The sequence below is a fragment of the Capnocytophaga sp. oral taxon 335 str. F0486 genome (assembly GCF_000277665.1).
GTDB lineage: Bacteria > Bacteroidota > Bacteroidia > Flavobacteriales > Flavobacteriaceae > Capnocytophaga > Capnocytophaga ochracea.
Map to the genome: position 1 here is coordinate 1 of NZ_AKFR01000029.1, position 96,153 is coordinate 96,153.

The window sequence follows — 96,153 nt, forward strand, 5'->3', positions numbered from 1 at the left end:
TGGAAGTACCTCAAAACTTAAAATAGTCGTAGCACGACAGAAGAGACATTTTATTTACATTGCCATTGGAAGTCTTCGACTTTAGATTGCATTTCGGGACGGTACTCATAGTGCCACCACTCTGAGAAAATAGATTTAAAGTTATATTTGTTGAGTACATCCTTCAACAACTTGCGATTCTCAAGTACCTTTTTAGGGAGGGTCGTGCAAGTGTGATGTGCTTTTTTACCAAAGAAATCAAAAGGAGTACCCATATCTAATTCCTTGCCTTGTGCATCTACAAGGGTAAGATCGACAGCAGCCCCGCGATTGTGTTTAGAACCTTTCGCGGGGTTTGCTACGTAGTGGGTACCTGGAAGTATCTTCCACATCTTTTTCTGTACCGAAAGCGGTCGGTAGCAGTCGAACAATTTAATGCGGTATCCCAACAATTTAAACTCTTCATTAGCTTTTACCAAAGCCTTTGCAGTACTCTTACGGAGATAACACTCACCACAATCATATACTGCTTGTTTGAGGAAATTATCGGGGGTGGCGTATTTCATATCGAATACAAAGTCATTAGAAAGGCTTCTGAGGAGCACAAAATCATTCTGCTGTGCTAAAAGTGAGGACACTGATAATAATGTAAAAAGTTGTAAGAGGTATTTCATAAGAGTGATTTTCGGCAAAAGTACAAAAAAACTTAAAAAAGACTTGCTATATGTAACAAATTTACTACTTTTGTGCTATGATTCAGAAAACAGTACAAATACTCAACAAACGAGCGAAATTTGAATATGAAATCCTCGACAAATACACGGCGGGGATTGTGCTCGTGGGTACCGAGATAAAGTCTATCAGGTTAGGAAAGGCTTCTATAGCTGAGAGTTTTTGCGAGTTTAACGATAAAGGAGAGCTTTTCGTAATCAACTCTACCATTGAAGCATATGACTTTGGCACCTATTACAACCACCGCCCCAAAAGTGAACGCAAACTGCTTTTGCAGAAAAAAGAACTTCGCAAACTCAATAAAGAAGTGAAAAATAGCGGGCTTACTATTGTACCTCTCAAACTCTTTATTAACGAAAAAGGTTTGGCTAAAATGGATATAGCCTTAGTACGCGGTAAGAAATTGTACGATAAACGCGAAACTATTAAAGACCGTGATAACAAGAGAAACTTGGATAGGCTGATGAAGAAGTAAGTCCTCACCCCGTTCCCCTCTCCCAAGGAGAGGGACAAACTGTGAATTAATTATTAACAATTAATCATTAGATAAGTGTATAGAGATTTTAAAGAACTCCCCGATGATGCCCGTGTGTGGGTATACCAATGCAACCGTAGCTTTACAGAAGAAGAGCAAAAGCAACTGCATTCACAATTAGAAGAATTTATAAACCACTGGATGGTGCACGGTAAGGATTTGCTATCATCATTTGAATTGCGCTATAACCGATTTATAGTTATAGGAGCATTACCCGATGCCCACGGTGTAGGAGGTTGTTCTCTTGATGCTTTAGCGCACTTTATTCAAGAACTTGAAGTCCAATACAACGTTACATTGCTTGACCGTATGAATGTGAGTTACCGTCAAGGTGAACACATCGCCTATAAAAACCTTGCCGATTTCAAAAAAATGGTAAAAGAAAAAGCAGTATCGGCACAAACTATAGTGTTCAACAATTTGGTGAATACTAAAATAGAATACGAAGAGAATTGGGAAGTGCCTTTGGAAGACAGCTGGCACAACCGGTTTTTATAGCGCGAGTTGTACAGGCAATAGAAGAAGTATGAACTTTGCCAAAATCTGAAACTTTGGCAAAGTGTAGCGACGCAAATGCGATTTTAAGACTTTTCGGACAGCCTTTTTTATTGTTAATATATCTGTCCTCTTAGTAAGTCTTCCAAGGTTTCTGCCTTTCTGATAAGTTTAGCTTCCCCATTCTGCCACAATACTTCTGCTGGACGCAAGCGTGAATTGTAGTTGCTCGCCATAGTGTAGCAATAGGCACCTGCATTGTGAAAGCACAATATATCACCCTCAGTAATCTCAGCTATTTGTCGGTTAGAGGCAAAAGTATCGGTCTCGCATATATACCCGACTATTGAATAGAAACGCTTCTTACCTTCGGGGTTAGAAATGTTTTCGATATAATGATTAGCCCCGTAGAACATTGGTCGGATAAGATGATTGAAACCAGAGTCGATGCCTGCAAATACGGTAGAAGTGGTTTGCTTTACTACATTCACCTTTACTAAAAAGTAGCCTGCTTCACTTACCAAAAACTTACCAGGCTCGAAAGCTAATGTAAGGTTGCGACCGTACTCCTTGCAGAAATCAGCAAAGCGACTGCTGAGACGTTCGCCCAACTCTTCTATATTGGTTTGTATATCTCCCTCTTTATAAGGCACTTTAAAGCCACTACCAAAGTCGATAAATTGTAAATCCTTAAAGTGTTTAGCGGTTTCAAAGAGTATTTCGGCAGCGTATAGGAACACATCAATATCTAAAATATCACTACCCGTGTGCATATGAATACCGTTGATGTGCATCTTTGTATTCTCGACGATGCGCAAGATATGCGGTATTTGGTGAATGCTAATACCAAACTTACTATCGATATGCCCTACCGAAATATTGCTATTACCGCCTGCCATCACGTGTGGATTGATACGAATACACACAGGTATCTCAGGGTGTTGTGTGCCAAACTGCTCCAAGAACGAAAGATTATCGATGTTGAGCTGTACTCCTAAGCGCATAGCCTCCTCAATTTCGTCCATTGAGACACCATTAGGCGTAAAAATAATTTGCTGAGGGTTAAAACCCGCCAGCAATCCCAACTGTACTTCCTGAATAGAAACGGTATCGAGACCAGCTCCCAAGTCCTTCATCAATTTCAAGATAGAAATATTAGAAAGGGCTTTCATTGCATAGTTGATGCGCAACTTGGGTACTGAGGCAAAGGCATTGGTAAGTCGGTTATATTGAGAAGCAATCTTCTGGGCATCATATACATATACAGGGCTCCCGTAAGTATGTGCTATGTTTAGTAAATCGTTTATTTTCATTGAATATACTGTTGTTTAAATGATTATAGGGCACAAAAGTACAAATAATTAGTAAAATGGCAAATAATACTAATAATACCAGAAATGCCAATAATACCAAATTAATGACAAATGACAGTGTGAGCCACACAGGCGGGTGCGAGCCGCACGGGCAGGTGTAATTAGCAAATTTGAGAATTAGCAAATGGAGGTGGAAAAATAAAATAATGTAGATGAAAGCCTTATTTAATGATTAATGGTTAATGGTTAATGATTAATGATTAATTTGGGAGAAGCTTATAGAGAGCTTATAGAAAAGACGAACAAAAAACGGTACGAGCCACACGGGCAGTCGTAGCACGACAGGCAGATAATGAAAGGACGAACAATGAACGAACAATGAACGAACAAATGACGAACAAAAGACGAACGAATGACGAACAAATGACGAACAAATGACGAACGAATGACGAACAAATGACGAACAAATGACGAACAAAGAACGAACAAATGACGAACAAATGACGGTGCGAGCCGCACGGGCAAAGGAACGAATGACGAACAATGAATGAACAAAAGACGAACAAAAGACGAACAAATGACGAACAAATGACGAACAAATGACGAACAAATGACGAACAAATGACGAACAAATTACGAACAAATGACGAACAATGAACGAACAATGAACGAACAAAAGACGAACAAAAGACGAACAAAAGACGAACAAAAGACGAACAAAAGACGGTGCGAGCCGCACGGGCAAAGGAACGAATGACGAACAATGAATGAAGAAAAGATAAAGCTAAGGTGGAAATAAGAAGAAGGTTATTAGTAGAATTCATACTGCAACGGCGAAGGGTATATGAAGATGGGGTTGTTTTATGTGCAAAAAGCAGTAGTTTTCAGATATTTAAATAATAATTTCAAATTAATTAAACGACTGAAATACAGTATATAATAAATTAGTATACACAAAAATAATCTGAAAAAAGAGAAAAAAGTTTTGCCGTTTCAAAAAATAGTTATACCTTTGCGCCTTGAATATAAATAACACATTAATAAATAGAGAAAAAAATGGCAAGAGTTTGTGACTTAACAGGCAAAAAAGCATTGGTGGGCAATAACGTGTCACACGCAATGAACAAAACAAAACGTAAATTCAATGTAAACCTCCGTACAAAACGTTTCTTCATTCCAGAAGAGAATCGTTGGATTACCCTAAAAGTATCGGCAACTGCAATTAAAACTATCGACAAGAAAGGTATCTATGCAGTGCTTAAAGAAGTAGAACGTAACGGATATATTAACTAATTTAAAAGAATACTAAAATGGCTAAAAAAGGAAATAGAATTCAGGTTATTTTGGAGTGCACTGAGCACAAAGAGTCTGGTTTACCAGGAACTTCACGTTACATCACTACCAAAAACAAAAAAAATACTCCAGATAGATTAGAGCTTAAGAAGTTCAACCCTATCCTCAAGAAAGTAACTGTTCATAAAGAAATTAAATAATTAAAACATTATGGCAAAGAAAACAGTAGCAACCTTACAAGGTAAATCTAAAAAGCATACTAAAGCTATCAAAATGGTGAAATCACCTAAAACAGGTGCTTATACTTTCGTAGAAAGCGTAATGGCTCCTGAGCTCGTTGATGAATTTTTGAAGAAGAAATAATTAAATTTTCTCTATTTTTATCATATTTAAAAAAGCTGTCGTGAGACGGCTTTTTTGCATATATAAACTTTTTTACTACCTTTGCACTCATATCCTAAAATATACAATAAGCTATGGCATTGCAATTTCTGAAAAATATCTTTTCAAAAGAAAAGAAAGAAACCTTAGATAAAGGCTTGGAGAAATCTAAAAACAGCTTTTTTGACCGCTTAGGAAAGGCTCTCGTTGGGAAATCGAAAGTAGATGAAGAGGTGCTCGATGACCTTGAAGAAGTGCTTATTGCCAGTGACGTAGGGGTGAATACTACTCTTAAAATCATTGACCGTATAGAGGCTCGTGTGGCTAAAGACAAGTACTTAAATACTTCTGAACTGAATACTATCCTTCGTGAAGAAATAGCAGGACTTCTATCAGAAACCCATACAGGAGAAGCAACAGACTTTACTTTACCTACTGACAAAAAGCCTTATGTGATGATGGTAGTAGGGGTAAACGGAGCTGGAAAGACCACTACTATCGGCAAGCTAGCAAGTCAGTTTACTAAAAAAGGCTTGAAAGTAGTATTAGGTGCTGCTGATACTTTCCGCGCCGCTGCGATTGACCAGCTACAAGTGTGGGCAGACCGTACCGGAGTGCCAATGATTAAACAGCAGTTAGGTAGCGACCCTGCTTCAGTAGCCTATGATACCCTTAGTTCAGCGGTAAAACAAAATGCTGATGTAGTAATTATTGATACGGCAGGACGCTTGCACAACAAAATCAATCTAATGAACGAGCTTTCTAAAATCAAGCGCGTGATGCAAAAAGTGATTCCTGATGCTCCTCACGAAGTGCTGTTAGTACTCGATGGTTCTACTGGACAAAATGCCTTTGAGCAAGCTAAAGAATTTACCAAAGCCACTGAAGTAACCGCTTTGGCTGTTACTAAATTGGACGGTACCGCCAAGGGGGGTGTGGTAATAGGCATCTCTGACCAATTTCAGATTCCTGTAAAATACATAGGAGTAGGAGAAGGTATAGACGACTTACAAATTTTTAACAAATATGAGTTCGTAGATTCTTTCTTTAAAGAATAACAACTTCAAAACTAAAATGAGTAATTGATTAACATTATACTAAAAGCGAACCTTTATTGTATCGGTCATCGCATAAGCTTGGCAAGTAAGAATATAGCCTTGCGATACTTCTTCTTCGCTGAGGGTTTCATTCTTCGCCATTTTGGCTTCTCCCTCCTCTACCCTACCGATACAGCTACTACACACGCCGTTCAGGCAAGAGTAAGGTGCATCGTAGCCACGTAAGAGTGCCGAACTGAGAAGTGTTTGGTTGCGCGCACTCTCAAAGCTGTGCGTCTGTCCGTTAAGTTCAAGAGTAATGGCGACATTGCCTTGTAGGGTGCTGTAATCTATCTCAGCTGGCGATGCCTCAAAAAGCTCTGTAAAAATGCGGTCTTTATCTATCCCTCTTAACAAGAGTATCTCACGGAGGTTTTTTACCAATTCCGTAGGACCACAAGCATAGTAACGCCCCCAGTTGAAATCTTTGTACTTAGTAAAAAGCTCATTCACTATTCTATCGTTGATGCGCCCCGTATAGTGGTCTCCCCAAGGCTCTTGACTGAAAGCGTAGTGGACTAAAAAGCGTTCGGGATACTGAATGCGGAGGGCTTCTATTTCATCAAAAAACAAAGCCTCCTCTTTAGACTTATTACCATAGACGAATACTACCTTGATATTCGTTTTAGACAAGGCTGTTTTGGCAATGCTCATCATAGGGGTTACGCCACTTCCTGCCGAGAAGAGCATAATATCGCGGTTGCCAAAGATGTCGTAAAAGAATACGAAAGAACCCATAGGAGGCATCACTTCTAATACATCACCCGCTTTGAGTTGGGTCGTCGCATAGGTAGAGAACACACCATTAGGCACGCGCTTTACGGCTACGCTCAGTTCACTTTCGTTCACTCCAGAGCAAATAGAATAAGCACGACGCACCTTTTCTCCACCAATCGTTTGTTGGAGAGTAAGGTATTCGCCAGCTTCAAAGTGAAATACTTTCTTCAATAACTCAGGTACTTCAAAGGTAATCATTACCGATGAAGTAGTAAGTTGTGTGATTTTAGATATAGTTAGTTCGTAAAATTGATTCATTTGTACATTTCGTTCAAGCCAAAATAGCCAGAGGTAGAAGTACCGAGCTTCTCAAAGTAAAAAGTTTCTTTCGACGCTGATCTCGAAGCTCTTCCGGCAACATTTCCTGTAATCTCTTGTAAAGTGCGTGCCAAAATAGGCTCAGTTTCGTCGCCTAATACCCCTAAATCATTTACAATCTCACTAATCTGAATATTAGGTTCTAAGCCATTTACGTAATCGCCTATGCCTTTGGCGTTTTCTATCTTCATTACCAAGGGTTGCATCGCCCATTTGTGCTTAGGGTTTTTAACTTTTCGTTGCTTATCGGTAAAGTCGTAAATAGTCACCGAGCCTTGGTTCTTACCCATTGTGGTTTCACCTATCTGCACTACATCTATGTAGGCTTTAAGACCATTGATAACCAATTCACTGGCTGAAGCTGTCCCGTCCGAAGTAATTACATACACTTTGTTAAGTCGCAGACTATTGATAGCCACCTGCCGACTGCCTTTTACCATATTAGACGTAAAATACTCTCTTTCATTCCCTCTAAAAGGTTGCAACTTGCTATTCCATTTTTCTACCGCAAACACCTGTCCGTTAAACTGACCTGTAATCATCGATGCTAAGTAAGTAGCCGAATTAACGCTTCCCCCACCATTGTAACGCAAATCGAGTATTAAGTCAGTAACCCCCTCTGCTTTAAACTCCGCAAAAGCATCGTTTAGTGTCTCATCAAAATCAGATACAAAAGCATTGTACATCAGGTAAGCTATTTTTTTACCTCCCTTGTTGAATACTTTATGAATAAGTACAGGGTTTTCAGGGGTTTGGTTTTGATTTAAAGTATAGGTTTTCCCTGTAGGAGTTGCTTTGCCATTCACAATTCTAAAGGTTGAAAACGAGATGACACCCGTATTTTGCAACAGTTGAAGATAATTAGAACGGTTAAGTGATTGCCCGTTGATAGTGGTTATCAAATCCCCCCGTTGCAAACCTTGTTGTTCTGCCTCCGATTTAGGCACTACATAACGCACTACAGCATAAACTCTAGTTTTTGTTTCGTCTACAAAACCAAAAGCGTAGTTTATACCCACACTGGCGGTAATACCCTTGAATTGGTTTTCGAGATCGGTGTAATTATCGGTGATATAGCTAAAGCGATCTATTTCTTCATATCTATTAAGTAACCCTTTATAGAAAAGGACTTTAGGATTGCTAAAACTCTTTAAGAATTGAGTATAACTCTTATTTTTATCAGCTTTGGTATCAGCTAAACTACCAAAACGGTTGTTTTGCAAATTAGGCACATCGGCTTGCCACAAATAATACGTGTTAAGTCCCTTCCAAATAAAATCGCGTACGCGCAAATCGGTATCGTTACCGGTATAGTCAGAGCCCGTAAAAGACACCTCATTGCCATTAGTAACGGGTTCTTTAGTACAAGATAACAAGCTGATAGCTATGAATATAGAGATAAACAAGTGTTTCATATTGAAAATAATTTTCCACAAAAGTAATACTTTTTTTATATTTGCACAAATTTTGTACCAGATAAGAAGTAAAACTAAATACCGATGCGTGAAGTGTGAAAAACAAAATTTTCTGTTTTACAGCATAAAAAGTAGCTCTTTTTTTCAACTAAAATAGAAGATTCCTTCGGTTTTCATATGCTTATTGTTCGTTCATTGTTCGTTCATTGCTTATTTGCCCGTGCGGCTCGCACCGTCTTTTGTTCGTCATTTGTTCGTCATTTGTTCGTCATTTGTTCGTCATTTGTTCGTCTTTTGTTCGTCTTTTGTTCGTCTTTTGTTCGTCTTTTGTTCGTCTTTTGTTCGTCTTTTGTTCGTCATTTGTTCGTCATTTGTTCGTTCATTGTTCGTCTTTTGTTCGTCTTTTGTTCGTCTTTTGTTCGTTCATTGTTCGTCTTTTCATTATCTGCCTGTCGTGCTACGACTGTCCGCGTGGCTCGCACCTGCCTGTGCGGCTCACACTGCCCGTCGTGCTACGACCTCGCACTTTTTACCTTTTATCTTTTACCTTTTACCTAAATAGATAGAATGTCAGATATTATAAAATTACTCCCCGATCACGTAGCCAACCAGATAGCCGCTGGTGAAGTGATTCAGCGTCCCGCCTCAGCAGTCAAAGAGCTGATGGAGAATGCTATCGATGCCGGTGCTACCGAAATAAAACTGCTCATCAAAGACGCAGGCAAGACCCTCGTACAGGTGATTGACAACGGTGTGGGAATGAGTACTACCGATGCGCGTATGGCTTTCGAGCGTCACGCCACCTCCAAAATACAAAAAGCAGAAGACCTTTTCCATTTGCAAACTAAAGGTTTTCGCGGGGAAGCCCTTGCCTCCATAGTGGCAATTGCGCACGTAGAGATGCAAACCAAGCGCCCAGAGGACGAGTTGGGTACCGAAATACACATCGAAGGCAGTAAGATTACGCGCCAAGAGCCCTGCGTATGCCCTACCGGTACGAGCATTGCGATGAAGAACCTCTTTTTCAACATTCCAGCGCGTCGCAACTTTCTAAAATCGGATACGGTGGAATTCCGTCATATACTCGATGAGTTTCACCGTGTTGCTTTGGCACACCCTGCAATTCATTTCTTTTTGTACAACAATGGCAACGAGCTGTTCAACCTGCCAGCTACCAATTTCCGCCAACGCATTGTACATCTTTTTGGAAGCAAAACCAATGAAAAGTTAGTGCCTATCATCGCCGAAGACACACCTTTGGTGCAAATCAGCGGATTTATCGTAAAACCTGAGTATTTAGCAAAGACTAAAAACTTGCAGTTTTTGATGGTCAATCATAGGTTTGTGAAAAATCAATACCTCAACCACGCAATTGCTTCGGCTTACGAAGGTCTTATCCACACCGACCAGAAGGCGGAGTATTTCATCAGTTTAGAAGTAGACCCCACAACTATCGACATCAATATTCACCCTACGAAAACCGAAATTAAGTTTGAAGAAGAGCATAGTATTTATGCCCTACTGAAGTCGGCAGTAAAACACAGTTTGGGTCAGTTTAACATCTCCCCTACCCTCGATTTTAGCAAAGACCCTACTTTCGATATTCCTTATAACTACAAGGACAAAACCCCAGAGTTTCCTAAGATAGAAGTAGACCCCAATTTCAACCCATTTAAAGAAGAATATGTAAGCCGAAGCAGTGGAAGCGATAGCCATAGTAATTTCGGCTCTTACAGCAAAAAAGCACCTACGTGGGAGAGTTTGTACACGGGCATTGAATCTTCCATCAATACCTCAACCCCTGAAACTATCGTGAGTTCGCTCTTTGAAACGGAACCTATACGAAGCCAAGGTAAGAAAATCATTGCTTTGGCAAAGAAATACCTCATAACTACTTTGGAAGGAGAGCTTATCATCATCAATATCAACAGGGCGCACCAACGTATCTTGTACGAAGATTTTATGAAGCATCTGCAATCCACCCATAGTGCAAGTCAGCAACTGATGTTCCCCTACGAACTGCCTTTTGCACCACACGAATTGGAAGTGATTGCACAACTGCGCGAGCTCTTTGAGTGCAGTGGCTTTATGTTTACCATAGAAACCGACAAGATTGTAGTAAGTGGGATTCCTCTGCACCTTACCGATAGTGAGATTCCTAATATTTTCAACGAACTCTTGCAACAGCATATCGAGGCATTACCCTCTACCGAAAACACTCAGAAAGAAGCCTTTGCTAAAGCTTTATGCAAGAGCTTAGCTGTAAAAACCGGACAGGTACTCAGTGAGGAAGAACAAGAAACTTTGATAAATAATTTGTTTAGTTGTCAAGAAGTATTAATTTCGCCTTTTGGAAAGCGAATTTATTACAATCTTTCAGTAAATGAAATAGAAAACCTATTTTAAATGCGAGTTGGATAGGCGATATAAGCATTGTGAACATTGCTAATTAACCAATCTCTAACAACTAATAACTAAAGACTAAAATGGACAGAATATCTAAAACAGTACTACATCTGATTATTATCAATACGATAGTATTAATACTTACCGCATTGAATGAAAAAGGACTATTTTTACCTCAAATAAATATAGTCGGTACTTTTGCCTTACACCATTTTGAAACTCCTTCTTTTCACTGGTGGCAATATATCAGCTATATGTTTATGCACGCTGATTTTACACACCTGCTCTTTAATATGTACGCCTTATGGGCATTCGGGACTCCCTTAGAGAATATATGGGGGCGCAATAAGTTTCTATTCTTCTATTTTTCTTGTGGCGTAGGAGCGGCTTTGCTTCATACGGGAGTAAATTACTACTATGTACATCAAGCTGTCAATGCTTTAGCGGAAGCTGGTGTGCCTGCTAATGAAGTTTTAGAAATTATTGCAGAAGGTAAATACAATCCTAATTGGGGCAATATCATCAATCACAGCACCTTCGAAAGTATGTATGATGTACTTAGATCTACTACCGTAGGTGCTTCAGGTGCTATTTATGGTATATTAGTAGCTTTTGGAATGTTCTTCCCCGATGCCAAACTGATGTTGTTCTTTATCCCTTACCCTATAGCGGCTCGTTATTTTATCCCTTTACTTGTAGCCTTAGACTTAATAATGGGATTTGTGGGAGGAATTACTATTTTCGGTGGTAATATCGCTCATTTTGCACACGTAGGAGGGGCACTCATAGGCTTCCTAATTATGTTGTACTGGAAAAAACACAACTTTGATAAGAATAGATGGGACAGAAGATTGTAAAGAGCCTTTAAGTAGAATCCTATTTTTTAATAACAAATGATATGCAAAATATTCAAATTCCAGAAAACTGGACTGTCTATATCGGCAGATTAGAAGATAACCCCGCTGTATTCCGCCTCAATTTAGGATTAGAGGAAATTGCTCCTATCACCCAATACCCTCAAAGCGTACGCCTTACTTTTGAGCTAAAAGAACCTGATGAAAACGGTTTTTCAAATAACCGAGAACGTGACTTCCTCTATACGATAGAAGATGAAGAAGTAATGCCTTTGCTTAATGAAAGTGATATCTTAGCGGGTATTGTCACTTATCAAGGCACTATCACGTGGTATTTTTATACCGAAAATACTTCTGATTTAGAAAAACGCTTGCAATCAGTAGTAACCAAACACCCTGATTATAGCACTCAAATCAAAACTACTGACGATACTGATTGGAAGATTTACTTTGAGTTTCTTTTCCCTAATATCTACGAAATGCAAAGCATTCACAATAGTAATTTGCAAGAACATTGTGAAGAAGCAGGCGACCACACCGACCAAGAGCGCCCTATTGAACACTGGTTGTATTTCCAAACTGAAAAGGATATGAATAGTGCTATTGCAAAAGCTGAAACCTTAGGTTTTTCAGTATATAACAGAGGTAAAATAGAGCCCGAAGAGGGTGAAGATCCTAATGAAGATTTAGGTTACCGCCTTATCCTCAGTAAAGTAAATAGTGTAGACAACATCGACCCCGATACGTGGGACTTGATAGACCTCGCTCTCGATACTCACGGCGAATACGACGGCTGGGAAACAGTTTTAGTTAAGTAAAAATAATTAACCATTTATCATTAAACATTAATCATTATTTTGAACTTAGAAAGTAAAAAAACAATTGTAGAGAAAAGTGCTAAAGACCTCTTTGCACTCTTAGAAAATGTAGCTAATTTTGAACGACTGATGCCCGATAATATTAGTAAGTTCCAAATGCTCAGCGAGCAGTCTTTTGTGTTTGCTTTAAAAGGAATGCCTGAAATTTCTTTAGAAAAGAAAAGTAGTACTCCCAGCAGTCAGTTGGTATTAGGTGAAGCAAAAGGTAAGATTCCTTTTCAGCTTACTGCCAATATTACCGAAGTATCGAACAATGAGAGTGAAGTACAACTACTCTTCGAGGGTAACTTCAACCCCGTAATGGCAATGATGGTAAAGACACCTATCAGTAAGTTTATGGAAACCTTAGTAACCAAAATGAAAGAATTATAATGGCTGGAAATAGTATAGGTACACTCTTTAGGCTCACCACCTTTGGCGAATCGCACGGCGAAGCCTTAGGAGGAATTATAGACGGCTGTCCACCTAATATAACCTTAGAATTTGAAGCCATACAGCACGAACTCGACCGTCGAAAACCAGGGCAGTCAGCGATTGTTACGCAACGCAAAGAGGGCGACAAGGTACGCTTTCTTTCGGGTATTTTAAACGGCAAAACCACTGGTACTCCTATTGGTTTTATCATTGAGAACGAAAACCAGCATTCAGCTGACTATGCCCATATTGCTGAAGTGTATCGTCCCAGCCACGCCGATTATGTATATCAACAGAAATACGGTATACGTGACTATCGTGGAGGCGGTCGCTCGTCAGCGCGTGAAACAGCTTGTCGGGTAGTAGCAGGAGCTATTGCAAAACAGATACTGAAAGGAGTACAAATTACCGCTTATGTATCAAGTGTAGGTGAGCTTACCCTTACTAAACCCTATACTGAACTCGATTTGGCAATAGCCGAAACTAATGCCGTACGCTGTCCCGACCCTACCTTAGCGGAACAAATGGAAGCCTACATCAAAGCTATTCGTAAGGAGGGTGACACCATAGGTGGGGTAGTAAGTTGTGTAGTAAAAGGAGTACCCGTAGGTTTAGGTGAACCTGTATTCGATAAGCTCCACGCACAGCTTGGCAAAGCGATGCTCTCTATCAATGCTGTAAAAGGGTTTGAATACGGCAGTGGTTTTGCAGGTACTGCAATGCGCGGTAGCCAGCACAACGACCTTTTTAACCCTGATGGCACTACCCAAACCAACTATTCAGGCGGGATACAAGGCGGTATCAGCAATGGTATGGATATTTATTTTAGAGTAGCTTTTAAGCCCGTAGCTACCCTTATGCAAGAGCAACCCGCACTCGACACACACGGCAACATCGTAACAATGCAAGGTAAAGGCAGACACGACCCTTGTGTAGTACCTCGTGCAATACCTATCGTCGAGGCTATGACCGCAATCGTATTATTAGATTTTTGGTTGATTAGTCGTCAAAAAAACTAATGACTAAATATATTAGGAATGAGAGAAAATATAAATTATATTGCCAAGCCTTTTTTGAAATGGGCAGGAGGCAAAACACAACTCATAGAACAGATTAAAAACAACTTACCCAAAATTGTTTTTAAAGAGAAGTTCACCTACATAGAACCTTTTGTAGGGAGTGGTGCTGTGTTATTTTGGTTGCTCAGTGAGTTTCCTAATATGAAAAAAGCAGTTATCAATGATATTAACAAAGAATTGATAGATACTTATAAAGCCATTGCTGAAAATCCTGAACAGCTAATTGCTATTCTTAATAGTCTGCAAATAGAATATCACGCTTTGGAAGAGCAACAAGAGGCTAAAAAGGCATACTATTACCAAAAAAGAGCTTTATTCAATAGCAAATGTGAAGAAAAGGTAATGCAATCAGCTCTATTTATATTCTTAAATCGCACTTGTTTTAATGGTCTGTATCGAGTAAACAGTAAAAATGAGTTTAATGTACCTATAGGTAGCTACAAGCGTCCTATGATTTGTGATAAAGAGAATATTTTAGCAGTAAGCAAGGCTTTGCAAAAGGTAGAAATTATTTGTGGAGACTTTGAGGAAACTATTCATTATACCAAAGAAAATACTTTATTTTATTTCGACCCTCCCTATAAACCTTTGAGTGAAACCTCTAATTTTAATGCTTATGCAAAAGATAATTTTGATGATAGTGAACAAATTCGCTTAAGAGATTTCTGCCATAAACTCAATAACTTGAATCATTATTGGATACTGAGCAACTCAGATGTAAAAGGAAAAGACGAAAACAACCATTTCTTTGATGATCTATATGTAGACTTTACAATAAAGCGCGTATTAGCCAAAAGAACTATCAATGCCAATCCTAAAAAACGAGGGGCGTTAAATGAATTATTAATTAACAACTATACTAATAATTTTTTAAATATATGATTTACGGAGGAAAAGGAGGAGGAAATACAAAAACAGGTTTAGTTTTTGAAGGTAAAACTGATTTAGCAGAATTTTTAAACTCCCAAAATGACTATGAAGTAAAAGAAAATAATGTTTTTTACAAAGGAGAACTTGTTGGAAGAATTTTTAAAAAATACGGTTTTTATAAATTTCTTGAAGAGTTAGATATTGATTGGAAACAATTAATATCTAAGAGGTTGTTACCTGATGATAGTATATTTGTAATCATAGCAAATACATTATTCATAATTGAATGCAAATTCCAACAAGTAGCAGGGTCAGTAGATGAAAAATTGCAAACTTGTGATTTTAAAAGAAAACAATACCAAAAACTTTTATCAAAAGCAAATATAGAAGTAGAATATATTTATTTATTAAGTGATTGGTTTAGAAAGCCTGAATACAAAGATGTTTTAAATTATATTCATAGTGTACATTGTTATTATTTCTTTGAGTATATTCCATTAATAAAATTAGGCTTACCTGTTCCTGAATAATGCTTACCCCCTATTTCAAATCCCAAGACAAATCCTTCTACCTCCTTCACGGAGATACGATGAAACTGTTACCACAGTTTCATCGTAAGTTTGATATGGTCTTTGCCGATCCTCCTTACTTTTTATCAAACGGAGGACTTACTGTAAATAATGGTGAGATTGTAAGTGTTAATAAAGGTGATTGGGATAAATCAAAAGGAATAGCTTTTATAAATGATTTTAATAGGCAATGGCTTACTTTAATACGTGAAGTGATGAAAGAAGAGGCTACTATTTGGATTAGTGGTACAATGCATAACATCTTTTCAATAGGACAAATACTTACTGAATTAGGCTTTAAAATACTTAATATTATTACTTGGGAGAAAACTAATCCTCCTCCTAACTTCTCTTGTAGATACTTTACTCATTCTACAGAGCAAATCATTTGGGCAAGAAAAGAAGAAAAAACGCCTCATTACTTCAATTACGAACTAATGAAAGAACTGAATGGCAACAAGCAAATGAAAGATGTATGGCGTTTCCCCGCTATTGCTCCTTGGGAAAAGTCGTGTGGCAAACACCCTACTCAAAAACCCTTGTCAGTACTAACAAGGCTTATTTTAGCTTCTACCAAACCTGACGCTTGGATATTAGATCCTTTTACAGGTAGCTCAACCACAGGTATTGCTGCTAATTTACAAGGACGAAAGTTCGTAGGTATTGATAGAGAAAAAGACTTTTTAGAACTGAGTAAACTTAGAAAATTAGAAATAGAAAAGAAAGAGATATTTGTAAAATATAAAAACCGTTTATGAACTCAAAAGAAATAGCAAATGGTATATTGCGTGCCGTAGGGATTATTGTATTGGTAGCGTTAGGGCTCTACACCCTTTACTTACTGCAATCTATTATCATTTACCTCATTGTATCGTTGGTACTGACGCTGATGGGCAAACCACTTATACAGTTTTTCTACAAAAAACTGAAAATAAAAAACCGAACCTTATGTGTGGTTCTTACAATGTTATTGTTCGTGGTATTGAGCCTTGGGGTATTCAGTTTATTTATCCCTTTGCTTATTTCGCAAGGCAAAAACCTATCAAGTCTTAATATAGACTTGCTAAAGGACAACCTCGACGCCCTCCTCCACCAAACTCTTAGCAAGGTCGGACTTCAGAGAGAAGATTACTCTTTTGGAGTACAAGAGATGTTGAATTTTATCGATATTCCTAACTTCCTAAACTCTTTTATCTCGTTTATCAGTAGTTTTGGGGTAGGATTCTTCTCGGTACTTTTTATTACCTTCTTCTTTATGAAAGACGGTGACAGAATACTTATCGCATTGCTTTCTATTTTCTCTCCTAAACGCAAACGCAAACTTAAAACCTCTATTTTCAAAATAAACAACCTATTGTCGCGTTATTTTGTAGGATTAATGCTACAGCTTACTATTCTTTTTATAATTTACACCATAGTATTGCTTATTTTCGGAGTAGAAAATGCCTTTATCATAGCCCTTTTATGTGCTTTACTGAACCTTATTCCTTATATAGGTCCGATGATAGGTTTTATACTAATGGCTTTACTTACAATGAGTAGCAACCTACAAAACGATTTTATGACGGTAAGTCTGCCTACTACTATCTATGTGTTGATAGGGTTTATAATAGGTCAGTTTATTGATAATTTCTTTTCTCAACCGCTTATTTTCTCTAATTCAGTAAAATCTACTGCCTTAGAGATTTTCCTCATTACCCTTATCAGTGGTACGCTTTTCGGGATAACAGGAATGGTAGTGGCTATTCCCGCCTATACGGTACTGAAAGTAGTATTAAAAGAGTTTTTCCCGAACAACAAGATTGTAGAACTTCTCACTAAAAATATATAGCTATGCCCCCTCTTACTCTCTTCATTTTAAATTAGACAAATGGTGATAAACTCCGATTTTTAGGAAAAGATTGAACGAACAAAAGACGGTGCGAGCCGCACGGGCAGTCGTAGCACGACAGGCAGATAATGAAAAGACAAATAATGAATGAACGAACAATGGACGAACAATGAACGAACAAAAGACGAACAATGAACGAACAAAAGACGAACAATGAACGAAGCTAAACTGAAGCTAAGACAAAGCTATAATCTTAGAAAAGTGAATACTAATTGCTTTTTTAAGGTAATAAAACTTTGGAAAAAACGCAATGATTTTAGAGTTTTTATGATTTTTAAACTTCAATAAAGTAAATGAGATTTACTTCGGACAATCAGGATTTAAATAGCTATTATTCAAACATATAAAATTACATATAAATAAAAAAGTGATTAAAATAGTTTTTATTCAAAATATTATTCGTAACTTTGTAGCCTAATATCAAACTTGATAAATTTTAAAAGAAATGAGTAAATACGACGTTATTGTATTAGGAAGTGGTCCTGGTGGGTATGTTACTGCCATTCGCGCTTCTCAATTAGGGTTTAAAACCGCTGTTATTGAAAAAGAAAACCTCGGTGGTATTTGTTTGAACTGGGGTTGTATTCCTACGAAAGCTTTGTTAAAATCAGCGCAAGTGTTTGAATACCTAAAGCACGCTGAGAACTATGGTATCACCGTAAAAAAAGAGTCTTTTGACAAAGATTTTTATGCGGTTATCAAACGTAGCCGCGAGGTAGCTGCTACAATGAGCAAAGGGGTGCAGTTCTTGATGAAAAAGAACAAAATAGATGTAATAATGGGCTATGGTACCCTAAAAGCTGGCAAAAAAGTAGACGTAAAAGATAAAGATGGCAAAGTAACTGAATACAGTGCTGACCACATTATTATTGCTACTGGAGCACGTTCACGCGAGTTGCCTGCTTTACCTCAAGACGGCAAGAAAATTATCGGTTACCGCCAAGCACTTACGCTCCCTGAGCAACCTAAGAAAATGATTGTGGTAGGTAGTGGGGCTATCGGTATTGAGTTTGCTTACTTCTATAACGCTATGGGTACTGAAGTAACCATCGTAGAGTTTATGCCTAATATTGTTCCTGTGGAAGATGAGGATATCTCTAAACAATTAGAAAAGAGCCTTACAAAATCAGGTATCAATATTATGACTTCGGCTGAGGTAACCAAAGTAGATACTTCTGGCAAAGGTGTAAAAGCATTTGTAAAAACAGCCAAAGGCGAAGAAGTTTTAGAAGCTGATATCTTGCTTTCAGCAGTAGGTATCAAAACAAATATTGAAAATATCGGTTTGGAAGCGGTAGGTATCAAAACTGAACGCGATAAAATCCTCGTGAATGAATTCTACCAAACTAATGTTCCTGGTTATTACGCTATTGGTGACGTAGTTCCTGGTCAAGCCTTAGCACACGTAGCTTCAGCGGAAGGTATTATTTGCGTTGAAAAGATTAAAGGAATGCACGTAGAACCACTTAACTATGGTAATATTCCTGGTTGTACTTACTGCACTCCTGAAATTGCTTCAGTAGGTCTGACCGAAAAACAAGCTAAAGAAAAAGGCTATGAAATAAAAGTAGGTAAGTTCCCATTCACTGCCTCAGGAAAAGCAAATGCAGCGGGTACTACTGAAGGCTTCATAAAAGTAATCTTTGATGCTAAATATGGCGAATGGTTAGGTTGCCATATGATTGGCGCCGGCGTTACTGATATGATTGCTGAAGCGGTAGTAGCTCGTAAATTGGAAACTACAGGACACGAAATCATCAAAGCGGTACACCCACACCCTACAATGAGCGAAGGTGTAAAAGAAGCAGTAGCAGCTGCTTATGGTGAAGCTATCGACATTTAATATTTTTGTTCCAATAAATTCATAAACGCAAGAAACTCCAAGTAAAAAAGATTTTACTTGGAGTTTTTTTATTAGTGTAAGTTTGAGATAAGAAATCTAACAGACTGTTAGTTACAATTAACTTTGGCTAAGTTTAAAACTTTAGCTAAGTGTGGGAGTAAAAAACAGTATTGTATTATGTTGTAATAGTGCTAAAAGAGCGTTTGTAGCACCTCTAATGATTTTATTTGTCTAAAATTGGGGAAGTGCCATTCGTAGTATTTAAGCAGTTGAAAAAGCAATGCATTGCGCTCGTTCTTATTGCTTTTAACGGTTGATAACTGAGGATAATCGGTGTGTAGGAGGGCTTTGAATAGCAACAAGGTAGCGCCTGTAATGGTGTATTTGCTTTCATCGGTAGTACTGAAAATGCCGTCTTCCAACGAAAAGGAGGGCAAATGCTCGTGAGTGGTATCGGGGTAAAAGCCGAGATAGCGAGTGATATCAAGTAGAAACTTTAAGTGAAAATTTGCAGAGAAGTCGTTTCTATCAAAAAAGAGGAGCTTCTGTTCTAAAAACAAAAACATTTCTTCATCGGGAGCTTCAGATGTGCAAACAAAAGCACATACTTCGGAAAGAAACATACTTACAGCACTCTTGTAAATATCAGTATGTAACGAGTAATAAGGGACGGCTATCTTAGCTTCCTTTACACGTCCTAACGTACCGTTATTTTTATGGGTAGCCACCAATTCTAACAGCATAAAAGGCTGAAAAAGGGCTGTTTTTAAGTTCCCTTTCTTCTGTGCTAAAACGCCTTGTAACAAATAGCTACGAGTACCCATCGTTTGAGTGAAACACTTCACTATAAGACTGTTATCGCTGTATTTGAGACTTGAAATAACTATGACTCGGACTTTATCGTACATATTTCTTCTATAAATAGCGTTGCAAAAATACAAAAAAGACTTCAATAGGACGTAATTGATGATATAAATGAAAGGTAATGCAAATAATATCAATGAGAAAATTAGAAAATTAGAGAATTAGTAAATGGGGTACGAGCTTGAGTTAGAGGAATGAGGCTGTGCCTTGTGAAGTAACTTTTTGGAACATTAACTTTGGCAAAGGTCGTAGCACGACGGGCAATAGAAAATTAGAGAATTAGGAAATTAGCAAATGGGTAGTGATAAAAAAGTTTTTTTGACGGGGCTGACTTGTCGGACAAATTGGACTAGTCTGAGTTATCGGAGGAAAACGAAAAATATAAAAAGTGAGTTGGAAGGATTTTTGGTGAAAAAAGGGTGTAAGAAGGGTGGGGTTAGCTTATAGAGAGCTTATAGGAAGCTTATACGAATCTTGGACGATTGGTATAGAGAGGGTATATAAGTAATTGATTCATAATATAATACAACAACGTCAAAAATGCTAAAAACGGGGTTTCGAGGCGAAAGAAAAGGAATCCTCACCCCGTCCCTCTCCCAAGGAGAGGGGGATATAGCGACGGAAAGAGAATGGGCGGGTTGGGAAATTAGAGAATTAGTGAATTAGGAAATTAGTAGGTTAGTGGGAATATTGGAGAATCTTGGAGGGAGTTTGAATATAATGAGAGCATTTGTAATTCGCAATTATTTTGTACCTTTGCACCCATAATGAGCAAAAATAAGCATATAACCATTGAAAATGTAACCGTGATTGATGCAGGAGCCAAAGGCAAAAGCATCGCTAAAGCCCCTGACGGACGTGTGATATTTATAAGTAACGCTATTCCTGGTGATGTAGTAGATGTGCAGACCACCAAGAAGAAATCGGCTTATTATGAAGGTTTTGTAACTAAATATCACCAACTATCAGAACAACGAGTAACGCCCGTATGTTCTCACTTCGGCTATTGTGGCGGTTGCAAATGGCAAGATATGAACTACCAAAGTCAGCTATTTTACAAGCAGAAAGAAGTAGAAAACAACTTAGTACGGTTGGGCAGGATAGAAATTCCTGCTGTAATGCCTATCATAGGCTCTGACGAAACTTATTACTACCGCAACAAAATGGAGTTTTCTTTTTCGGATATGCGCTGGCTCACTCCCGATGAAATTAAGAAAGCCGACGAAATAAACAATCGGAATGCCTTAGGTTTTCACATAGCAGGAGCTTGGGACAAGATTTTGGACATAGACAAATGTTACTTGCAAGCCGACCCTTCTAACGCGATACGCTTGGAGATAAAGCGTTTTGCCTTGGCGAACGAAATGCCTTTTTATAGTCCGAGGCAACAAACAGGCTTATTGCGTACTATGATGATACGCATTAGCTCCATTGGACAAATAATGGTAGTGATACAGTTTTTCCGCAACGACCCTAAAATCACACTGCTCCTCGACCATATTGCAGAGACATTCCCGATGATTACCTCTTTGCAATACTGTATCAATAGCAAAGGCAACGATGCTATTTATGACCAAGAACTTATTTGCTATAAAGGTACTGACTGTATTTATGAGGAAATGGAAGGGTTGCGATTTAAAATCAATGCCAAGTCGTTTTACCAAACAAACTCAGCACAAGCGTACAAGCTGTACCAAGTAGCTCGTAACTTTGCCGATTTAAAGGGCGATGAATTAGTGTACGACCTTTATACGGGGACGGGCACTATTGCGCAATTTGTAGCCAAAAAAGCGAAAAAAGTGATAGGGGTAGAAGCTGTACCAGAAGCTATAACAGATGCCAAAGACAATGCTTTTGCCAATGGTATTGAGAATGTTACTTTTTACGTGGGAGATATGAAAAACATTTTCAACGACACTTTTATAGAAGAAAACGGCACCCCTGATGTGATTATCACCGACCCTCCTCGCGACGGTATGCACAAAGATGTAGTAGCTAAAATTCTTCAAATAGCCCCCAAAAAGATAGTATATGTAAGTTGCAATAGTGCAACGCAAGCGCGAGACCTTTCCTTGCTTGATGTAACTTATAAAGTAACCAAAATTCAGCCCGTGGATATGTTTCCACAAACCTACCACGTAGAGAATGTTGTATTATTAGAAAAGAGAAATGAAAAAAGCTGAAAAAGTAAACTTTATCATCGATACACTGGAAAGTATCTATCCTGAAATTACTATACCCCTACAACACAAAGACCCTTATACGCTACTGATAGCCGTACTCCTATCGGCACAAACTACCGATGCACGGGTGAACCAAATCACGCCTATTCTATTTAGCAAAGCGGACAATCCGTATGATATGGTACTACTTTCGGTAGACGAAATACAGGAGATTATCAGACCCTTAGGGCTTGCCCCTATGAAATCTAAAGGTATTCACGGGCTTTCCCAAATACTCATAGACAAATACAACGGTGAAGTTCCTCAAACCTTTGAGGCTTTAGAGGCTCTCCCCTCAGTAGGACATAAAACTGCCAGCGTTGTTCTTGCACAAGCCTTTGGTATTCCGACCTTCCCTGTTGATACCCATATACACCGACTGATGCACCGCTGGAAGCTTTCCGACGGTAGTTCGGTAGTGCAAACGGAGAAAGATGCCAAACGACTCTTCCCGAAAGAAAAATGGAACAAACTGCACGTGCAAATCATCTTGTACGGGCGCGAATACAGTCCGGCGAGAGGCTGGAATATGGAAAAAGATATTATAACCAAAACCATTATACAATCGAAAAAATGAATTTACAACAGCGAGACGAAAAACATTTGTGGCACCCGTATACCCAACATCAAACGGCTGCCAAACCTATCGGAATTGTGAAAGGGAAAGATGCTCTCCTTTGGGACGAGGACGGCAAAGAATACATAGATGCCATTGCCAGTTGGTGGGTGAACCCCTATGGGCATAGCAACGAACGATTAGCCCAAGCTGCCTACAAACAACTCACTCAATTAGAGCACGTGCTCTTTGGTGGCTTTACACACCGACCTGCAGTAGAGCTTGCTGAAAAGCTCATCAGTATCCTGCCTAAAAACCAACAGAAAGTATTCTTCTCGGACAACGGTTCGACAGCAGTGGAAGTAGGTATCAAGATGGCTTTACAATACTTTTTCAATAAAGGCGAGAAACGCTTTACGGTAGTTGCTTTTGAAGATGCATTTCACGGAGATACCTTTGCCGCTATGGCAGCTTCGGGTATTTCATTCTTTACTGATGCTTTTAAAGAACACTTGTTGAAAGTAGTGCGCATACCGTTACCCAAAAAAGGAAGCGATGAAGCTGCTAAAAAACTAAAAGAAGTGATTGCCGAACATCACCCTGCCGCCTTTATATTTGAAGCCTTAGTACAAGGAGCCTCAGGAATGCAAATCTACGAACCAGAAGCGTTAGACAAGCTGATTCATATCGCGCAAGAAAATGGTGTGATTACCATTGCCGACGAGGTAATGACAGGCTTCGGACGTACAGGACGCACTTTTGCTTCGGACTATCTCACTCATAAACCCGATATTATGTGCTTATCGAAAGCTCTTACAGGAGGAACGATTCCGCTTGCAGTAACTACTGCTACCCAAGAGATATTCGACGGTTTTTACAGTGAAGACGTGAACAAGGCTCTTTTCCACGGACATACCTTTACGGCAAACCCCACGGGCTGTGCGATTGCCTTAGAAGCTATTCGCATATTGGAAAGTGACGAAATGCAAGCCAACTTAAAACGTATTGCACGCCGTCATCAGGAGTTTTTAGCCCGTATTGCGAAATATCCATCGGTAGAGAATGCACGTACCTTAGGTGTTATTTTGGCATTCGACCTCAAAACCTCTCAAAATACTGACTACTACGGCTCATTCAGGGATAAACTGTACAACTTCTTCATCTCAGAAGGCGTAATACTGCGTCCGGTGGGAAATATTATCTACATTTTGCCCCCTTACATCATTACAGATGCTCAATTAGACCGAGTGTACGATGTTTTAGAAGAAGCGATAGAGAAGTTCTCTAATCAGTAAGAGGAAAGAAAAACACATTTAAGAGACTATTTTCATAAGAGAATAGTCTCTTTTTTATTTAGTAACACAAGAGAAAAGTTAAAATAATTTTATTGAGATATTAGTACGAGATGCAATCTTTAGAATTTTATTTTGATAGTAAGAAAATATTCTATATCTTTGCACCACTTATGAAAACTTTATAACAAAGAAGTTTAAATACTGTATACAATGAAAAAATTAGTCTTATTAGCCACCGCTTTATGTATGGTGGCTTGCAAAAGTATTGAAGCACCCAAGTCAGTGGGAGCTATTCCTTCCGCACGTCAGTTGCCGTGGCACGAGTTGGAATATTATGCTTTTATCCACTTCAATATGAACACCTTTACCGATATGGAATGGGGCACAGGTGGCGAAGACCCTGTTTTATTCAACCCTACTGAATTAGATGTAAATCAGTGGGTAAAAGTGATTAAAGACGCTGGTATGAAAGGCGTTATCATCACGGCTAAGCACCACGATGGTTTCTGCTTATGGCCATCAAAGTACACTGAGCACTCTGTAAAAAACTCACCTTGGAAAAACGGTAAAGGCGATGTTATAAAAGAGCTTTCAGAAGCCTGCCACAAAGCAGGACTTAAATTTGGAGTATATTTATCACCTTGGGATAGAAACCACGCTGAGTATGGCAGAGAAGCCTACGTAACCTATTTTCATAACCAACTACGAGAATTGCTTACCAATTACGGTGAAATATTTGAAGTATGGTTTGACGGTGCCAACGGTGGTTCAGGTTATTACGGTGGAGCTAACGAAACTCGTACTATTGATGCTCATACTTATTATCAGTGGGATAAAACATTTGCGATAGTACGCAAATTGCAGCCTAATGCTACTATCTTTGGTGATCAAGGTCCTGATATTCGCTGGATAGGTAATGAAAAAGGCTTTGGTACTGCTACTAACTGGAATCCTTTTACATCTAACCCTTCTCTACAAGGGAAAGATCACTTACATCATTTGGGTGAAGGTGATGAAAATGGTAAAAACTGGATTCCTGCCGAAGCTGATGTATCTATTCGCCCAGGTTGGTATTACCACGCACAAGAGGACCACCAAGTGCGCCCATTAGAAAAAATGGTAGATATATACTACGCTTCAGTAGGTCGCGGGTACAACTTATTACTCAATCTCCCCGTAGATAGACGTGGCTTATTACACGAAAATGATATCCAAAGGTTGATGGAACTCAAAAAGGTTATAGAAGCAGACTTTACTCATAACCTAATGAATAATGCTAGCGTAAAAGCCTCTAACGAGCGCGGGAAACAGTATAAAGCAGATAAGATTTTAGATATTAATAAAAAAAACTATTGGGCAACAAAAGATAGAGTAATTACACCTTCATTAGAAATTAACTTTACACAACCTACAACTTTCAATCGTTTTATGGCACAAGAGTATATTTCGTTAGGACAACGTGTAAAGAAATTTAAGCTCGAATATGAGAAAGATGGTGTATGGGAAACTATTGAAGAACAGACAACCATAGGGTATAAACGCATATTGCGTTTTCCATCAATAACAGCTAGAAAGGTGCGTTTTAGTATTTTAGACAGTAAAGCTTCTCCTCTTATCAGCAATATCGGGGTATATAATGCACCATTACTATTACTAACCCCAAAAATAGAACGCAATAAAAAAGGAGAAGTAACCCTTACAGCTCCTGACACAGCCACTGAAATTTATTATACCTTAGACGGCAGTCAGCCTACTGAACAGTCGTTGCGTTATACAGCTTCTTTTCCTGTTACTCAGCCTACTTCTTTAAAATTTGTAGCCTATGACCGCAAGCAGCAATTGTACAGTGGAGTAGCTTCTTACGCATTGGATATCCCCAAAGCAAAGTGGAAAGTGTTATCTTCTGCTTCCTCTGATATCCAGAAAGTAATTGATGAGAAACCTAATACGTGGTTTGCTCAAGAAAAGGGCAATACACCCACTGCCATTACTATTGATTTGGGAGAGCTGTTAAACCTAAAAGGATTTACCTATTTGCCTTCACAGGACCGCTGGGCTGAAGGCACTATCAGTCATTACATTTTTGAAGTGAGTGCTGATAATGTTCATTGGAAGAAGCTAAGTGAGGGAGAATTTGGCAATATCAAGAACAATCCTATTGAACAACGCATTACTTTCCCTGCCGAGAAAGCCCGTTATATTAAGCTTACCGCTACCAAAACTGTAGATGATACCAATAGAGTATCATATGCCGAAATAGGTATTATTACACAATAAAGTTATGTATCTTAAAAACGGAAGATTATCACAAAGCCCTAAGTGGCTTTATATTATAGTTCCAACCCTGTTCTTTGCCTTTACAGGGTTGAACTTTTTAGCAGCACAGTTTTTTGATACTACTACACTTATACAGTCGGAAATTGCGCAAAAAGGAGAATTACAATTCTTGTTTGAGAACTTAGTTGTCTTTGCTATCTTCTTAGGGTTATTGTTACTATGGGTAAAGTTCATACATCGCCAGCCTTTGGTAGCACTTATTACGGCGCGACCTCGTATCAGTTGGAAGCGTTTTTGGTTTGCTTTCTTGTTGTGGGGAGGCGTAACCATAGGCATAACTTGTATCGACTACTTATTTTTTAACCCCGATGATTATATTTGGAATTTTCAGTGGATACCTTTCTTAAAACTACTCGTGATAGTAGTGCTATTCATTCCTTTGCAAACCGCTTTTGAAGAAATATTCTTTCGTGGCTACCTAATGCAAGGCTTAGGACTCGTAATGCGTAATGCGTGGGTTCCTTTGCTTTTTACCTCTATCACCTTCGGACTAATGCACATTGCCAACCCCGAGGTAGAAAAATTAGGATACAGCTTGCTTATCTATTACATAGGTACAGGCTTGTTCTTAGGTATCACTACCTTAATGGACGATGGCTTAGAGTTAGCCTTAGGTTTTCACACCGCCAACAACCTTTTTACAGCTCTTTTAGTAACTTCCGACTGGACAGTTTTCCAAGTTCCTTCCGTCTTGCGTGATGTCTCAGAACCCTCTTTAGGCTTCAGTGTATGGGCTCCTCTATTGCTCTGCTTCCCTCTTTTATTGTATATCTACGCCAAGAAATACCATTGGAAAGAGTGGAAAAAACACTTGTTATAAAAGAAAACTTAATTTTTTGTTAAAATAATTTCCTTCATATCATAATATTTCATATCTTTGCAACCGATTTTAAATAGCAAAAGGCGACACCCCGAAAAGCCTTTAACAGAGTAGGGAGTAATTTTAATTTTCAGTTTTTTATGGAAGAAAATACAACTTCAACACAAGAGCAATCTGTTTCTCAAGAACAGCAAACTGCTAAAGAAAACAACCCAACCATCATTATCCAAAACTCCTCTAAGAGCAACGGAATAGGCACCGCTGGTTTCGTATTAGCTTTAATAGCTGTATTCTTAGGTTGGGTTCCTGTTTTAGGGTGGATTATCTGGCTTTTAGGACTTGTTCTTTCAGGTGTAGGTGTTACTAAAACTCCTAAAGGATTAGCCATTGCAGGGCTTGTGCTCTCTTTAATTGGGCTTGTTATCCTTATTCTTTTAGCTACTGTTTTTGCAACAGCGGCAGCTGTTTCTTCAATGCCAGTACAATAAGAATTTACAAAAAAGGCTATCTGAGATTCTTCTCAGATAGCCTTTTTCTATAAAGTTACATATCATTTTAGCTCCCTATAATAAAAATAGTAGGTCTCTTCTGCACATCAATATTCGTTTTCTTCCAACGATGCACAGGGAGTGTTTTAATTTCTTCAGTAGAATGCGTAATATCACAAGCCACGCATAAAAGAGTATTAGCCTGTAATGTCTCTATCAAGTCAGTAAGCATCTGCTTATTGCGGTAAGGCGTTTCTATAAATAGTTGCGACTGTCCTTCTCGTGCTTTGCGCTCTAAGGTTTTAAGTACCTTCTTTCGCTCTTGTTTATCAATAGGGAGATATCCGTTAAAAGCAAAATTCTGCCCATTAAGTCCACTCGCCATCATTGCCAATAACAGCGAAGAAGGTCCTACCAGCGGAATCACTTTCAGTCCTTTTTGGTGAGCCACCCGCACAATATCAGCTCCTGGGTCGGCTATCCCTGGGCAACCTGCCTCCGAGATAATCCCTATCGAGTGTCCTTCCATACAAGGGGTTAGGAAACTCTGATAGTCAGTATCCTGATGGTGCTTATCTATCACAACTATTTTTAAATCTGCTTGCACCTTGTCCGGAGTAACGAGCTTGATAAACTTCCTTGCCGACTTTTCGTTTTCTACTACAAAATAAGTAAGTGATTGCACTACATTTGCCACCTGTGCTGGCAATACATCAAGAGCTACACCCCCTAATAAGTTCGGTATTAAATAAATATTTCCCATCGTTGTTTGTATCAACATTACTAACAGATTGCAAAGGTATATTTTTTTCATCATACTTATAGTATTAAATGATTAATTATTTGTACCTTTGTCGCGTATATCTCAACAATCTATAATCACAACAAATGAAAAACATTCTCTCTTATAGTATCATTTTCTCGGTTATTACACTTATAAGCTGTAATAAAGACAGCAACAGCAATAACCTTTCTGAGCATTCCCAACAAATGCTACAACAAGCTATGCGCAATACCGAAGCAGGGCACGACACAAATTTTAGTGACAACACTCCCTTCATTTTCAATGGTTATAGTAATACTTCCAACAGATTGTTCGAAAAAGGAGGTAATATATCCATCGGGGCTGCCTTAAATTTTGCGTCTCTTAATCACGACAAAATCATTTATAAAAGTTGTTATTGGGGGCTTTATGGCAAAGAAGGCTACTGCAAGTACCCTAACGAAAACCGATATTTTGAATTGTACAACCTTTGGGGGGTGCTATTTTCTGAAAAGAACAATCAGAACCCTAACGCTTTGATAAATGTAAAAAACTTCCGCTTCTATGTGCTTTACAAAGGTGAAAACGTATGGCGGAGAGTTCATTTTCCTGAAACTGATATTACCGACCAAGCCCCTATCACGTGGGCGGCTACATATTATAAAGATATCGTAACAGAAGCAGGCAATGGGAAGATTAAAGTAATACAAGAAAAAAACTATTCCACTATCCCTATTGCCAAATCAGGAAAATACGACGGCAAATGGTATGATGCCAAAATATTAGTAAACCACTTTGGTTCTAAACTTATGAAACCTGTGGGAGAGTTCACCCCTAGCAAAGTCGAAGGCGTGTATATGCAAGTAGAGGTACGTCTCGACCCAAGTACCCCCAACGCCAAAGTAGGCATACAAGCTGGTATGGACGTCCGCCACGAAGGCATTAAAACTACTTACTATATAGCTTTTGGCTCTACCCGCATCGTTACTGTTGCCCCTCATTGGAAAACCGTTAATTGGGTAAACTACGCAGGCGGACAAGGAGCTGACGAAGGAGGCGTCGTACTGAGTAAAGAACGACTACTAAGCACCTCTTTTCCAAGAGAATAACCTCCTATTAAACAGCTCTAAAAAGCACTTTATCTCTCAAAACGAAATATATCTTATATAAAACGAAATTAGAATAGGGATTACTACCTTATATCATTCGTATAGCTTTTCTATATCTATCGTCCAAGATTCGTATAAGCATCCTATAAGCTTTCTATATCTATCTCTTAACTATCAAGCTTTTACAACAATAGCAAAACAAACCCAAAAAAGCACCTAACAAACTAATTATCAAAATGAAACAGTCTTTTTATCAAAAAGAAGGAAAAAGAAAGAATAAGACAATCGTCTTCCTTCACGGCTTTTTAGAAGATCATACTATATGGCAACCTATTACTAAAGCTCTCTCTACCGAATATTTCACACTATCCATCGACCTTTTAGGGCACGGGCAGACCCCCACTATCGCCCCAGTACACACAATGGAAATGATGGCAAACCAAGTAAACGATATCTTACTAAAAGAAGAAATAGAACATTGCACCATCGTGGGGCACTCAATGGGTGGGTATGTAGTCTTAGCTTTTGCCGAATTATTCAACAAAAAAACAGAAGGAATAGTATTGTTAAACTCCACTACCCTACCCGATTCCCCAGAGAAAAAAGTAAATAGAGACCGAGTGCTAAAAGTAATCGATAAAGAGAAAGAACTCTTCGTACGCACTGCCGTTACAAACCTATTTAGCGACGAAAACAAAACACTGATGAAACCCGCGCTCAACAAACTAATCGATATAGCAATGCACACCCCTAACGAAGGTATCAAAGCAGCTTCCTTAGGAATGAAACAACGCCCCGACCGCACTGAACTATTCGAACATCTAACCGCTAAAAAGCATATCATTATGGGTAAAAAAGACGCTCTTATCCCTTCCGATAGTTTGATAGCATTAGCCCAAAAAGCAGGTGCAAGTTATACCTTGCTTTCAGGCGGACATTTAGTATATATTGAGAACGAAGCCGAGACCATAGAAGCCTTGCGCAATTTTATGGCACAACCCTAATCTTAACCCTTTTTCTCAAATTCCAAGATATGTATAAGCTATTCATTCGCCCATTCCTTTTCAGTCTCGACCCCGAGAAAGCTCATCACTTTACATTTAAATACTTAAAGTTTATTCACAAAATCCCCTTAGTGCCTTTGCTCATTCGCAAAATATACAATGTGGAACACCCTTCTCTACATCGCGAAGTCTTTGGGCTACACTTCAAAAATCCCATAGGATTAGCCGCAGGTTTAGATAAAGATGCTAAATTGTACAAAGAGTTAGCCAATTTAGGTTTTGGTTTTATCGAAATCGGAACCATTACCCCTAAACCACAACTGGGGAACCCAAAAAAGCGATTGTTCAGACTCATAGAAGACCAAGGAATTATAAACCGTATGGGCTTTAACAACGAAGGAGTTGAAGCTGCTGTAAAGCGCCTTAAAAAGAATACCAATGTACTGATAGGAGGAAATATTGGTAAAAATAAAACCACCCCAAATGAAGAAGCCGTAAACGATTACCTGATTTGTTTTAAACAACTCTTTAATTATGTCGATTATTTTGTAGTAAATGTAAGCTCACCCAATACTCCAAATTTGCGTACATTACAAGAAAAAGAACCGCTTAAACAGCTTTTAAGCACTTTGCAAAACACAAACCTAACTCATAAAAACCCTAAGCCTATCCTCTTAAAAATCGCCCCTGACCTTACCGACGAACAACTGTTAGATATTATTGAAATCGTACAAGAAACTCATATTGCAGGCGTAATAGCTACCAACACCACGATTGGTAGAGAAGGGTTAGTATCCGATAATCAAAAAGAAACCGGCGGACTTAGTGGGAAACCTCTAAAAAATCGCTCCACTGAGGTAATACGTTTTCTAAGTGAAAAGAGCAACCACGCATTTCCCATCATTGGCGTTGGAGGAATATTTAGTGAAACCGATGTCCTCGAAAAGTTAGAAGCAGGAGCCTCACTTATCCAGCTCTATACAGGTTTCATTTACGAAGGTGCAGGTCTTATAAAGCGCATTAATAAACAGCTAATTGCTAATTCTAACCAACATTAGCATTATTTCCGTTATTTGTTATTTGCGATTCTTAATTCACCGATACAAATCAAACGTATTGATGAAATAAAAGTCTTGATGAAAATTTATAAACATACTCACCTCACAAATATTGTCAATTACTAATTATTTTATACCTTTGCACTTATTTTCAAAAACGATATTATGATACAGTCAATGACAGGCTTTGGCAAGAGTGTACTATCTCTCACCGATAAACATATTAGTATAGAAATCAAATCTCTAAACAGTAAGAGTATTGATATCAATACACGTATTCCGCAAGCGTATCGCGAAAAAGAACTCGATTTCCGTAAACTCATTGCTGAGCAGCTCTTACGCGGGAAAGTAGATTTTAGTATCTTTGTAGAAAATACAGGCACACAAACACCCTCTAAAATCAATCCTAATATCGTAAAATCCTATATCGAGCAAATGCGTGCCATTGTTGATGGTGACCTTACCGAACTGCTAAAAATGGCAGTACGTATGCCCGATGCCTTACAAACCACCACCGAAAGTGTTTCCGAAGAAGAACTTTCAGCTATTTTCGAACATATCAGCCTCGCCATTACCGATTTGCAATCCTTCCGCATTCAAGAAGGTAAAGTTTTAGAAAAAGACTTCGTTTTGCGTATTAGTAACATCGATAGCTTACTGCAAGAGGTACAAGCTCTCGACAGTGAACGCTTAGCGCTCATTCGCGAACGCTTGGAAAAAGCGGTAGCTGATATCCAGAGTGTAGATGCCAACCGCTTTGAGCAAGAACTCATTTTCTACTTAGAAAAATTGGACATCACAGAAGAAAAAATCCGACTCAAAAAACACTTAGACTATTTTCTCGAAACCCTTCACAGCGAAGATTCTAACGGACGTAAATTGAGTTTTATTGCACAAGAAATAGGCAGAGAAATCAATACCTTAGGTTCAAAAGCTAACTTCGCCCCTATGCAACAGTTAGTAGTCCAAATGAAAGACGAACTCGAAAAGATTAAAGAACAAGTCCTAAACGTATTATAACCTGCTAATTTACCAATTTGCTAATTAAAAAATGAACAAACTAATTATTTTCTCAGCTCCTTCTGGGAGCGGCAAAACTACCATAGTGAGGCATTTACTCTCGCTCAAAAAACTAAACTTAGCCTTTTCTATTTCGGCTACTTCTCGTGCTCCTCGTGGTGAAGAACAACACGGCAAAGAATACTATTTCCTTTCTGCTGATGAATTCAAAAAACGTGTTCAGCACAACGAATTTATGGAATGGGAAGAGGTATACACAGGTTGTTATTACGGCACATTAAAATCAGAAGTAGAACGCCTATGGGCAAAGGGAAAGAATGTGATATTCGATATTGATGTCGCAGGAGGTCTCCGTCTCAAACAACAATATCCAGAACAAACCTTAGCAGTATTTGTTGAACCACCAAGCCTTATTGCCTTAGAAGAACGCTTGCGCAACCGTAAGACCGAAACAGAGGAGAAAATACAAATGCGTCTCAACAAAGCCGAACAAGAAATGGCAACTGCTCACCAGTTTGATGTGATTATCAAAAACGATAATCTACAACAAGCCCTACAAGAGGCAGAGCGCATAGTAACCGATTTTATCAACCGATGAAAAAACAAATAGGCTTATTCTTTGGCTCATTTAACCCTATTCATATAGGGCATCTCATTATCGCCAATCATTTGGTAGAGCACAGTGCAATGAACGAACTGTGGTTTGTGGTAACACCTCAAAATCCGTTTAAAGAAAAACAATCGTTATTAGACAATCACTTGCGATTGGAAATGGTGAATTTGGCAATAGAGAGCTATCCCAAGTTACGCGCCTCAAACATCGAGTTTCACTTGCCACAACCTAATTACACAGTTAACACCTTAGCCTATTTAGAGGAAAAACACCCTAATACTAACTTTGCCCTAATTATGGGGGAAGACAACCTAAAAAGCTTTCACAAATGGAAGAACTACGAGCATATTTTAGCAAATTACTTTATTTATGTCTATCCTCGTATTTCAGAAGGCACAGTGCCCGAAGCTTTAACTGAGCACCCGCATATCACCCGTGTACCCGCCCCTATCATCGAACTCTCAGCCACCTTTATCCGTGAAGAAATCAAAGCTGGACGCAATATACGCCCGCTCCTCCCCGAAAAAGTATGGCAATATATTGATAAATTAGGACTCTATTTCAATTAACAATTGACAAGTAACAACTAACATTTTTGCGTCACACACTTAGCCAAAGTTTCACACTTTGGCTAAGTTAAAACCAATAATCTCTTTGTTTAATTTCTAAGGTGTAAGCCTTATCTCTTTTAATATATGAAAAAAACGAAAATACTAATGGTTTGCTTAGGCAATATTTGCCGTTCTCCTTTAGCCGAAGGCGTGATGAGGAGCAAACTCCCTTCCGATAACTTTGAAGTAGATTCAGCTGGTACCGCCAACTATCACGTAGGCGATGCTCCTGACACTCGTTCTATCGCCTCTGGCAAAAAACACGGAGTAGATATCTCTATGCTTAGAGGTCGTCAGTTCTCAGCCAAAGATTTTGCCCTTTTCGATTATATTTTCGTAATGGATAAAAGCAATTACCAAAACGTTATCCGGCTTGCTAAGAACGAAAAAGAGCGTGCTAAAGTACATTTCTTAGCTGATGCTTTGGGTGGAATGACACAACACGAAATCCCCGACCCTTATTACGGTACAGAAGCTGATTTCGAAAACGTCTATCAGCTTATTGACGAGGCTTGCACCAAAGTTGCTCACAAACTATCTCCTAACCCCTAACTACTATCTCCTAAAATGGACTTCTCATCTAAACTCTTAGAAAACGCCGTCTACGAAATAGCCCAATTGCCTAGTATAGGCAAACGTACGGCTTTGCGTTTAGCCTTGCACCTGCTCAAACAACCCGAAGAGCAATCACTACAATTGGCACAAGCTATTGTGGCTTTACGCACCCATATCCAGTACTGTAAAAACTGCCACAACATCTCCGATGTAGATTTATGTGAGATATGTGCTAACCCTATGCGTGATACGGGAGTCGTTTGTATTGTAGAAGATTTTAGAGATGTAATGGCAATAGAAAACACAGGGCAATTCTTTGGTCAGTATCACGTTTTAGGAGGCAAAATATCCCCTATCGATGGCATCGCTCCTTCCAATCTACACATTGCCTCACTGATAGAAAAAGTAAAGACAGGTAAAGTAACTGAGTTAATCCTCGCTCTGAGCAATACAATGGAGGGCGATACTACCAATTTCTATATTTACAAACAAGTAGAGCCTTACCATATCACCATTTCTACCATTGCCCGAGGCATAGCCGTAGGAGGCGAACTCGAATATACTGATGAGGTAACTTTGGGCAGAAGTATTACTCAGCGCATTCCTTTTGAAAAAGCTATTAAAGCCGTTTAAAATATGATACAAGTAGCCAATACCATTATTTCAGAAGATATCATAGATTGCGATTTTGTATGCAATCTCAATGCTTGTAAAGGTGCTTGTTGTATAGAAGGTGATGCAGGAGCACCCGTAGAAGAAAGCGAACTAAAAGTGATGAAGCGCATTTATCCCGAAGTAGCTCCTTACCTTACCGAGGAAGGTCGTACAGCTATTGAGAAACAAGGAGTATACATCAAAGGAGAAGACGGCGAATGGGAAACTCCTCTCATCAATGGAGGCGAATGTGCTTATGTAGTACGCAATGAAAAAGGTTGGGCTCTTTGTGCTATCGAGCAAGCATATAACGATAAAAAGATAGACTGGAAGAAACCTATATCGTGTCACCTATATCCTATACGATTACAAGAGTACAGCTCCTTCACAGCAGTCAATTACCATCGTTGGAGTCCTATATGCGATGATGCTTGTGTGTTAGGTAAAAAGTTACAAGTGCCTATCTACAAATTCGTAAAAGAGGCTCTTATTAGAAAGTTTGGAGAAGAGTGGTACCAAGAATTAGAGCTTATAGCTGAGCACTTGAAAAAGTAACATATAAATAACAAAATAAAAGAGACAGTACTTTTAATATTGTACTGTCTCTTTCTTATATAAATATTATGGGATTTCTTACTTCATTGTCCCTAACTTCCCTTGTGATTTGAGCAACTGTATTTCTGCTAATTTGTAGTCCAACAAAGCATTGGTATAATTGTTCTTAGCATCCGATAAAGAGCGTTCTGCTTCCAATAAATCTGTAAGGGAAGCCAAACCTTGTTGGTAGTTGTTTTGGGTATTTAGCAATACCTCTTCTGCAAGCTTTACATTCTCCTTTTGCGAATCAATAGTAAGAAGGTTATTAGTAAGCCTACTGTGGGCATTCTCATAAGCCAAATCCATTGCCAAACGGGTGTCTTTAAGGGTCGCTTCAAGCGCTTGACTTTCTATCTGTGCTTGGTGTATCTTAGCACGTGTACCAAAACCCGAAAATATAGGTATATTCACTCCCAATGTAATAGCCGAATAGTCAGCTCCGTACACTTTATCTTTCTTGCCGTAAATAATCGGTGTTTTAGGTCCCATACTCAAATAACCATAAGTAGCCTGCAATGCTAATGATGGATAAAGTGCTGCACGTTGTACCTTGGTATTGAGGTCAAGGAGTTGCTTTTGCTTTTCGAGTACTTGTAACTCTATACGAGTATTGCTATTACCTTTCTCAAAAGCCAAATCGTAATTAGCTTCAAAGCCTTCTTTAGGCAGAGTAATTACTTCATTCATCGGCATACCTATCATATATTTAAGCGCGTTCTCCGATAGTTGTACTCCATTAAGGGCTTGTTGGCGTGCCGATTTGAGATTATTTACAGCCACAGTAGTGCGGTCAACGTCTATTTTCTTTGATAACCCCGATTGGTTTAACCCTTTTACAACATTAGCCGTTTTCTCGGTAAGAGCCAAATTACTTTCTATATTTTCTAATGTTTGTCGGGTTTGGTATACTTGGTAGTAGGCTTGTGCTACTTTCTCAATGATTTCATTCTCGGTAAGCTGTTGGTTAAGCATATAAAACTCACGTGTCGTACGAGCCGCTTTCAAACCCATAAACACCGTTTGATTAAACAACACTTGGGTAAGTTTTGCTTCAGCATTAGCCGACCATTTTTGCCCCATTTCCATCTTTATAGGCTCATTACTTGCGGGCATACCCGGGAAAGCAAATGTGCTGGCATCAATATAAGTAGCTTGTAACTTAGGGTTGTACACCATACCGCCCGAAGCCGAAATATTAGGCAGTGCGTTAGCGCGTACTTCTTGTATTTTGTATTCGCTTTTGGTTACTTCCAATCGCGCTTTCTCAGCGTCCGCTTTATTCTCTAAAGCATAACGAATAGCGTCTTTTAAAGTCAATTCTTTTTGTTGTGCAAAGCTCATAAAACTGAGAAACAACAAAGCACTCGTAATGATTTTTTTCATAATAATTCAATTGCCTATTAATAGGCTTATTTATATTGTCCTTTTAATTCTGATGTAACTTCTTTTTACTTTATTTATTCAGATACCCTTCTCTCGCTGACCTTACTTTTTCACCTCTGATGATTGGTATTATTGGCATTTTTAGTATTATAATATTAAATTAACCTTTTACCTTTTATCTTTTACCTCCTTAAGCACTCGTTCTAATTCTTTAAGTCCTTTTTCATTGACAAGTATCCTAAAAAAGTACTCTAAAATAGTATAGATAGTTTCCCAGAAGGGAAATTCTCTTTCAGGAAAAGTGCGGGTTATAGAACGAAGACGTTGTACACTAGTATAAAAAATCTTACAAAAGTCTACATTGATATCTTTTCTAAAAAGGCCTTCTTGCCAACCTTTTTCTAAGAGTTTATCTATAAAAAGTCCATCAGTTTTAGCGAACTCACTTTCCATACGTTCGTATGTTTTAGGATAGTATTTTTGTAACTCCCAGATAGGGCGATCACTATTGATGTTGAAAACTTCTTGAACCTTTTTTTGGTTGCGGTATACATTTTCTATCACTGAACCTTCTCCTTGTACAAAAGTATCTGCATTTTTACAACTCATCTCTAAAGCGTAATCTAATGTAGCTTCTACCAAGTCGCTTTTAGAGGGAAAATACTCATAAAGTGTCTTTTTAGACATCCCCATTTTGTTAGCCAAATCATCCATAGTAAAGGTTTTAAACCCATACTGCATAAAGTCGTTTAAGGCACGTTTTACAATATCTTCTTTCATCTCTCTCATCTTTAAATTCGGGGGCAAAGGTATAACAAAAAAACTTAATAAACAAAAAAAGTTTCCATTATTACGTCTTACCTCTTACTTCTTATCTGTTTAAAGACTCAAGAAAGTAAAGCCTACTCCCACAATAGTTTGTTTGTAATTGTAATCGATAAGAGAATCGCCATAACCGTGAGGGGCTTGCAACAAAATACGCAGGTCGCGACTCAGCGGATATACCCAGTTCAGTTCTACGTGCCCGCGATTATGATTAAAATTTAAATTATTTCTCACTCGCAAATTAAAAACATTTTTACGGAAGGGGTAAGCAATGCTCAATTCACAACGTCCTATATAATTCTCAATATCGGGATTGTCATCTTCTCTTGCCTTTTCTGAGAAACGCCACCAGAAACGGCTATTAACCATTAAATCATTCCATTGAAAAATACCTAATAAAATAATTCTGTTCCAACTGCGGGAATGTGCCGCTTCTTTACCATTAGATTGGTGGTTTACGGATAGTCCTGCCATTTTCATTTTAAAATTCCCCACCGAGAGATTCAGCGGATAAGTAAATATCAATTCAGGTTCGTAATTCACTTCCCTAAACGGACGTGAAAGCTCACCGTTGTACATCTGCCAATACGATTGCTGAGTGAAAGCTATCCACACATCTCCCTTCCCAAAAGCATCTTGCATAATCTTAGCTTTTAAGCTCACTTGAAATTTTAACTCTACGTGCTGGTAGTCGCGCCATTCGGGTATAGGGCGGTCGGGGTTCAAACTTATAGGCTGTTCCGTAGGTTTATCCGTAAAACGGAAAGGCATTACGTACATAGGTAAGTAATCCACAAATTTAAAAGTACCTCTTTGGTCTTCTCGGTCAAGCTCCCATAGCTTAGAAATAGCCCTCTCTAACTGGGCTCTTCTATCGGCTTTTATTCCTATCTTAGGAAGTTCCTGCAATGTGTCATTCACCACCTCCTGAGGAAAAATAGGTGTTGCAATAGCCAAGAGCATTATAAATAAAGTGTATTTCATCATTTTGTTTTTTGCAGGTGCAAAGGTACAGCAAATAAACTTTATAAACAAAAAAAGTTTCCTACATTTTAATATGAGGAAACTTTTTCTATTCTGATACTTTATGTATATCAATACTTCTTCTTACTCAAACTCCGATGTAAAGTGCAACTTTAAGTTCGGATATTTTTGTTTTACCATCTCAATAGAGAAAGCTGAGTCGGCTAAGAAAACTAATTGATTCTGCTTATCGCGTGCTAAGAATTTCTGTTTTATGCGTAAGAAATCAAGATACTCAGCATCTTTGGGGTTTTCAGGCGCCTCTACCCAACAAGCTTTATAAATAGGGAAGTTTTCATAACTACACTTTGCCCCATACTCGTGTTCTAATCGGTACTGGATTACTTCATACTGCAACGCTCCTACCGTCCCAATTACTTTGCGACCGTTGAAGTCTAACTTAAAGAGCTGTGCTACCCCTTCGTCCATTAGCTGGTCGATGCCTTTTTCTAATTGTTTAGATTTCAGTGGGTCAGCATTGTTAATGTAGCGGAAGTGCTCAGGAGAGAAGCTCGGTATCCCCTTGAAGTGCAATACTTCACCTTCGGTAAGTGTATCGCCTATCTTAAAGTTCCCCGTATCGTGTAAACCTACAATATCCCCCGCATACGAGATATCCACTACTTCTTTCTTTTCGGCAAAGAAAGCATTCGGACTGGAGAACTTCAACTTCTTGCCCAAACGCGTATGTAAATAAGGTTTGTTACGCTCGAAAGTGCCCGAAACAATTTTCACAAACGCCAAACGGTCGCGGTGGTTAGGATCCATATTTGCGTGAATCTTGAAAACGAAGCCCGTAAAAGTAGGTTCTTCAGGGTTTACGATGCGCTCTTCACTGGCTTTCGGGCGTGGCGAAGGAGCAATTTCCACAAAACAATCCAAGAGTTCTCTTACCCCAAAATTGTTCAATGCCGAGCCAAAAAATACAGGTTGTTGGTCTCCTTTGAGGTAGGCCTCTCTATCGAATTTAGGATATACTTCATACACTAACTCCAAATCGGAACGGAGGTTCTCGGCGGATTGTTCGGATATAATCTTCTCTAATTCAGTACTATTAATATCGTTGAAGGCTATAGTTTCCTCTATATTCTTACGGCTGTCACCTGAAAAGAGGTTGATATTCTTCTCCCAGATGTTGTAAATCCCTTTGAAATCATACCCCATCCCTATGGGAAAGCTCAGCGGAGTAACCTTTAAGCCCAACTTCTGTTCTACTTCGTCCAACAGGTCGAAGGCGTCTTTCCCTTCACGGTCTAACTTATTGATAAACACAATCATAGGAATATTACGCATACGGCACACCTCAACGAGTTTTTCGGTTTGTTCTTCCACCCCCTTGGCAACGTCAATAACCACAATTACACTGTCCACAGCCGTGAGAGTACGGAAGGTATCCTCGGCGAAATCCTTGTGCCCGGGGGTATCTAAGATGTTTATTTTATGCTCTTTGTAGTTAAAAGCCAGCACCGAAGTAGCTACGGAAATCCCGCGTTGGCGTTCAATCTCCATAAAGTCGGAGGTAGCTCCTTTCTTTATTTTATTCGATTTCACCGCACCAGCTTCTTGGATAGCCCCCCCGAAGAGTAAGAGTTTTTCGGTAAGGGTTGTCTTTCCCGCGTCGGGGTGAGAGATGATGCCGAAGGTACGGCGTTTTTGTATTTCTTGTTGTAAAGACATAAAGTTAATTTGCTAATTGACAAATTTGCTAATTTGCTATTTTTTTAAGGGTATAATTAGTAGCGAGTTCACTATCATTAATGCTGTTACCTTCTTGGTCAAACATTCTTCGTAAGTGCTTACATACGAACAATCATAGGTTGTAAGCAACAGCGCTACCACAATGAATATTAATAAGATTCTTCTCATTCTTACTAATATTTTATCCAAAAATCGGGTGCAAAAGTAGTGAATAAACTCCAAAAAGAGACATAAATAAGTAAAAAATTCACTTTACCTTAATTTAATCCTCCTCTTAACCTCAACGTACCCCCACCTTTCCTTCACCTTTCCTTCGCTTATTCGTTATCTGCCCGTGCGGCTCGCACCGTCTTTTGTTCGTTCTTTTTCCATCTGCCCGTGCGGCTCGCACCGTCTTTTGTTCGTTCTTTGTTCGTTCTTTGTTCGTTCTTTGTTCGTCTTTCCTATAAGCTTTCTATAAGCTTCTCCCAAATTAACCATTAACCATTAATCACTAAACAATCGGTATTATTAGCATTTTTGGCATTGTGGTATTAAACTCATTTATCCATTTGATAATCAATAAATATATAAGAATATATACCCCTTATGCCAGCCTTTCAAATATAAATAAAATATAATTTTTTAGGACTTTATTTTTCTATGTTCAGTAAAATATATATCTTTGCCGTTTGAAGAGATAAAATAAGTAAATTATTTAATTAAAAAAATGCAAAACAAAGGACTTGTGAAACTATTTGCCATATTGTTTGGGCTAATATGTATTTATCAGCTTTCATTCACCTACGTGGCAGGTAGAGTAGAAGATGAAGCCAAAGCATTCGCTGAGGCAAAAGTGCCTAATACTCAAGCTGACTATATCGCTAAACGCGAAGCTATAGAAGCTAAGTATTTGGACGATAAAATGGGGCAAGATGTCTATAACCTCGGTTTTACAAAATTCACTTATGGTGAAGTAAAAGCTAAAGAATTGAACCGCGGTCTTGACCTTAAAGGCGGTATCAACGTGATTCTGCAAATTTCCGTAAAAGACATCTTGAGAGGTCTTGCTGACAACTCCAAAGACCCTATCTTTAACAAATCATTAGCCGAAGCCGATGAACAGCTCCGCAAAACCGACAAAACCTACTTGGATTTGTTCTTCGAGGCTTACGCTAAGAACGGAGGTAAATTAGCCTCCCCCGATGTGTTCGCTAATAAAACCCTCAGCGACCAAATCAACTTCCAAATGAGTGATAGTGAGGTGCGCCCTATCATCAGAAAGCGCGTAGACGAGTCTATCGTATCTGCTTTCGAGGTATTGCGCAAACGTATCGATAAATTTGGTGTTTCTCAACCTAATATCCAGCGCCTTGGTAACTCAGGTCGTATCCTTGTAGAACTTCCAGGTGCTAAAGATATCACTCGTGTGCAATCTCTCTTGCAAAGTACCGCTCAGCTTGAGTTCTGGGAAACTTATAAGAATACTGATGTTTTCCCTTATTTACAAGCCCTCAACGAGCAACTTAAATCTACTGCTAAAACTACAGATAAAGTAAAAGATACGCTCACAGCCGCTACTCAATCAGGTAGTAGTGCTATCGACTCTCTACTTACTGATGTAAAGAAGGATTCTGTTCCTACTCAACAAGGAAAAGGCAATCCTTTGTTTGACCTTATCAAAGCTAATTCTTATGAAGGTTCTCCAGTACTTTTTACAGTAAGTTTAAAAGATACTGCTCAAGTAAATAGCTATATCAATTCTCCTGAAGCAAAACATTTGATTCCTGCTTCATTGCAGTATGTAAAATTCGCTTGGGGTAAACCTGATAAAAAGACCTCCCTTATCGAACTTTATGCCCTAAAAGGTAACCGCGATAACACCCCTCCTCTTACAGGTAACGTAGTAACCCAAGCCGAACAAACCTATGATGTTCGCAACCAGCCCGCCGTATCTATGCAAATGGACGGTAAAGGAGCGCGCATTTGGGAAGCGCTTACTGGCAAAGCTTTTACTCAAAACACCAATATTGCTATCGTACTCGATAACATCGTATATTCAGCACCAGGAGTAACTACAGGTGCTATTTCAGGAGGTCGCTCTGAAATTACAGGGCATTTTACTTTAAATGAAGCTGTCGACCTTGCTAACGTGCTCCGTGCTGGTAAATTACCTGCAAGCGCTGATATCGTACAATCTGAAATCGTAGGGCCTTCTTTAGGACAAGAAGCCATTGATAGCGGTATGAACTCTTTCCTTATCGCTACTATCTTCATCTTTGCGTGGATGATATTCTACTACGGTCGTGCAGGTATTTATGCCGACCTCGCTTTGGTATTCAATATACTCCTCATATTTGGAGTGTTAGCAAGTATAGAAGCTGTACTCACGCTCCCTGGTATTGCGGGTATCGTGCTTACCATTGGTATGGCAGTCGACTCGAACGTGCTGATATTCGAGCGGTCGAAAGAAGAACTGCGCAAAGGTAAAAACATCAATCAAGCAGTGGTTGATGGTTTCAAACACGCCTTGTCGTCTATCTTAGACTCTAATATCACTACGGCGCTTACTGCTCTTATTTTGTTGTTCTTTGGTAGTGGTCCTATCCAAGGTTTTGCTACTACCTTGCTTATCGGTATTGCAACTACTTTGTTCTCCGCTATCTTCATCACTCGCTTGTTTATCGACTATAGCGTTGAGAAAAAACATCCCCTTACTTTCAGCACCCCTATTACCAAAAATTGGTTCAGTAATATCAATCTTAACTTTATTGGTAAACGCAAAATAGGATATGCTTTTTCTATTATCCTATCAATAATAGGTATCATTTCTCTCTTTACTCGTGGTCTCGACCAAGGTATCGATTTCGTAGGTGGTAGAACTTACCAAATTCGTTTTGAGCACGAAGTAAACCCTACGCAAGTAGCCGATGCCCTCAAAACTACTTTAGGAAATGTGGAAGTGAAGACTTTTGGAGCTCCTAACCAAGTGAAAATCGCTACTAAGTATAAAGTACAAGAAGAAAGCACTGAGGTAGATAATGAAATACAAGAGCTCTTGTACAAAGGATTACAGAAATTCTTACCCGAAGGTACTTCATTCGATAGTTTCGCTAAAGCCTCTTCTACTGATAAGATTGGTATTATGCAATCTATGAAAGTAGGACCTACTATTGCCGAGGATATTAAGAGCAGTGCATTCTGGTCAGTTATCGGTTCGCTTATTGTAATTGGTCTATATATCTTATTCCGTTTCCACAAATGGCAGTTCTCTATGGGTGCGATTGTATCATCAGCGCACGACGTGCTAATGGTACTCGGTATTTATTCGCTCACTTATAGCATTATGCCTTTCAATATGGAAATCGACCAAGCCTTTATCGCGGCTATCCTTACCGTAGTAGGTTACTCACTAAACGACACGGTGATTATCTACGACCGTATTAGGGAAGTAATGCGTGAACCTCATTGGTCAAGAGAGAAAATTAATCACGCTCTCAATACTACCCTCAGCCGTACTTTGAACACCTCATTCACTACTTTGGCAGTACTTGTTACTATCTTTATATTTGGTGGTGAAACCTTACGTGGCTTTATGTTCGCAATGATTATCGGGGTTTTCATCGGTACTTACTCTTCTATATTTGTAGCAGCTCCTCTCATTTACGACACTGTAAAGGACGAAGCTGACCATACTAAAGAACAATCTAAGAAGTAATATCTAATTACTGAATATATAAAAGGGACTGTCCTAAAAAGGATAGTCCCTTTTTCTATGCGGGTAGAAAAAAGTGAAAAACTACTTGCAAATATCAATTATAAACCCTAACTTTGCCTTTCAAAAAACTAAGTAATATGAAAACATACGACATTGTTATCATCGGTTCAGGCCCTGGCGGTTATGTAGCCGCCATTCGCGCAGGTCAATTAGGCTTTAAAACTGCCCTTATTGAAAAATATAATACCTTAGGAGGCACTTGCCTTAATGTAGGCTGTATCCCTTCTAAAGCCTTACTCGACTCTTCTCACCACTACGAAAACGCCTCCAAACACCTCGAAGCCCACGGTATTGAAATCACAGGCAAAGTAAAGTTTAGCTTAGAGAAAATGATTGCTCGTAAAGCATCTGTGGTAGAGCAAACTTGCGCAGGGGTAAAGTTCCTAATGGAGAAAAACAAAGTAGACGTTTTTACCGGGGTAGGGAGCTTTGTATCACCCACACAAATTAAGATTACTCCTAATAAAGGCAAGGCAGAGACCATAGAAGCCAAGCACACCATTATTGCTACTGGCTCTAAACCTGCCTCCTTACCTTTTATTGCGCTCGATAAAGAACGTATTATTACTTCTACTGAAGCCCTCCAACTAAAAGAAGTACCAGAACACCTCATCGTGATTGGTGGGGGCGTAATAGGCTTGGAATTGGGGCAAGTATACAGTCGCTTAGGAGCTAAAGTGTCGGTAGTAGAATACACCGATAGCATTATCCCTACGATGGATAGAGGCTTAGGGCGCGAACTCACCAAAGTACTCAAAAAACAAGGCTTTGCTTTCTATACAGGTCATCAGGTGAAAGAAGTAACTCGCAAGGGCAAAACGGTAACTGTAAAAGCTACAACCTCCAAAGGCGAAGAGCTTACCCTTAAAGGTGATTACTGCTTAGTAGCCGTAGGTCGTCGCCCTTATACCGAGGGTCTTAACCTCGAAGTAGCAGGTGTACAGAAAGACGAGCGCGGTAGGGTAATAGTAAACGACCGCCTGCAAACCAATGTGCCTAACATCTATGCCATAGGTGATGTAGTACGCGGAGCTATGCTCGCTCATAAAGCCGAAGAAGAAGGCGTATTGGTAGTAGAACAACTCGCTGGACAAAAACCACATATCGACTATAATCTTATCCCTGGTGTTGTTTACACCTGGCCTGAAGTAGCTTCAGTAGGCAAAAGTGAAGAGCAACTAAAAGCTGACGGCATAGCCTATAAAGTAGGGCAATTTGCTTTTCGTGCCTTAGGGCGCGCCCGTGCCAGTATGGATACCGACGGCTTTGTAAAGATTTTAGCTGACACCCAAACCGATGAAGTGCTCGGCGTACACATCATTGGAGCTCGTGCTGCCGATATGATAGCCGAAGCCGTTACAGCAATGGAGTTCCGCGCCAGTGCCGAAGATATCGCTCGCATCTGCCACGCTCACCCTACCTTTACCGAAGCAATAAAGGAAGCCGCCCTTGCTACCACCGAAAACCGCGCTATCCATAGTTAACTACCGATGCCTATACAGATAATAAAGATTTAAGTCCCATAGAAGGATATACGTTGCAATTAATGATTAGTGAAATAATTAAGAAAAAGTTTGTTTCTTTCAAAATAAATAGTAACTTTGCCTCAACTAACCTTTAATCATTAAAATATTATGAGTAGATTTTCCGATACCCAAACCGCTTTTGCCCTCAAAAGCCAATCCGAACTCAACTGGGCTTACCGCCTTTTTAAACTTATTGGCAGTAATACCCTTACTCGTGTGGGCACTGCCCTTACCAACTTCTCCTTAAAACTGCGCCTGCCCGTCGAAGGACTCATCAAGCGCACCGTCTTTAAGCAGTTCTGCGGAGGTATCTCCGAACAAGACTGCCTTCCCGTAATCCAAAAGATGCATCAAAAAGGAGTAGGCTCTGTGCTCGACTATTCCGTAGAAGGTAAAGAAGACGAATCCTCTATCGAAGCTACTTTCGAAAAAACAATGGAAACCATCGATTTTGGTAATCTCCATCGCAACGAAGGTATTCCTATTGTGGTATTTAAACCTACGGGATTTGGGCGTTTTGCCATCTTCCAAAAACTCACCGAGAAAAAAGCCCTTACCCCCGAAGAAGAAAAAGAATGGGAGCGCATCAAATCTCGTTTCGACGCAGCCTGCAAGCGCGCCTACGAGTATAAAATTCCTATTTTGGTAGACGCCGAAGAAAGCTGGATGCAAACTGCTGCCGATGACCTCGTAGAAGAGATGATGCAGAAGTACAACAAAGAAGAACCTATCGTATACAATACCTTGCAAATGTACCGCCACGACCGTTTGCCTTACCTAAAAGAACTTTATGAACGTGCCGTAGATAAAGGCTTCTACATAGGCGTAAAAATCGTACGAGGTGCCTATATGGAAAAAGAAAACGAACGCGCTGCCGAGCTAGGCTATCCCACTCCCATTTGCCCCAGCAAGCAAGCAACCGACGATAATTATAACGCTGTTGTGCGCTATATTATTGACCATATCGATAGGATTGCGCTCTTTGCAGGTACTCACAACGAAGAAAGTGCTGCCCTGGTAATGGATTTGATGCACAAAAAAGGCTTGCAACCTAACGACAAACGCGTGTGGATAGCACAACTCTACGGTATGAGCGACCATATCAGCTTCAATGCCTCTAAGGAAGGCTATAACGTAGCCAAGTATTTGCCTTTTGGTCCCGTGCGCGAAGTAATGCCTTACCTTATCCGCCGAGCCGAAGAAAATACCTCAGTAGCAGGGCAAACAGGACGTGAACTCACTTTACTAAAAGCAGAGAAAAAGCGCCGAAAAGAAACTGCTAACCAGTAAAAATAAGTTTTTATTATTCGTTGCAACTCTCGTTTTTGCACTTCTCGCAAAAACGAGAGTTCTTTTTATTCCCAATTACTACCCTCTTACCTTCGCTCATTGTTCGTTTTTGTTCGTCATTTCTTTATCTGCCTGTGCGGCTCGCACCGTCTTTTGTTCGTTCATTGTTCGTTCATTGTTCGTCTTTTCTTCGTTCTTTGTTCGTTCTTTGTTCGTTCTTTGTTCGTTCTTTGTTCGTTCTTTGTTCGTTCTTTGTTCGTCTTTTATTCGTCTTTTGTTCGTTAATTATTTATCCGTCCGTGTGGCTCACACTATCTGCCCGTGCGGCTCGCACCTGTTCGTGTGGCTCACACCAGCCCGTGAGGCTCGCACTGTCACTCGCCATTGATTTGGTATTTTTGGCATTATTGGCATTATTGGTATTAAATTAGTTGCTAATTCAAAAAAAAGTTGTACTTTTGCGTGATTTTCTATCTTAAAACAAAAAATATAAGAATGGCACGTTCCATCGATTCATTTAACAAACGAAGATTAATTACCTCCTATTTTTCGGTAATAGTGAGCATTACCTTAGTGCTCTTTCTTATGGGCTTTTTTAGTTTTTTAGTATTAAGTGCTAATAAATTAGCCAATTACTTCAAAGAGCAAGTAACCGTTACCGTCTTGATAAAGGACGACGCTAAAAATGCCGACATCGAACAGTTACAGAAAACTCTTTCGGTAGCGAGTTTTGTAAAGTCAGTGCGTTTTGTATCAAAAGAAGTTGCTGCCGAAAAGTTCAGTAAGGATATCGGCGAAGATTTTGTTACCTTCATCGGTACTAACCCTCTGCAAAACACCATCGATTTAAGCCTAAAAGCCGAATATGCCGAGCCCGATAAGATGCGCGAAATCAAACGTGAGTTAGAGCAAAACTCTTTTGTTACCGAAGTAGTATACGACCAATCTTTGGTAGCTCTTATTCACGAAAATGTGAACAGAATAGGTATTGTTACATTAATTTTCAGTGCCCTATTCACTTTTGTATCTATCTTGCTTATCAATGCCTCTATTCGCCTCTCCATTTATTCCAAACGTTTTATCATCAAAACAATGCAATTAGTAGGGGCTACGCGCAGTTTCATACGCCGTCCGTTTTTATGGACAAATGTACGCTTGGGCATTCTCAGCGCTCTAATAGCCATAGTACTTTTTTATCTATCGTTATTAGCTATTGTAAAGTCATATCCTGAGTTTAATATCTTAATGGATACAGGTACTTTAAGCATTGTTTTTATAAGTATTATGACCATTGGGATACTCATCAGTTGGCTAAGCACCTATTTTGCTACACAACGTTTCCTAAACCTCAATACCAACGACCTTTATTATTAACCATTAATCATTAATAATTAATCACTGATGAAACATCATTCAACTTTCATTTTTGAAAAGAAAAACTATCTTATTATGGCTATTGGCTTAATAGTAATAGCCCTTGGTTTTATAACAATGAGCGGTGGTGGTAGCGATAATCCCGCTGTGTTCGACCCCTCTATTTTCAATTTCCGACGTATTCACTTAGCTCCTGCTTTGGTACTTTTAGGTTTTGCCATTGAAATTTACGCCATTCTGGTAAATCCTAAAACTGATAAAAAACAAGAAGAAAAATAAGAATGAGTACACTGCAAGCTATTATTATTGCTATTATCGAAGGACTCACCGAGTACCTTCCTATCTCATCAACCGCACATATGGGTTTTACCGCTGCCCTTATGGGAATGCCCGACGATGAGTATTTGAAAATGTTTCAAGTTTCCATACAGTTTGGTGCTATCCTCTCGATAGTAGTACTATATTGGCGCAAGTTCTTCGACTTTTCTAATTGGAACTTCTATTTCAAATTAGCGTGCGCCGTTATACCTGCTCTTATATTAGGTAAGCTTTTCGATGATAAGATTGAAGCAGTTTTGGGCAACCAAAAAGCGATTGCTATTACCCTGATTGTGGGCGGTATTATCCTTATTTTTGTAGACAATTGGTTCAAACATCCTACGATTCACAACGAGAAAGACATCACAATAAAGAAAGCCGTTACTATTGGTTTTTGGCAGTGTTTAGCAATGATGCCAGGCACTTCGCGCTCTGCTGCTTCTATTATTGGCGGAATGACGCAAGGGCTCACTCGCAAAGCCGCCGCTGAGTTCTCTTTCTTCTTAGCCGTTCCTACAATGCTGGCTGTAACCGTGTATTCTATTTTCTTGAAGAAATGGGGTACTGCCCAAGAGAAAGGCTACGAGCTGATAATGAAAACTGATGAGAGTTTTTGGTTGTTTATCATAGGCAATGTAATAGCTTTTGTGGTAGCAATGATAGCCGTGAAATTCTTTATACATATCCTCACCAAATTTGGTTTTAAAGTATGGGGCATTTACCGCATTGTTATTGGAGCAGTATTACTGATTTATTTCTCAATTAACAATTAATTATCTTTCCCTCCTACCCTTACCTTTTACTTTTTACCTTTTTTCACAAAATGAAAATATTACTTTTAATTGTAGCTTTCTGTTTTATTCTCATTCAATCTATAAAAGCTCAAACCGATAGCTTATCAGTACTCCACGAATCGGTACTCACAGCCGATACTTTGCATGTAGCTACTGAAAAACCTAAACTCAAACAGGTATTACTTCCTGCTTCTCTTATTACCTTAGGAGTTATCTCCAACGCTACCTATATCAATCGTTATGTACAACGACACGCTTATAGATATTCCGGCGGACAGAAGTTGCGTTTCGATGATTATTTGCAGTATCTACCTATTGCCAGCGTCTTTGCTTATAGCAATTTAGGTATAAAAGCCAAGCACAGTGTAAAGGAACGACTCATAGTAGGAGCTACGGCTTATGCCATTACGGCAGCTTTAGTAAACGGAGTAAAATATAGTGTCAGAATACATCGTCCCGATGAAAGTGCTTACAATTCTTTCCCTTCAGGACATACAGCTACTGCTTTCACAGGAATGGAAATCCTTTGGCAAGAGTACAAAGATGAGAATATATGGGTAGGTATCAGTGGCTATGCTATAGCTACCACCGTAGGTGCAATGCGTTTGTACAATAATCGCCATTGGATAGGCGATGTGCTTGTAGGGGCAGGTATAGGTATCCTTAGTGCCAAAACAGCCTATTGGCTCTTGCCATATACTTCCAAATGGCTTACACGCAAAGAGAAATCTTCAGTACAAATGGTTGTTTACCCCGTTTATTCCGAAGAAATGAAAGGAGTGGGGCTCACCTTATTTCGCTAAAAACACCTTCTAATGGCTATTATTACCACTATATTAAACAAAATTCCACGCCCTTGGCTTATAAAGATGAGCTATTGGGTGCGTCCGTTTTTAGCTTTCTACTTGCGAGGAAAGAAATACCAAGACCCTATTGATGGCAAGACTTTTAGGAAATTCTTACCATATGGCTACGGCAAAGCTCGTCCCAATGTACTCTCGCCCTCTACCCTATCGCTTGAACGCCACCGATTGCTTTGGCTCTATCTTACTCGTGAAACCGATTTCTTTACACGTGAGCTAAAAGTGCTACACGTCGCTCCTGAACAAGCCTTCTATAAACGCTTTAAAAAACAACCTAACCTCAATTACCTCACCACCGACCTATATTCTCCTTTGGCAGATGTAAAAGCCGATTTGTGTGCTTTGCCTTTTGAAGACGAATGTTTTGATGTGATATTTTGCAACCACGTATTGGAGCATATCCAAGATGATACCCAAGCAATGAAAGAGCTTTATCGTGTGATGAAAAAGGGTGGTTGGGGTATTTTTCAAGTACCACAGGACTACCACAGAGCAATTACGTTTGAAGATAACACCATTACCGACCCGAAAGAACGCACCCGTATTTTTGGTCAGTATGACCACGTAAGGGTCTACGGTTTAGACTATTTTGATAAATTGCGCAGTATAGGCTTTGAAGTAGAGGAACTGCAATACGCTTCCCATTTCACAGCTGAAGAAATAGAACGGTATCGTATTGTTGCTGAAGAAATCATTCCTTTATGCAAGAAGAAGTAAAAATTTAATAATTAAATAATGAAATATCTATTTTTAAGTATCGCAATAGGTTTAGTAGCTTGCCAGTCTTCCGTAAAAGATGAAATTCATCTTATAAGTGGGGAAGCGCAAGGTAGTACTTACCACATTAAGTACATTAGCAAAACTAAAGAAGACTTAAAACCTGCCATAGACTCTATTTTACAAGTGATAGATAAGTCTATGTCTACCTATAAACCAGATTCTGACATTTCTAAAATCAATGCAGGGGATAAAAATGTAGTGGTAGACGAACATTTCAGGAAGGTTTTTGAAGCCTCTCAGCAAATATGGCAAGAAAGTGAAGGTTTGTTTGACCCTACGGTAGGTGTATTAGTAAATGCTTGGGGGTTCGGTAAACAAAAGATAACTGAGGATAAACTCCCCACAGATGAAAGAATAGCAGAACTGAAGAAATATGTAGGCTTTAATAAAGTACATCTCACAGCCGATAACCATATTGAAAAAGAGTCTCCTGAAATACTGTTTGACTTTAATGCCATAGCACAAGGCTATACCTCCGATGTAGTTGCGGCTTTCCTCAGCTCAAAAGGTATTGAGAATTATATAGTGGAGATAGCAGGTGAGATGTATCTGAAAGGAAGGAATACTGTAGAGAACAAAGCGTGGACGATAGGCGTAGAAAACCCTATCAAACCTTTGGACGACCGCGAATTGGTAGCTACTATACAATTTACCAATCAAGGATTGGCAACATCTGGTAACTATCGCAAAGTATGGACAGATAGTAATGGGCGCAAATATGTACATTCTATTAACCCTATTACCGGACGCGCTACCCAAAGTGATGTGCTCAGTGCTACAGTAGTTGCTCCTTCCACTATGTTTGCTGATGGATATGCTACTATGTTTATGGTAATGGGATTGGAAAAGAGCAAAGCTTTCTTAGAAAAACACCCCAATATGGCTGTACTTTTAGTGTACAGTAACGAACGAAACGAAGAACTTACCTTTAAGACAAAGGCTTTTGAAGAATTAATAATTCAGTAAAGATTTTTTATTTATGAAAATAGGAATTATAGGTGCAATGGAGCTTGAGATAGATAGTTTAAGAGCTTCTATTGAGTCTTGCAAAGAAACTAAAATAGGGCGTTTTGTTTTTTATGAAGGTTCTCTTAATGGGATAGAAGTAGTATTATTACTTTCAGGTATAGGTAAAGTAAGCGCTTCGGTTGCGACCACTTTACTTATAGAAAGATACAATCCATCGCTTATTATTAATACAGGTACTGCCGGAGGCTTAGGTGATACTTCGGTACACGATATAATCTTAGCTACTGAAGTACGCCACCACGATGTAGACGTTACGGCTTTTGGGTATGAAATAGGTCAGCAAGCACAAATGCCTCCTGCCTTTATTGCTAACACACAATGGACAGAAAGACTAAAACAAGTAGCCGAACGATACAGTCATACACTTCACTACGGACAAGTAGTAAGTGGAGACTCTTTTATTTCCTCGCCCACCCGACTACAAGAAATTGCTAATACCTTCCCTAAAGCAAAAGCCGTAGAAATGGAAGCAGCAGCTATTGCTCAAACCTGCTATTTATTAAACATTCCATTTGTAATGCTTCGCGCTATTTCTGATAAGGCAGGCGAAGGGAATGCGGTATCATATGAGACTTTTGTAGTAGAGGCAGGCAAACTGTCTGCAACTATTATAAAAGCATTCTTAGCCTCTATCTCTGAAACATAGGAAAAGTACACATATAACAAATAAGGGATTGAATTACATAATTCAATCCCTTATTTTTTTATACTTATAGAAATATTCCTATTTTAAAAATTGACGTACTTCTTCTTTTAAATGGCTTAGTGCATTAGCCGAAGGAGTGGCTTTCTCTACAAACTCTTTAAATATAGCTTCTACCATAGCTTGTGAGTCTTTTACTTCTTCGGTTAGGGCTACTTTACGGATTATTTGGATAGTAGCCATTTTAGCAGTACGAATAATATTCCATAGCTTTTCACTGAGGTATATTTGTTGTGCTAAGTTATGTTCAAATTCTTCATCAATAGAGTTTACAAGCAATGCTTCATACTCTTTCTTAGAAAAGTTATGAGGAGGAATGCGCAAAAATAATTGTTGAGGAGACATTCGCTCTAAGAAAAGTGTCATTCGCTCGTATGCTTGTAAGCGGATGGGCATTGTATACTTTTGGTTTTCTTTATGAAGAAGAAACAATCGCTTTTTATCTTCATTTTCAATATGTATTCTAAAAAAATAAAAGGCTACCGCTCCTACAATAAGAGCCGGAACGCAATACATAATAAAGGTAATAATCTGGTCAGACATAAATAATTAAGATTCTTTTGATAATAATATTTTTTCTAAGTTTGGACTGAAAATATCTTGAAAAGCCGATATAATACGTCCGTTTTTATCTATAATTACTGATTTGTTAATATTATTAATTAAAAACTTTTGAGACAAATCTATGAAATTGATAGAGTGATATTGGTCAGTCCAATCGGTATTTGAGATTTGTTTGCGCCATTGAGTTTTATCCTGCCCTATATCAATACCTACAAACTTTACATTGGGGAATAGCTTCTTTAACTGACTCACTCTTCCGAAGATAAGTTTGGAAAGCTCTTTCTGATTGACTGACCAAAAGTAATAAATAGTTACCTCCGGCTGTTGTATTTCCGAAAACTTAGTTGGTTCACCGTTTGCATTAATCAAATCAAAATCGGGAGGAATTCTTCCCGCTTGTAGTGCTATTACGTTTCTAAAAACCTTATCTAATTCAGCTTTATACTTGTTATCTTTGTTATACTTAGCAAATTTATCGAAGTAATCTTTATACTCGGTGTGTTCTTGGATATTAAAAATATAAGCATAAGCTGCATTTCGGTATAGGTTATCTCTCAAACTTCCCTTGGTAAAAAGACTATCGATGATTTTAATCTTTTGCAAATGGAAACCTAATTCTCTACTTACATCTACCAAAGTGTGAGTATCATAGGTGTATTGAGTAAAAGCCAGATTATTGACATACATTACCATATACCTATAATAGGGACGGAAATACTCTAAAAAGCTATCGTTATAATTAATTTGTTTACGATAATCGTAAAAGTTATAGGGCAATAAATCTACGATTGAAATGTTGTTCTTATTTTGATAAACAAAAGGATATATCTCCATTTCTTTATAGATAGGAAAAGTAGCACTTACTAAGGCTAAATCTTTTGCTTTCTCGGTGAGCTGAGGATTTAGTTTGAGAAAATCATCATACTCCCGTTTTCTTTCTTGATATAAGGAATCACTTTTGTTTTTGTACTGCATAGGTGGCAAAGAATGAAACTTCCTAAAAACTTCTTCTTGCGCATCTGACATCTTAGATTGTGAGAGTAAGAAGTTATTAATAGCAGAGCCTTTACCCGAGAATGAGATACTTTCTTCAAAACTGAGTGCATTGGCATACACTACCACACTGTCCTTAGGTTCTACATACACATATTGATACTTACCATCTGTTTCAAAGTTAAACAACTCTCCTTCGGTTATATTTAGGTTAAACAGGAAAGTTTTATTCTTATCTAAATAAGCAGTATCTATAGGAGTATCATTGCTGTATAGAACAACAAAAGAGTCCTTTGCATTAGGGAAAAAGCCACTTATTATAGTAGGCTCATTACGCTTACCCTTGCAAGCGATTAAAGTGCTAAAAAGCACCCATAATATTAGCCGATTCATCTTCATCACCAATAAGCATTCAACTATTTGGGGGCAAAAATATAACATTATCTAAACACGGTGAGTTAAGAATATGTTAAAAATATACCCCCTACTAAATATTAACATTTATTAGTAATTCGCTGTTTGAATTAGCCTCTCATTGATAGCAAATTAGCTTTCTTTCTCCTTGCTCACTTCAAAGAGGAATTTCTTTTCTTGGTCGGTTAAACTTGCATAACCACTGGCACTGATTTTCTCTAACAGTTGATTGACCTGATGTGCTCGTATTTGTTGTTCTTCTGAAACGACCTTCTTCTCTTTTTTAGGGGACTCTTTTTGGGGCGTTTTTGCTTTTTTAGGAATACGAAAACTGTACTTTGAAGTAAGTCCTGCGAATATCCCTCCTAAAATACCTCCGAAGTGGGCTATCTTACCTCCTGTGTTTACTGATATATTCAGTATATCGAAAAGTATAAAAGCCAATATAACGTACAGCAATTTTATTTTAAAGGTAAAAATATAGACATTATAGGAGGGGAACAGGGTTACCACGAAAGCTAAGGCTCCCATAACAGCAGCTGAAGCTCCTAAGAGCATCGTATTATCAGTGAAGGAGGGGAAGAAGTAACCTATGGTTAGAAAAGTGATTCCGCCACCTATAATCCCAAAGCTATACGCTTTTACAAATTGTTTTCCGTTAAAGAGATTGAAGAAAATATGCCCTGTGAAAAATAACAGGAGCATATTCCAAAACAGGTGTTGAATGCTTACGTGATAGAAAGCATAAGAAATGAGCGTCCAAGGTTGTTTTAAAAACAGAGGTAACGATTGAGGCATACATAGCCACTGGTTAAGCTGCTCTTGTGTTACTTTGTTAGTATACACTACAAGTTTGCTTATACCCAATAGCAATGTACAAACCACAATTACGCTATTAGCTGTGTTTAATTTTCCTGACATTGACGTAATATTAATGAGGCTGTTTTTTCGCTTGCACCTTCTCCGCCTAACCTTTCTCTCAACAAAACATAATCTTTAAACACTTCGTAACGGTGCCTATAAGTAGTGAGCTTGTTAAGCTCAGCTTCTAAATTCTTTTTAGTAAGGTCACCTTGAATAAGCTCAGTAACCACAGGCTTATCCATAATGAGGTTTACTAATGAAATGTACTTGAGCTTGATAATGCGTTTGGCTATATGATAGGAAATCCAATTGCCTTTGTAGCACACCACTTCGGGGACGTTGAGCAAGGCAGTTTCTAAGGTTGCCGTACCACTGGTTACAAGCGCTGCATAAGACACCGAGAGCAAATCATAAGTTTTACCGCTTACAAAATGCACGTTTTCTTCTTTGATAAAACGTTTATAGAAGTGATAATCAATTGAGGGGGCTCCTGCTATTACGAACTGATACTGATGAAAATCATCGACTATAGAGAGCATTATTTTTAGCATCTTGGCTATTTCCTGCTTTCTACTACCTGGTAATAGGGCTATAATAGGGCGCACATCTAAGTTATTTTCCTTTTTAAAAGTCTGCTCATCTACTTCTTTGCGCTGTGCAATAGCATCGAGCAAAGGATGACCAACAAAGTGCACGCGGTATTGGTGTTCTCTTTCGTAGAAATCTTTTTCAAACGGGAGTATGACGTACATAAAATCTACATCGCGTTTGATTGCTTTTATGCGACTCTCTTTCCAAGCCCATATTTGTGGTGAGATGTAGTAATGAGTAGGGATATGTTGTTGTTTAGCCCATTGGGCAATGCGCATATTAAAACCAGGATAGTCTATAAAAATAAGAACATCGGGGTTGAACTGGGTGATATCTTTCTTACAGAAATCGATATTGCGCAAGATAGTACGCAGGTTCGTAATCACTTCCCAAAAGCCCATAAAAGCGAGGTCTCGGTAATGCTTTACTTGTGTACCTGCTACCTGTTGCATTTGGTCGCCCCCCCAAAAGCGGAATTCGGCTTTTGGGTCTTTTTCTAATAGGGCTTTCATTAGGTTAGCGCCGTGCAAATCACCAGAAGCCTCGCCTGCTATAATATAATACTTCATTTTTCTGCGGTTTGAAAGTTTAATACATTATTAGTTTTTAATAGCGGTATTGTTTAGATACGCTGTGATAGCAGCGTGGTAAACTGATGAGGTGCCTTTTTTGACCTTAGGTAATACTTCATAGGAAGCCCTGAGCTGTGGGTCTTTAAGGACGAGCTGGGCATAACGCACGGCTTCTTGGAACTTAGTGCGACAGCCTAATTGGGCTTCGGAAGCTGGCACACGGGACTTAGAAGGGGCTTTGCAGACTACTGTTTGTCCTTTAACTTTTCGGAAAACGAACGTTTTACCAATCATACCAGAGAGTCCGTTTAAAATAACATTTCGACTTCTTGCCATAATACAAATTGTTTTTTGGAATTAATAGTGCAAAGGTATGGCAAATTTTTGGTATATCAAAATTGGTGTGAGCTACACGGGCAGATAAAGAAAAGATGAAGGAAATATCCTCTCCCCACCCCTCTCCCAAGGAGAGGGAGTGTAGTAACGGAAAAGTGAGACGAAGGAATGACGGTGTGAGTCGCACGAGCAGATAGAGAAAAGGCGAAGAAAATATCCTCTCCCCACCCCTCTCCCAAGGAGAGGGAGTGTAGTAACGAAAAAATGAGACGAAGGAATGACGGTGTGAGTCGCACGAGCAAATAGAGAAAAGACGAAGAAAGAACGAACAAAGAACGAACAAAAGACGAACAAATGACGAAGAAAGAACGAACAAAAGACGAACAAAGAACGAAGGAAAAGTGAGGGTAAGTTAAAGCTAAGATAGAGATAAAAAGAGGGTGATTAGTAGATTTCAACTTTATCAAATTTTGAAACTTTGGCAAAGTTCGTTTTGGAAAGAGGGGGTAAACCGCACGGGCAAATAAAGAATGAAGGTAGAAAAGTTGGTTTTGAAAGGATAAAATAAGGGTGATTAGAGAATTGTAAAAAAGGATATATATTACTGAAAATCAATAGATATTATATATGAGTAAAAAAGATTTTCGATATTAGTGAATTTATACATTATTTTTTCTTATTTTTGCCGTTCTAAACAAACTCATCATTATGATAGACGCACACAAATTATCTATTGGTTTACTACTACCTATTGAAGCATACGAAGGGGCTATTCCTAAAATGGAAAACCAAGTACAACTCATTCAGCGAGCTGAAATGTTAGGCTTTAATGCTGTGTGGGTGCGCGACATTCCTCTATACACTCCTGATTTTAACGAAGTAGGGCAAATGTTTGACCCGTGGATATATTTGGCACACATTGCTACTCTTACCCAAAGTATTAAGTTTGGCTTTGCGAGTGTAATACTACCACTGCGTCACCCTTTACACGTAGCGAAGGCTTCGGCGAGTCTTGACGTGCTATTTCCGAAGCGTTTTATGATGGGAGTTGCTTCTGGTGACCGACCTGTAGAGTATCCTGCTTTTAATGAACTTTATGAATCACGGAGTACTCGTGTTTTGGAGCATATGGCTATGTTACGCGACTTGTGGAGCAAAGAGTTTCCTACCTACAACAATGAGTATGGTACCCTAATGGAAAAAATGGGTGATGTAGTGCCTAAGCCTTTGAATAAAAATATACCAATGTATGCCACAGGGCACATAGGAGGAGTGAATTTGGAATGGATTGCGAAAAACTCGGACGGGTGGATTTACTACCCAAGAGATTTTGCTTTCACAAAGAAGGTAATACAAGACTGGCACAAAGCTCTTAAACAAGAAGGAGAACCTCCTAAACCTTATATTCAACCTGTGTATATCGACCTAAAAGATGACCCTGATTTTGAACCAGAGAAAATGGACTTAGGTTTCCGTTTAGGACGTAACTATTTATTGGATATGTTCTTAGAACTCGGAAAAATAGGGGTTAACCATATTATGCTCGTACTAAAATACTGCTCTCGCCCTGCAAGTGAAGTGCTTGAAGAAATAGGAAAAGAAGTATTGCCACACTTGAAATAAAAAGTACCTTATGAAAACCCTTAATGAAAACGACATAAAAAATGTATTAGAAATACATAATTTGCTTTCTTTTGACACTTATTATACTTTGCTCAACGGAAATACTGACGATGAGCAGAAATATGAGCTAGCTAAAAGAGAGTTCGTACGCAAGCAAAGCCAACTACTAGTGACCGATGGGGCTCAGTTTATGTGCGGACCTCATAAAGGTACTTTCCGCACTAATTACAAATGGCAAACCATAAACAATAAAGGCATTGCCCGACAAAGTGATGTATTGCCTGAGAATTTTGAGTTTACCGATGGCTTTCAGATACTTTCGATAGGCAGTTGGCAACGCATTGCCTCTACCACTACCTTTAATGAGGAATACCCTCTCTTGTTCCGCTCTACTATACAGATTACGGGTAAGATGCCGGGCAATAATCCTCCTGAAACTTATAATTTGCAATTTCTTAACGCAGGGCAAAACTTCAGCTATGAAGATACTATTGACCAAGCATATGAGCAAAGTGTTTTGAGTGAAGAAGAAGGAAACAACAAGCAAGAGGAAGCACAGCCTTCTGCTGATTGTACGGTTAGGTTTAGTTTAGACACAAGCAAAGATAACAACTTTGGTTTTGACTCTTATGAAGTTTCTAAAAATGGGTGTAAGGATAAAGAAAAACTAAAAAGTGCCTATAAGAAGTTAGAACCTTTTAGAGAGGAATACCTAATGCCGTGGGTGAGCCTTGCCCAATACCGATATGCTATATTAAAAGTAGCTGTTAAGGGGAAATTTAAAGAAATTACTTTTAAAGAACCTAACAGTTATTTTACCTTTGAACCTGCTACCATTACGCCCGAAACCAAACAAGTAAAAATAACGTGTAATAATACTATTACAGAAAAAGAGTATAAGGTAGAAGTATTAGCCGATGGCAAAGTAGCGGGTGGGCTGATGTTTGTAGAAAACAGTATAAAGAAATTTGTGATATTACCTGTTTATGTTACTCAAGGACAAAAAGAATATGATGATATAGGAGATATTGTAAAGAATTCTTTGCTAAAACAGTATTTTGATAGGGCTTTTGCTCCCTTATTGATTGAACATACTCTTGAAGCACCCTTTGAATTGAATCTTGATGACCCTAAATGGAGTCAAAACACTTTTCAGAAAGAAGCTGTAAACAGGATAAAAAATAACATTGGTAAGAATAAAAGGATAATAGTAAGGGAGTCGGAAGTAAATACCTCTAATGACAAAAGGCTTTTGGTACTTAATGATGTGGCAAGGCTTTACCAAACAGTTAAAAATGACCCGAGTAAATTATCTCCATATCCTTTATTTCTAACAAATTGGGAATGCCAAAAAATAGATAGTATGGGGAACTTAAACGATAATAACGGTATTACCCCCTCCCCTGGCAAATATGCTTCTATGTTGTTTTTACACAATAGTAACAAATTTCCTGATTTTGACATTCCCCACGAAGTACTACACGGATTGGGGTTAGAACATACTTTTGATTCTAAAAGTACCTATACTTTTAAAGAGGGAGCAACTCAAAATTATATGGATTACAAAGACCCTCAGAAGAGCAATATAACTTTTACTAATGAAAAGCACTATACTTTCAAATGGCAATGGGAATTAGCGAGAGCCTCTGAATGGATAGCCAAGCAAAAGATTTTTTTACCTATGCTTTTACTTTTACTATTGATATCTTGTCAAAGCTATAAAAGTGTATCGTGTGAGTATGATTATTTTCCCACTAAAGATGAAATGGTGTTAGATAGTAGCTTGTTAAATAATTTAGATAAAAAAATAGAAATAAACAATTATACTAAGATGGTTACCTATGAAACTAGAGGAGGTTTTTTTAAGTCTATTTATATTGATACATTAGGCATTACACTTCGAAAATCCATAAGATATAATCCATCTAAAAAGATTAACTATAGCTATTTTTCTTTAGGATCTTATATAGGCAAAGAATATCATTTTGATGAGAATGGAAATGTTATTAAGGTAATTGATAATGATGAAGGTTTTGTTATCTGTTGGCAGCAAGCGTTGTTTATAGCTAAGAAAAATACGGGGAAGAAGGCTAAAGAATGGAAAATATCAAAAGACTTTGATGATGATAAAAATAAAAAATACTGGGAAGTGTATTATTTTGAAGATAGAGACCGTTTTTTAGTAATCGACGCTCAAACAGGAGAAATTGTAAAGAGAGGACTTAGTGGCATTTCCACAGATGATGTGATATATGATGATACTTTTAAACCAGGTGAATTGTAACAGAAATCCACACGAGCTGATGCACGCTTTGGGATTAGAACATACTTTTGAAGAGAAAGAGCACCCTAATAAGGAACATATTTTTAGGGAGGGAAGTACTCAAAACTATATGGATTATAATAATACTAAGAAAACTACTTTCAAATGGCAATGGGATATTTTAAGGAAATCACCTTATGTTAAATTATTAATACTTATATTTACTCTACTTTTTTCTTCGTGCAAGGTGATGAGTGATAAGGAACTACAAACTATTTCTTGTGTTTGTAACGATAGTATTACACAAGAAGATAAAAAACTTCCTATCCCCCCCCTCGAGAGAATCAAAAACGATAGTATAGATTCCTATACAACGGGAAAAGGACCTTACACAAAATACACTTATTATTTAAAAGAAAGTACACAAAAAATGGTTGATTATGACCTTGAAGGGAATATTAAACAATCCTATTTTAGTGTTCCTTACGAATTTATAGGCAGAGAATTTATCTTTGATGAACAAGGAAATATAAAAGAGGTTATCAATCACGATGAGGGGTGGAAAATATGTGCTTTTCAAGCATTAGCTATCGCTAAAAAAAGAGCAGGAAATAATTATTATCACAAAAAAGTAACAGACCCTCTATGGCAAGTGCGAAAAACAAGGTTAAAAGGCAAAAGAATGTGGGTGGTACATTATTCTAATAGAAAGTTTAAAACTATCAGTCTTTATATTGATAAAGACACAGGAAAAATAGTAAAAAGAGTAAAACATTAGCAGTATGAGTGTTATTAATTTTCAAAAAGAAATCCCTCACGAAGTAATGCACGCCTTAGGATTAGAACACACTTTTGAAGAGAAAGAGCACCCTAATAAGGAACATATTTTTAGGGAGGGAAGTACTCAAAACTATATGGATTATAATAATACTAAGAAAACTACTTTCAAATGGCAATGGGACATCTTGCGTAGTTCTAAGTATTTAAAAATATTAATTCTTATATTAACATTGTTTTTAAGCTCTTGTAGAGTAATGAGCAACGAAGAATTACAAGAAATATCTTGCAAATGTAATGATACTATTATACAAGAGGATAAAAGACTTCCTATCCCCCCCCCGAGAGTTCTAAATGATAGTTTGGATATTAGTGTATCAAATAGTTGGTATGAAAAAGATTGGTGTGAAGCCTATTTAAAATATATTGACAATCTAAAAACTAATGAACGAAAGATGATTTATTATGACCTTGAAGGGAATATTAAGCAATCCTATTTTAGCGTTCCCAATGAGTTTATAGGCAGAGAATTTATCTTTGATGAACAAGGAAATATAAAAGAGGTTATCAATCACGATGAGGGGTGGAAAATATGTGCTTTTCAAGTATTTGCTATTGCCAAAAAGTATGCAGGGAATAATTATGATAAAGAAGAACCTCTTTGGCAATTGTATAGGGATAAATATAAAGGTAAAAAAGCGTGGAAAATCAACTATAAAAATAAACGTTTTAAATGGCGAACGTTATATATAGACAAAGATAATGGAAGAATTTTAAAAGTAGAAAGGGGGTAATTTATGAAAATACCTCACGAGCTGATGCACGCTTTGGGATTAGAACATACTTTTGAAGAGAAAGAGCACCCTAATAAGGAACATATTTTTAGGGAGGGAAGTACTCAAAACTATATGGATTATAATAATACTAAGAAAACTACCTTTAAATGGCAATGGGATAGATAAAGAAATTTGCTAACCAAGAGAATATTTACAGAAAATTAAACCCATAATACCATAATTATGACCATTACTCAATACCAATATGTGTTGGCTGTGGCGAAGTACAAGAACTTTACTACCGCTGCTGAACACAGTTTTGTTACCCAGCCTACCTTGAGTATGCAAGTGCAGAAATTGGAGGAAGAGTTGGGGGTTACTATTTTTGACAGGAGCAAAAAGCCTTTACAGGTTACTGAAATAGGAGAACAAATCGTTAAACAAGCCCAAGTAATCGTAAATGAAGCGGGGAGAATGAACGATATAGTAGCGCAACAAAAGGGGTATATAGGAGGCGAGTTTCGCGTGGGGATTATCCCTACCGTCTCCCCTACTCTACTACCTATGTTTCTCGCTAATTTCATCAATAAATACCCTAAGGTATGCCTAAAAATTGAGGAGCAAACTACTGAAAACATCTTGAAAAAGATAGAGGACGGGAGTTATGATGCAGGGATTTTGGCAACCCCTCTGCACAATCCGTCGATAGTAGAAAGACCGTTATACTATGAGCCTTTTGTGGCTTATATTCCACAAAATCACCGTTTGCAAAACTCTAAGACTATCTATTCTGAGGATTTGGATATCAACGATATATTGATGCTTGAAGACGGGCATTGTTTTAAGGACAGTGTACTGAATATCTGTAACCAAGATGTGATAGACTCAAAAGAGCACTTCCAACTAAAAAGCGGTAGTTTTGAAACTTTGGTGCGCTTGGCTAACGAAGGCTTAGGAATGACTTTGTTACCATATTTACACTCTTTGGAACTGAAAGAGGAAGAAAAGAAACGCATTCACTATTTTGCTGAGCCTTACCCTGCGCGCGAAATCAGCTTGGTATATCACAAAAACGAACTAAAAATGCAAATCATCAAAGCTTTACACGACACTATTGCAGGGGTTATACGAGGGGCTATTGTTTTCCAAAATGTAAAAATTATCAGCCCAACAAGAGAAAGGCACAGAATTTGATAAAGCTAAGAGCTAAGAATTGAAAGTTAGCTAAATTATTAAAAAACAATTTTAGAATGAAAAATATTTCAGCAGTATTATTTTTATTATTTATTTCATTTGCGTCTTGTAGTTTTACAAGTAAGAAATTTGACAATCCAGATAAAGACAAGGATAGAGTGCTTTTGGACATTGTACAACACGTACTAGAAAATGCGCATTTTAGTCCGATAAAAATGGACGATGCTTTCTCTAAGAAAGTATTTGACAGTTATTTGAATAATATTGATGGGCAGAAGCGTTATTTTCTACAATCGGATATCAACGAGTTTAAAAAGTACGAAAACCGTTTGGACGACGATTTGAAAAACGGAGAAATTGCGTTCTTCAATCTTTCTTACGAACGCCTCAAACAACGTATGAAAGAAGCAGAAGCAATTACCAAAGCTATCTTTGCTAAACCTATCAACCTGAATACCAATGAAACGATTAATACCGACTATGAGAAGTTGCCTTTTGTAAAGAACAAAGCTGAGTTACAAAACCGCTGGAAACAAGTAATTATTTTCACTACGCTTTCTACTTATATCACTAAACAAAAGGAAGAAGCGAGCAAGAAAGAAAAGGACGCTAAATATCAGCCTAAAACCAATGAGGTGCTCAAAAAAGAATCGATAGAAGCTACCCAAAAGACATTGGCTGATATGTTCAGTATGTACAACGACATCACTCGTGAAGAGTGGTTCAGTATGTTTGTGAACGCTATTACTGAGACTTTCGACCCCCACTCCAACTATATGGCACCAGACATCAAAGAAGGTTTCGACCGAGATATGTCGGGTAAGTTTGAAGGTATAGGGGCACAATTACAAAAGAAGACTGATGGAATTGCTATTACCAATGTGATTTTGGGAGGGCCAGTATGGAAAGGTAAACTCCTTGAAGTAGGCGACCAAATCCTAAAAGTAGCACAAGGAGCCGGTGAGCCCGTAGATGTAGTAGGAATGCGTTTAGACGATGCGGTAAAACTTATTAAAGGACCTAAGGGTACTGAAGTACGCCTTACCGTAAAACGCGTAGATGGCACAATAGAAGTAGTGTCTATCATTCGGGATGTGGTAGAGATTGAAGAAACTTATGCCAAATCGGCAGTGATAACTGCTAATGGTAAACGCTATGGACTTATCAACTTACCTAAATTCTATATCGATTTTGAAGATGTAAACCAACGCAATGCTGCAACTGATGTGGCTCTTGAAATAGAAAAGCTCAAAAAAGAGAATATAGACGGGCTTATTGTAGATTTACGTACCAATGGAGGGGGCTCCTTAAAAACAGTAGTGGATATAGGAGGTTTATTTATTCCTAAGGGGCCTATTGTACAGGTAAAATCGTCACGCGGAAGTCGTGATGTACTCTCTGACAACGACCCTAAGACACAATGGGACGGTTCGCTGGTAATCCTTACCAATGAGCTTTCGGCATCAGCCTCAGAGATTTTGGCGGCGGCTATGCAAGACTACAAACGCGCTATCATCATAGGTGGTAAGCAAACCTTTGGTAAAGGTACTGTACAAAGTTTTGTAGACCTTAATAGTTTCTTGCGCCAAAACAATTATGGCGACCTTGGTGCTATAAAAATTACTATTCAGAAGTTCTATCGTATCAACGGAGGGTCTACTCAGCTAAAAGGTGTAGAAAGCGATATCGTAGTGCCTGATAAATACAAATATATTGACATAGGCGAACGCGATATGCCCAACGCTATGCCTTGGGATAAAATAGAGCCTGCTAAGTACACTCCTTGGACTAACAATGCTAACTTTGATAAGGCAATAGAAAACAGCAAAAAACGCATCAGTGAAAATCAATACTTAAAGCTGATTGACGAAAACGCTCGATGGATAAAACAGCAACAGAAAGACAATGTTTTTCCTCTCAACTACGAGGCTTACAAAAAAGTAATTGAGAAAAACGAAGAGCAATCTAAAAAGTTCAAAGCAATTAACGATTACAAATCTAACTTGAAATTCAGTTCAGTAGCTTCTGATGAGGCTAAAATAAAAAACAGTGAAGACTTGAAATTACGTCGTGATCGTTGGCACGAAAGTCTTGAAAAAGATGTGTATATAGATGAAGCTGTGAAAGTATTGGAAGATTTGAACAAATAAGACAATAAGTAATACATTATAAAAACATTGGCAGAGCGAGGAGCTTTGCCAATGTTTTTATTTTGGGATATGGGAAATTTGTTATACCTTTGCACTACATTTTGTCTGTTACCTAAATAGAAATGCGTTTTAAGATACTTAGTATTATATATGGAAATAAGAATCACCACCACTACAAAAGAAAAAATAAACCATAGTAATAGACTATAAAAATATAATGAAACAACGACTGATATTTATCGATGTAATACGCGCTTATGCTATCTGTATGATGTTACAAGGGCATTTTATCACCGCTTTACTTGCTGAACCATACTGTGACGAAAGTAACCCTTACTATCATATTTGGCATTATTTCACAGGTATTACCGCACCTGTATTCCTTACCATTTCAGGCTTTATCTTTACCTATTTGCTTATTCGAGAAGGCGAACGCAGTGGTGTAGGACTCAAGAACCCACGTGTGAAGAAAGGAGCAAAACGCGGATTAATGCTTATAGCAGTGGCGTGTATTTTGCGGAAAAGCATCTATTTTGTAGATATTTTGCATTGTATAGGGTTAGCCCTCATCATAATGGTAGGACTCTACTTATTAGCGAGAAATCACGTGAGGCATTTCCTTCCTACAATGCTCATCGGCATTACTTTACTACTTTTCACTTTCAACGAGACCTATAACCAATATGAATACTCTTGGTTACCTCAAGTAGTAGCCAATTACTTCACTCCGAAATACGGTACTTTCTTTACTATTTTTCCGTGGTTAGGCTTTGTAACCTTAGGAGGCTTTATGGGATCGCTATTTTACTATTACAGAAACGCCAAACACTTATATACAGTATATACACTACTACTTATTGGTATCGGAGCCATTTTTCACTTCCAATATCACACATTTCACTTCTTATACAGCATTACAGGGTGGGGACACTTTGAAAGTTTAGCACGCAATGGCTTTCTTTTTTTGAGAATGGGTGACACTCTTTGGACATTTGCTGTATTTGTAATCTTACGAAATGTACTTACTGCCCAATTTTTACAACGTATAGGGCAAAACACCCTTTCTATTTACATCATTCATAGTATTGCGCTCTATCACTTTATTCCATATTTCAACTTAGACCATTATCTTCATAAAAGCTTAAATCCTATCGAAGCTGTGATAGGTGCTATTGCCTTTGTGATAGGTATTTTAATTCTTTCATTCTATTATCACAAAGTCAGCAAATATATAAAAGAAAAATATTTAAACAAGAAAACCATTGAGAAATAAAATGGTAGCCATAGAAATCTTTACCAGCAAAAAGAAAATCTATGGAGCTCCTATCAGTATTACAAGTTTCACAATGAAAATCAGTCATAAAGAACTTGTTTCGCTACTTTTAGAAAGTTTAGCTACTTATAAATAAAGATAAAAATCAGTATAAATATACATTTAAAAACTTTACGTAAAATTTCATCTTCATTCGTTTGTCTTTATCTTTATCAGAAGAAAAGTAATGAGAAAAATAATCACTGATTTATAAGTCTTTACTTTTTTATCTACAGAAAATACAATAAAAAAGTTTTAAAAAATTTGGAATATAATAGCAAATGCCCGTATATTTGCACTCGAAAAATTATTTATATCATTGTAATTGCGGGAGTAGCTCAGTTGGTAGAGCGTCAGCCTTCCAAGCTGAATGTCGCGAGTTCGAACCTCGTCTCCCGCTCTACAAAAAAAACCTGATAACATATTGTTATCAGGCTTTTTGTTTATCATTTCTATTTTTATAACATTGTATGCTTCCTGAGCTTCATTGCTAACTCCCAAATAGCAATTCCTGCACTTACCGAAATATTCAGAGAATGTTTAGTACCATACTGTGGGATTTCTATCACCTCATCAGAAGCTGAAACCACTTCTTGTTCCACTCCTTTTACCTCGTTGCCAAAGATAATAGCATATTTTTGCTTTCCGTTAGGCTGAAAATCATTCAGCATCGTGGAATTTTCAGCTTGCTCAATGCTAATAATATAAACACCTTGCTCTTTTAGCTTTTCTACTACCGAAAGTGTGTTTTCTACATATTCCCACGCCACACTATCAGTTGCACCCAAAGCTGTTTTGTGAATCTCTTTGTTTGGAGGAGTGGCGGTAATCCCACAGAGGTATATCTTTTCAATTAAAAAAGCATCGCAAGTGCGAAAAACAGAACCTATATTGTTCAAACTTCTCACATTATCCAAAATTACTATTAAAGGTGTCTTTTCTGCCTTCTTAAATTGCTCAATATCCAACCTATTGAGCTCACTATTTGCTAATTTTCGCATATTAGAGTCTGTTTACTTTATCTACTCCTTTAATGTTTTTAATATCTTGCATCAATTTCTTTAAAGTTGCATTATTGTTGATAGAAATAGAGACTTTCCCGCTGAATACATTGCCTTCGGTATCAATATTAATGTTAGTAAGTTTTACAAATTTGCTATCCAAAATCACTTTTGAGATATCGCTGATGAGTCCATCGCGGTCAATACCACTAATTTTAAGACTCACTTTGAAATCTCTTTCATCAGATTTTACCCATTTGGCTTGAATGATACGATAAGCGTAATTCGATTGCATCGAAATAGCATTCGGGCAAGTTTTTTTGTGTACCTTCACCCCTTCGTTGATAGTTACGAACCCAAAAATGGGATCACCAGGGATAGGATTGCAACATTTTGAAAAAGTATAGTCTAACGATTCTTCTTCTTTGCCAAACACAATGCTATCATAGTGAACGTTGGGCGAATAAACAGGTTCGTCGGTAGTTTTTTTTACTGCCTTATTTTTGAATAAGCCAAAGAAAGACGTGCGATGCGATACAAAGTCTTTCAGCATTTGGTTGTTGATTTCTCCCGTGCCTGCTTGATAGTAAATATCTAAGCTCGTTTTTGTTTTGAAGTAACTCACCATCTCATTCATCACTTCTTCGTTGAGAGTAATCTTCAATTGTTTTAATTTTCGTACTAAAATCTCTTTCCCTTCGGCGGCAACGGTTTTTGTCTCTTCTTTTAAAGCATTTTTTATCTTACTACGAGCTTTGGCTGTGGTGGCATAGTTAAGCCAGTTTTTAGTAGGTTTTACATTTTCGGCAGTGATGATTTCCACCGTTTCACCACTCTTTAACACATAGTTTAAGGGCACTAATTTATTGTTTACTTTAGCTCCCCGCGTTTTTAAGCCTACTCCTGTATGGATATAAAAAGCAAAATCTAAGGGTGTTGCGCCTTTTGGGAGGGATTTTATCTCGCCATTAGGGGTAAAGACGAAAATCTCTTTGGAATACAAGTTGAGTTTAAAGTCTTCTACAAAGTCCACCGCATTTGCCTCGCTGTTTTCAAAGACTTCTTGCAACCTATTAAGCCACATTTCGATGCCTTCTTCTTTTTGGTCGCCGTGTTTATACTTAAAATGGGCTGCATAACCTTTTTCGGCGATTTCGTGCATACGCTCGCTGCGTATTTGCACCTCTACCCATTTGCCTTTTGGACCCATTACGGTAATGTGTAAGGCTTCGTAACCTGTAGATTTGGGTGAGGAAATCCAATCGCGCAATCGGGTGGGATTGGGACGGAAGTGGTCGGTAACAATAGAGTATATTTTCCAAGCCAAAAACTTTTCTTCGGCTGGTTCACTTTTATAGATGATGCGAATCGCAAATTTATCGTAAACTTCTTCAAAACTCACGCCTTGCGATTCCATTTTTCTGTAAATAGAATAGATTGATTTGGGTCGCCCTTTGATGGAATAATCAATTTTTTGTTGCGTCAAAGAAGTTTCTACGATTTTGGTAAACGCCTCAATGTATTCCTGTTGTTCTTCTTTGGATTCCTCCATTTTGTTTAAGATACTATTGTAGCGCTCGGGGTCAGTATATTTAAGGGCGAGGTCTTCTAATTCTGTTTTGATGTTATACAAACCAATGCGGTGAGCAATAGGTGCATAAATATAGAGTGTTTCCGAAGCTATTTTGGCTTGTTTGTATTCTGCCATCGAATCCATCGTTTGCATATTGTGGAGTCTGTCAGCAATTTTGATGAGAATCACACGCACATCGTCGTTCATCGTGAGGAGGAGCTTTCGGAAGTTCTCGGCTTGTAAAGAGATGTCATTTTCACGGCTCATACTCGAAATTTTGGTAAGTCCTTCTACAATATGAGCTACAGTTTTACCAAAAAGCCGTTCCATATCTTCAATCGTATAGTCAGTATCTTCTACTACATCGTGTAACAAAGCCGACGCAATGGCTATGGCGTCTAATCCTATTTGTGAAGCAACAATTTTAGCTACGGCAATAGGGTGAAAAATGTAAGGTTCCCCACTTTTTCGGCGTTGGTTTTTGTGCGCATCAACAGCGGTGTCAAACGCCAAGCGAATAAGCTTTTTATCTTCATCGCTAAGGGTTTGATAGCTGATACGCAAGAGTTCTTTATACTCGCGGGCAATGGCTTTGTTTTCTTCTTCTAAGTCGGTGTTTGTTTCCATAAATAAGAATGAATGTAGAAAATTCTAACTTTAGCAAAATTTGGAACTTTGCTGAAGTTTTAGAGCTATTTTTTATTTAATAGTAGCCGATAATTTGCGGAGCTTAATAGCCGTAAGAATTTTTTTGGTATACAACGGGAAGTCGGCACCGAGAAGCCAACCAAAATATCCTGGTTCTTCGTCAAAAATATCTTCTACACGTTTGCCTTTGTGTTTCCCAAAGGTAAAGATTTCTTCGCCTTTGTCATTATAGCCAATAAAACCAGCAAAGTCGGCTATTTGTTTACGATAAGTAAACTCGCTGAGTTTTTTGATGTTGTTCTCCAAGCTGTCATAACGGTCGAGCTGGGCTTTGAGGATTTCATAAGTGGCATTGGTATCTGCCGAAGCCGTATGCGCATCAATAAGGTCTTTACCACAATAGAATTTATAGGCTGCCGAGAGGGTGCGCTGTTCCATTTTGTGAAAAATAGTTTGTACATCTACCGATACGCGGTTTCCCAAATCAAAATCTACTTCGGCACGCAACATTTCTTCGGCAAGCAAAGGAATATCAAAGCGGTCGGAATTGTAGCCAGCAAGGTCGGAATCTTTTATCATATTATGAATTTGCTTGGCAAGCTCTTTAAAAGTAGGCTCACCCGCAACGCGCTCATCGGTAATGCCGTGTACATCTGAGGCAGCTTTGGGGATAGGAATAGTAGGGTTTACCAACCACGTTTTGCTTTCCTTATTGCCATTGGGGTAGACTTTCAAGATAGATATTTCAACAATGCGGTCTTTGGTAATATCGATGCCCGTAGTTTCAAGGTCAAAAAAACAAATAGGTTTTGATAATTTTAGTTCCACGATTTTAGTGAATAGTTAAAAGTTAAAAACAAATAGTTTAGAATAAAAAAATTATGCTTCTTCTATTTCGGCAGAAAGTCCTGCATCAAGAAGTGCGGTGCAGAGCGGTTTTAGAAAATCATAACTTCCTGATTTTACATCGCATTTCCCTTTGAAATGCACAATAATAGCGCATTGCTCGGCTTGCTCAAAGGTGTGATGGCATACCTCTACTAAAGTATCGATAACGTGGTCGAAAGTATTGACATCATCATTGTATAAAATGAGATGACATTCATCTTCCAAAAGTTCCATTACATCACCTTCGGCAAAAGTTTCTTCTTGATAATTATTTCGTAACATAATTTGTTTTTATGATGATACAAAAGTACAGCAAATAAATGAATTGTGCAAATGCTTAACCAATATAATAAAATTTTAGTAAAGGTTATAAACTCAAAAACGCCAAAAGAAAGTGTTTACTTTTAGCATTTTATCTTTTTCTCGTCATAGCATTACTATCAGATATGATACATTTATTATTATTTGAATCCATATACTTTTAATTATAAATCGTTCTATTATCTTATATAATCAAAAATATTGCTCCTGTAAGCTATTTTTTAGCATAAAAAAGCTTTTTTTATACTACTCTATCAATTACATTGGTATTGGAGAGTATAACTAAAAGGTCGTCTTTGTTAAGTTTGACATTCGGGTCGGGGGTTACGTTCATTTTGCCATCGGAATGCTTTACTGCCAAAATATTTATCTCATACTTATGTCTCAAATTGAGTTCCATCAACGATTTTCCTATATAACTCTTGGGTACTTTTACTTCATAGATAAAATAATCTTCAGCAAACTTAAAATATTCTATAATAGTGGGTCGCAAAACGGAATAGGCTACTTTTTCGCCCATTAATTCCTCTGGAAATACTACTTGTGTAGCGCCTATTTTGTATAAAACCTTTTCTTGTGTGTGGTTTACGGCTTTGCAAATGATATTTTTCAACCCCAATTCCTTTAATTGCAGGGTAATGAGAATACTCGCCTGAATATTATCGCCTACGCTCACAAAAGCAGTGTCGAAATCGTCTTTCACTACGTTTTTGAGAGCAATTTCATCGGTAGCGTCCAAAATCACAGCTTCATCGATGATATTTTCACTGAGAGCTTGCTTGATAACACTCTCACGAGAATCTATTGCTAGCACAGTAGCTTTGTTTTTATAGAGTGTTTTGGCTACCGATTTGCCAAACTCTCCTAATCCTATGACTAAAAAATTCTTCATAATCTATCCTATTAAAATATTTTCTTTTGGGTATTTGTAATTTCCTTCAGCACGTGGTCTCGATAAGGCGAGTGCAATGGTAAGCGGTCCTACCCTGCCTAAAAACATTGTAAATATCAAAATAAATTTTGAACTATTGCCTAATTGTGAGGTAATTCCGGTAGAAAGTCCGCAAGTGCTGAATGCCGAAATGAGTTCGAAAGCTATTTTTGTAAATTCTAAATCGGGTTCTAAGGCTGTGAGTATTACAATCATTGTAAGCACATACATCATCGCAATAAACACGAGTGCTGAGGCTTTATTAAAGAGTTTCCAAGAGATGCGTCTCTTAGAAAATTCGATGTAGTTCTTATTGAGTAATGCTGTTTTAATACCGAGAAATAAAATGCCAATAGTAGTAGTTTTCACGCCAGAACCTGTGGAGTTTGGCGATGCCCCTATAAACATAAACGTTACGCAAAAAAGAATGGTGGCACTGCTTAAATGCTCCAACGGAATCGTATCGAAACCTGCTGTACGCAAACTTACAGAGTGAAAAAAGCTAATAAGCATCTGACCAAAGAAAGTTTTCCCATAAAGTGTGTAATAATTTTTATATTCTAAGGTAAAAAATAAGAGCGTACCTGTAACGAGCAATATTATTGTCATCAAAATTGAAAATTGTGAGTTAATATCGAGTCTTCGTCTCTTTTTTCGCAGGTATTCATAGGCTTGAATAATGGTTGTAAAGCCTAAACCACCAAAAATAACCAAAAAAGCGATGATAATATTCACAAAAGCATTGTAGGTATAACCTTCGAAACTATGAGGAAACAAAGAAACGCCCGCATTACAAAAAGCTGATACCGAGTGAAACACTGAAAAAAATAACGCTTTTCCGAAAGGAAAATCTTGGATGAAAGAAACAAACAAACACAGCGCTCCCGTAGCTTCAAAAAGCAGAGTAATGTACACCACACGCTTTGTTACGGCATAAATATCGTAACTTTTGTTGTGATTAAGTCCTTCGGCTACTATTTTTTTAGTATAAAAACCGATACGTTTAGCAATAAGCAACACCAAAACAGAGGAAATAGTAAGCACTCCCAATCCACCAAACTGAATAAGCACCAATAAAATAAGTTTTCCGTAAATAGTAAAGGTCGCTCCTATATCTATCACCGAAAGACCCGTAACGGTAACCGCCGAAGTAGCTGTAAAAAGCGCTTCGAGGAAAGAAATATCTTTCTGAGGCGTATGTGCAAAAGGCATCATCAAAAGCAAAGCACCTACGACTATTAAGCCGATAAACGAAAGCATTATGAGGTTATATGGTGATATTTTTTTTAACATTGGATTCAATTTTTATTGTTTATCCATCTGAATGGTACGAATAGGGAAAGGTATATTTATATTATGTGCATCAAAACACTTCTTGATAGCCATTATAGCTTCTGATTTATACAAAAAAGACTCAGAAAGTTTCTTGGAAGGAATAGTAAAATACACAATAAAATTGATAGAACTATCAGCGAACTCAGTATAATAAAAAGAAATGGTAGTGTCAAGCTCTTTTTGTTTCATCATCTGCCGAATGGTAGTTTCAGTAAGCATTTTCACCTGCTCCAAATCCGATTCATAACCTACACCACAAGTAACTAATACATTGGCAGTATCACTTTCAGAATAATTTTTCATAGGATTATCGACTATAAGCTTATTGGGTATCGACACATAGTTTCCGTCAGCCATTTTAAGCTTGATAGTACGCAAATTTATATCTTCAATAGTACCTGTATAGCCCATAGTTTCAATTTGATGTCCTATGCGAATGCTCTTACTAAAAGATAAGGTAATGCCTGAAAAAGTATTGCTAAGCGTGCCTTGTAAAGCCAAACCGATAGCTAAACCTGCTACTCCTGCCCCTGCCAAAATGGTTTTGAACATATTTTCGAGGTCTAAAATATTTAGCGAAAACATAAAGAAGGTAATAACTACCAACACAGAAATAATATTGCCAAGCATTATGCGTGAAGAAGGTTTTACACCACGCTTTTCTAAGATACGAATGGCTATTTTTTTGATAAGTCTAGAAAGATAAAAACCTAAAATAAAAACTAATAAGGCTATAACGATATTAGGTGTTTTATCGATAAAGAGTTGAATCCATAGATGTATTTTTTTAGTGAATACTTCTATAATATTAATGTAATCATTTACTATTCCGTTTTCCATTGAGTCTAATGAATTTGTTTTACCAAATGGCAAAAGTACAAAATATATTGCTGATACGCACTTTTTTGCTATTTATTACATAAATGAGGCTGTCTAATCTTTTCAGACAGCCTCATTTTGGAAGTTTTATTCGTTTATTAACGTGAATAATTAGGAGCTTCTTTGGTGATGGTAATATTATGGGGGTGGCTTTCGGTAATTCCGCTTGTAGTAATGCGCACAAAGCGACTCACAGCTTGCAACGTTTCGATATCCTTGGCACCACAGTATCCCATACCTGCGCGCAAGCCTCCGATGAATTGATGCATACTTTCTTGTAGTTCGCCTTTGTATGCCACGCGCCCTACAATGCCTTCAGGCACAAGTTTTTTGATGTCGTCTTCTACATCTTGGAAATAGCGGTCTTTACTACCTTGGTTCATCGCTTCTACCGAGCCCATACCGCGATAAGATTTGTATTTTCTGCCTTCAAAAATGATAGTTTCCCCCGGTGATTCCTTAGTGCCAGCAAGCAGAGAGCCAAGCATCACACTATTGGCACCTGCGGCGATGGCTTTTACGATATCGCCGGTGTAGCGAATGCCCCCGTCGGCAATCACAGGGATTCCTTTGCCTTTAAGAGCGTTTGCAACGTTCATCACCGCTGATAATTGAGGATAACCCACGCCTGCTACCACTCTGGTAGTACATATAGAGCCTGGACCTATGCCTACTTTCACTGCATCGGCGCCATTTTCGGCTAAATAAAGGGCAGCCTCGGCAGTGGCAATGTTTCCTACCACTACTTCTAAGTCGGTAAACTTGCTTTTTACGGCTTTAAGAGCGTTCACTACGCCTTTTGTATGTCCGTGAGCTGTATCGATAACTACGGCATCAACTCCTGCTTGTACGAGGGCTTCAGCGCGGTCTACCACATCGGCAGTAACGCCTAAGGCTGCTGCTACGCGCAAGCGTCCTAAGCTATCTTTGTTAGAAATAGATTTTTCTTGCAAGTTGGCAATGTCTCGGAAAGTAATAAGACCTACTAATTTATAGTTTTTATCTACTACGGGGAGTTTTTCTACCTTACTGCGTTGTAAAATACCCTCAGCTTCCTTCATAGAAGTGCCTTCGTTGGCAATCACGAGGTTTTTAGAGGTCATTACTTCGGTTATCGGGCGATTATTATCGTGTTCAAAGCGCAAATCGCGGTTAGTTACAATGCCTTTTAAGATTCCGTTAGCATCAACAATGGGGATACCGCCAATATTGTTTTCTTTCATACAGCGTTTTGCATCACTCACCTTGCTGTTTAAGGGAAGCGTAACAGGGTCGATAATCATACCGCTTTCGGCACGTTTTACTTTGCGTATTTGTTTGGCTTGCTCCTCAATAGTCATATTTTTATGGAGCACCCCTATGCCTCCTTCACGTGCCATAGCTATAGCCATAGCAACTTCGGTTACAGTGTCCATAGCCGCTGAGATAATGGGTACATTCAGAGTGATGTTACGGGTAAAACGTGAGGTTATCGACACTTCGCGAGGTAATACCTCAGAATAATTGGGGATAAGAAGGACATCATCATAGGTAAATCCTTCATTAATAATTTTATCTTGGAAATTCATTTTAAAAAAGAGAATTTAGTTGCGTGCAAATGTACTTCTTTTTTTATATACGAAGCAAATTTTTCGAGTATTTTAAATCAAACAAATAGAGACGATACTCTTTATATCGTCTCTATTAAGGTTACAAATTCTTTTGCTTTACTTGATAAACTCTTTGATAGGCACTTTTTGGAAGTATAAATCTCCATCACCTTCGTAAAGAATACCTATATATTTATTGTCTATTACCGTAAGACAAGAATAGCCCATAGCTACTTGCTCATACAACAATACTGAAGGAAGTTTATCCCAAGTATTACCTTCATCATCACTAACTTTGATAGTCATATTTACTCTGTTCTTTGCATCATTAGGATTAGAGAAGAATAAATACAGTTTTCCCTTTTTGTCCTTATATGAGATAATACTTGCCATACAATTGGGCTCGGTGAGGGCAGTGCGAGAGGTGTTGTGCTCTATCCACGTTTTGCCCATATCAGTAGTAACGGCTACGGAACGACCGTGATAGTTATCAGAGAGTTTATAGTTGGCGCGATTGCGGTCGTCGCGCATATTGAGCATTAGTGTACCGTGGGAGAGTTCTACCACTTGCGACTCGGTAGTGTGTGTTTTAGCTCCTGTACCTACGTGCCACGTCTTGCCGTGGTCTTTGCTGTAAATAATAGTAGAATGAGGCACTTGGTCTTTATCCTTAAACTGACCTGCAAATACCAAGGTACCATTACTCATTGAGATACCTCTGCCAGGTCCTTGGAAAAAGAGCCTCCATTCAGGATTTTTGATTTGAGAGGTGATATTAATAGGTTCACTCCACGTTTTGCCATCGTCTTCACTTTTTACTAGTACTATTTGTCCTGTTTCCTCAGGAGTCATTCCACTTTTAGAGCCCCACCAACTCATTGTTTGAGGATCTAAGCCGTGCTGCCACAAGCCCATCACCCAGATAGTATTGGTTTGCTCATCTACCAAAACTGCGGGATCTCCTACTCCATTAAGACGGTTAGGTTTTCCTCCCCATTCGCCCATATCAATCACTTTTTTCATTGGCTCCCACGTTTGTCCGCCATCAGTACTGCGGCTCATTCCTACATCGATATCTTCTTGCAAATCCTTGCAGTTGTTGTAACGATTGTCGTAAACGGCTATCAGCGTACCTTTATTAGTGGTTACAAGCCCTGGTATACGGTAACACTCTATGCCGTCTTGTTTACGCTGACGAAGGGCAATAGCTAAACGTTGTCCTTCTTTTTTAGCATTGTTGAACGTAAATTTAGCCTCGTTAGTGGTGAGTTTTACCTTTGATAAGTAGAGTTTTTGCAAGAGGTCTGGTTTTTGAATAGTACGGGCAGAAACCCAAACAAAAAGGCTATCATTAGTAGCTTTGAAATTCCCTTGTAGTTTGGTATTACAACTGAGATTCGAAGTTTTAGCAAAAAGTGTTGCTTGTTCTCTTTTAGCGTTAGCACCTACATAAACAGAGAGTTCTGAAAGGTTAAGTTTTTTACTTTTGAACTGCAAAGAGAGTTCTTTTACCTCTGTTCCTTGCTTTACAGGCAGTACAAATGAGGTAACAGGATTATCTTTATCAGTAGCCAAAGGCATTTGGGCTTGAGTAAAAGTCATTCCTTTTTGGGCATAGCCAAAGCTAAGGAAGCATAATGCAAGAATGGTAAATAGTTGTTTCATTTGTTAATTTATTGATTTAGAGATTGATTATTAATATTATAGACTTTGTCAAAGTCTTTAACTTTGACAAAGTTGTGATGTAAACTCATACAATATTATGCCTTTTTCACGTATTGAGTGAGGATAACGATTTGTTGTCCATCAACTTTGCCTTCTATATATTCAGCGTTTTCGGTGTCGAGAGTGATTTTGCGCACAACAGTACCTTGTTTAGCTGTCATACTAGTACCTTTTACTTTCAGGTCTTTGATAAGCACAACGTTATCACCATTAGCAAGTACTGCCCCATTGCTATCTTTGTGAATTACCTTTTCGCTCTCTTCCAAATGGTGGTCGGAGGCTTGGGCAAAAGCCAATTCTTCCTCATCTAAATACATCATATTTAGAAGGTCGAGCGACCAGCCTTCGTTTTTGAGTCGGTTGAGGAGACGCCACGCCATTATCTTTACAGGGCGGTATTCGCTCCACATACTATCGTTGAGGCAACGCCAATGGTTGCTATCCATCGTTTCGGGATTTTGTATTTGACTAAGGCAAGTACCACATACCAAAAGGCTATCATCTGTACTTTCGTTTCTAGCGGGAGGCACTGTATATACACTTAGGTTTTCAGTAGCTCCACAGAGCTCACAACAATTACCACTACGAGATTTTAGTTCTTGTAACATCTTAATTTAATTTGTCGATTTTCAATTAATCAATGTGCAAATATAAAAGTTTTTCTCTGAACTACAAAAAAAGAGGCACGAGCTACAAGCTCGTGCCGGCGTGTGATGATTTTTATTATAAAAACTCTACTTTTAAATAATTGATTTTACCTTCTGAATTTAGTTTTGCTGTATCTTTACCTTTAAAGGCAAAGAAAGTACCATCTTTTCGTTTCCCTGAGACAGCCCAATGAGTTTCAAGAGTATTTTCAGTAACTTTAATGGTTTCCCAAAGGTGTTTTGTAGTTTTATTCCTTTCAAAGAATTGTTTAAAAAAAGAGATCACTGCAGTTTTCCCTTTCATTTGTGAACCATCGGCACTTAACATTGTAATATCTTCAGAAAACAAAGCTATTAACTTATCAAAGTCTGCTACACTATTTCCTGCATAATCTGACAAATAGAAATACTCATCGAGAACTGTCCAATTCTTAACTTCAAAAGGCAATTTATCAAATATTTTTTCCTCAGTACCGAGCCACATTACGGAGTTTGCCATATCTACAAATTTGAGTTCATCGGCACGGAGGTCGGCTAAGGCTTTTTGCCCCTCAGGAGTGTTGCGGGCTCTGAGAAAATCGTCTTTACTTTCATACCACAATTCACCCATAGCATCAAAGGTAAAAGGGAGGGTTTCTCGCTGTGTAGACGATTTTTCATCAGTAGGTTGAAAAGGAAATGTTTTAGCATAATCCTTTATCAACAGGGCTTCCTTATAGTTTATTACTTTTTGAGAATGTGCTTCCCATAGTTTTATAAATTCTTCTGTGCTAAGATGCTGTTTCTTGCGCACAAACATTATAATCTTAAACATATCAATATAAGTTATCAGAATAATTAAAAGATTGTAAGGAATTTTACAAAACGTTTCTACAAAATATATTGTAAAAATACCTGACTATCATTATATTCAACTTTGCCAAAGGTCGTAGCACGACAAGCTATTAAGACCTTTGGCAAAGTGTATGCTGTGTTTGATTTGCTAATTGACAAATTTACTAATTAGCTCATTTCCCAATTTCTCTTTACAAAGTCGGCAAGTTCTTTACCTTTAAGGAGACCTTGTGAGAGTCGTGCTAAATCGAAGGCTTGCTTGATGAGAGCTTCTTTGGCGGTTTCACCTTCAGCTTTCATAATAGCATCGACTAAAGGAGAATTGCTATTTACCACTACGTGATACACTTCGGGGAAACCTCCCATTGCGAACATACCACCTCCTCCGGTAGCACTCATTTCCTTCATACGGCGCATAAACTCGGGTTGATTGATAACGAATGGCGTATCATCGCTGTCTAAGTCTTCTAACTGCACCATATAGCCTTCTTTAGGAATTACCTTCTCGATTTCAGCTTTCAGCGTGTTTTTCTCTTCGTCGGAAAGTTTGGCAATAATAGGTTCTTCTTTTTGTATCAGCTTAGCTACAGGAGCAGCATCTACACGGGTGAAAGTAAGTTTCTCATTATCACCCTCTAACTTCTGTATCAAGTGCGATACGATAGGGCTATCCAACAACAACACTTCGTAGCCTTTTTCTTTGGCTTGCTCAATAGCTGTGTATTGTTGTTCTTTATTTTGAGCATATAACACTACCAGAGTACCATTTTTGTCGGTTTGTTCAGCTTTTATTGCTTCTTTTAGTTCTGCCAAAGTGTAATACTTGCCATCGGTAGTGGGGTACAACATAAAATCGGCTGCTTTTTCGTAGAATTTATCATCGGTAAGCATTCCATATTCGAGCACTATCTTAATGTCGTTCCACTTGTTTTGGAAGTCGTCGCGATTATTAGTAAAGAGTGATTTTAGCTTATCAGCTACCTTACGAGTGATGTAATTAGCAATCTTCTTTACATTACCATCGGATTGGAGGTAAGAACGCGATACGTTTAGCGGAATATCTGGCGAATCTATCACCCCTTTGAGCATCGTTAAGAACTCGGGCACTATACCTTCGACGTTATCGGTAACAAATACTTGGTTTTGATACAACTGTATGCGGTCTTTCTGCAACTGCATATCGTTAGTGAGCTTAGGAAAATAGAGGATACCGGTAAGGTGGAACGGATAATCTACGTTCAGATGAATGTGGAAAAGAGGTTCATCGAACTGCATTGGGTAGAGTTCGTGATAGAACGCCTTGTAATCCTCATCTTTCAAATCGGCTGGCTGTTTCGTCCAAGCAGGATTAGGATTATTTACAATATTATCAACCGTTACATATTCCGTTTTATAGTCGTCAGGGGCATTTTCAGGGCGAGGTAACGGCTCTTGTTTTGTACCAAATTTAATTGGGATAGGCATAAAGCGGTTGTACTTGCGCAATAGTTCTTCGATACGGAAGTCTTCCAGAAACTCAGTAGAGTCATCGGCGATGTGCAAGATAATTTCAGTACCGCGTTCGGTGCGTAGGTCGGTTTCCTCTAAGGTAAATTCAGGACTACCGTCGCATACCCAACGCACGGCTGGAGCATCGGTATAGGATTTGGTGATGATTTCCACTTGTTTGGCTACCATAAAAGCAGAGTAGAAGCCTAACCCAAAATGACCTATCACTCCGGCGTCTTTGGCAGTATCTTTATATTTTTCCAAAAACTCCTCAGCTCCTGAAAAGGCAATTTGGTTGATGTACTTTTCGACCTCTTCAGCGGTCATACCGATACCTTGATCGATTATATGGAGGGTTTTATTGTCCTTATCGACCTTCACTTCGATGATAGGGTTCCCATATTCCACTTTTGCCTCGCCTATAGTAGTGAGGTGTTTCAGTTTAAGGGTAGCATCGGTAGCGTTGGAGATGAGTTCGCGTAAGAATATCTCGTGATCGCTGTACAAGAATTTTTTAATGAGTGGAAAGATGTTTTCCACAGAGACGTTTATATTTCCTTTCATTTTTATTTAGTTAAGAAGTAAGAGATAAGAGGTAAGACTCGTTTCTCTTAATTTGTTATTTACTAGGGGGAATATAGCGAAAAGAGTACCAAAGTAGGAGGAGGTGACAAAATGGCAGATAAGAGGTCGTACGGTATTTTAATTAGCAAATTAGAAAATTAGAAAATTAAAGAGAGTTTATAGAAAAGACGGTGCGAGACGAACAAAAGACGAACAAAAGACGGTGCGAGCCGCACGGGCAGATAGAAAAAGGACGAACAAAAGACGAACAAAAGACGAACAAAAGACGAACAAAAGACGAACAAAAGACGAACAAAAGACGAACAAAAGACGAACAAAAGACGAACAATGAATGGTGATAAAATAAAGATAAGGTGAAGATATAATATATCAAGTTTTAACTTTACCAAAGTTTGAAATTTTCGGAAAGTGAGGACAAATATCTTGCAAAGTGTTGTTCAATAAAGGTTTTTTCCTATCGATGTTGATAAAAAGAGGGCACTTAGTTTTTTTATTCCTGTAAAAATACTGTACCTTTGTCCGCTGAATACAAAACCTTACAGCAATTACATTATTGAGTTATGTTTTTATTTTTTGACTTTAGCTTTCACCCTACCATAGAACTAGCTTTGCCTAATGCTTATTTAGCCGAAAAACAAAACGGATACGCCTCGTTTTACAAGAAAGCTACCACAGAAGTATTACATAGTTTGACTAACTTTGAACTATCAGAAAGTGAAAAAAGGGCTTTAAGTATCGTAAATAGTCTACAACCTAATATTCTACATCAAAAATACATCAAAAAAGGGGAAAGTTTTGAGGAAATATACAAAAATGCCCAAATAAAAAAGCATATTCAACAACAAATAGAAGAAAAAACGGCTGAATTACTTTCTATTATTGCAGAAAATAGTTTGTTTATCACTACTAACCACAATCACAAAGACGATATCAGTAAGAAAATACTCCCCATAAGCACAAATATAATTGAACCTCTATTGGAATTTACAAAAATTGAAGGAGGTATTAGTTATCGGTTGTTGTTACAGAAAGACGATGAAAAATTATTGCCTTGTGAAAGCCATATCGAACTGCTGAACAACTCATACGCTTGGATTGTACTCAAAGGGCAAGTAGTGCGAGTAGCACATATTAAAGCTTCGCACCTTAAACCTTTTTTGAATAAAGAAAGTAGCTTTATTCCCGAAAAAACTTTCCCCGAATACTTCGAGAAATTCCTTAAAAAAGTACTTAGAAATGCACAGGTAGAAGCAAAAGGCTTTAAAATTATTACTCAGAATGAATTAAAAGGTAGTGAATTGGATATTTTATACGATTTCTTTGCCAATCATTACAAAATATACATACACTTTGATTACAATGGTTATACTTTTGACAGTAATCAGGCGAAAAACAATCAGTCGAACTTAGAAATAAGCTCCAATAACGATATAAAAATATATAATTACCAACGAAATAAAGAAGAAGAAACAAGAAAGTATCGCCTTTTGGAACAGTTGGGTTTTGTGAACGACGGAGGTACTTTTTCAGTTGAAAGTAAAGACCCTTTTGCTTCGTATTTTCATCTGTTGCACTGCAAAAAAGATTTGGAAGAAGCAGGTTTTGGCTTTCATACTTTTAGTATAGAAGGTGGAAAAGAAATCAGTGAACATCTGCCTGAGCTCATTTTTACAGAAACAAGTACTGAAAACGATTGGTTTGACCTCAATATAAGAGTAAAACAAGGAGAAAATAGCTTTCATTTTAAAGATTTAATTAAGAATTTAAAAGGAAATAACCCTATTTACTTACTTCCTGATGGGAAAGCCTTCATTATTCCTCAAGAATGGTTTAGTAAGTTTGGTAGTATTGCCAAATATGCACAAATTAGGCAGGAAAAACTGCAAATTAGCAAGAGTAACTATGCACTTTTGGAAGCTGTACCCGAGATAAAACCTCAGAACTTAGTAGAAAAAGTGAATTATACCCCCTCGCCTAACCTACGAGCTACCTTACGTCCGTATCAAATAGAGGGTGTGGAGTGGCTTTTACAACACTATTACAATGGTGTTGGGGCGTGCCTTGCTGATGATATGGGACTTGGGAAAACACTACAAACCATTGCCTTATTGGTGGCTATACACGATGCTTTACCCAAAAAAGCGATTGAAACTGCCGACCTTTTTTCAGGGATAGAAAAGAGTAAAGAGGCTCTAAAAGTATTGGTTATTCTGCCTTCATCGCTTATTTTTAATTGGTATGACGAGACTAAAAGGTTTGCCCCACATTTTAAATGCACACAATACGTGGGGACTGACCGAAAAGTAAAAGCCAAACGCTTAGGCAATTACGATGTGGTTTTTACCAGTTATCCGATAGTAGAACGCGATGTGGAACTCTTCCAAAAGTACGAATTTAGGTATATCATTTTAGATGAAAGCCAGCGTATTAAAAACAAGAACTCAAAGACATTCAAAGCAATACATACCTTAAAAGCGACTCATCGCATTGCGCTGAGTGGGACACCTATTGAGAACTCACTCAGTGACTTATGGTCGCAGATGCAATTTATCAATCCGAATATACTGAAAAGTTATGCTTCGTTTTACAAGAACTATGAAGTAGAAATCAGCAAAAAGAAAAACGCGCAAGCCTTAGAGGAGTTAAAGACTATTATCAGTCCGTTTTTACTAAGGCGGACAAAGGAGCAAGTGCTTGACGATTTGCCAGAAATGGAAGAGCAAATTATCTACTGTCCTATGAGTGAAGCCCAACACAAATGGTATGAAACAGAAAAATCGAAAGTGCGTAACCAGCTTTTACAAATTAATGAGCCAATCACTGAATTTAATACCCTAAATATGCTAATGAGGCTTAGAAAAATAAGCTTACACCCTAAATTAGTGGACAAAGAGAGTAAAATTGCATCAGGCAAGTACGAAGAAGTGATAAATTATATGGAGGAATTGCTACAATCATCTCGAAAAGCACTTATTTTTAGCAGTTTTGTGAGTCATTTAGCACTTTATGAAGAATGGTGTAACAAAAAAGGGATAAAATATGCTAAACTAACAGGCGAAACACCTTCGTTTGAGCGCAAGAACCAAGTAGAGATGTTTCAGAACAATCCTAGTATATCGTTCTTTTTCATTTCGCTTAAAGCAGGTGAGGTAGGATTAAATCTCACGCAAGCCTCTTATGTTTTGTTATTAGACCCGTGGTGGAATCCGTTTTCTGAAAAGCAAGCTATTGGGAGGGCTCACCGTATAGGGCAACAAAATAAAGTGAACGTAATACGCTTTGTGAGCAAGGATACCATTGAGGAAAAAATCATCAAATTACAGAAAAGTAAAAGAGAACTTTCCGAAAACATTATTGATGAAAATCACATCATTAAGGAAGTAATGGAACAAATTGATAGCTTATTGGAATAATTTTTGTGCAATATTTTATTGTTAATTATCAATTATTTTTTACCTTTGCATTATTATGAAGATTAGATTATTTAAATTACCAAAGAACAAGCGCTTTAACTATACTCCTCGTTACTACGAAGGGAAGGAAGAAGGCAACCCTTTTGAGATGGGCTCACGCATTCGCAAAGACCGCGAAACCGTAACGAACCACTTCACGGAAGAATGGCGTTCTATCCGCAGTGAGAGTCGCAACCGAAAAAACGCAGGGGTAAACAAAACTTTTTGGATAGTGTTATTAGTATTGATATTGATAACTCTTTACTTCCTTGACTTTGATTTATCAATATTCAGAAGACATTAACAAAGTTACAAGAAAATATGAAAAAAACTATTGCAATTTGTGTACTCATAGCGGTGGCGATAGGATTAGGCTCTTTTTATTGGGTGAAACAGCAACGAGAATACAAAGAAGCAGAGTACAACTACCAAGTAATAAAAAAAGGGCTTTTAATACTCTCAGAGGAATATAATAAAGGCGCTGAGAAAGTGCAATACCTCAAAGAGTATGAAGAAACTAAAAACAAAATCGTTAAAGAACATTAACAACATATTGTTACTATGAAAATAAAGAAAATATTAATGCTATCTGCTTTTTGGGTGACCATAGCTGTTAACGGACAGACAGCCTTTGAAAAGTTAGAAACCAATAAAGATATTAGCACTGTGGTAGTATCACAGAAGATGTTTCAGATGCTATCAAAAATTGACAGTAAAGATGCGGAAGCTAAAGAGTTTATGGAAGTTGCTAATAAGCTCAAAGGAATGAAGATTTTTACGACTGAAAGTAAAACGGCTGCTGGGCTAATGAAAACAGAAGCACAACAGTACCTTAAAACAGCAGGGCTATCAGAATTAATGCAAGTAAAAGACAAAGCTCAAAATGTAAAATTCTACACCAAAGAAGGGAAAGATGCTACCCACGTATCGGAACTGCTAATGCTTGTAGAACCGACCGAGACTTCAAAACAAACTATTGTATTATCGCTCACAGGCGATATAGACCTTAATAAAATAAGCGTATTAACCAAAAATATGAACCTCCCACAAGAGGTTAAAGAAATAAAGTAGCAGGAAAATGGCAAGATATGAATTAATTTTCCCTTCATTAGGAGAAAGTGTAACAGAGGCTGTTGTTACCAACTGGCTGAAAAAAGTAGGCGATCCTGTAGAAGCTGAAGAAAGTATTGTGGAAGTATCTACAGATAAAGTAGATACTGAAGTACCTACTGATGTGTCGGGTATATTGGCTGAAATCAAGTTTCAAGTGAATGATGTTGTGAAAGTAGGTGAAGTAATAGCTGTTATTGAGACACAAGAAGAGATTAGCACTTCTGGAGAGGCGCTTGATGTTGTACAACAATCGGTTGCAAGTTTAGAAAAGAACATTGCTAACATACAACAAAGTACCTCAGCTCAGCCACAAATAGACTTCAGCAAAACAGAGCGTTTCTATTCACCTTTGGTAAAGAATATCGCTAAGAAAGAAGGTATCAGTTTAAGTGAGTTAGACAGCATCAAAGGAACGGGGTTAAACGACCGCGTAACCAAGAGTGATATTCTTGACTATCTATCGCATAGGACACAAGGAAAAGCAAAGCCTTCAGCTACTTTTGATACTACTCCTGCCGATAAGAGAGTTTATACCAAACACGGTGAAGAACGAATTGAGATGAGCCGTATGGGTAAACTCATTGCAGAGCATATGCTAAAAAGCAAACTTACTTCAGCACACGTACAAAGTTTTATTGAGGTAGATGTAACCCGCATATGGAAATGGCGCAATAAAGTGAAAAAAGCATTTGAAGAGCGCGAAGGTGAGAAATTCACTTTTACACCTATCTTTATGGAAGTGGTTGCCAAAGCACTTGTTGATTTTCCTATGATGAATGTCTCAGTAGAAGGAGATAACATTATCAAGAAGAAAAATATTAATATAGGTATGGCTACTGCGCTATCTGACGGCAACCTAATTGTTCCCGTTATAAAAAACGCTGATGAGCTCAGTTTAAGAGGTATGGCAAAAGTAGTAAATGACCTTGCTAATAGAGCTCGTGCTAATGCACTCAAGCCTGATGAAGTGAAAGATGGCACATATACAGTAACCAATATAGGTTCATTTGGCACTTTGTTTGGCACTCCTATTATTAATCAGCCACAAGTAGGTATCTTAGCAATAGGAGCTATCCAAAAAGTTCCTGCTGTAATTGAAACTCCAGAAGGAGACACAATAGGCATTCGTTATAAACTAATGCTTTCTCACAGTTATGACCATCGTGTTGTAAATGGAGCCTTAGGAGGAATGTTTGTACAGCGTGTAGCTAAATATCTTGAAGAGTGGGATATGAATAGAGTACTATAAAATAATTTCAATAATGTGATTGTATAGAAAAACGGGAAGTTTTAATTAAACTTCCCGTTTTTATTAGAATATGGTTTTTCTCATAGATGAGTCCTATAAAACTAATCTACATTGTCGTGTAAATAAGAATTGTTTTTTCTTATTTGCATCTCTCCTGCGCTATCTTTCCCCATAGAGGTACGTGATTGATTATTACTTCCAAACTTGTAGTTATAATCTTGCAAACGATTGGAACGAGAGCGTTTCATTACATCAGAGATTCTACTATCAATAGGGTTCAAAGAAGACTCTATATCCTCTTCTTCTGCAAACATATCTAATTGACCTGAAGAAGGAGAAGTTTTGGACTTAGAATCCTCTTCTTTCTTATAAAGAATAAACTCGTTTGAGTTTTTATCTTCTGTAAAAGAGGTTGGCTTTGCTTCTATAAAAGTTCTTTCAAGCTCTGTATAGTCTTCTAAAGTATAACGAATTTCTCCCTCTTGATTTACAACAGGAGGATTCTTCCGGCGTTCTACTTGAGGAGCTTCTTTATGAATATCCTCACTCAATTGGTGAATAATTGGAGCTTCTTTTTCGGGCTCTTCGTGTTTTACTGATGTTGATTGCTGGGTTTGCACTTCAGCTTTTTTTTCAATAGTTTGAAAACTATTCTTTTTAGGAATAGACTTATCTACTATCACAAACTCATCATTTACAGCAGTAACTATTTCACAATCCACCCAAATATTAAATAAATCTGATAGCGAAGACTCTTTCTTTATATCAGAGATTGAGGAAATAGGATAACTGCTATTTATAGCATTAACCACAGTTCCTTTAGGTTCTGTTAAATCACGAGTAGCTGTTTGATTTTCCTCAAGAATATGTATTACCTTTTTGGTTTCAGCGTTCACTATTTCTTGTTGTTGGTCAGCATCAAAGCCTGTGGCAATCACTATCACAGAAATAGCTTCTCCTAATGATTCATCTTCACCTATCCCATAGATAAGGTCAGCCATATTATCACCTGCTTGCTCTTGGATAAAACTACTTATTTCAGTAACTTCACGCTGAGTAGCTTCTTTTTTACCATAAGTAATCAAAAGAAGAGCGTTTTTAGCACCTGCTATCTTATTATCATTTAGTAAAGGAGAGTTTAAAGCAGCTGCTACAGCTTCATAAGCTCTGTTATCACCTTCAGCTGAGGCTGAGCCCATAATAGCTGTACCCCCGTTTTCAAGTACGGTACGAGCATCACGTAAGTCGATATTTACAAGGTAATGCTTACTGATTACCTCAGCCATACCTTTAGCTCCTTTTAATAATATCTCATTCGCCTTTCCATAACTCTCTTTAATACTCAAATCACCGTATATTTCGTTGATTTTATTATTATTGATAACAATAAGAGAATCTACACATTCACGTAGTTTCTTAATACCCGCTTGTGCTTGTCGACTGCGTTTTAAGCCTTCATAATTAAATGGAGTAGTTACAATAGCAACGGTAAGAATACCCATATCCTTAGCTTGCTTAGCTATTACGGGCACTGCTCCTGTTCCTGTTCCACCACCCATACCAGCTGTGATAAACACCATTTGGGTATTCCCTTCCAAAGTACGTTGGATATCCTCAATACTTTCAAGAGCCGCTTTTTCACCAATATCAGGATTGGCTCCTGCTCCTAATCCTTCAGTAAGGGTAACTCCTAATTGAATTTTATTAGGGATAGGGCTGTTTTCCAAAGCTTGTGCATCTGTATTACAGACTACATAATCTACCCCTTTTATACCTTCGTTGTGCATGAAATTCACGGCGTTGCACCCTCCGCCTCCTACGCCAATAACTTTGATATAGTTACTAATATTCTTTGGCAAATCAAATTGAATGTCCGAATTCATATCAAAAAAATCATAATTATTTGTTTCTACTTAATCTTCACTATCTAAGAAGTCCTTTAGTTTTTCATTTAATTTACTCCACCAACCTCTACTAGTTTTATGTATCTCTAATTCATCATCTTCATCTTTATCTTGAAAAACGTTTATTTTTGGTGAATCTACTATTGTGATAGGTTGTTTTTCAAGTGATGAATCCTGCAAATCTGCTGATAAAGGCTCTACTACCGCTCCTTTTCCGTTCTCTATTGTTTCTTGAGCTTTTACTTCCTGGAAGCGTTTTTTAAATTGCTCTTCTGCTTCATTTTCAATAGCGCTCATTACAAGACCTATAGCCGTAGAGTAAATAGGCGAAGTAAGTTTAGGGTCAGAGTTACCTGCTAAGTGCTCATTAGGATAACCTATGCGGGCATCCATTCCCGTAATATATTCTACTAACTGAACAATATGCTTCAGTTGGCTTCCACCTCCTGTGAGTACTACTCCGGCAAACAGTTTCTTTTTAGTTTCTTCGTGACCGTAATTTTTAATCACGTTAAACACTAAATTGATAATCTCACTTACTCTTGCGTGAATAATTTTAGAAAGGTTTTTAAGTGTTATTTCTTTAGGTTCCTTCCCTTTAATACCAGGAATAGATACTATCTCATTATCTCGGTTCTCTCCTGGCCAAGCCGACCCAAATTCTACTTTCAGCATCTCGGCTTGACGGGTGAGTATTCCACAACCTTCTTTTATATCATCAGTAATAATATTACCTCCTAAAGGCACTACGGCTGTATGGCGAATAATACCATCTTTAAAGATAGCTACATCGGTGGTACCACCTCCTATATCCACTAACACCACTCCTGCATCTTTTTCCTCTTCGCTTAATACAGCTTTAGCAGAAGCAATAGGTTCCAAAGTAAGACCTATGGGCTTTAGATGTGCCATTTCCACACAACGAGTAATCCCTTTGATAGCGCTTACTTGCCCGATAACTAAGTGAAAAGTAGCATCTAAACGCGTCCCCATCATACCGATAGGTTCTTTAATATCTCCCACATTATCTACTTTATAGTCCTGAGGGAGTGCGTGAATTATCTTTTGTCCTGGTGAAAGTGCTATAGAAAACACCTGTTCTTTCAGCCGTTCCAAATCGTCAAAGTCTATAAGTTGTTCAGGGTCTGTGCGGGTAATATAATCGCTATGTGAACGACTTATGATATTTTGTCCTGCGATACCTGCTTCTACGTTCTCAATTTCTAAGCCTGTCTTTTCTTTGGCATCTTGAATAGCATCCATAATAGATTGAGTAGTTTTAGCAATGTTAGTTACTACTCCTTTATTGATACCTTCACTTTTAGATTGCCCATAACCTAAAATCTGAATCTTCCCGTATTCGTTCTTTGCCCCTACCATAGTTACAATCTTGGTAGTCCCGATATCTAACCCTACGTAATACTTGTTATATTTCATTTTTCACTTAAACAACTATATTCTGATGTATAGCCGATAATTTTTTGTTTAATTCGTTATTAATTAGGTCGCTCTATTCGTGTCTTCACACTTCTTTAGACGTAGCAAAGATATAGAAAAAAAGAAACTTTACAGCATTTTTTTATTAATAAGTTATCAACATTTTTATAAATAGCTGATAATCAATGTTAATAATTTGCTAAATTTCTGCTTTATTCCCCTCAATTTTAGTCTTTTTATCTCTATTTTTATCACTTTTGTGTAATCAATCGCTTACGTGCCCTCTCCAAATCTTCGGGGGTATCAATCCCTATGGTAGGAATATTGGTAAGTGCTAAACGTATTTTAAACCCATTTTCTAAGTAACGAAGCTGTTCTAATTTTTCCGTTTCTTCTAATAAGGAAGGAGGTAACTCGGTGAACTGTTGTAATGCTTCTTTGCGATAGGCGTAAATACCTATGTGCTTGTAATAAGACACCTTGGTATTAGGGTCGCGAGGAAAAGGAATGATATTCCTCGAAAAATAGAGTGCCTCTCCAAATTTGTTCACTACTACCTTCACATTGTTTGGGTTTGCAATATCATCTGGGTCGGTAATACGTTCCATTAGGCTCGCTACCGCTATGCTTTTAGTAAGGTCTTTAGCAAAAATATCAATTACTTTTTGTAAGTTCTCTTTATCTGTAAAAGGCTCATCTCCTTGTACATTTACAATAATATCTACGTCTAAATCTCTTGAAGCTTCTGCCAAACGGTCACTGCCACTATTGTGTTCTTTTTTACTGCGAATTACTTTGCCTCCTACCTCTCGTATCGCCTTTTCTATACGGTCGTCATCAGTTACCACATACACTTCGTCAAACAAGCGGGTATCAGCTACACGTTCATAAGTATGTACAATTACAGGCTTGCCACAAAGGTCTTGTATCAGCTTTGCAGGAAAGCGGGTCGCTCCGTAGCGGGCAGGTATCATTGCTATCAGTTTCATCTCTAATTCAGTATAAACAATATTAATAACGTTAGGGGCATTAGCAAATCAGGAAGAATAATCCATACGTTCCCTTTGTTGAAATTGTGTTTTCGCTTCATCTCAGCAATGTGTAACAAGGCTGCTCCTATCAAGAATACACTAAACGGAATAGCCGTTGCCAACCAGAATCCGTCGCGAAACCAATGGCACAATATACCACAAATACCAATCCCCAACGACACAAACCCCAATTCTTTTTGAAAACCATTAGATACCCATCCTATGGTTTTAGCTACTTTCTCACTGAGTACCGAGTGCCCTACAAAGTTAAACAACCCAAAAAAGCCTACTCCATAAACCAAATGAGTGTATAATGCAGTATATACAAAGCTTTCATCGAAAGAAAAAGCATACAGTACAACAGCTAATACCCAACAAATAAAATATACAATAAGATATATCATAGTATTGTAACGATATAAAAGGGACTATCTTTCTCTTGAGTTAGACAGTCCCTTTCTTTATATAACCATTTCTACTTCATTATTCTGCCACTTGGGGTTTCATCTGGAAATCCTCCATAAACTTAGTAGTGTAATTGCCTGCTAAGTAATCGGGGTCGTCCATTAGTTGCAAGTGGAACGGAATCGTGGTTTTCACTCCTTCTACTACAAACTCGTCTAAGGCGCGTTTCATCTTAGCAATTGCTTCCTCACGGGTTTGCGCTGTAGTGATGAGTTTCGCAATCATCGAGTCGTAGTTAGGCGGAATTACATAACCACTGTACACGTGAGTATCGAGACGCACTCCGTGACCTCCTGGGGCGTGCAAGGTGGTAATCTTACCTGGCGACGGACGGAAGTCGTTATAAGGGTCTTCCGCATTGATGCGACACTCTATGGCGTGCAGTTTAGGCGTGTAGTTCTTACCTGAGATAGGCACTCCGGCAGCTACCAATATCTGTTCGCGAATAAGGTCGTAGTCTATCACCTGTTCAGTGATAGGGTGCTCTACTTGTATACGAGTATTCATCTCCATAAAGTAGAAATTGCGGTCTTTGTCTACCAAGAACTCTACCGTTCCTGCCCCTTCATATTTGATATACTCAGCAGCTTTCACTGCAGCTTCTCCCATACGCTTGCGAAGGTCGTCCGTCATAAAAGGCGACGGCGTTTCCTCGGTAAGTTTCTGGTGGCGACGCTGTATCGAGCAATCGCGTTCTGAAAGGTGACAAGCCTTGCCGTATTGGTCGCCTACGATTTGTATCTCAATGTGACGAGGGTCTACAATCAGCTTTTCCATATACATCGCATCGTTACCAAAGGCAGCTCCTGCTTCCTGCATCGCGCTGTTGAGGGCTTTCTCGAGGTCTTCCTCTTTCCATACATCGCGCATACCGCGACCTCCCCCACCGGCAGTAGCTTTCAGCATCACAGGGTAGCCTATTTCAGCAGCTATCTTTTTAGCGTGCTCCAACGATTCTACGAGCCCGTCAGAACCTGGTACGGTAGGCACTCCTGCGGCTTTCATAGTCGCTTTAGCTGATGCCTTATCACCCATTCTCTCTATCATCTCAGGCGATGCGCCTATAAACTTAATGCCGTGTTCTGCACAAATCTTCGAGAATTTCGCATTTTCCGAAAGAAATCCGTAGCCTGGGTGTATGGCATCGGCATTAGTAATTTCGGCAGCGGCTATAATATTAGGTATTTTTAAGTATGAATCTTTGCTGGGTGGAGGACCTATACACACAGCTTCATCGGCAAAACGCACGTGCAAGCTGTCAGCATCGGCAGTAGAATATACGGCTACCGATTTGATACCCATTTCGCGACACGTACGTATCACGCGTAAGGCAATTTCTCCACGGTTGGCTATCAATATTTTTTTAAACATAATTGTTTGGTTTATGAAGGATCCACTAAATACAATGGCTGGTCAAATTCTACAGGTGAAGAATCATCAACCAATATTTTAACTATCTTACCAGAAACTTCTGATTCTATTTCGTTGAAAAGTTTCATCGCCTCAATAATGCAAATCACACTACCTTTGGCTATGGTAGAACCTACTTCCACAAATAGCGGTTTGTCTGGACCAGGACGACGATAAAAAGTACCAATCATCGGCGATTTGATAGTAATGTATTTGCTATCGTCATCGGCAGGTGTTGCTGGTTTGCTGTCAGCAGGTTCAGCTGTAGGAAGTTGTTGTACAGGCACTTGCTGTTGCAAAGGCAATTGCGGTAGCTGTTGTGCTACGGGCAATTGTTGTACAAACACTTGCTCTTTGCCACTTTCATCAGGGTTCGTTTTAATGGTGATTTTTACATCTTCCATTTCCAATTTCACTTCGCTTGCCCCCGACTTGGCAACAAACTTAATTAAATTTTGAATGTCTCTTAAATCCATACGTGTATTGTATTTTTCTCAATGGTTGTTCCTTATTTGTGATAAAGGGCTCCGTCGTATGCCCATTTTAAGTAAATAGCTCCCCAAGTGAAACCTCCCCCAAAGGCTGCCAATACTATATTGTCTCCTTTTTTGAGTTGGTTTTCATAGTCGTTAAGAGCTAAGATGATGGTTGCCGAAGTTGTATTGCCGTACTTGTGAATGTTGAGCATCACTTTTTCAGCAGGTAATCCCATACGCTCGGCGGTAGCATCAATAATGCGTTTATTAGCTTGGTGAGGCGTAAGCCATTGCACTTCGTTTGAGGTCAAACCGTTCCGTTTGATAAGCTCCTCTGCTATGTCAGCCATTCCTGTAACCGCATATTTAAACACCGTTTTACCGTCTTGGAATACAAAATGGTCTTTGTTAGCAACTGTTTCAGCCGTAGTCGGACAGAGAGAACCTCCTGCTTTTATGTACAAATAGTTACGTCCTATGCCATCACTTCTTAAAAGTTCGTCCTGTACACCTAAACCTTCATAGTTAGGTTCAAAGAGTGCAGCCCCTCCCCCATCGCCGAAGATAATGCAAGTAGCTCTATCGGTATAGTCTATGATAGACGACATTTTATCTGCCCCCACCAAGAGTACTTTTTTATAACGTCCTGATTCTATGTATTTAGCAGCTACCGAAACCCCAAATAAGAAGCTCGAACACGCAGCTTGCAAATCGAATGAAAAAGCATTCACAGCCCCTATTTGCGACGCTACATAAGGACCTGTAAGGGCTACAGGCATATCAGGGGTAGCCGTAGCCAAAATAACTAAGTCTATTTCTTTGGGGTCGAGACCTGTTTTACGAATAAGGTCTTTAGCGGCTTCAATTCCTAAAAATGATGAACCTTTATTAGGGTCTTTAAGTATGCGTCTTTCTTTGATACCTGTACGGGTGTAAATCCACTCATCGTTAGTATCTACCATTTTTTCTAACATTTCATTGGTTAGAACATCTTCAGGTACATAGCCTCCGATAGCCGTAATGGCAGCGGTTATTTTCTCCATCGTAATTCTCTAAATTAATTTTTATATAACTCACATAGTGATTATTAACTCCAATAAGTAGTTTTTTCACAAAGCCCACTATGTAAATTTGGGGCAAAAGTACATAATATTTTTGATTTAGCACCAATATGCAAAGAGTTTTTTTACTGAATATCCTTTTAAAAGCTTATTTTTAATGATGCAAAATTTTTACAAATTAATAAAACCCTAATAAAATGAACTTTTAAACTATTATAAAACACCCTATCTCCACCCTGCTACTCAGGTTTCACTCGTTCATCATTCGTTTATGTATAAACTTTGCAGAAGTTTGAAACTCTAACAAAGTTAAAAACCTCTAATAACCATCTTTTTATCTTTACCTCAACTTCAACTTACCTTCGCTTTAGCATCGCTCTTCCTTCGTCTTTTCTCTATCTGCCCGTGTGGCTCGCACCGTCTTTTATTCGTCTTTCCCTCATCTGCTCGTGCAAATCGCACCGTCTTTTATTCGTCTTTTCTCTATCTGCCCGTGTGGCTCGCACCGTTCATTGTTCGTTCATTGTTCGTTCATTGTTCGTTCATTGTTCGTTCATTGTTCGTTCATTGTTCGTTCATTGTTCGTTCATTGTTCGTTCATTGTTCGTTCTTTA

89 protein-coding genes and 1 tRNA gene are annotated in these 96,153 nt (G+C 38.3%); 56 read left to right on the forward strand and 34 right to left on the reverse strand.

Features of this window, described 5'->3' with window-relative positions; all coding sequences use genetic code 11:
* Positions 1–50: 50 nt before the first annotated feature.
* The gene (locus HMPREF1320_RS05715; protein WP_009417863.1) at positions 51–653 is read right to left on the reverse strand and encodes a M15 family metallopeptidase; all 603 of its coding nucleotides are present in this window, start codon (positions 651–653) and stop codon (positions 51–53) included.
* Positions 654–730: 77 nt separating this feature from the next.
* Between HMPREF1320_RS05715 and smpB the strand changes: the two genes are divergently transcribed.
* Both smpB and HMPREF1320_RS05725 read left to right on the forward strand, forming a co-directional pair.
* Complete coding sequence (gene smpB, locus HMPREF1320_RS05720; protein ID WP_009417836.1) at positions 731–1,186, forward strand: SsrA-binding protein SmpB; 456 nt, start codon at positions 731–733, stop codon at positions 1,184–1,186.
* Positions 1,187–1,261: 75 nt separating this feature from the next.
* Positions 1,262–1,744, forward strand: coding sequence for a hypothetical protein (locus tag HMPREF1320_RS05725; protein WP_009417845.1), 483 nt, complete (start codon positions 1,262–1,264; stop codon positions 1,742–1,744).
* 113 nt (positions 1,745–1,857) lie between these two features.
* Here HMPREF1320_RS05725 and lysA read toward each other — a convergent pair whose 3' ends face one another.
* Positions 1,858–3,054, reverse strand: coding sequence for a diaminopimelate decarboxylase (gene lysA / locus HMPREF1320_RS05730; protein ID WP_009417857.1), 1,197 nt, complete (start codon positions 3,052–3,054; stop codon positions 1,858–1,860).
* A 1,056-nt stretch (positions 3,055–4,110) separates the two neighbouring features.
* Here lysA and rpmB point away from each other — a divergent pair.
* The 4 genes from rpmB (at position 4,111) to ftsY (ending at position 5,786) form a co-directional block, all read left to right on the forward strand.
* Complete coding sequence (gene rpmB / locus HMPREF1320_RS05735) at positions 4,111–4,347, forward strand: 50S ribosomal protein L28 (RefSeq protein ID WP_002672544.1); 237 nt, start codon at positions 4,111–4,113, stop codon at positions 4,345–4,347.
* 17 nt (positions 4,348–4,364) lie between these two features.
* Positions 4,365–4,547, forward strand: a complete 183-nt coding sequence (gene rpmG, locus HMPREF1320_RS05740) for a 50S ribosomal protein L33 (protein WP_002672545.1) — start codon at positions 4,365–4,367, stop codon at positions 4,545–4,547.
* Between the two features lie 10 nt (positions 4,548–4,557).
* On the forward strand, positions 4,558–4,710 hold the full coding sequence (locus HMPREF1320_RS11145; RefSeq protein ID WP_002672546.1) for a DUF4295 domain-containing protein: 153 nt from the start codon (positions 4,558–4,560) through the stop codon (positions 4,708–4,710).
* A gap of 113 nt (positions 4,711–4,823) precedes the next feature.
* The gene (gene ftsY, locus HMPREF1320_RS05745; RefSeq protein ID WP_009417856.1) at positions 4,824–5,786 is read left to right on the forward strand and encodes a signal recognition particle-docking protein FtsY; all 963 of its coding nucleotides are present in this window, start codon (positions 4,824–4,826) and stop codon (positions 5,784–5,786) included.
* 39 nt (positions 5,787–5,825) lie between these two features.
* On the opposite strand, the gene HMPREF1320_RS05750 is transcribed toward ftsY, so the two are convergent.
* Positions 5,826–6,860, reverse strand: a complete 1,035-nt coding sequence (locus HMPREF1320_RS05750) for a ferredoxin--NADP reductase (protein ID WP_009417889.1) — start codon at positions 6,858–6,860, stop codon at positions 5,826–5,828.
* A complete protein-coding gene (locus HMPREF1320_RS05755) occupies positions 6,857–8,335 on the reverse strand; it encodes a S41 family peptidase (RefSeq protein WP_034554249.1) in 1,479 nt (492 codons plus the stop codon). The genes HMPREF1320_RS05750 and HMPREF1320_RS05755 overlap by 4 nt, the downstream gene beginning before the upstream one ends.
* A 567-nt stretch (positions 8,336–8,902) precedes the next feature.
* Between HMPREF1320_RS05755 and mutL the strand changes: the two genes are divergently transcribed.
* The 10 genes from mutL (at position 8,903) to lpdA (HMPREF1320_RS05805) (ending at position 19,139) form a co-directional block, all read left to right on the forward strand.
* A complete protein-coding gene (gene mutL / locus HMPREF1320_RS05760; RefSeq protein ID WP_009417883.1) occupies positions 8,903–10,741 on the forward strand; it encodes a DNA mismatch repair endonuclease MutL in 1,839 nt (612 codons plus the stop codon).
* A gap of 80 nt (positions 10,742–10,821) precedes the next feature.
* On the forward strand, positions 10,822–11,598 hold the full coding sequence (locus HMPREF1320_RS05765) for a rhomboid family intramembrane serine protease (protein WP_009417885.1): 777 nt from the start codon (positions 10,822–10,824) through the stop codon (positions 11,596–11,598).
* Positions 11,599–11,639: 41 nt separating this feature from the next.
* A complete protein-coding gene (locus tag HMPREF1320_RS05770) occupies positions 11,640–12,413 on the forward strand; it encodes a DUF695 domain-containing protein (protein WP_009417832.1) in 774 nt (257 codons plus the stop codon).
* Positions 12,414–12,452: 39 nt separating this feature from the next.
* Complete coding sequence (locus HMPREF1320_RS05775; RefSeq protein WP_002672562.1) at positions 12,453–12,845, forward strand: hypothetical protein; 393 nt, start codon at positions 12,453–12,455, stop codon at positions 12,843–12,845.
* Positions 12,845–13,906 carry a chorismate synthase gene (aroC, locus tag HMPREF1320_RS05780; protein WP_009417848.1) on the forward strand — a complete coding sequence of 354 codons (1,062 nt, stop codon included), beginning with the start codon at positions 12,845–12,847 and terminating at the stop codon, positions 13,904–13,906. The genes HMPREF1320_RS05775 and aroC overlap by 1 nt, the downstream gene beginning before the upstream one ends.
* Positions 13,907–13,924: 18 nt before the next feature.
* Positions 13,925–14,848 (forward strand): DNA adenine methylase, encoded by a 924-nt coding sequence (locus HMPREF1320_RS05785; RefSeq protein ID WP_009417854.1) that lies wholly within the window; start codon positions 13,925–13,927, stop codon positions 14,846–14,848.
* A complete protein-coding gene (locus HMPREF1320_RS05790) occupies positions 14,845–15,366 on the forward strand; it encodes a PD-(D/E)XK nuclease superfamily protein (RefSeq protein WP_009417824.1) in 522 nt (173 codons plus the stop codon). The genes HMPREF1320_RS05785 and HMPREF1320_RS05790 overlap by 4 nt, the downstream gene beginning before the upstream one ends.
* Positions 15,366–16,163, forward strand: a complete 798-nt coding sequence (locus HMPREF1320_RS05795; protein WP_009417870.1) for a DNA-methyltransferase — start codon at positions 15,366–15,368, stop codon at positions 16,161–16,163. The genes HMPREF1320_RS05790 and HMPREF1320_RS05795 overlap by 1 nt, the downstream gene beginning before the upstream one ends.
* The gene (locus tag HMPREF1320_RS05800; protein ID WP_009417865.1) at positions 16,160–17,236 is read left to right on the forward strand and encodes an AI-2E family transporter; all 1,077 of its coding nucleotides are present in this window, start codon (positions 16,160–16,162) and stop codon (positions 17,234–17,236) included. The genes HMPREF1320_RS05795 and HMPREF1320_RS05800 overlap by 4 nt, the downstream gene beginning before the upstream one ends.
* A gap of 505 nt (positions 17,237–17,741) precedes the next feature.
* Complete coding sequence (gene lpdA / locus HMPREF1320_RS05805; RefSeq protein WP_009417852.1) at positions 17,742–19,139, forward strand: dihydrolipoyl dehydrogenase; 1,398 nt, start codon at positions 17,742–17,744, stop codon at positions 19,137–19,139.
* A gap of 191 nt (positions 19,140–19,330) precedes the next feature.
* On the opposite strand, the gene recO is transcribed toward lpdA (HMPREF1320_RS05805), so the two are convergent.
* On the reverse strand, positions 19,331–20,047 hold the full coding sequence (recO, locus tag HMPREF1320_RS05810) for a DNA repair protein RecO (protein ID WP_034554250.1): 717 nt from the start codon (positions 20,045–20,047) through the stop codon (positions 19,331–19,333).
* A 723-nt stretch (positions 20,048–20,770) separates the two neighbouring features.
* Here recO and rlmD point away from each other — a divergent pair.
* From rlmD to HMPREF1320_RS05840, 6 genes are all read left to right on the forward strand, one after another.
* Positions 20,771–22,186, forward strand: a complete 1,416-nt coding sequence (rlmD, locus tag HMPREF1320_RS05815) for a 23S rRNA (uracil(1939)-C(5))-methyltransferase RlmD (RefSeq protein ID WP_009417835.1) — start codon at positions 20,771–20,773, stop codon at positions 22,184–22,186.
* Complete coding sequence (locus tag HMPREF1320_RS05820; RefSeq protein WP_009417867.1) at positions 22,173–22,802, forward strand: endonuclease III domain-containing protein; 630 nt, start codon at positions 22,173–22,175, stop codon at positions 22,800–22,802. Before rlmD ends, HMPREF1320_RS05820 begins: the two co-directional genes overlap by 14 nt.
* Positions 22,799–24,076: an adenosylmethionine--8-amino-7-oxononanoate transaminase gene (bioA, locus tag HMPREF1320_RS05825; RefSeq protein WP_009417818.1), complete on the forward strand. Its 1,278-nt coding sequence runs from the start codon at positions 22,799–22,801 to the stop codon at positions 24,074–24,076. Before HMPREF1320_RS05820 ends, bioA begins: the two co-directional genes overlap by 4 nt.
* 210 nt (positions 24,077–24,286) lie before the next feature.
* On the forward strand, positions 24,287–26,353 hold the full coding sequence (locus HMPREF1320_RS05830; protein ID WP_034554252.1) for an alpha-L-fucosidase: 2,067 nt from the start codon (positions 24,287–24,289) through the stop codon (positions 26,351–26,353).
* A 4-nt stretch (positions 26,354–26,357) separates the two neighbouring features.
* Entirely contained in the window at positions 26,358–27,233 is an 876-nt protein-coding gene (locus HMPREF1320_RS05835) for a CPBP family intramembrane glutamic endopeptidase (protein ID WP_009417821.1), read from the forward strand.
* Positions 27,234–27,373: 140 nt separating this feature from the next.
* Positions 27,374–27,721, forward strand: coding sequence for a hypothetical protein (locus HMPREF1320_RS05840; protein WP_009417820.1), 348 nt, complete (start codon positions 27,374–27,376; stop codon positions 27,719–27,721).
* A 67-nt stretch (positions 27,722–27,788) separates the two neighbouring features.
* Here HMPREF1320_RS05840 and HMPREF1320_RS05845 read toward each other — a convergent pair whose 3' ends face one another.
* The gene (locus HMPREF1320_RS05845) at positions 27,789–28,538 is read right to left on the reverse strand and encodes an SAM-dependent methyltransferase (RefSeq protein ID WP_009417876.1); all 750 of its coding nucleotides are present in this window, start codon (positions 28,536–28,538) and stop codon (positions 27,789–27,791) included.
* A 71-nt stretch (positions 28,539–28,609) separates the two neighbouring features.
* Here HMPREF1320_RS05845 and HMPREF1320_RS05850 point away from each other — a divergent pair, with 71 nt between their 5' ends.
* The 9 genes from HMPREF1320_RS05850 (at position 28,610) to HMPREF1320_RS05890 (ending at position 35,663) form a co-directional block, all read left to right on the forward strand.
* On the forward strand, positions 28,610–29,593 hold the full coding sequence (locus tag HMPREF1320_RS05850; protein ID WP_009417853.1) for a hypothetical protein: 984 nt from the start codon (positions 28,610–28,612) through the stop codon (positions 29,591–29,593).
* A gap of 236 nt (positions 29,594–29,829) precedes the next feature.
* Entirely contained in the window at positions 29,830–30,597 is a 768-nt protein-coding gene (locus tag HMPREF1320_RS05855) for an alpha/beta fold hydrolase (protein WP_009417814.1), read from the forward strand.
* Positions 30,598–30,626: 29 nt separating this feature from the next.
* Positions 30,627–31,655, forward strand: coding sequence for a quinone-dependent dihydroorotate dehydrogenase (locus HMPREF1320_RS05860; protein ID WP_009417817.1), 1,029 nt, complete (start codon positions 30,627–30,629; stop codon positions 31,653–31,655).
* Positions 31,656–31,820: 165 nt separating this feature from the next.
* Positions 31,821–32,675 (forward strand): YicC/YloC family endoribonuclease, encoded by an 855-nt coding sequence (locus tag HMPREF1320_RS05865; RefSeq protein WP_002672596.1) that lies wholly within the window; start codon positions 31,821–31,823, stop codon positions 32,673–32,675.
* A gap of 31 nt (positions 32,676–32,706) precedes the next feature.
* On the forward strand, positions 32,707–33,273 hold the full coding sequence (gmk, locus tag HMPREF1320_RS05870; protein ID WP_009410355.1) for a guanylate kinase: 567 nt from the start codon (positions 32,707–32,709) through the stop codon (positions 33,271–33,273).
* Positions 33,270–33,857: a nicotinate (nicotinamide) nucleotide adenylyltransferase gene (gene nadD, locus HMPREF1320_RS05875; RefSeq protein WP_009417834.1), complete on the forward strand. Its 588-nt coding sequence runs from the start codon at positions 33,270–33,272 to the stop codon at positions 33,855–33,857. Before gmk ends, nadD begins: the two co-directional genes overlap by 4 nt.
* A 126-nt stretch (positions 33,858–33,983) precedes the next feature.
* Positions 33,984–34,451: a low molecular weight protein-tyrosine-phosphatase gene (locus HMPREF1320_RS05880; protein ID WP_009417840.1), complete on the forward strand. Its 468-nt coding sequence runs from the start codon at positions 33,984–33,986 to the stop codon at positions 34,449–34,451.
* A 15-nt stretch (positions 34,452–34,466) separates the two neighbouring features.
* Positions 34,467–35,087 (forward strand): recombination mediator RecR, encoded by a 621-nt coding sequence (recR, locus tag HMPREF1320_RS05885; RefSeq protein ID WP_009417887.1) that lies wholly within the window; start codon positions 34,467–34,469, stop codon positions 35,085–35,087.
* Positions 35,088–35,090: 3 nt separating this feature from the next.
* Positions 35,091–35,663 carry a DUF3109 family protein gene (locus HMPREF1320_RS05890; RefSeq protein WP_009417877.1) on the forward strand — a complete coding sequence of 191 codons (573 nt, stop codon included), beginning with the start codon at positions 35,091–35,093 and terminating at the stop codon, positions 35,661–35,663.
* Positions 35,664–35,741: 78 nt separating this feature from the next.
* On the opposite strand, the gene HMPREF1320_RS05895 is transcribed toward HMPREF1320_RS05890, so the two are convergent.
* The 4 genes from HMPREF1320_RS05895 to HMPREF1320_RS05910 form a co-directional block, all read right to left on the reverse strand.
* Complete coding sequence (locus HMPREF1320_RS05895) at positions 35,742–37,088, reverse strand: TolC family protein (RefSeq protein WP_009417813.1); 1,347 nt, start codon at positions 37,086–37,088, stop codon at positions 35,742–35,744.
* A gap of 168 nt (positions 37,089–37,256) precedes the next feature.
* Entirely contained in the window at positions 37,257–37,868 is a 612-nt protein-coding gene (locus HMPREF1320_RS05900) for a TetR/AcrR family transcriptional regulator (protein WP_009417847.1), read from the reverse strand.
* Positions 37,869–37,967: 99 nt separating this feature from the next.
* Positions 37,968–38,900, reverse strand: coding sequence for a phospholipase A (locus tag HMPREF1320_RS05905; protein WP_009417855.1), 933 nt, complete (start codon positions 38,898–38,900; stop codon positions 37,968–37,970).
* Positions 38,901–39,020: 120 nt separating this feature from the next.
* On the reverse strand, positions 39,021–40,613 hold the full coding sequence (locus tag HMPREF1320_RS05910; RefSeq protein WP_009417868.1) for a peptide chain release factor 3: 1,593 nt from the start codon (positions 40,611–40,613) through the stop codon (positions 39,021–39,023).
* Between the two features lie 730 nt (positions 40,614–41,343).
* Here HMPREF1320_RS05910 and secDF point away from each other — a divergent pair.
* The 10 genes from secDF to HMPREF1320_RS05960 all read left to right on the forward strand — a co-directional run bounded on the left by secDF (position 41,344) and on the right by HMPREF1320_RS05960 (position 53,011).
* A complete protein-coding gene (gene secDF, locus HMPREF1320_RS05915) occupies positions 41,344–44,331 on the forward strand; it encodes a protein translocase subunit SecDF (RefSeq protein WP_009417823.1) in 2,988 nt (995 codons plus the stop codon).
* A 137-nt stretch (positions 44,332–44,468) separates the two neighbouring features.
* Positions 44,469–45,875 (forward strand): dihydrolipoyl dehydrogenase, encoded by a 1,407-nt coding sequence (gene lpdA / locus HMPREF1320_RS05920; RefSeq protein WP_009417827.1) that lies wholly within the window; start codon positions 44,469–44,471, stop codon positions 45,873–45,875.
* Between the two features lie 150 nt (positions 45,876–46,025).
* The gene (locus tag HMPREF1320_RS05925) at positions 46,026–47,207 is read left to right on the forward strand and encodes a proline dehydrogenase family protein (protein ID WP_009410265.1); all 1,182 of its coding nucleotides are present in this window, start codon (positions 46,026–46,028) and stop codon (positions 47,205–47,207) included.
* Between the two features lie 495 nt (positions 47,208–47,702).
* Positions 47,703–48,581: a cell division protein FtsX gene (locus HMPREF1320_RS05930; RefSeq protein WP_034554256.1), complete on the forward strand. Its 879-nt coding sequence runs from the start codon at positions 47,703–47,705 to the stop codon at positions 48,579–48,581.
* A gap of 27 nt (positions 48,582–48,608) precedes the next feature.
* Positions 48,609–48,860, forward strand: a complete 252-nt coding sequence (locus HMPREF1320_RS05935) for a DUF3098 domain-containing protein (protein ID WP_002672637.1) — start codon at positions 48,609–48,611, stop codon at positions 48,858–48,860.
* A 2-nt stretch (positions 48,861–48,862) separates the two neighbouring features.
* Complete coding sequence (locus tag HMPREF1320_RS05940) at positions 48,863–49,672, forward strand: undecaprenyl-diphosphate phosphatase (protein WP_002672638.1); 810 nt, start codon at positions 48,863–48,865, stop codon at positions 49,670–49,672.
* 50 nt (positions 49,673–49,722) lie between these two features.
* A complete protein-coding gene (locus tag HMPREF1320_RS05945; RefSeq protein WP_009417843.1) occupies positions 49,723–50,496 on the forward strand; it encodes a phosphatase PAP2 family protein in 774 nt (257 codons plus the stop codon).
* Between the two features lie 12 nt (positions 50,497–50,508).
* Positions 50,509–51,273 (forward strand): class I SAM-dependent methyltransferase, encoded by a 765-nt coding sequence (locus HMPREF1320_RS05950; RefSeq protein WP_009417874.1) that lies wholly within the window; start codon positions 50,509–50,511, stop codon positions 51,271–51,273.
* An 18-nt stretch (positions 51,274–51,291) separates the two neighbouring features.
* Positions 51,292–52,302, forward strand: a complete 1,011-nt coding sequence (locus tag HMPREF1320_RS05955) for an FAD:protein FMN transferase (RefSeq protein ID WP_009417871.1) — start codon at positions 51,292–51,294, stop codon at positions 52,300–52,302.
* Positions 52,303–52,315: 13 nt separating this feature from the next.
* Positions 52,316–53,011 carry a 5'-methylthioadenosine/adenosylhomocysteine nucleosidase gene (locus HMPREF1320_RS05960; protein WP_009417878.1) on the forward strand — a complete coding sequence of 232 codons (696 nt, stop codon included), beginning with the start codon at positions 52,316–52,318 and terminating at the stop codon, positions 53,009–53,011.
* A gap of 78 nt (positions 53,012–53,089) precedes the next feature.
* Here the strand turns inward: HMPREF1320_RS05960 and HMPREF1320_RS05965 are convergent, their stop codons facing one another.
* From HMPREF1320_RS05965 to HMPREF1320_RS05985, 5 genes are all read right to left on the reverse strand, one after another.
* Complete coding sequence (locus tag HMPREF1320_RS05965) at positions 53,090–53,611, reverse strand: hypothetical protein (RefSeq protein ID WP_009410257.1); 522 nt, start codon at positions 53,609–53,611, stop codon at positions 53,090–53,092.
* A gap of 6 nt (positions 53,612–53,617) precedes the next feature.
* Entirely contained in the window at positions 53,618–55,024 is a 1,407-nt protein-coding gene (locus HMPREF1320_RS05970) for a TlpA family protein disulfide reductase (RefSeq protein ID WP_009417875.1), read from the reverse strand.
* Positions 55,025–55,171: 147 nt separating this feature from the next.
* Positions 55,172–55,960, reverse strand: a complete 789-nt coding sequence (locus tag HMPREF1320_RS05975; RefSeq protein WP_009417833.1) for a rhomboid family intramembrane serine protease — start codon at positions 55,958–55,960, stop codon at positions 55,172–55,174.
* Positions 55,945–57,063 carry a lipid-A-disaccharide synthase gene (lpxB, locus tag HMPREF1320_RS05980; protein WP_009417881.1) on the reverse strand — a complete coding sequence of 373 codons (1,119 nt, stop codon included), beginning with the start codon at positions 57,061–57,063 and terminating at the stop codon, positions 55,945–55,947. Before lpxB ends, HMPREF1320_RS05975 begins: the two co-directional genes overlap by 16 nt.
* Before the next feature lie 30 nt (positions 57,064–57,093).
* Positions 57,094–57,402 (reverse strand): hypothetical protein, encoded by a 309-nt coding sequence (locus tag HMPREF1320_RS05985; protein ID WP_002672653.1) that lies wholly within the window; start codon positions 57,400–57,402, stop codon positions 57,094–57,096.
* Between the two features lie 708 nt (positions 57,403–58,110).
* On the opposite strand from HMPREF1320_RS05985, the gene HMPREF1320_RS05990 reads away from it, so the two are divergent.
* From HMPREF1320_RS05990 to HMPREF1320_RS06030, 10 genes are all read left to right on the forward strand, one after another.
* Complete coding sequence (locus HMPREF1320_RS05990; RefSeq protein WP_009417890.1) at positions 58,111–59,025, forward strand: LLM class oxidoreductase; 915 nt, start codon at positions 58,111–58,113, stop codon at positions 59,023–59,025.
* A 10-nt stretch (positions 59,026–59,035) separates the two neighbouring features.
* Entirely contained in the window at positions 59,036–61,309 is a 2,274-nt protein-coding gene (locus HMPREF1320_RS05995; RefSeq protein ID WP_009417882.1) for a PepSY domain-containing protein, read from the forward strand.
* Between the two features lie 109 nt (positions 61,310–61,418).
* Positions 61,419–62,066, forward strand: coding sequence for a hypothetical protein (locus HMPREF1320_RS11175; RefSeq protein ID WP_232207532.1), 648 nt, complete (start codon positions 61,419–61,421; stop codon positions 62,064–62,066).
* 4 nt (positions 62,067–62,070) lie between these two features.
* The gene (locus HMPREF1320_RS11180) at positions 62,071–62,859 is read left to right on the forward strand and encodes a hypothetical protein (RefSeq protein ID WP_009417884.1); all 789 of its coding nucleotides are present in this window, start codon (positions 62,071–62,073) and stop codon (positions 62,857–62,859) included.
* Positions 62,860–62,862: 3 nt separating this feature from the next.
* Positions 62,863–63,027: a metallopeptidase gene (locus tag HMPREF1320_RS06010; protein WP_009417860.1), complete on the forward strand. Its 165-nt coding sequence runs from the start codon at positions 62,863–62,865 to the stop codon at positions 63,025–63,027.
* A 57-nt stretch (positions 63,028–63,084) separates the two neighbouring features.
* A complete protein-coding gene (locus HMPREF1320_RS06015; RefSeq protein ID WP_002672662.1) occupies positions 63,085–64,035 on the forward strand; it encodes a hydrogen peroxide-inducible genes activator in 951 nt (316 codons plus the stop codon).
* Positions 64,036–64,091: 56 nt separating this feature from the next.
* A complete protein-coding gene (locus tag HMPREF1320_RS06020) occupies positions 64,092–66,185 on the forward strand; it encodes a carboxy terminal-processing peptidase (RefSeq protein ID WP_009417880.1) in 2,094 nt (697 codons plus the stop codon).
* A 217-nt stretch (positions 66,186–66,402) separates the two neighbouring features.
* A complete protein-coding gene (locus HMPREF1320_RS06025; RefSeq protein WP_009417861.1) occupies positions 66,403–67,458 on the forward strand; it encodes a heparan-alpha-glucosaminide N-acetyltransferase domain-containing protein in 1,056 nt (351 codons plus the stop codon).
* A 1-nt stretch (position 67,459) separates the two neighbouring features.
* On the forward strand, positions 67,460–67,594 hold the full coding sequence (locus HMPREF1320_RS11760) for a hypothetical protein (protein ID WP_009417851.1): 135 nt from the start codon (positions 67,460–67,462) through the stop codon (positions 67,592–67,594).
* A 230-nt stretch (positions 67,595–67,824) separates the two neighbouring features.
* Positions 67,825–67,897, forward strand: a tRNA-Gly gene (locus tag HMPREF1320_RS06030).
* Positions 67,898–67,955: 58 nt separating this feature from the next.
* On the opposite strand, the gene HMPREF1320_RS06035 is transcribed toward HMPREF1320_RS06030, so the two are convergent.
* The 12 genes from HMPREF1320_RS06035 to htpG form a co-directional block, all read right to left on the reverse strand.
* Complete coding sequence (locus HMPREF1320_RS06035; RefSeq protein ID WP_009417886.1) at positions 67,956–68,498, reverse strand: RNA methyltransferase; 543 nt, start codon at positions 68,496–68,498, stop codon at positions 67,956–67,958.
* A gap of 1 nt (position 68,499) precedes the next feature.
* Positions 68,500–70,698, reverse strand: a complete 2,199-nt coding sequence (locus tag HMPREF1320_RS06040; RefSeq protein WP_009417879.1) for a RelA/SpoT family protein — start codon at positions 70,696–70,698, stop codon at positions 68,500–68,502.
* 72 nt (positions 70,699–70,770) lie between these two features.
* Positions 70,771–71,547, reverse strand: coding sequence for a 3'-5' exonuclease (locus tag HMPREF1320_RS06045; RefSeq protein ID WP_002672676.1), 777 nt, complete (start codon positions 71,545–71,547; stop codon positions 70,771–70,773).
* Positions 71,548–71,598: 51 nt separating this feature from the next.
* Positions 71,599–71,889: an ATP-dependent Clp protease adaptor ClpS gene (locus HMPREF1320_RS06050; protein ID WP_009417828.1), complete on the reverse strand. Its 291-nt coding sequence runs from the start codon at positions 71,887–71,889 to the stop codon at positions 71,599–71,601.
* A 280-nt stretch (positions 71,890–72,169) separates the two neighbouring features.
* Positions 72,170–72,820 carry a potassium channel family protein gene (locus HMPREF1320_RS06055; protein ID WP_009417849.1) on the reverse strand — a complete coding sequence of 217 codons (651 nt, stop codon included), beginning with the start codon at positions 72,818–72,820 and terminating at the stop codon, positions 72,170–72,172.
* Between the two features lie 3 nt (positions 72,821–72,823).
* Positions 72,824–74,152, reverse strand: coding sequence for a TrkH family potassium uptake protein (locus HMPREF1320_RS06060; RefSeq protein WP_009417838.1), 1,329 nt, complete (start codon positions 74,150–74,152; stop codon positions 72,824–72,826).
* 12 nt (positions 74,153–74,164) lie between these two features.
* Complete coding sequence (locus HMPREF1320_RS06065; RefSeq protein ID WP_009417816.1) at positions 74,165–75,034, reverse strand: mechanosensitive ion channel family protein; 870 nt, start codon at positions 75,032–75,034, stop codon at positions 74,165–74,167.
* A 137-nt stretch (positions 75,035–75,171) separates the two neighbouring features.
* Positions 75,172–76,641, reverse strand: a complete 1,470-nt coding sequence (gene guaB / locus HMPREF1320_RS06070; protein ID WP_009417812.1) for an IMP dehydrogenase — start codon at positions 76,639–76,641, stop codon at positions 75,172–75,174.
* A 138-nt stretch (positions 76,642–76,779) separates the two neighbouring features.
* Positions 76,780–78,327: a sialidase family protein gene (locus tag HMPREF1320_RS06075; protein ID WP_009417864.1), complete on the reverse strand. Its 1,548-nt coding sequence runs from the start codon at positions 78,325–78,327 to the stop codon at positions 76,780–76,782.
* A 95-nt stretch (positions 78,328–78,422) separates the two neighbouring features.
* Positions 78,423–78,995 carry a PhnA domain-containing protein gene (locus tag HMPREF1320_RS06080; RefSeq protein WP_009417815.1) on the reverse strand — a complete coding sequence of 191 codons (573 nt, stop codon included), beginning with the start codon at positions 78,993–78,995 and terminating at the stop codon, positions 78,423–78,425.
* Positions 78,996–79,110: 115 nt separating this feature from the next.
* A complete protein-coding gene (locus tag HMPREF1320_RS06085; protein ID WP_034554259.1) occupies positions 79,111–79,848 on the reverse strand; it encodes an EthD domain-containing protein in 738 nt (245 codons plus the stop codon).
* Positions 79,849–80,036: 188 nt separating this feature from the next.
* On the reverse strand, positions 80,037–81,920 hold the full coding sequence (gene htpG, locus HMPREF1320_RS06090) for a molecular chaperone HtpG (RefSeq protein ID WP_009417826.1): 1,884 nt from the start codon (positions 81,918–81,920) through the stop codon (positions 80,037–80,039).
* A 581-nt stretch (positions 81,921–82,501) separates the two neighbouring features.
* On the opposite strand from htpG, the gene HMPREF1320_RS06095 reads away from it, so the two are divergent.
* Genes HMPREF1320_RS06095 through HMPREF1320_RS06115 form a run of 5 tightly spaced genes read left to right on the forward strand, consistent with a single transcriptional unit; the run spans position 82,502 to position 87,755 of the window.
* Positions 82,502–85,354, forward strand: coding sequence for a DEAD/DEAH box helicase (locus HMPREF1320_RS06095; protein WP_009417846.1), 2,853 nt, complete (start codon positions 82,502–82,504; stop codon positions 85,352–85,354).
* A 55-nt stretch (positions 85,355–85,409) separates the two neighbouring features.
* Positions 85,410–85,697 carry a hypothetical protein gene (locus tag HMPREF1320_RS06100; RefSeq protein ID WP_002672706.1) on the forward strand — a complete coding sequence of 96 codons (288 nt, stop codon included), beginning with the start codon at positions 85,410–85,412 and terminating at the stop codon, positions 85,695–85,697.
* Between the two features lie 17 nt (positions 85,698–85,714).
* On the forward strand, positions 85,715–85,939 hold the full coding sequence (locus tag HMPREF1320_RS06105; protein WP_009417829.1) for a hypothetical protein: 225 nt from the start codon (positions 85,715–85,717) through the stop codon (positions 85,937–85,939).
* A gap of 15 nt (positions 85,940–85,954) precedes the next feature.
* Positions 85,955–86,464: a DUF4252 domain-containing protein gene (locus HMPREF1320_RS06110; RefSeq protein ID WP_009417850.1), complete on the forward strand. Its 510-nt coding sequence runs from the start codon at positions 85,955–85,957 to the stop codon at positions 86,462–86,464.
* A gap of 7 nt (positions 86,465–86,471) precedes the next feature.
* Complete coding sequence (locus HMPREF1320_RS06115) at positions 86,472–87,755, forward strand: dihydrolipoamide acetyltransferase family protein (RefSeq protein WP_009417822.1); 1,284 nt, start codon at positions 86,472–86,474, stop codon at positions 87,753–87,755.
* A 101-nt stretch (positions 87,756–87,856) separates the two neighbouring features.
* Here the strand turns inward: HMPREF1320_RS06115 and ftsZ are convergent, their stop codons facing one another.
* The 7 genes from ftsZ to HMPREF1320_RS06150 form a co-directional block, all read right to left on the reverse strand.
* Positions 87,857–89,638: a cell division protein FtsZ gene (gene ftsZ, locus HMPREF1320_RS06120; protein WP_034554261.1), complete on the reverse strand. Its 1,782-nt coding sequence runs from the start codon at positions 89,636–89,638 to the stop codon at positions 87,857–87,859.
* Between the two features lie 30 nt (positions 89,639–89,668).
* Complete coding sequence (gene ftsA / locus HMPREF1320_RS06125) at positions 89,669–91,096, reverse strand: cell division protein FtsA (protein WP_009417866.1); 1,428 nt, start codon at positions 91,094–91,096, stop codon at positions 89,669–89,671.
* Positions 91,097–91,347: 251 nt separating this feature from the next.
* Positions 91,348–92,085 carry a 3-deoxy-manno-octulosonate cytidylyltransferase gene (gene kdsB, locus HMPREF1320_RS06130; RefSeq protein ID WP_009417872.1) on the reverse strand — a complete coding sequence of 246 codons (738 nt, stop codon included), beginning with the start codon at positions 92,083–92,085 and terminating at the stop codon, positions 91,348–91,350.
* 2 nt (positions 92,086–92,087) lie between these two features.
* On the reverse strand, positions 92,088–92,531 hold the full coding sequence (locus tag HMPREF1320_RS06135; protein WP_009417888.1) for a DUF6790 family protein: 444 nt from the start codon (positions 92,529–92,531) through the stop codon (positions 92,088–92,090).
* Positions 92,532–92,610: 79 nt separating this feature from the next.
* Positions 92,611–93,963 carry an acetyl-CoA carboxylase biotin carboxylase subunit gene (accC, locus tag HMPREF1320_RS06140; protein ID WP_009417859.1) on the reverse strand — a complete coding sequence of 451 codons (1,353 nt, stop codon included), beginning with the start codon at positions 93,961–93,963 and terminating at the stop codon, positions 92,611–92,613.
* An 11-nt stretch (positions 93,964–93,974) separates the two neighbouring features.
* Positions 93,975–94,478 (reverse strand): acetyl-CoA carboxylase biotin carboxyl carrier protein, encoded by a 504-nt coding sequence (gene accB / locus HMPREF1320_RS06145; protein ID WP_002672720.1) that lies wholly within the window; start codon positions 94,476–94,478, stop codon positions 93,975–93,977.
* 32 nt (positions 94,479–94,510) lie between these two features.
* On the reverse strand, positions 94,511–95,521 hold the full coding sequence (locus HMPREF1320_RS06150) for a beta-ketoacyl-ACP synthase III (RefSeq protein ID WP_002672722.1): 1,011 nt from the start codon (positions 95,519–95,521) through the stop codon (positions 94,511–94,513).
* Between the last annotated feature and the right edge of the window lie 632 nt (positions 95,522–96,153).

Bases quoted from the DNA above. Each gene is read 5' to 3' on its own strand.
- HMPREF1320_RS05845 (WP_009417876.1), bottom strand. From the start codon at position 28,538: ATGATGAAAAAAATATACCTTTGCAATCTGTTAGTAATGTTGATACAA.
- HMPREF1320_RS05865 (WP_002672596.1), top strand. From the start codon at position 31,821: ATGATACAGTCAATGACAGGCTTTGGCAAGAGTGTACTATCTCTCACC.
- HMPREF1320_RS06020 (WP_009417880.1), top strand. From the start codon at position 64,092: ATGAAAAATATTTCAGCAGTATTATTTTTATTATTTATTTCATTTGCG.
- kdsB (WP_009417872.1), bottom strand. From the start codon at position 92,085: ATGAAACTGATAGCAATGATACCTGCCCGCTACGGAGCGACCCGCTTT.
- lpxB (WP_009417881.1), bottom strand. From the start codon at position 57,063: ATGAAGTATTATATTATAGCAGGCGAGGCTTCTGGTGATTTGCACGGC.
- HMPREF1320_RS06055 (WP_009417849.1), bottom strand. From the start codon at position 72,820: ATGAAGAATTTTTTAGTCATAGGATTAGGAGAGTTTGGCAAATCGGTA.
- HMPREF1320_RS06035 (WP_009417886.1), bottom strand. From the start codon at position 68,498: ATGCGAAAATTAGCAAATAGTGAGCTCAATAGGTTGGATATTGAGCAA.
- HMPREF1320_RS11760 (WP_009417851.1), top strand. From the start codon at position 67,460: ATGGTAGCCATAGAAATCTTTACCAGCAAAAAGAAAATCTATGGAGCT.
- HMPREF1320_RS05985 (WP_002672653.1), bottom strand. From the start codon at position 57,402: ATGGCAAGAAGTCGAAATGTTATTTTAAACGGACTCTCTGGTATGATT.
- ftsY (WP_009417856.1), top strand. From the start codon at position 4,824: ATGGCATTGCAATTTCTGAAAAATATCTTTTCAAAAGAAAAGAAAGAA.
- bioA (WP_009417818.1), top strand. From the start codon at position 22,799: ATGAATTTACAACAGCGAGACGAAAAACATTTGTGGCACCCGTATACC.
- HMPREF1320_RS05900 (WP_009417847.1), bottom strand. From the start codon at position 37,868: ATGAAAGAAGATATTGTAAAACGTGCCTTAAACGACTTTATGCAGTAT.
- HMPREF1320_RS05935 (WP_002672637.1), top strand. From the start codon at position 48,609: ATGAAACATCATTCAACTTTCATTTTTGAAAAGAAAAACTATCTTATT.
- HMPREF1320_RS05840 (WP_009417820.1), top strand. From the start codon at position 27,374: ATGGAAGAAAATACAACTTCAACACAAGAGCAATCTGTTTCTCAAGAA.
- HMPREF1320_RS05835 (WP_009417821.1), top strand. From the start codon at position 26,358: ATGTATCTTAAAAACGGAAGATTATCACAAAGCCCTAAGTGGCTTTAT.
- HMPREF1320_RS06060 (WP_009417838.1), bottom strand. From the start codon at position 74,152: ATGTTAAAAAAAATATCACCATATAACCTCATAATGCTTTCGTTTATC.
- HMPREF1320_RS06085 (WP_034554259.1), bottom strand. From the start codon at position 79,848: ATGTTTAAGATTATAATGTTTGTGCGCAAGAAACAGCATCTTAGCACA.
- ftsA (WP_009417866.1), bottom strand. From the start codon at position 91,096: ATGAAATATAACAAGTATTACGTAGGGTTAGATATCGGGACTACCAAG.
- HMPREF1320_RS05895 (WP_009417813.1), bottom strand. From the start codon at position 37,088: ATGAAAAAAATCATTACGAGTGCTTTGTTGTTTCTCAGTTTTATGAGC.
- HMPREF1320_RS05855 (WP_009417814.1), top strand. From the start codon at position 29,830: ATGAAACAGTCTTTTTATCAAAAAGAAGGAAAAAGAAAGAATAAGACA.
- accB (WP_002672720.1), bottom strand. From the start codon at position 94,478: ATGGATTTAAGAGACATTCAAAATTTAATTAAGTTTGTTGCCAAGTCG.
- HMPREF1320_RS05955 (WP_009417871.1), top strand. From the start codon at position 51,292: ATGAAATATCTATTTTTAAGTATCGCAATAGGTTTAGTAGCTTGCCAG.
- HMPREF1320_RS05995 (WP_009417882.1), top strand. From the start codon at position 59,036: ATGAAAACCCTTAATGAAAACGACATAAAAAATGTATTAGAAATACAT.
- HMPREF1320_RS05950 (WP_009417874.1), top strand. From the start codon at position 50,509: ATGGCTATTATTACCACTATATTAAACAAAATTCCACGCCCTTGGCTT.
- lpdA (WP_009417852.1), top strand. From the start codon at position 17,742: ATGAGTAAATACGACGTTATTGTATTAGGAAGTGGTCCTGGTGGGTAT.
- gmk (WP_009410355.1), top strand. From the start codon at position 32,707: ATGAACAAACTAATTATTTTCTCAGCTCCTTCTGGGAGCGGCAAAACT.
- HMPREF1320_RS05940 (WP_002672638.1), top strand. From the start codon at position 48,863: ATGAGTACACTGCAAGCTATTATTATTGCTATTATCGAAGGACTCACC.
- HMPREF1320_RS05860 (WP_009417817.1), top strand. From the start codon at position 30,627: ATGTATAAGCTATTCATTCGCCCATTCCTTTTCAGTCTCGACCCCGAG.
- HMPREF1320_RS11180 (WP_009417884.1), top strand. From the start codon at position 62,071: ATGAGTGTTATTAATTTTCAAAAAGAAATCCCTCACGAAGTAATGCAC.
- aroC (WP_009417848.1), top strand. From the start codon at position 12,845: ATGGCTGGAAATAGTATAGGTACACTCTTTAGGCTCACCACCTTTGGC.
- HMPREF1320_RS05890 (WP_009417877.1), top strand. From the start codon at position 35,091: ATGATACAAGTAGCCAATACCATTATTTCAGAAGATATCATAGATTGC.
- secDF (WP_009417823.1), top strand. From the start codon at position 41,344: ATGCAAAACAAAGGACTTGTGAAACTATTTGCCATATTGTTTGGGCTA.
- HMPREF1320_RS05910 (WP_009417868.1), bottom strand. From the start codon at position 40,613: ATGTCTTTACAACAAGAAATACAAAAACGCCGTACCTTCGGCATCATC.
- HMPREF1320_RS06110 (WP_009417850.1), top strand. From the start codon at position 85,955: ATGAAAATAAAGAAAATATTAATGCTATCTGCTTTTTGGGTGACCATA.
- accC (WP_009417859.1), bottom strand. From the start codon at position 93,963: ATGTTTAAAAAAATATTGATAGCCAACCGTGGAGAAATTGCCTTACGC.
- HMPREF1320_RS05770 (WP_009417832.1), top strand. From the start codon at position 11,640: ATGCAAAATATTCAAATTCCAGAAAACTGGACTGTCTATATCGGCAGA.
- HMPREF1320_RS05790 (WP_009417824.1), top strand. From the start codon at position 14,845: ATGATTTACGGAGGAAAAGGAGGAGGAAATACAAAAACAGGTTTAGTT.
- recR (WP_009417887.1), top strand. From the start codon at position 34,467: ATGGACTTCTCATCTAAACTCTTAGAAAACGCCGTCTACGAAATAGCC.
- htpG (WP_009417826.1), bottom strand. From the start codon at position 81,920: ATGAAAGGAAATATAAACGTCTCTGTGGAAAACATCTTTCCACTCATT.
- rlmD (WP_009417835.1), top strand. From the start codon at position 20,771: ATGAGCAAAAATAAGCATATAACCATTGAAAATGTAACCGTGATTGAT.
- HMPREF1320_RS05750 (WP_009417889.1), bottom strand. From the start codon at position 6,860: ATGAATCAATTTTACGAACTAACTATATCTAAAATCACACAACTTACT.
- HMPREF1320_RS06010 (WP_009417860.1), top strand. From the start codon at position 62,863: ATGAAAATACCTCACGAGCTGATGCACGCTTTGGGATTAGAACATACT.
- HMPREF1320_RS06095 (WP_009417846.1), top strand. From the start codon at position 82,502: ATGTTTTTATTTTTTGACTTTAGCTTTCACCCTACCATAGAACTAGCT.
- mutL (WP_009417883.1), top strand. From the start codon at position 8,903: ATGTCAGATATTATAAAATTACTCCCCGATCACGTAGCCAACCAGATA.
- HMPREF1320_RS06025 (WP_009417861.1), top strand. From the start codon at position 66,403: ATGAAACAACGACTGATATTTATCGATGTAATACGCGCTTATGCTATC.
- HMPREF1320_RS05965 (WP_009410257.1), bottom strand. From the start codon at position 53,611: ATGTCTGACCAGATTATTACCTTTATTATGTATTGCGTTCCGGCTCTT.
- HMPREF1320_RS06040 (WP_009417879.1), bottom strand. From the start codon at position 70,698: ATGGAAACAAACACCGACTTAGAAGAAGAAAACAAAGCCATTGCCCGC.
- HMPREF1320_RS06015 (WP_002672662.1), top strand. From the start codon at position 63,085: ATGACCATTACTCAATACCAATATGTGTTGGCTGTGGCGAAGTACAAG.
- HMPREF1320_RS05795 (WP_009417870.1), top strand. From the start codon at position 15,366: ATGCTTACCCCCTATTTCAAATCCCAAGACAAATCCTTCTACCTCCTT.
- HMPREF1320_RS05880 (WP_009417840.1), top strand. From the start codon at position 33,984: ATGAAAAAAACGAAAATACTAATGGTTTGCTTAGGCAATATTTGCCGT.
- HMPREF1320_RS05905 (WP_009417855.1), bottom strand. From the start codon at position 38,900: ATGATGAAATACACTTTATTTATAATGCTCTTGGCTATTGCAACACCT.
- HMPREF1320_RS06075 (WP_009417864.1), bottom strand. From the start codon at position 78,327: ATGAAACAACTATTTACCATTCTTGCATTATGCTTCCTTAGCTTTGGC.
- ftsZ (WP_034554261.1), bottom strand. From the start codon at position 89,638: ATGAATTCGGACATTCAATTTGATTTGCCAAAGAATATTAGTAACTAT.
- rpmB (WP_002672544.1), top strand. From the start codon at position 4,111: ATGGCAAGAGTTTGTGACTTAACAGGCAAAAAAGCATTGGTGGGCAAT.
- HMPREF1320_RS06150 (WP_002672722.1), bottom strand. From the start codon at position 95,521: ATGGAGAAAATAACCGCTGCCATTACGGCTATCGGAGGCTATGTACCT.
- HMPREF1320_RS05925 (WP_009410265.1), top strand. From the start codon at position 46,026: ATGAGTAGATTTTCCGATACCCAAACCGCTTTTGCCCTCAAAAGCCAA.
- HMPREF1320_RS05820 (WP_009417867.1), top strand. From the start codon at position 22,173: ATGAAAAAAGCTGAAAAAGTAAACTTTATCATCGATACACTGGAAAGT.
- HMPREF1320_RS06065 (WP_009417816.1), bottom strand. From the start codon at position 75,034: ATGGAAAACGGAATAGTAAATGATTACATTAATATTATAGAAGTATTC.
- HMPREF1320_RS05715 (WP_009417863.1), bottom strand. From the start codon at position 653: ATGAAATACCTCTTACAACTTTTTACATTATTATCAGTGTCCTCACTT.
- HMPREF1320_RS06135 (WP_009417888.1), bottom strand. From the start codon at position 92,531: ATGATATATCTTATTGTATATTTTATTTGTTGGGTATTAGCTGTTGTA.
- HMPREF1320_RS06115 (WP_009417822.1), top strand. From the start codon at position 86,472: ATGGCAAGATATGAATTAATTTTCCCTTCATTAGGAGAAAGTGTAACA.
- HMPREF1320_RS06105 (WP_009417829.1), top strand. From the start codon at position 85,715: ATGAAAAAAACTATTGCAATTTGTGTACTCATAGCGGTGGCGATAGGA.
- lysA (WP_009417857.1), bottom strand. From the start codon at position 3,054: ATGAAAATAAACGATTTACTAAACATAGCACATACTTACGGGAGCCCT.
- HMPREF1320_RS05850 (WP_009417853.1), top strand. From the start codon at position 28,610: ATGAAAAACATTCTCTCTTATAGTATCATTTTCTCGGTTATTACACTT.
- HMPREF1320_RS06080 (WP_009417815.1), bottom strand. From the start codon at position 78,995: ATGTTACAAGAACTAAAATCTCGTAGTGGTAATTGTTGTGAGCTCTGT.
- HMPREF1320_RS05975 (WP_009417833.1), bottom strand. From the start codon at position 55,960: ATGTCAGGAAAATTAAACACAGCTAATAGCGTAATTGTGGTTTGTACA.
- lpdA (WP_009417827.1), top strand. From the start codon at position 44,469: ATGAAAACATACGACATTGTTATCATCGGTTCAGGCCCTGGCGGTTAT.
- HMPREF1320_RS06050 (WP_009417828.1), bottom strand. From the start codon at position 71,889: ATGTTACGAAATAATTATCAAGAAGAAACTTTTGCCGAAGGTGATGTA.
- smpB (WP_009417836.1), top strand. From the start codon at position 731: ATGATTCAGAAAACAGTACAAATACTCAACAAACGAGCGAAATTTGAA.
- HMPREF1320_RS05765 (WP_009417885.1), top strand. From the start codon at position 10,822: ATGGACAGAATATCTAAAACAGTACTACATCTGATTATTATCAATACG.
- recO (WP_034554250.1), bottom strand. From the start codon at position 20,047: ATGTACGATAAAGTCCGAGTCATAGTTATTTCAAGTCTCAAATACAGC.
- HMPREF1320_RS05830 (WP_034554252.1), top strand. From the start codon at position 24,287: ATGAAAAAATTAGTCTTATTAGCCACCGCTTTATGTATGGTGGCTTGC.
- HMPREF1320_RS05970 (WP_009417875.1), bottom strand. From the start codon at position 55,024: ATGAAGATGAATCGGCTAATATTATGGGTGCTTTTTAGCACTTTAATC.
- HMPREF1320_RS05945 (WP_009417843.1), top strand. From the start codon at position 49,723: ATGAAAATATTACTTTTAATTGTAGCTTTCTGTTTTATTCTCATTCAA.
- HMPREF1320_RS05785 (WP_009417854.1), top strand. From the start codon at position 13,925: ATGAGAGAAAATATAAATTATATTGCCAAGCCTTTTTTGAAATGGGCA.
- nadD (WP_009417834.1), top strand. From the start codon at position 33,270: ATGAAAAAACAAATAGGCTTATTCTTTGGCTCATTTAACCCTATTCAT.
- HMPREF1320_RS11175 (WP_232207532.1), top strand. From the start codon at position 61,419: ATGGATTATAATAATACTAAGAAAACTACTTTCAAATGGCAATGGGAT.
- HMPREF1320_RS05960 (WP_009417878.1), top strand. From the start codon at position 52,316: ATGAAAATAGGAATTATAGGTGCAATGGAGCTTGAGATAGATAGTTTA.
- HMPREF1320_RS05930 (WP_034554256.1), top strand. From the start codon at position 47,703: ATGGCACGTTCCATCGATTCATTTAACAAACGAAGATTAATTACCTCC.
- rpmG (WP_002672545.1), top strand. From the start codon at position 4,365: ATGGCTAAAAAAGGAAATAGAATTCAGGTTATTTTGGAGTGCACTGAG.
- HMPREF1320_RS11145 (WP_002672546.1), top strand. From the start codon at position 4,558: ATGGCAAAGAAAACAGTAGCAACCTTACAAGGTAAATCTAAAAAGCAT.
- HMPREF1320_RS05990 (WP_009417890.1), top strand. From the start codon at position 58,111: ATGATAGACGCACACAAATTATCTATTGGTTTACTACTACCTATTGAA.
- HMPREF1320_RS06100 (WP_002672706.1), top strand. From the start codon at position 85,410: ATGAAGATTAGATTATTTAAATTACCAAAGAACAAGCGCTTTAACTAT.
- guaB (WP_009417812.1), bottom strand. From the start codon at position 76,641: ATGAATTTCCAAGATAAAATTATTAATGAAGGATTTACCTATGATGAT.
- HMPREF1320_RS05800 (WP_009417865.1), top strand. From the start codon at position 16,160: ATGAACTCAAAAGAAATAGCAAATGGTATATTGCGTGCCGTAGGGATT.
- HMPREF1320_RS05755 (WP_034554249.1), bottom strand. From the start codon at position 8,335: ATGAAACACTTGTTTATCTCTATATTCATAGCTATCAGCTTGTTATCT.